General features: G+C 46.1%; 106 protein-coding genes (1 of these 106 only partly in view). 43 read left to right on the forward strand and 63 right to left on the reverse strand.

Going from position 1 to position 115,343, the window contains the following annotated elements; all coding sequences use genetic code 11:
* The first annotated feature begins 134 nt into the window (after nt 1-134).
* From ACTHQF_RS13155 to ACTHQF_RS13200, 10 genes are all read left to right on the forward strand, one after another.
* Nucleotides 135-695 carry a thioredoxin family protein gene (locus tag ACTHQF_RS13155; protein ID WP_440430707.1) on the forward strand — a complete coding sequence of 187 codons (561 nt, stop codon included), beginning with the start codon at nt 135-137 and terminating at the stop codon, nt 693-695.
* A gap of 73 nt (nt 696-768) precedes the next feature.
* Nucleotides 769-1,137, forward strand: coding sequence for a response regulator (locus ACTHQF_RS13160; protein WP_440430709.1), 369 nt, complete (start codon nt 769-771; stop codon nt 1,135-1,137).
* Nucleotides 1,138-1,180: 43 nt separating this feature from the next.
* Complete coding sequence (locus tag ACTHQF_RS13165) at nt 1,181-1,558, forward strand: hypothetical protein (protein WP_440430711.1); 378 nt, start codon at nt 1,181-1,183, stop codon at nt 1,556-1,558.
* A gap of 93 nt (nt 1,559-1,651) precedes the next feature.
* The gene (locus ACTHQF_RS13170; RefSeq protein ID WP_440430713.1) at nt 1,652-3,826 is read left to right on the forward strand and encodes a TonB-dependent siderophore receptor; all 2,175 of its coding nucleotides are present in this window, start codon (nt 1,652-1,654) and stop codon (nt 3,824-3,826) included.
* A 4-nt stretch (nt 3,827-3,830) separates the two neighbouring features.
* A complete protein-coding gene (locus ACTHQF_RS13175) occupies nt 3,831-4,940 on the forward strand; it encodes a PepSY-associated TM helix domain-containing protein (RefSeq protein ID WP_440430715.1) in 1,110 nt (369 codons plus the stop codon).
* A 97-nt stretch (nt 4,941-5,037) separates the two neighbouring features.
* Nucleotides 5,038-5,400 (forward strand): hypothetical protein, encoded by a 363-nt coding sequence (locus tag ACTHQF_RS13180; RefSeq protein ID WP_440430717.1) that lies wholly within the window; start codon nt 5,038-5,040, stop codon nt 5,398-5,400.
* Between the two features lie 91 nt (nt 5,401-5,491).
* On the forward strand, nt 5,492-7,906 hold the full coding sequence (locus ACTHQF_RS13185; protein ID WP_440430719.1) for a TonB-dependent receptor: 2,415 nt from the start codon (nt 5,492-5,494) through the stop codon (nt 7,904-7,906).
* 94 nt (nt 7,907-8,000) lie between these two features.
* Complete coding sequence (locus tag ACTHQF_RS13190) at nt 8,001-8,717, forward strand: DUF4625 domain-containing protein (protein WP_440430721.1); 717 nt, start codon at nt 8,001-8,003, stop codon at nt 8,715-8,717.
* Nucleotides 8,718-8,743: 26 nt separating this feature from the next.
* Nucleotides 8,744-9,637, forward strand: coding sequence for a DUF4625 domain-containing protein (locus ACTHQF_RS13195; RefSeq protein ID WP_440430723.1), 894 nt, complete (start codon nt 8,744-8,746; stop codon nt 9,635-9,637).
* Nucleotides 9,638-9,699: 62 nt separating this feature from the next.
* A complete protein-coding gene (locus tag ACTHQF_RS13200) occupies nt 9,700-10,182 on the forward strand; it encodes a DUF4625 domain-containing protein (protein WP_440430725.1) in 483 nt (160 codons plus the stop codon).
* A gap of 206 nt (nt 10,183-10,388) precedes the next feature.
* On the opposite strand, the gene ACTHQF_RS13205 is transcribed toward ACTHQF_RS13200, so the two are convergent.
* The 6 genes from ACTHQF_RS13205 to ACTHQF_RS13230 all read right to left on the reverse strand — a co-directional run bounded on the left by ACTHQF_RS13205 (nt 10,389) and on the right by ACTHQF_RS13230 (nt 17,964).
* Nucleotides 10,389-10,787: a helix-turn-helix domain-containing protein gene (locus tag ACTHQF_RS13205; protein ID WP_440430727.1), complete on the reverse strand. Its 399-nt coding sequence runs from the start codon at nt 10,785-10,787 to the stop codon at nt 10,389-10,391.
* A gap of 187 nt (nt 10,788-10,974) precedes the next feature.
* The gene (locus ACTHQF_RS13210; protein ID WP_440430729.1) at nt 10,975-13,527 is read right to left on the reverse strand and encodes an ATP-binding protein; all 2,553 of its coding nucleotides are present in this window, start codon (nt 13,525-13,527) and stop codon (nt 10,975-10,977) included.
* A 115-nt stretch (nt 13,528-13,642) separates the two neighbouring features.
* Nucleotides 13,643-14,689 (reverse strand): YsnF/AvaK domain-containing protein, encoded by a 1,047-nt coding sequence (locus tag ACTHQF_RS13215; RefSeq protein ID WP_440430731.1) that lies wholly within the window; start codon nt 14,687-14,689, stop codon nt 13,643-13,645.
* A 70-nt stretch (nt 14,690-14,759) separates the two neighbouring features.
* Nucleotides 14,760-15,152, reverse strand: coding sequence for a YsnF/AvaK domain-containing protein (locus ACTHQF_RS13220; protein ID WP_440430733.1), 393 nt, complete (start codon nt 15,150-15,152; stop codon nt 14,760-14,762).
* A 234-nt stretch (nt 15,153-15,386) separates the two neighbouring features.
* Nucleotides 15,387-15,920, reverse strand: a complete 534-nt coding sequence (locus ACTHQF_RS13225; protein WP_440430735.1) for a YfiT family bacillithiol transferase — start codon at nt 15,918-15,920, stop codon at nt 15,387-15,389.
* Nucleotides 15,921-15,999: 79 nt separating this feature from the next.
* Entirely contained in the window at nt 16,000-17,964 is a 1,965-nt protein-coding gene (locus ACTHQF_RS13230; protein WP_440430737.1) for a glycoside hydrolase family 172 protein, read from the reverse strand.
* Nucleotides 17,965-18,241: 277 nt separating this feature from the next.
* Between ACTHQF_RS13230 and ACTHQF_RS13235 the strand changes: the two genes are divergently transcribed.
* From ACTHQF_RS13235 to ACTHQF_RS13255, 5 genes are all read left to right on the forward strand, one after another.
* Nucleotides 18,242-19,483, forward strand: a complete 1,242-nt coding sequence (locus ACTHQF_RS13235) for a hypothetical protein (protein WP_440430739.1) — start codon at nt 18,242-18,244, stop codon at nt 19,481-19,483.
* Between the two features lie 197 nt (nt 19,484-19,680).
* On the forward strand, nt 19,681-20,313 hold the full coding sequence (locus ACTHQF_RS13240; protein ID WP_440430741.1) for a DUF6266 family protein: 633 nt from the start codon (nt 19,681-19,683) through the stop codon (nt 20,311-20,313).
* Between the two features lie 86 nt (nt 20,314-20,399).
* Nucleotides 20,400-20,795, forward strand: a complete 396-nt coding sequence (locus ACTHQF_RS13245; protein ID WP_440430743.1) for a hypothetical protein — start codon at nt 20,400-20,402, stop codon at nt 20,793-20,795.
* A gap of 38 nt (nt 20,796-20,833) precedes the next feature.
* The gene (locus ACTHQF_RS13250; protein WP_440430744.1) at nt 20,834-21,292 is read left to right on the forward strand and encodes a peptidoglycan-binding protein; all 459 of its coding nucleotides are present in this window, start codon (nt 20,834-20,836) and stop codon (nt 21,290-21,292) included.
* A gap of 32 nt (nt 21,293-21,324) precedes the next feature.
* Nucleotides 21,325-22,008 (forward strand): hypothetical protein, encoded by a 684-nt coding sequence (locus ACTHQF_RS13255; RefSeq protein ID WP_440430746.1) that lies wholly within the window; start codon nt 21,325-21,327, stop codon nt 22,006-22,008.
* On the opposite strand, the gene ACTHQF_RS13260 is transcribed toward ACTHQF_RS13255, so the two are convergent.
* The 14 genes from ACTHQF_RS13260 to ACTHQF_RS13325 all read right to left on the reverse strand — a co-directional run bounded on the left by ACTHQF_RS13260 (nt 21,970) and on the right by ACTHQF_RS13325 (nt 38,021).
* Complete coding sequence (locus tag ACTHQF_RS13260) at nt 21,970-23,022, reverse strand: acyltransferase family protein (protein ID WP_440430748.1); 1,053 nt, start codon at nt 23,020-23,022, stop codon at nt 21,970-21,972. The genes ACTHQF_RS13255 and ACTHQF_RS13260 overlap by 39 nt on opposite strands.
* Nucleotides 23,023-23,113: 91 nt before the next feature.
* Nucleotides 23,114-24,205 (reverse strand): endo-1,4-beta-xylanase, encoded by a 1,092-nt coding sequence (locus ACTHQF_RS13265; protein ID WP_440430750.1) that lies wholly within the window; start codon nt 24,203-24,205, stop codon nt 23,114-23,116.
* An 83-nt stretch (nt 24,206-24,288) separates the two neighbouring features.
* Nucleotides 24,289-25,473, reverse strand: coding sequence for an endo-1,4-beta-xylanase (locus ACTHQF_RS13270; RefSeq protein WP_440430752.1), 1,185 nt, complete (start codon nt 25,471-25,473; stop codon nt 24,289-24,291).
* A gap of 396 nt (nt 25,474-25,869) precedes the next feature.
* Nucleotides 25,870-27,084: a CDP-glycerol glycerophosphotransferase family protein gene (locus ACTHQF_RS13275; protein WP_440430755.1), complete on the reverse strand. Its 1,215-nt coding sequence runs from the start codon at nt 27,082-27,084 to the stop codon at nt 25,870-25,872.
* 57 nt (nt 27,085-27,141) lie between these two features.
* The gene (locus tag ACTHQF_RS13280; RefSeq protein WP_440430757.1) at nt 27,142-27,564 is read right to left on the reverse strand and encodes an adenylyltransferase/cytidyltransferase family protein; all 423 of its coding nucleotides are present in this window, start codon (nt 27,562-27,564) and stop codon (nt 27,142-27,144) included.
* 50 nt (nt 27,565-27,614) lie between these two features.
* A complete protein-coding gene (locus ACTHQF_RS13285) occupies nt 27,615-28,721 on the reverse strand; it encodes a glycosyltransferase (RefSeq protein WP_440430759.1) in 1,107 nt (368 codons plus the stop codon).
* Nucleotides 28,718-29,878: a glycosyltransferase gene (locus ACTHQF_RS13290; RefSeq protein ID WP_440430761.1), complete on the reverse strand. Its 1,161-nt coding sequence runs from the start codon at nt 29,876-29,878 to the stop codon at nt 28,718-28,720. Before ACTHQF_RS13290 ends, ACTHQF_RS13285 begins: the two co-directional genes overlap by 4 nt.
* Before the next feature lie 23 nt (nt 29,879-29,901).
* Nucleotides 29,902-31,704 (reverse strand): ABC transporter ATP-binding protein, encoded by a 1,803-nt coding sequence (locus ACTHQF_RS13295; protein WP_440430763.1) that lies wholly within the window; start codon nt 31,702-31,704, stop codon nt 29,902-29,904.
* A gap of 6 nt (nt 31,705-31,710) precedes the next feature.
* Nucleotides 31,711-32,898, reverse strand: coding sequence for a hypothetical protein (locus ACTHQF_RS13300; RefSeq protein ID WP_440430765.1), 1,188 nt, complete (start codon nt 32,896-32,898; stop codon nt 31,711-31,713).
* 9 nt (nt 32,899-32,907) lie between these two features.
* Nucleotides 32,908-33,342 carry a glycosyltransferase gene (locus ACTHQF_RS13305; RefSeq protein WP_440430767.1) on the reverse strand — a complete coding sequence of 145 codons (435 nt, stop codon included), beginning with the start codon at nt 33,340-33,342 and terminating at the stop codon, nt 32,908-32,910.
* A 50-nt stretch (nt 33,343-33,392) separates the two neighbouring features.
* Nucleotides 33,393-33,836, reverse strand: a complete 444-nt coding sequence (locus ACTHQF_RS13310) for an oligosaccharide biosynthesis protein Alg14 (RefSeq protein WP_440430769.1) — start codon at nt 33,834-33,836, stop codon at nt 33,393-33,395.
* Nucleotides 33,833-34,720, reverse strand: a complete 888-nt coding sequence (locus tag ACTHQF_RS13315) for a glycosyltransferase family 2 protein (RefSeq protein WP_440430771.1) — start codon at nt 34,718-34,720, stop codon at nt 33,833-33,835. Before ACTHQF_RS13315 ends, ACTHQF_RS13310 begins: the two co-directional genes overlap by 4 nt.
* Nucleotides 34,721-34,726: 6 nt before the next feature.
* On the reverse strand, nt 34,727-37,081 hold the full coding sequence (locus tag ACTHQF_RS13320) for a GumC family protein (RefSeq protein WP_440430773.1): 2,355 nt from the start codon (nt 37,079-37,081) through the stop codon (nt 34,727-34,729).
* Nucleotides 37,082-37,214: 133 nt separating this feature from the next.
* Complete coding sequence (locus ACTHQF_RS13325) at nt 37,215-38,021, reverse strand: polysaccharide biosynthesis/export family protein (RefSeq protein WP_440430775.1); 807 nt, start codon at nt 38,019-38,021, stop codon at nt 37,215-37,217.
* A 347-nt stretch (nt 38,022-38,368) separates the two neighbouring features.
* Here ACTHQF_RS13325 and ACTHQF_RS13330 point away from each other — a divergent pair, with 347 nt between their 5' ends.
* A complete protein-coding gene (locus ACTHQF_RS13330; protein ID WP_440430777.1) occupies nt 38,369-39,292 on the forward strand; it encodes a glycosyltransferase family 2 protein in 924 nt (307 codons plus the stop codon).
* A 22-nt stretch (nt 39,293-39,314) separates the two neighbouring features.
* On the opposite strand, the gene ACTHQF_RS13335 is transcribed toward ACTHQF_RS13330, so the two are convergent.
* The 4 genes from ACTHQF_RS13335 to gmd all read right to left on the reverse strand — a co-directional run bounded on the left by ACTHQF_RS13335 (nt 39,315) and on the right by gmd (nt 43,707).
* Entirely contained in the window at nt 39,315-40,043 is a 729-nt protein-coding gene (locus tag ACTHQF_RS13335) for a tyrosine-protein phosphatase (protein ID WP_440430779.1), read from the reverse strand.
* Between the two features lie 75 nt (nt 40,044-40,118).
* A complete protein-coding gene (locus ACTHQF_RS13340; protein WP_440430781.1) occupies nt 40,119-41,270 on the reverse strand; it encodes an MraY family glycosyltransferase in 1,152 nt (383 codons plus the stop codon).
* Nucleotides 41,271-41,392: 122 nt separating this feature from the next.
* Nucleotides 41,393-42,517 (reverse strand): UDP-galactopyranose mutase, encoded by a 1,125-nt coding sequence (glf, locus tag ACTHQF_RS13345; RefSeq protein ID WP_440430783.1) that lies wholly within the window; start codon nt 42,515-42,517, stop codon nt 41,393-41,395.
* Nucleotides 42,518-42,570: 53 nt separating this feature from the next.
* Nucleotides 42,571-43,707 (reverse strand): GDP-mannose 4,6-dehydratase, encoded by a 1,137-nt coding sequence (gene gmd, locus ACTHQF_RS13350; RefSeq protein ID WP_440430785.1) that lies wholly within the window; start codon nt 43,705-43,707, stop codon nt 42,571-42,573.
* 71 nt (nt 43,708-43,778) lie between these two features.
* Between gmd and ACTHQF_RS13355 the strand changes: the two genes are divergently transcribed.
* From ACTHQF_RS13355 to ACTHQF_RS13365, 3 genes are all read left to right on the forward strand, one after another.
* Nucleotides 43,779-45,164 (forward strand): PAS domain S-box protein, encoded by a 1,386-nt coding sequence (locus tag ACTHQF_RS13355; protein WP_440430787.1) that lies wholly within the window; start codon nt 43,779-43,781, stop codon nt 45,162-45,164.
* A 146-nt stretch (nt 45,165-45,310) separates the two neighbouring features.
* The gene (locus ACTHQF_RS13360; RefSeq protein ID WP_440430789.1) at nt 45,311-46,465 is read left to right on the forward strand and encodes a zinc-dependent alcohol dehydrogenase; all 1,155 of its coding nucleotides are present in this window, start codon (nt 45,311-45,313) and stop codon (nt 46,463-46,465) included.
* Between the two features lie 11 nt (nt 46,466-46,476).
* Nucleotides 46,477-46,968: a hypothetical protein gene (locus tag ACTHQF_RS13365; RefSeq protein ID WP_440430791.1), complete on the forward strand. Its 492-nt coding sequence runs from the start codon at nt 46,477-46,479 to the stop codon at nt 46,966-46,968.
* Nucleotides 46,969-47,107: 139 nt separating this feature from the next.
* Here the strand turns inward: ACTHQF_RS13365 and glgX are convergent, their stop codons facing one another.
* Nucleotides 47,108-49,237 (reverse strand): glycogen debranching protein GlgX, encoded by a 2,130-nt coding sequence (gene glgX / locus ACTHQF_RS13370; RefSeq protein WP_440430793.1) that lies wholly within the window; start codon nt 49,235-49,237, stop codon nt 47,108-47,110.
* Nucleotides 49,237-50,130 (reverse strand): SDR family oxidoreductase, encoded by an 894-nt coding sequence (locus ACTHQF_RS13375; RefSeq protein WP_440430795.1) that lies wholly within the window; start codon nt 50,128-50,130, stop codon nt 49,237-49,239. Before ACTHQF_RS13375 ends, glgX begins: the two co-directional genes overlap by 1 nt.
* A 116-nt stretch (nt 50,131-50,246) precedes the next feature.
* Here ACTHQF_RS13375 and ACTHQF_RS13380 point away from each other — a divergent pair, with 116 nt between their 5' ends.
* Nucleotides 50,247-51,035, forward strand: coding sequence for an SDR family NAD(P)-dependent oxidoreductase (locus tag ACTHQF_RS13380; protein WP_440430797.1), 789 nt, complete (start codon nt 50,247-50,249; stop codon nt 51,033-51,035).
* A 104-nt stretch (nt 51,036-51,139) separates the two neighbouring features.
* On the opposite strand, the gene ACTHQF_RS13385 is transcribed toward ACTHQF_RS13380, so the two are convergent.
* Nucleotides 51,140-52,297, reverse strand: a complete 1,158-nt coding sequence (locus tag ACTHQF_RS13385) for a zinc-dependent alcohol dehydrogenase (RefSeq protein WP_440430799.1) — start codon at nt 52,295-52,297, stop codon at nt 51,140-51,142.
* A 26-nt stretch (nt 52,298-52,323) separates the two neighbouring features.
* Complete coding sequence (locus tag ACTHQF_RS13390; RefSeq protein WP_440430801.1) at nt 52,324-53,865, reverse strand: FAD-dependent oxidoreductase; 1,542 nt, start codon at nt 53,863-53,865, stop codon at nt 52,324-52,326.
* 61 nt (nt 53,866-53,926) lie between these two features.
* On the opposite strand from ACTHQF_RS13390, the gene ACTHQF_RS13395 reads away from it, so the two are divergent.
* On the forward strand, nt 53,927-55,396 hold the full coding sequence (locus tag ACTHQF_RS13395) for a DNA/RNA non-specific endonuclease (protein ID WP_440430803.1): 1,470 nt from the start codon (nt 53,927-53,929) through the stop codon (nt 55,394-55,396).
* An 85-nt stretch (nt 55,397-55,481) separates the two neighbouring features.
* Nucleotides 55,482-57,257, forward strand: a complete 1,776-nt coding sequence (locus ACTHQF_RS13400; protein WP_440430805.1) for an aminopeptidase P family protein — start codon at nt 55,482-55,484, stop codon at nt 57,255-57,257.
* Here the strand turns inward: ACTHQF_RS13400 and ACTHQF_RS13405 are convergent.
* Both ACTHQF_RS13405 and ACTHQF_RS13410 read right to left on the reverse strand, forming a co-directional pair.
* A complete protein-coding gene (locus ACTHQF_RS13405) occupies nt 57,254-58,495 on the reverse strand; it encodes an anhydro-N-acetylmuramic acid kinase (protein WP_440430807.1) in 1,242 nt (413 codons plus the stop codon). The two genes, ACTHQF_RS13400 and ACTHQF_RS13405, sit on opposite strands and share 4 nt — an antisense overlap.
* Nucleotides 58,496-58,572: 77 nt before the next feature.
* Nucleotides 58,573-59,043: a DUF6702 family protein gene (locus tag ACTHQF_RS13410; protein WP_440430809.1), complete on the reverse strand. Its 471-nt coding sequence runs from the start codon at nt 59,041-59,043 to the stop codon at nt 58,573-58,575.
* A gap of 119 nt (nt 59,044-59,162) precedes the next feature.
* On the opposite strand from ACTHQF_RS13410, the gene ACTHQF_RS13415 reads away from it, so the two are divergent.
* Nucleotides 59,163-61,526 (forward strand): M1 family metallopeptidase, encoded by a 2,364-nt coding sequence (locus ACTHQF_RS13415; RefSeq protein ID WP_440430811.1) that lies wholly within the window; start codon nt 59,163-59,165, stop codon nt 61,524-61,526.
* Between the two features lie 71 nt (nt 61,527-61,597).
* Here ACTHQF_RS13415 and ACTHQF_RS13420 read toward each other — a convergent pair whose 3' ends face one another.
* The 14 genes from ACTHQF_RS13420 to uvrB form a co-directional block, all read right to left on the reverse strand.
* Nucleotides 61,598-62,176: a DUF3109 family protein gene (locus tag ACTHQF_RS13420; protein ID WP_440430813.1), complete on the reverse strand. Its 579-nt coding sequence runs from the start codon at nt 62,174-62,176 to the stop codon at nt 61,598-61,600.
* A gap of 1 nt (nt 62,177) precedes the next feature.
* Nucleotides 62,178-62,954, reverse strand: coding sequence for a DUF3108 domain-containing protein (locus ACTHQF_RS13425; protein WP_440430815.1), 777 nt, complete (start codon nt 62,952-62,954; stop codon nt 62,178-62,180).
* Nucleotides 62,955-62,981: 27 nt separating this feature from the next.
* Nucleotides 62,982-63,497 (reverse strand): DUF2480 family protein, encoded by a 516-nt coding sequence (locus ACTHQF_RS13430; protein WP_440430816.1) that lies wholly within the window; start codon nt 63,495-63,497, stop codon nt 62,982-62,984.
* Between the two features lie 63 nt (nt 63,498-63,560).
* Nucleotides 63,561-65,648 carry a SurA N-terminal domain-containing protein gene (locus tag ACTHQF_RS13435; RefSeq protein WP_440430818.1) on the reverse strand — a complete coding sequence of 696 codons (2,088 nt, stop codon included), beginning with the start codon at nt 65,646-65,648 and terminating at the stop codon, nt 63,561-63,563.
* 134 nt (nt 65,649-65,782) lie between these two features.
* Nucleotides 65,783-66,352 (reverse strand): LPS export ABC transporter periplasmic protein LptC, encoded by a 570-nt coding sequence (lptC, locus tag ACTHQF_RS13440; RefSeq protein ID WP_440430820.1) that lies wholly within the window; start codon nt 66,350-66,352, stop codon nt 65,783-65,785.
* Nucleotides 66,352-67,686, reverse strand: coding sequence for a hypothetical protein (locus ACTHQF_RS13445; protein WP_440430822.1), 1,335 nt, complete (start codon nt 67,684-67,686; stop codon nt 66,352-66,354). Before ACTHQF_RS13445 ends, lptC begins: the two co-directional genes overlap by 1 nt.
* On the reverse strand, nt 67,679-68,422 hold the full coding sequence (locus ACTHQF_RS13450) for a type III pantothenate kinase (RefSeq protein ID WP_440430824.1): 744 nt from the start codon (nt 68,420-68,422) through the stop codon (nt 67,679-67,681). The genes ACTHQF_RS13445 and ACTHQF_RS13450 overlap by 8 nt, the downstream gene beginning before the upstream one ends.
* Nucleotides 68,415-69,107: a phosphoribosylformylglycinamidine synthase subunit PurQ gene (purQ, locus tag ACTHQF_RS13455; RefSeq protein ID WP_440430826.1), complete on the reverse strand. Its 693-nt coding sequence runs from the start codon at nt 69,105-69,107 to the stop codon at nt 68,415-68,417. The genes ACTHQF_RS13450 and purQ overlap by 8 nt, the downstream gene beginning before the upstream one ends.
* A gap of 55 nt (nt 69,108-69,162) precedes the next feature.
* The gene (locus tag ACTHQF_RS13460) at nt 69,163-70,143 is read right to left on the reverse strand and encodes a DUF6427 family protein (RefSeq protein WP_440430828.1); all 981 of its coding nucleotides are present in this window, start codon (nt 70,141-70,143) and stop codon (nt 69,163-69,165) included.
* A gap of 20 nt (nt 70,144-70,163) precedes the next feature.
* Entirely contained in the window at nt 70,164-71,150 is a 987-nt protein-coding gene (locus tag ACTHQF_RS13465) for a glycosyltransferase family protein (RefSeq protein ID WP_440430830.1), read from the reverse strand.
* 22 nt (nt 71,151-71,172) lie between these two features.
* Nucleotides 71,173-73,662 carry a hypothetical protein gene (locus ACTHQF_RS13470; protein WP_440430832.1) on the reverse strand — a complete coding sequence of 830 codons (2,490 nt, stop codon included), beginning with the start codon at nt 73,660-73,662 and terminating at the stop codon, nt 71,173-71,175.
* A gap of 81 nt (nt 73,663-73,743) precedes the next feature.
* Entirely contained in the window at nt 73,744-74,010 is a 267-nt protein-coding gene (locus ACTHQF_RS13475; protein ID WP_440430834.1) for a DUF4834 family protein, read from the reverse strand.
* A gap of 103 nt (nt 74,011-74,113) precedes the next feature.
* Nucleotides 74,114-74,314, reverse strand: a complete 201-nt coding sequence (locus ACTHQF_RS13480) for a YwbE family protein (protein ID WP_440430836.1) — start codon at nt 74,312-74,314, stop codon at nt 74,114-74,116.
* A gap of 1 nt (nt 74,315) precedes the next feature.
* Nucleotides 74,316-76,352, reverse strand: a complete 2,037-nt coding sequence (uvrB, locus tag ACTHQF_RS13485) for an excinuclease ABC subunit UvrB (RefSeq protein ID WP_440430838.1) — start codon at nt 76,350-76,352, stop codon at nt 74,316-74,318.
* A gap of 78 nt (nt 76,353-76,430) precedes the next feature.
* Here uvrB and upp point away from each other — a divergent pair, with 78 nt between their 5' ends.
* From upp to ACTHQF_RS13525, 8 genes are all read left to right on the forward strand, one after another.
* Nucleotides 76,431-77,075, forward strand: a complete 645-nt coding sequence (gene upp / locus ACTHQF_RS13490) for a uracil phosphoribosyltransferase (protein WP_440430840.1) — start codon at nt 76,431-76,433, stop codon at nt 77,073-77,075.
* The gene (locus ACTHQF_RS13495; RefSeq protein ID WP_440430841.1) at nt 77,075-77,764 is read left to right on the forward strand and encodes a YjjG family noncanonical pyrimidine nucleotidase; all 690 of its coding nucleotides are present in this window, start codon (nt 77,075-77,077) and stop codon (nt 77,762-77,764) included. The genes upp and ACTHQF_RS13495 overlap by 1 nt, the downstream gene beginning before the upstream one ends.
* A 16-nt stretch (nt 77,765-77,780) precedes the next feature.
* On the forward strand, nt 77,781-78,314 hold the full coding sequence (locus ACTHQF_RS13500) for a DinB family protein (RefSeq protein WP_440430844.1): 534 nt from the start codon (nt 77,781-77,783) through the stop codon (nt 78,312-78,314).
* A complete protein-coding gene (locus ACTHQF_RS13505; protein WP_440430846.1) occupies nt 78,311-79,633 on the forward strand; it encodes a flippase in 1,323 nt (440 codons plus the stop codon). Before ACTHQF_RS13500 ends, ACTHQF_RS13505 begins: the two co-directional genes overlap by 4 nt.
* Nucleotides 79,630-80,277, forward strand: coding sequence for an FkbM family methyltransferase (locus tag ACTHQF_RS13510; RefSeq protein ID WP_440430848.1), 648 nt, complete (start codon nt 79,630-79,632; stop codon nt 80,275-80,277). Before ACTHQF_RS13505 ends, ACTHQF_RS13510 begins: the two co-directional genes overlap by 4 nt.
* 8 nt (nt 80,278-80,285) lie before the next feature.
* On the forward strand, nt 80,286-81,047 hold the full coding sequence (locus ACTHQF_RS13515) for a class I SAM-dependent methyltransferase (RefSeq protein ID WP_440430849.1): 762 nt from the start codon (nt 80,286-80,288) through the stop codon (nt 81,045-81,047).
* Between the two features lies 1 nt (nt 81,048).
* Nucleotides 81,049-81,951 carry a glycosyltransferase gene (locus ACTHQF_RS13520; RefSeq protein WP_440430851.1) on the forward strand — a complete coding sequence of 301 codons (903 nt, stop codon included), beginning with the start codon at nt 81,049-81,051 and terminating at the stop codon, nt 81,949-81,951.
* Between the two features lie 122 nt (nt 81,952-82,073).
* Nucleotides 82,074-83,816 carry an ATP-binding protein gene (locus tag ACTHQF_RS13525; protein ID WP_440430853.1) on the forward strand — a complete coding sequence of 581 codons (1,743 nt, stop codon included), beginning with the start codon at nt 82,074-82,076 and terminating at the stop codon, nt 83,814-83,816.
* Between the two features lie 7 nt (nt 83,817-83,823).
* Here the strand turns inward: ACTHQF_RS13525 and ACTHQF_RS13530 are convergent, their stop codons facing one another.
* On the reverse strand, nt 83,824-84,579 hold the full coding sequence (locus tag ACTHQF_RS13530) for a class I SAM-dependent methyltransferase (protein WP_440430855.1): 756 nt from the start codon (nt 84,577-84,579) through the stop codon (nt 83,824-83,826).
* Between the two features lie 102 nt (nt 84,580-84,681).
* Here ACTHQF_RS13530 and ACTHQF_RS13535 point away from each other — a divergent pair, with 102 nt between their 5' ends.
* Together ACTHQF_RS13535 and ACTHQF_RS13540 are read left to right on the forward strand one after the other, a co-directional pair.
* Nucleotides 84,682-85,953, forward strand: a complete 1,272-nt coding sequence (locus ACTHQF_RS13535; RefSeq protein WP_440430857.1) for a glycosyltransferase family 4 protein — start codon at nt 84,682-84,684, stop codon at nt 85,951-85,953.
* A gap of 6 nt (nt 85,954-85,959) precedes the next feature.
* A complete protein-coding gene (locus tag ACTHQF_RS13540) occupies nt 85,960-86,712 on the forward strand; it encodes a glycosyltransferase family 2 protein (RefSeq protein WP_440430859.1) in 753 nt (250 codons plus the stop codon).
* Here the strand turns inward: ACTHQF_RS13540 and ACTHQF_RS13545 are convergent, their stop codons facing one another.
* Nucleotides 86,713-89,433, reverse strand: a complete 2,721-nt coding sequence (locus tag ACTHQF_RS13545) for a glycoside hydrolase family 2 TIM barrel-domain containing protein (RefSeq protein ID WP_440430861.1) — start codon at nt 89,431-89,433, stop codon at nt 86,713-86,715.
* A gap of 366 nt (nt 89,434-89,799) precedes the next feature.
* Here ACTHQF_RS13545 and ACTHQF_RS13550 point away from each other — a divergent pair, with 366 nt between their 5' ends.
* On the forward strand, nt 89,800-90,363 hold the full coding sequence (locus ACTHQF_RS13550; protein WP_440430863.1) for a type 1 glutamine amidotransferase domain-containing protein: 564 nt from the start codon (nt 89,800-89,802) through the stop codon (nt 90,361-90,363).
* Nucleotides 90,364-91,382: 1,019 nt separating this feature from the next.
* Here ACTHQF_RS13550 and ACTHQF_RS13555 read toward each other — a convergent pair.
* The 3 genes from ACTHQF_RS13555 to ACTHQF_RS13565 all read right to left on the reverse strand — a co-directional run bounded on the left by ACTHQF_RS13555 (nt 91,383) and on the right by ACTHQF_RS13565 (nt 94,935).
* Nucleotides 91,383-92,099 (reverse strand): 3-ketoacyl-ACP reductase, encoded by a 717-nt coding sequence (locus tag ACTHQF_RS13555; RefSeq protein ID WP_440430865.1) that lies wholly within the window; start codon nt 92,097-92,099, stop codon nt 91,383-91,385.
* A gap of 141 nt (nt 92,100-92,240) precedes the next feature.
* Nucleotides 92,241-94,046, reverse strand: a complete 1,806-nt coding sequence (gene typA / locus ACTHQF_RS13560) for a translational GTPase TypA (RefSeq protein ID WP_440430867.1) — start codon at nt 94,044-94,046, stop codon at nt 92,241-92,243.
* Between the two features lie 79 nt (nt 94,047-94,125).
* Complete coding sequence (locus ACTHQF_RS13565) at nt 94,126-94,935, reverse strand: alpha/beta hydrolase (protein ID WP_440430868.1); 810 nt, start codon at nt 94,933-94,935, stop codon at nt 94,126-94,128.
* Nucleotides 94,936-95,109: 174 nt separating this feature from the next.
* Here ACTHQF_RS13565 and ACTHQF_RS13570 point away from each other — a divergent pair, with 174 nt between their 5' ends.
* The 8 genes from ACTHQF_RS13570 (at nt 95,110) to ACTHQF_RS13605 (ending at nt 101,685) form a co-directional block, all read left to right on the forward strand.
* A complete protein-coding gene (locus ACTHQF_RS13570) occupies nt 95,110-95,814 on the forward strand; it encodes an esterase family protein (protein ID WP_440430870.1) in 705 nt (234 codons plus the stop codon).
* A gap of 21 nt (nt 95,815-95,835) precedes the next feature.
* Nucleotides 95,836-97,098 (forward strand): ATP-grasp domain-containing protein, encoded by a 1,263-nt coding sequence (locus ACTHQF_RS13575; RefSeq protein ID WP_440430871.1) that lies wholly within the window; start codon nt 95,836-95,838, stop codon nt 97,096-97,098.
* A 21-nt stretch (nt 97,099-97,119) separates the two neighbouring features.
* Nucleotides 97,120-98,226, forward strand: a complete 1,107-nt coding sequence (locus ACTHQF_RS13580; protein WP_440430873.1) for a carboxylate-amine ligase — start codon at nt 97,120-97,122, stop codon at nt 98,224-98,226.
* Nucleotides 98,227-98,229: 3 nt separating this feature from the next.
* Entirely contained in the window at nt 98,230-99,063 is an 834-nt protein-coding gene (locus ACTHQF_RS13585; protein ID WP_440430875.1) for a type 1 glutamine amidotransferase, read from the forward strand.
* A gap of 2 nt (nt 99,064-99,065) precedes the next feature.
* Nucleotides 99,066-100,253, forward strand: coding sequence for a hypothetical protein (locus ACTHQF_RS13590; protein WP_440430876.1), 1,188 nt, complete (start codon nt 99,066-99,068; stop codon nt 100,251-100,253).
* Between the two features lie 49 nt (nt 100,254-100,302).
* Entirely contained in the window at nt 100,303-100,467 is a 165-nt protein-coding gene (locus tag ACTHQF_RS13595) for a FeoB-associated Cys-rich membrane protein (RefSeq protein ID WP_440430878.1), read from the forward strand.
* A gap of 11 nt (nt 100,468-100,478) precedes the next feature.
* On the forward strand, nt 100,479-101,069 hold the full coding sequence (locus ACTHQF_RS13600) for a Crp/Fnr family transcriptional regulator (RefSeq protein ID WP_440430880.1): 591 nt from the start codon (nt 100,479-100,481) through the stop codon (nt 101,067-101,069).
* A gap of 82 nt (nt 101,070-101,151) precedes the next feature.
* Nucleotides 101,152-101,685, forward strand: a complete 534-nt coding sequence (locus tag ACTHQF_RS13605; RefSeq protein ID WP_440430882.1) for a YceI family protein — start codon at nt 101,152-101,154, stop codon at nt 101,683-101,685.
* 84 nt (nt 101,686-101,769) lie between these two features.
* Here the strand turns inward: ACTHQF_RS13605 and ACTHQF_RS13610 are convergent, their stop codons facing one another.
* From ACTHQF_RS13610 to porV, 3 genes are all read right to left on the reverse strand, one after another.
* A complete protein-coding gene (locus ACTHQF_RS13610) occupies nt 101,770-102,081 on the reverse strand; it encodes a hypothetical protein (RefSeq protein WP_440430883.1) in 312 nt (103 codons plus the stop codon).
* A gap of 161 nt (nt 102,082-102,242) precedes the next feature.
* Nucleotides 102,243-102,725 (reverse strand): 2-C-methyl-D-erythritol 2,4-cyclodiphosphate synthase, encoded by a 483-nt coding sequence (gene ispF, locus ACTHQF_RS13615; RefSeq protein WP_440430884.1) that lies wholly within the window; start codon nt 102,723-102,725, stop codon nt 102,243-102,245.
* A 14-nt stretch (nt 102,726-102,739) separates the two neighbouring features.
* Nucleotides 102,740-103,912: a type IX secretion system outer membrane channel protein PorV gene (gene porV, locus ACTHQF_RS13620; RefSeq protein ID WP_440430886.1), complete on the reverse strand. Its 1,173-nt coding sequence runs from the start codon at nt 103,910-103,912 to the stop codon at nt 102,740-102,742.
* A gap of 162 nt (nt 103,913-104,074) precedes the next feature.
* Between porV and ACTHQF_RS13625 the strand changes: the two genes are divergently transcribed.
* Nucleotides 104,075-105,694: an SUMF1/EgtB/PvdO family nonheme iron enzyme gene (locus ACTHQF_RS13625; protein WP_440430888.1), complete on the forward strand. Its 1,620-nt coding sequence runs from the start codon at nt 104,075-104,077 to the stop codon at nt 105,692-105,694.
* A 79-nt stretch (nt 105,695-105,773) separates the two neighbouring features.
* Here the strand turns inward: ACTHQF_RS13625 and ACTHQF_RS13630 are convergent, their stop codons facing one another.
* The 11 genes from ACTHQF_RS13630 to ACTHQF_RS13680 form a co-directional block, all read right to left on the reverse strand.
* A complete protein-coding gene (locus ACTHQF_RS13630) occupies nt 105,774-106,277 on the reverse strand; it encodes an acetyl-CoA carboxylase biotin carboxyl carrier protein subunit (protein WP_440430889.1) in 504 nt (167 codons plus the stop codon).
* A gap of 11 nt (nt 106,278-106,288) precedes the next feature.
* A complete protein-coding gene (locus ACTHQF_RS13635; protein ID WP_440430891.1) occupies nt 106,289-106,996 on the reverse strand; it encodes a 16S rRNA (uracil(1498)-N(3))-methyltransferase in 708 nt (235 codons plus the stop codon).
* 9 nt (nt 106,997-107,005) lie between these two features.
* A complete protein-coding gene (locus tag ACTHQF_RS13640) occupies nt 107,006-108,331 on the reverse strand; it encodes a hemolysin family protein (RefSeq protein WP_440430893.1) in 1,326 nt (441 codons plus the stop codon).
* Complete coding sequence (locus ACTHQF_RS13645) at nt 108,332-108,883, reverse strand: inorganic diphosphatase (protein WP_440430895.1); 552 nt, start codon at nt 108,881-108,883, stop codon at nt 108,332-108,334.
* A gap of 20 nt (nt 108,884-108,903) precedes the next feature.
* Nucleotides 108,904-109,545 (reverse strand): DedA family protein, encoded by a 642-nt coding sequence (locus tag ACTHQF_RS13650; RefSeq protein ID WP_440430897.1) that lies wholly within the window; start codon nt 109,543-109,545, stop codon nt 108,904-108,906.
* A 45-nt stretch (nt 109,546-109,590) separates the two neighbouring features.
* Nucleotides 109,591-110,964: an NADH-quinone oxidoreductase subunit N gene (locus tag ACTHQF_RS13655; protein WP_440430899.1), complete on the reverse strand. Its 1,374-nt coding sequence runs from the start codon at nt 110,962-110,964 to the stop codon at nt 109,591-109,593.
* Between the two features lie 3 nt (nt 110,965-110,967).
* Nucleotides 110,968-112,434: a complex I subunit 4 family protein gene (locus tag ACTHQF_RS13660; RefSeq protein ID WP_440430901.1), complete on the reverse strand. Its 1,467-nt coding sequence runs from the start codon at nt 112,432-112,434 to the stop codon at nt 110,968-110,970.
* Nucleotides 112,435-112,454: 20 nt separating this feature from the next.
* Entirely contained in the window at nt 112,455-114,350 is a 1,896-nt protein-coding gene (nuoL, locus tag ACTHQF_RS13665) for an NADH-quinone oxidoreductase subunit L (protein WP_440431004.1), read from the reverse strand.
* Nucleotides 114,351-114,370: 20 nt separating this feature from the next.
* Complete coding sequence (gene nuoK, locus ACTHQF_RS13670) at nt 114,371-114,700, reverse strand: NADH-quinone oxidoreductase subunit NuoK (protein ID WP_440430903.1); 330 nt, start codon at nt 114,698-114,700, stop codon at nt 114,371-114,373.
* On the reverse strand, nt 114,700-115,197 hold the full coding sequence (locus ACTHQF_RS13675) for an NADH-quinone oxidoreductase subunit J family protein (RefSeq protein WP_440430905.1): 498 nt from the start codon (nt 115,195-115,197) through the stop codon (nt 114,700-114,702). The genes nuoK and ACTHQF_RS13675 overlap by 1 nt, the downstream gene beginning before the upstream one ends.
* 66 nt (nt 115,198-115,263) lie before the next feature.
* Nucleotides 115,264-115,343, reverse strand: partial view of a NuoI/complex I 23 kDa subunit family protein gene (locus ACTHQF_RS13680; protein ID WP_440430906.1) — the final stretch only. It continues 421 nt past the right edge of the window; only the last 80 of its 501 coding nucleotides appear in the window; its start codon lies off the right edge, out of view — the gene reads right to left on this strand; its stop codon occupies nt 115,264-115,266.

Below are 115,343 nucleotides of genomic sequence, written 5' to 3' on the forward strand. Positions count from 1 at the left end.
CTGAAAAGGATGTTCACTAAGTGCTTCAGGACTTACGACTTGCGTATTGTAGCACGAGAAGATTATACCTGTGCAATAATTTCACAACTTTCTCGCAATATGCTTATATTGCGGCTTGTTCATAACGATCTCATATGGATTTCCCAACCTATAAAGTCTTTTTTAAGGCAGTACTGGATAGTGCAAAAAGCCTTCCACCCTACAACAATCCCGACTATCACAACTATACCAAGCTGAACTGGTCCAGGCAACGCCGTTGGCTCAGCGTTGGCGAGCTGGATGACACCCTGGTGCAACACCTGAAGCAGCTTGATAAGCCCCAGCAATGGATCGTGATCACCGAACCCTGGTGTGGCGATGCGGCACATATCCTGCCTTTTTTGTACATGCTTAGTGAGCAAAATCCATTGATCAAACTCGATATACAGCTCCGTGATTCGGAGCCCTTTCTGATCGAACAATACCTGACCCGCAATGCGAAGTCCATCCCCAAGTTTGTGATCCGTGATGGCAGCAATAAAGATCTGCTGGTTTGGGGGCCAAGGCCGGAGCAATGCCAGGTGCTTTATGACCGGCTAAAGGCTGAACATGCCAGCGATGAGGAAATCAAACTTCAGTTACAATGGTGGTATAATGAAGATAAAGGCCAGAGCCTGCAAAAGGAATTATTCCAGGCCATGAACGGGAAGTTCTAGCCCCTTGCATATTTTTGTTGTTTTTATTTAAACTTAGTGCAGGAATTCCCGTTAATACATTACAAAAGAAAACATGGAAAGGGTTATACAGATTGTTGAAGATGATGCAGACATCAGGTTTATTGTAGAATATGTACTCGAAGATGCTAGCTATACCGTGGAAACCTTTGAAAATGCGAAAGCCTTTTTAAACCGGAGCAACAAAGAAAACGTTCATCTGGTGATCATGGATGTGATGTTGCCTGATGGCAGTGGCATCGACCTTAGTAAATCCCTTAAACAAGCTTCTGATACCAGCACCATTCCGGTTATTATCATGTCTGCGCATGCGCCTTCAGATATCGCGCTCTCGGAAGGTGCCGCCGACGGATTTATACAGAAACCTTTCGACATTGATCACTTTGTAAATCAGGTTAACGCCTTTATCAAGGCTAAAGGATAAATACCTGCTGCCGCATACAGATATTTAATATCTTTGCCGGCAAATGATCCGCCGCATTATTGCTTTTACGTTACTGCTTGCACTGTTAAGTTCCATCTTATCCAAGCTCTTTGTTTACGCGGAATTCAAATCCAATCAGGCTTATATCGCTGCTACCCTTTGTGAAAACCGGGATCGCCCGGAACTGAACTGCGAGGGAAAGTGTTATCTGATGAAGAAACTGAAGGATGCGGAAGACAAAGAAAAGAAGCAGGAAAACCAGACACAGAAAAAAGCATCCGTAGACCTGTTCTTCCTGAACGAAACGGCTGCCCCTGCCCTGGTCATCACCGTTCCGGCGAAAAAGAAACCTTCCATCCAGAAGTTTGAACTGCCGGAATTCAACCGCGAAATCGCCCACCCACCCAGTCTATCCTGTTAAAATTTTCTGCGCCAGCGACCGGCTTTGTTTTTCAAAGCCCCGGTTCCGCCTGCGCGCTACTTTTCTGAATTTTTAACATCCTTTTCGCGTAAAATGAAAATACCATTTTTCAGCATGTTGATGCTGTTGCTGCTTGGCGGCGTAAAAATCTATGCACAATCCGATAAAAACAACCCTGCAGAAAACAGAGAGCGTCTTAAGGACACACTCGCGGGCGAGAAACTGAAGGAAGTGGAAGTAAAACTCCATAAACCCCGCTATCAGGTTTCTAAAACCAGCGCTGCCACCCGTAGCGAAGTTCCGTTGTTGCTAAGTCCGCAATCGGTGCAGGTGATGAACACAGCAACCATGGCCGACCGGCAGGCGATCACCCTGAATGAAATTGCCGGCAGCTTCACCGGCATGAAAGCCAACAATGGCAATGGCTCTTTTAACATGCGTGGCTTCACTGCCTACTCCCCGAATGATGCAAGCTTCCTGTTGTACAACGGCATCCGGGGGAACCTGTTCCTCTGGAGCCAGCAACCGCTGCTTTATAATGTTGAAGCGGTGGAGCTGCTGCGTGGCCCTTCCGGCGCACTGTTCAGTGAAGGTGCACCAGGTGGCGTCATCAACTTCATCACCAAAAAACCCCAGGAAGAACGTCTGGCACGAATAGACCTGAGCCTCGGCAGCTGGAAATTCCGCCGGGCAGCGCTCGACCTGGCTGGCCCCCTGAGCAGAAATAAAAAGCTGCTATACCGTGCAAATATCGGTTATGACCGCTCGGAAAGTTTCCGCAATGATCAGGATAAGGAGAACATTTTTCTCGCACCCTCCATCAGCTACCGCTTCAATGTAAATACAGACCTTAATCTGGAAATCAACTACGCCAGGCAAAAGGCCGTGCAGCAATACGACAATGGCAGCTTCATCCGCCGTAATCCGGATGGCAGCTTTGATTTCGACTACTACCCTGCAGCATTGACTGTGCAGAGCCCAAGTGATTACGGACGGACAAACAATAGTTCTGCAACACTGACCTTCAACCACCGCTTCAACGAAAAGCTGAAGCTCACCGTGGTGCAGCGCGCGGTAAGAAATGTGCTCGACTATACCGATCATATTCCACAGGGCCAGATCAGGAATGACACGATTAGTCGCGCCTACCAGGACTGGGAAACGGACCGGTTCTCCCTGCAGACGACCGCATTCGTCAATTACCGTCTGAAAACAGGGGTATTGCAGCATGAATTTATTGTCGGTGCGGACTATAACCGCTACGGCTGGACCAAGAACGATTATGTCTATAAAGCCTCTACCCGTATTTCGATCTTCCATCCAGATTACAGCAATGATCCACCTGCCGCAGATGCACCGGTGCTGGAGTCGGACGACAATAAACGGATAACCAATCTTGGCGGCGCATACCTGCAGGATCAGATCAGCTTCGGTAAAAGTCTGCGGGCACTGCTGTCCTTAAGGTACGACAACTACGACGCTAAGGAAACACCACTTTCTGCCCGCGATAGTAAACAAGGTGATGCGTTGCAGGCTTCGGGATGGATACCGCGTGTAGGCTTAGTCTATCTGCCGGGGGAAAACATTTCCATTTACGGTACTTATCTACGATCCTTCAATCCACAGACCTCCAATAATGTGCTTTCCGGCGGACCCTTCCCTACCCGGACGGCAACGCAATATGAACTGGGCTCCAAAGCAGAACTGCTGCAAGGCCAGCTGTCAGCCGTATTTTCTGCCTACCAGATCAACTATGCGAACATCCTGACGGCGGCGCCAACACCAGAAAACTCGCACCGCCAGGCTGCTATTGATGGTACCCGCAGCAGGGGCCTTGAATTTTCGTTAATGGGCAGCATCCGGCAGTTTAACGTCATTGCAGGTTATGCCTACAATGAACATGTGGTACGAAGCACGACGGCCTTTGGCAAAAAAGGCGACCGCTTTGCCAATGCACCTAAACACATGGCCAACCTCTGGCTGAAATATCAGGTTGGGGGTACTGCTTTGAAAGGTTTGGGTATTGCTGCCGGGATGCGGTATGTAGGTGACCAGGTCGGGCTGATCAGCAATCAAAACTTCATCTTCCCGGAATATACCGTCTTTGATGCGGCCCTGAATTATCAACGTGGTCGTTACAACATCCAGCTGAATACTTACAACCTGGCTGACAAACATTATTTCACAGGCAGCAGGTCGGGCGTAACAAATGCCGGCTTAGGTGATCCTTTCAACTTTAGGCTGGGCATGACTTACCAGATCCTTTAGTCCTATGAAAAAGACCACAAAAATAGCCTTTGCACTACATAGCTGGCTTGGACTGATCAGCGGCATCTTCCTGCTGCTGCTCGGTTTGAGTGGTTCCGCACTGGTGTTCATGAAGGAAATCGATCAGCAGCTCAATGCCGACCTGTTGAGGGTTCATCCGCCAGCCCCGCATGCTGCACCAATACCGCTGGACCGGGTTTACCGGCAAATCACTGCGCACCATCCGAATCTCGCAGGTATCGCCTGGCTGAACCCGAATGCCGCAGCTGACCAGGCTTGGGCTTTCCGCTTGTACCAGAACGATGGCCGGATCAGCACTTACGATCTGGGGCTGATGAACATTGATCCCTACACCGGCAAGGTGCTGCGGGAGGGCAAACTCCGGGAGTTCAATCCCGGTTTGATGCACTGGATCCTGCAGTTCCACTGGAGCTTCCAGCTTGGGCTCCCCGGTTTATTGCTGGCCACCATCTTTGGCATCACCATGCTGCTATCCATGCTGACCGGACTGATCATCTACCGGAAGTTCTTCTGGCGGGTACTGCTGTTCAGGGTGCCTTTTAAATGGGACAACTGGCGCAGGGCCTCCTCCAGTCTGCACCGCATGATCGGTGTCTGGACACTGTTGTTTAACCTTATTATCTTCTTCACCGGCTTTTGGATGAACATGTTCTCGATGGATCCGGCTTATTGGAAAAAGCAAATGCGGCCAGCGCCGGAAAACACCCTGGCGGAAGTATCCATGGATAGCATGCTACGCAGGGCCAAAGCAAGCATGCCGGATCTGATGATCAAAAACATCTATCTGCCTACGCAGCCAGGGAAGGATTTCCGCATCAGCGGCTTGCGGAAAGGACAGCTACCCTTGTTCTATAACCCGAATTCAGTGTCCATAGATCCGAAAAATGGCCGGATTGTTCATGTGCATCGTTTTGAAGACATGGGAATCTGGGAAAAGATCGAGAGTAGTTTTATGCCCCTACATACCGGAAGTTTCGGTACCACACCAGTGAAGGTAGGCTATGTGCTCCTGGGTTTAACACCTGGGTTACTGTCCATTACCGGCGCCTTGTTGTTCTGGAGAAGGCGCAGTAAAACGAAGGGCAGCGTTTAAAAATAAAATGTAATTTATACCAACCTAACAGCTTCGTTACTTAAACTTAACACGAGTGGTAGCGAGGCTTTCCAAATTTATCAGACATTTGCGGTTGATGCGAAGAGAACGTAAACAGATTTTGAGAAGATGCTACCAGGCCGGCGCCATGCTGCTGGTGATGCTGTTTCTTTCCATTTCTGTCGCACAGATCTTCCACAGTCACCCGAAAGTTGCCGCACTGGAGCACACGCACCAGCATGAAGGCAATGATCAGGATCAGGTTGCTGCAGCCGACAAATGTCTGATATGTGATTACCTAGCACATCAGCAATCCAAAGAATTCTACATCAGTCATCCATTGGTGCTCAGCGTACCCCTTCCGGATGCAATTACCTTAAATACCAATGTCTTTGTTGGAAACTACAAGTTTAGCTTACAAGGCTTCACCAACAAAGGTCCTCCTGCTTTTTCCTGCTAGTCAGCCATCTTTCTAGATACTGACGCCGATGCTGCCAGCATGCTGGCCTGCAATCCCCTTTGCTATATTTTTTAATTCTTAATGCTATAAAATGACTGCTTCTGTATGGAAGGGCGTTTTCACCGTAGCGTTTTGCATGTTTTCCTTTTTGCTTCATGGACAGACCATACGTTTGTCGGGCATAGTTGTGAACGCCGCAGAACAGCCGCTGGAAAATGTCCTGCTTAGCCTCCAGCCTGTAAACCGCAATGCACACAGCGATGCTTCGGGCAATTTCCAATTTTCAAACCTGCAACCTGGCAAATACAGGCTTAGTGCTTCAGTAGAGGGCTATTTGCTGTTGAACCAGGATGTGGAGCTTTCCGCCGACCGGCAGCTGCGACTTATGCTGCATGAGCGGCAGCACCAGCTGAAAGAAGTGGAGGTACGGGACAACCTGATCCAGCAACGCAAACAGGAAGAATCGCTGAATGTGGAAGTGATCCGGCCGGATTTCATACAAAGGAATCTCGGGGGCAGTCTGATGAAAACGCTGGAGCGGCTGCCAGGTATTAAGACCATTGGCATTGGTTCGGGGCAGTCGAAACCCCTGATCCGCGGCCTGGGCTTCAACCGTGTGGTGGTGGTAGACAAAGGCGTAAAACATGAAGGGCAGCAATGGGGTGCCGACCATGGGCTGGAGCTGGACCAGTTTGCTGCCGGGTCGGTGGAGCTGATCAAAGGTGCAGCGGCGTTTGTATATGGCTCGGATGCCATTGCCGGAGCCATTGACGTGAAGCCGCCAGCTGTACCTGCAGCCCAGACCCTCGGCGGCTCGGTGGAGCTGATTGGGAAAAGCAACAATGATCAGTATGGCACTTCCATCAATTTGTATGGGCGCAAACAGCAGCTCTTCTTTGATGCGCGGATCACGGAGCAGCGTTATGGCGATTACCGCGTTCCCGCAGATACGGTATTCGTTTATGATTATGCGGTGCCCTTGCACAACAGGCAACTCCGGAACACGGCAGGCCGGGAAAGTGGATTGCATTTCAGTACCGGATACCTGAGCGATCATTTCCGGTCGATCTTCTACCTGAGCAATAGTTATAGCAAAAGCGGCTTCTTTGCGAATGCCCATGGGCTGGAGCCGCGCCGTGTGGATGAAGTCATGCACGATGCCAGCAGCAGGGACATTCAGCTGCCAAGCCAGAAAGTGAACCATTTCAAGATCATCAACCGCAGCAGCTACCAGCTTGCGGCGCATAACCTGGAGCTCGAACTCGGCTACCAACGGAACTTCCGCGAAGAGTTCAGCATGTACGTTAACCATGGCTTTATGCCTTCGCAATACCCGGATTCCATGCGTATCCCCGCTGAACTGGAGCGTGGCTTCGACAAGCGGGTTTATACTGCGAATCTGCGGGACAACATCAGCCTGGGAAAACACCGCCTGACTATGGGGTTCAATCTGGAACAGCAGCATAATAGCATTGACGGCTGGGGCTTCCTGGTGCCTTCCTTTGATCAAAGTACAGCAGGTGCATTCGTGTACGATAAGCTAAAAGTTAATGAGGAACTGCTGTTACATGGGGCCCTGCGCTTTGATTATGGAAGGATCAGGATGTTTGAATACCGGGACTGGTTTCCATCTAACATCAATGCCGGCGATGGAGAAAATGCCGAGTATGTACTGCGTGCCGCAAACCTGAACCGGAACTTCAAGAGCCTGGTCTGGTCACTGGGCATGAACTACAATCTTGAGCGACTGGCACTAAAGGCTAATGTGGGGAAAAGCTTCCGGATGCCAATCGCCAAGGAACTCGGCGCTAATGGGGTGAACTATCATTATTTCAGTTATGAACGCGGAAACGCAGATTTGTCGCCGGAGCAAAGCTACCAGCTCGACTTCAGTGCCGCCTGGGCAGCAGAACGCTGGTCCCTGCAGTTCAGCCCTTTCTACAACTATTTCCCCAACTACATTTACCTGAACCCTACATCCGCGCACGACCGCAACTATGGCGCAGGGAACCAGATCTTCGAATATGCGCAAAGTCGTGTGTTACGCTATGGTGCGGAACTACAGCTGAAGTACAATTTTTGGAAAAGCCTGAGTACAGAAGTGCTTGCCGAGTACCTGTACAGCAGGCAGCTTTCGGGTGCCAAGAAAGGTTATACGCTCCCCTTCTCCCCGCCGGCTTCCTTGCTGCTGAACCTAAGCTGGACCCCAGAACTCCGGGGACTCGAAGGCAGCTATCTCTCCCTGGACTACCGGATGACAGCCGCGCAGAACAAGATCGTTCCACCGGAAAAGAAGAGCCCGGGTTATCAGACGCTGAATGTTCAGGCGGGCACAAAACTGCGCCTTTACGGGCAGGAAGTGCAGCTGAGCCTGCAGGCGCAGAACCTGCTGAATGCACGTTACCTGAACCATACCAGCTTTTACCGGCTGATCGAACTGCCGGAAGCCGGAAGGAACCTGGTGCTTTCGCTGAAGCTGCCCTTCAAGATCAAACCGCAGCATTAAATGGATCAACTAAAGCCATGCCCAGCAAGAATCGAGTTCTTTAAACAGTATACAACCAACAAAATCAAAAATGAAAACAACAAAAACAAGTAACATGAAACACAACAAACTAATTGCAGGATTCCTGCTGATTGCGGCAACTTTTGGCGCCTGTAAAAAAGATGATGATGTCGCGGAGCTTTCTGCACCGGTGATCAGCGCCCTGGAGATTGGGCCAGACAACAACAAGACCGCACATCCGGGTGGCGATGTGCATGTGGAAGCGGAAATCACCGCGACCGCAAACATCGAAAGTGTAACCCTGGAGATCAACCCTAAAAGTGGCACAGGTTGGAAACTGAACACTGTTTATACGGAGGGCTTTGCAGGATTGAAAAATGCTGAATTTCACAAACATATCGACGTACCTGCGGATGCGGCTTTAGGCAGCTATGATGTTGTGTTAAAGGTAAGGGACAGCAATGGACAGGAAACCAAGGTTGAATCGACTTTAGCGCTGCAAAATGACCCAAGCCTTCCGTCCTTGGCTGGTTTTGAAGTTGGCCTGAACGCCGCCGGAAATGACCTGCATGCCGAAGCAAGGGTTACCTCACCGAATAAGATTGCCCAGATCATCGTAGAAATTCATGGTAAGGACTGGGAAAAAGAATTCAGCTATGCTGATGCGAACATGGTAGGACAGACAAGTTACAATTTCCACAAACACATGGATGTAACCGCCGCGCCTAAAGGACACTACCATGTGCACTTGAAAGTGGTAGATCAGGCTGGTAAAGCAGCGGAATTTGAGGAGCATTTTGATAAACCTTAACACTAAGCAACGTAAAACTTATGAAGATGAACCAGATAAAACAGCGGGCAATCCTAATCCTGCTTTGTACCGGCATATTCAGCGCCTGTAAGAAAGACGAACCGGTTACAGCACCCGAGGCAAAGCAGCCCATCATAGAAAATATGGAGATTGGATTGAACAACAGCGGGATCGGTGTAATTGAACGCGATTTTCACTTTGAGGCCGATGTGGTTGCAGGCGACAAGATCGATATTGTAGAGCTGAAAATCCTGCAAAAGGCGGGCGAAAGCTATAGCAAAGGCTGGAAACATGAAATCGTGTGGACGCAGTATCAAGGCACAAAAAACACGAATATTCACAAACACTTTACGATCCCCGCTGAAGCAGCGGAAGGTAAATACGATTTCCTGATCATTGTTCATGATGAAAACGGCTCGAAGCTTGAAATCAAAAAGGAAATCCAGCTCTATACCGTTGCCAACATGCCTGCTGATCCACAGCTTAGCATTTTCAGCATCTTCAAAAATGGAGATTTCGCTCACCGCTATAAACCGGGTACTGCTGCTGCGGATTTAAGCTTTAAGCATGGCGACACGATCCATTCACAGGTTGCGATTTCCAATGTTAAGGGAGACGGACAGATGTATCTGCTGATGGTCAACAAGAAACACCATCATCACCCGGAAACCATCAAGGACATTGATCTGAGTAAGGTTGTCGTGTACGACAAGCTGGAACATAAGCAGGTTGCGAATGCATTTGACTTCAGCAATGTGATCTTTGATGAGCAAACTTTCAGCTTTAAGCGTGATATGCCTACACTTGTGATTGGTGATAACACCACCTGGGAAGCTGGCGATTACGAGTTTGTCATCCTATATGAAAGCAGTACACACCAGCTGAACTTTTTTCATAAGCAGGACTTTAAGATCCAATAAACAACACCATTACAAACCTAACCGGAAGGCCAGTGGCCTTCCGGTTTTTATACGTTAAGACCATGAATATTTTTAAAGGAGGCATCCTGATGCTATTAAGCTGTGCAGCGATTCTAAGTGGCTGCAGCAAAGACGAGGACAAAAGCCCGATTGACGAAACCTATCCGGTGATCGATATCACTGCGGCAAATGCATTTCCAAAGCAATGCAGTGAAATTGAACGAGGCAGCAAATTCACGTTACGTGCAACTTTCAGTGATAATGTTGAACTGGGTTCCGTGAGTGTGGATGTACACCATAATTTCGACCAGCACAGTCACAGCACAGAAGTAAACAGCTGCGCCATGGAAGCCAAGAAAACGGCCGTTAAGCCATTTCTCCTGATCCAGGATTTTCCGTTAGCTCCGGGATTGAAACAGCATGTACTGGAGCAGGAAGTTGAGGTACCGGCTGATGTTGATCCGGGCGACTACCACTTTTTGATCCGGGTAACGGATAAAGCGGGCTGGCAGACCATTAAGGGGATCAGCATTAAATTGAAGTAACAGTTAGTAGATGTATCGTGCAAATTTCCTTTTGAAGATCTGCGATACACCCAAACTCAGCATGAACAAATGTAAAACTTCGTTAAGTTTTGTGCAATTTTTATACGAAGTAGAAATATTTTCCGGAACTGTTGTATCTATTTCTATATTTGTCCTGAGAGCGTTAATGCAGGGGGGTAGCTGAAAGGTTACTCTCTTGCATACCTTTAAATCAAAATGCCCTGGCGGTTTACCATTCTGGCCTTGGTCTGCCCTTCCATATTTGGAATCTGCACTTCACCATTCGAAATCCGCAATAACAAATTATAGCGCTCCAGCAGATCGATATATTTTTCTTTCCAAACATCTACTTGTTGATCCTCAATGCTTGCACTGTGTTCTAGGGCGATAAAGTCTGCAGAAACAAACTGGTCCGGGAACTGTTCGGAGAAATCATGACCGATGGCTTGTCCCAACTTGACGATGTTTTCCGGCTTTAGTCTGGGCTGTAAAAACCAGTTGTAGATTGAGCGTCGGTTAACGCCGGTAAGTTTCGCTAGATCAGAGATCGAATGACCTTGTCTTCTGATAATTCTTTCAATGATGTCACCCTGATGTGCTGCCATTTTTTTTTTGTGTTTGATGGTTCCAAAAATTGATTGCCTTGTCAAAGTAGTGTAAACATTACCCACATTGTGGTCATCTGTACTCATTTTTTCCCTAAAGATCAGGGATTTATACGAGAAAAAACGTCCAATGAGTTGGGAGCGCATTACAACTTCTTTTTCACTGGAAATGTTGCAAACAACAGGCCTAAACATTTTTATCCGCCAGCCATGCCTGTCCGGCAACACGCTCGCTGAAGAAGGCCATTTCTATCCCCACCTCCGCCATATCTGCGGTTTTTTGTGCGGATAAGCGACTGAAGGCACCGCGGGATTGAATCCAGGCGATGTACTTCAAACCTGCAGCCTCCATACTAACCAACAGATCTTTGGCTACCCATTCTGCTGCTTCTGACCAATTGCCAAGCACATCAGTATTGTCATTGAGCAGCTTGCTCGCACGGTTGTACCGCAGCAGCTCCAGGATCTTCAGTCCACCGCGTTGTACGGACTCAAAGTCCTGATAACCTTTCCATGTAGATTCGACCTGGTGTAAAGCTGAATTGTAATGAATGCTGACATATTCATCCTGGTAGGTTTTATGTTCATCAATAAATGGTTTTGCGGGGACCTCCGGTTCCAGGGGCAAGCGGAAATAGAAGCTCGATCCCTTTCCAGGTTCGCTTTCCAACCAATAGGTACCGTAATGGCGCTTGATCACCTCTGCGGAAATGAACAAGCCCAGGCCCAGCCCTTCAAAACGCATGGCCGTATTATCGCTGCGGAAATAACGGTCAAAGAGCTTGTTCACATTACTTTTATCTATACCAACGCCATAATCCTGCACGCAAACGATCACATGCCTTTCTTCCAGGCTCACGCGTACCAGCACCTCCTCACCACCTGGTGAGTACTTGATTGCATTATCAAGCAGGTTGATCAGCACCTGCTCCAACCGCAGCCGGTCGCCCTCCAGTTCAAAAGGCTCACAGCTATTTAGAATGATCTCATGTGTGCTTACAGTCAGCTGTACATTCTCGATGGTTTCCCGTACCATTTGCAGGAAGTCGAATGGCTGTATATCATAGGTCATTTTACCGGCATTGATCTTGGTTACATCCAGCAGGTCGTTGATAAGCTTCTCCAACCTGAGGATGTTATTATAAGATTTTTGAATATAGATACCCAGTTGCTGTCCATCGCGCACCCGGTTCATGAGCTGGTTGAAGGATTTAATGCTGGTTAAGGGTGTTTTCAGTTCATGGCTGGCGATGGAGAGAAATTCATCTTTACGTTGTTCATTTTCTTTCTGCGCATCAATATCCGTGTTGGTGCCCAGCCAAAAGGTTACCACGCCATTTTCAATCATCGGCACCGCACGACCAAGGTGCCAGCGGTAACTGCCATCGGCAAATCGAAGACGATATTCGGCATGGTAGGGCGCTCCGGAGCGCAATGCTTCGGTCCACTGCCGGAAGATGACCGGCAAGTCGTCCGGATGCGCAAAATGTGGCAAGCCGATCTCCAGGATTTCCTCAGTCGTATGCCCCAAGGCGGTACAAAGCACATTGTTCACCGCGAGCAGTTGCCCACCAGGATCTGTTGTCCACACCTGTTGTGGAATAGCATTGAGCAGGAAGCGCAATCGTTCACTTTCATTTTCTGCCTGCTGCCGCATGCGTTCAATTTCTGCGGTACGCAGTTGCACCCGTTCCTCCAGTTCTGCGTTGAGCTGACCTAAAGCTTCATGCGCCTGCTGCAACTGCTCATTTGTTGCTTCGAGCTCTTCATTACTCGCATTCATCTCTTCACTAGCGGCGAGTACTTCCTCATAGGCCTGACTCAGTTTTTCATTCAGGGCTAGCAGCTCTTTTTCCCGAAGTTCCAGCAGCTTCCGCGCTGCGACATGTTCGGTAATTTCGTATTTAAAACTTAGCACACCAGTGATCTCCCCCGCCTCGTTCCGCAGTGGCTGGTAGACCAGATTGAAATAGCGGCTGACCATCGCCTGGCCATGCTGTGCGGGCAGGGGGATCTCGATCTCCGTTTCGATGAAGGATTTGCCCTGTTGATAGCTTTCCTGCAGGATCTTCCAGATCGGCATGTTAAATACTTCAGGCATCACCTCAAGCACCTTACGGCCTTGCAGGCCGCTGCCCTGCCCCATTTCCCGTTCATAAGCCGGGTTCACATATTCGTAACGCATTTCCGGGCCAATGGCAATGGCGACCTGTGCGGGGATCTGATCGAAGAGCTGCCGCATTTGTGTGCTGAGCAGCATTGCCTTTGCTGCGGCTTGCTTTTCTAATTCCAGACTTTCCTGAAGGCGCTGTTCGTAAACCACCTGCGCAGTGACGTTATTGATGTCGTGAATGAGGTAAAGCACTTCCCCAGAAGCATTTTGAACTGGTGTATGGCTAATCTTCCAATACGATTCGATGGCTTTAGCCTCGGGTGCTTCCCAGTCAGGGATGTGAAATTGTACAAGGGACATCTCGTGCCGTTGTCTGGTTTCAATAGCCGTTTCGAAAGAATGCCGCAAACCTGCATCCAGCGCCCGCTGCCAGTTCGCATTCCCCTGAAAGACCTCATGGACGTTTCTGCCCAGGAGCAGCTCCCGCGTTCTGCCCACCAGCTTCAGATAGGCATTACTGGCGGTTAGTATACGGTAATCCGGACTAAGTATTAAACAGTGGTAAGGTAAAGTATCGAAGACTTTAAGGCTTTCCGGACTAAGAGGCGCCTTGGCATTCATTTTCATACAGATTATATCAGGTTATTAAAAATACACAAATTTGCTTCGGTGCAAATACCTTTTTGCAGGACAAAAAAACCCGGTCACTTGTGGCAACCGGGTTTTCAGGTATGTTAACGAATTACAGGATGTTCCTGTCACGTTTATCCGGATCAATGTTTTCGGTATCTACCTCCGTATGACGTACGGTATCTACGATCGTCTGATCGCTTTCGGTAACCTCCTTATTCAGGCTAACTTCTTCCACCACGCGGGCATCTTTACTAATCACCGGCACCTCTGCACTTTCGGTCATTTCTACGGTACCCTGTTGAAAGGTATTAAAATCTGCTTCAGTTGCCGGACGGTCTACAGGGGTACGTGTAACAGTAACACGTTCCTGGCGTAAACGGATGTTCTCCTCTACGGGGCGTTCCACAATGCGGCTGCGTAGACGTACACCCCCGGTGTGCACTTCCTGCTTACCTACATTCAGATTTTCTTCCACAACTTTAATGGAGTCTGGATTGGAAAGGTTGGAGTCGATGTCTCCGGTAAGGCTTCGGCCGAGGTTCGCATCGGTATTTTCGGTGTAAGCAGCAGAGGTGGTTTCATCGATATCTGCAAGCGAGGCTTCGTCAAAGTCGCTGCCGCCAGTTCCCGCGAATCCGCCTATGGGTGTGGCATTTCCTTCCGGCATATCCGAATAATTCGAAGTGGTTGCCGTATCGAAGTCGCCGCTCAGGTTTGCCGCACCCGGGATGTTACCCGACGTAGTGTCCCAGTCGTCGCTGTCGTTCACGTTTACCGCGCCATATTCATCCAGGATATCTGCTGCGCGTTCCGCTTCATCATAGGAATTTGCATGTACGGTAACGACGGTTCCTCTTTTTCCAGCTTCAATATGGCGGTTTATCAGATGCTCATCGTCGTCATCATTTCCACCGAACAGGTTCCGGAAGAAGCCGCCAATAGAGTCATTGTCTTTATGATCGTGCTCATGCAATCTGGACTCCGTAGTAACATCGGTGACGCCACCGGTAATGTCATTACCTGAATAGTCTGGTGCAGTATAGTTTGAATCCGCAACGTCGACATTTCCAGGATGGAAACCGTTGTTTTCCAGGTGCTGACGGGCTACAGAAGCCTCTGTAAAGGTTTTAAAAATTCCAATTACTGTGTGTGACATAATTTTACGTTTTAGGGGTTGTTTTTGTTTAGGTTGTTTTTCGTAGGTAATTCGATTGCGCTAATTTTATTCAGGTAGATGTAGGGTTGCGTTTGATTTCCACCGACTCTTTGCGGAGCACTTCCGTACCGCTGAGGGTTTGTTCGGTATTGCGTTTACGGATGTGCAGCTCTTCCACCAGCAGGAGTTTCTTTTCTACGACCAGTACTTCCTTAAGCACGGGAATGATCAGGGTATCACCTTCGTACCGGCTTGCCGCCGGAGCAGTATCAACATACTGGTTTATGGCTTTTCTTTCCATGATCACCTCTTCCTGGTTCAGCGGCACACTGTAGTCCACCGCTTCCTCAGTAACGGTTTTGGAGACCTGCACGCGGCCGGTTTCCTGCCAGACCTTATGAATGTGCAGCTGCTCTTCGATGACTGGTATTACCGTGTTCGGTTCATGTGGTTTCTGTTCCATAGCTCGGTTTTGATATACTAGTCAACCACTTAGGCTAAGGAATGTTTAATTTTCTTATAAAAAAATTATTGTATTAACAACGTAACCATTGTGTTACAATTTGATAGCGCTGTGTTGTTCCCGACGAGATTCGAACACTTATCTGTTTAATGGAATCAGAAATCTGATTTCTACAGGAAATGCAATTGGTGGTGTTATCAACGCATTTGGAAGATTGTGATTTGCTTTGACAGGTTAAATCCAGCCTTTTACTTTCTTTAGCATGAGGATGTGCGCCAGGTGATGTTTAGAATGCCAGGCATACATGCCGGTAGCCTCCTTTATGCTGATTTCCCTTCCATGGTCCGGGTGTATGAAAACCATGGCAAGTTGTTCTTCGCGCAGACTGCTTAAGCATCTTGTCCAGCGCTGGTGCAGCCCGTCGAGAATTGCTAAGGAAGGATCTACAGGTAGGGCGGCGTCAGGAAGTTCCGCCCAACGATCTTCGAAATACGGTTTAATAAGAGGTTTATCTTCCGTCAATGCCAATTTGAACCTGCAGTAAGCATTCATGTGGCTATCGGCCAGATGATGAACAAGCTGGCGTACCGTCCAGCCCCCCGCACGATAAGGCGTGTCAAGTTGCTGTTCGGAAAAGCCTTTTATCGTATGGCCAAGATCTTCTGGTAAGGCCGAGACTGTTGCGATCCAGTCATGTAATATCGCAGGGCTGATTTCAGCTGGTTTAATAAACGTGCCGATAGGGTATTGCTGGTTTGGTGTACTCATCGCTATTGCGCTTTTGCTTTTTTGTTCCTTGACGCATTATTGCGGTCATACTTTTCTTGTTTAAATTGAGGCTTTAAGCCTATTGTTCCCGGATGAACGTCAGGCGGTTGATCCAGATCTTCTTACCCTCCTGACCGGGTTTAAACTGGAAGGTAATACTGCTTTTGAAGGCATCCAGCGTGATGGGCACAAGGAAGCTGCGATCCCGGATCTGCTTGTCTGGCGAATAAAAGGAGATACTATCGCGCAACAAACTTTGGCGCTGCCAAAGGCTCACCAGGGCACCCTGTTGATTACTTTCCAGATCAGCATACAGCTTGTACCGGCCGGCCGGAATTTCGGAAAGGTTGATGCGGATATTGCCGCTGTTGTTTGCCGTATAAGTATTGCCGTCGATGCTGAAGTTGCCCATCACACTATAGTTCATGAGCTGCGGATAAAGCATCAGCGTGTCTGGCATATAGACCTTTGTGAGCGGATTGGATGGTTGTTGCTGATTGCTGTGAATGGCCTTATCAGCATAATAAAGGGCAATGGACGTATAATCCACCCGTTTGTTGTTGTGCTCGGGCCCATGTTCGATGAAGTGTCGCAGCTGCTTTTCAAAGGGCATTTTATCGGATAGGAAAAGCCGGTATCCGCCGGTGCGGCTGAAAGGCAGGGAATAATCCAGCGCGCCATGCAGCGGTAGGCTCATTTTGGTGTCCCAGCGGTCGAGCATGGCATACCAGCCGCCATTAAAGTAATCTTCCGATCCGGTACCGTGGGCAGTCATTTCACCATCTACATAGGTTTCATCATCCCCTTCAAAGAAAAGTGTCATACCTGGTTCCAATCCCTGGGCCTGTAATATGGTGCCTACATAATGTCCTTTACCGGCCCCTTCGAGAAAAAGGTGTGGTTTGCCCAGTATTGCATTCAGGTCCTTATTCCAGAAGGCATAGAATTTTCCTTCCTTGCTGATGTTCCGCTTTTGATCGTTGTACTGCAATTCAACATGGACCTTCTTCGTTTGTGCTGCAGTGGCAGCCAGATTTGATGCTGCCGGCTTTGGTGGACGGTATAGCAGTTCAATCTTGGCTTTACGGTCGTAGGGCATCGGGAAGTTCAGGTAGAGCGTATCGCCCTGGGTACCCGTCAGCAGGCTTTGCATGGAAGGGCTGCCGAAAGCATAACCGAAGAAATCGGCCACAGGCGCATACACCGCTGCTATATTTTCATCATCCCAGGTGATGCGCAGGTCAATCTGCTTGTCAAGTCCGCTAAATGCCGAGGCCGGACTCAGGGCCAGCCTGGTTATGCGGCCCGGGGTGTTGAGCTCGGCGACAACCTGGCTTGCCTCCGGCTGCAGTTCCAGATCTTTGACCAGGCTTTTGGTACCTGCGCCGCTTGTTCCATGCGCCTGAACAGCTTTCCAGGAACTTTCGAGCGACTTGACCGCTTGGGTTTCCGCGGCATTCAGCTGCAGGCTAAAGTTCTGTATTCTGGTGTTCTTCGGGTAAGCACGGTATTGGATCTGGTAGAACTCCATCTTCTTTCCCCGGGAAACCACCTTGCAACCATTCTTAAACGGAATGGGCAGGTAACTGTAATAGCCACCCAGTTGATTGCCACAAAGCGGAAGTACAAAGGGAAACACTTTGTTACTGAACAGATCGGAGAACCGAATGCTGAAGCTGGGTTTGCTGGCGCCGCCGAAGTAAAAATCTAGGATGTCGTTATTTGGTGTAGGTGTCCAGATGCGGTTGATCACGCCATTCCCCTTGGCTTCGAAGATCACCAGGCTACTGTCTGCATTACGCCGTACGAAAGAGTATTTGCCGCTGAAGCCATCATCATTGTTGCCGGTGGTATCATAGGAAGAGGTTTGCCGAACCAGCAGGTTCGTTTCGTAGGCGGGAAGTGTGGAGAGGTCCTGCATCTTCCCGAGTTCCGTTAATAATGAAACCCGGCCTTGTTGTGCAGCAGCGGGAGTGCTAATCACCAGGATCAGGAGCAGCAGACACTTCAGCGTCTTAACATGGCGATCTTTAAATAGGTTCATAGGGGTATTTGGTTAGGTATGCTCTAAATTAAACAAGATTAGCCAAGTTCTTCACAAATTATGAATGATCTCTTAGAGGTTCAAACAGCAGGTTTAACGATTTAGCTGATGCTTGCGCTTCGTGTGGGGCCGGCAGTGCTTCTCCCGGTATCGATTTGATCCAGGATTATTGTTGAAAAGTCTGTGGACAAGTTTATCGCCTGTGCAATAATGTGCACTTGTGTAATGTATAGCATCTACTTACCTTGAGTATATGAATTTTAATTAATTCCTCCTTATGTATTTAATAAATCGAAAGCGATTTTCTTTAGACAACATTGCAGCGCTTCTGAAATCGGATCTCCAGCCCGCCAACATTGAGGCCAGTATTCACAAACAATCTTTAGCAGTCCTGCAGCAGTTGATCGCCAGCAGCGGACTTGAAGCGGTTGAAGGTTTGAAAGCTTTCCGCTACAACATTCCGTCAAAGGATTTCGAACAGCTTTGCCAGCAGAACTATTCGGACCTGTTCCGGCTTAGAGACGATTTTCAATTGCTGCAGCAAACCGACCTGGTTGAGGGCTTGAATTCGGATGCTAAGGCGCTTTATACCGCGTTGTGGGCGATGCTTGACGTGCTGGCCAGCTACCTGGAAAGCACAGGTATTTCTGGTATGGCCCCGCATGAAATGTTGCCGAAGTATTACCTGGAAGGCAGATTAGGCATATTACGGAAGGAAATGTTATTGCTCCAATCCAAATTTCAGGCCTGCAATGCGGATGAGCAACTAACCACTGTTATTCTGGATCATTTCAGGCAGTTTTCCATCTGCCAGGAATGCAGTCAGCAGCAATTACAGTACATGGAGCAGCTGATGGCTGCCCTGCTGGATATGCCAAAAGCGTGCGGTAAGGAAAACCAGGATTTAAACCTGATGCATAAAGTTATCCAGCTGAACTTTAATGCCCCGGGCGCCTATCAGTATTGCCGCGATAAGATTCTGGAGTTACTGGAGGATACCCAAGGCAGTACCAGACGCATGCTGCTGCTAACCTGGCAGCTCAAAACGCTTAAACAATTGTTGCCGGTTCCCGGCCTGGCCTTAAACCTGCAGTATCCGGAGCTGAAGGTCCTGCTGATTGACTTTGTCCAGGCAGAGATCAGTTATCAGGAAGTTGCTGCATCAGAAAGCCTGCAAAAGCATTTACAGCCAACCAAAACCCAGAAAGCGCCGGGCCAGGCCGGCAGGTTTGGCAAATTCAGGCTGCAGCTCAGTCAAAGGGCATTGGCCATCGTTTCGCAGACACTGATGAGCATGGACATCATCCCTTTAGGTGTAAAAGAGCAGCGACGCTTTACGGAGTTTCTGGCTGATCATTTTACGACCGCAGGGCTGGAAGAGATCAATCCCGACAACTTTCGCCGCCGCTACAAAGAAAAACACGGCTCGACCAGTGAAAGCGTTGTAGAGCTGCTGGAGCGGATGATCCTTTTTATCAAACAGGAATATATGGGACTCGCTAGTCCGCTTAAAAATTAACTCATTTTTTTTCAGCCAAAATTCGGCCTTCTGATGCCTTTAAATGCTGGAGGCAAAAAGGTGGCTGCCACCCTGCCACCATAAGCCCCGGGCTAATGAAGTTCATTTGTATCGTAATGTTTGCACAGCGTCTGACCAGCGGCGCAGTGGGACTTACGAAATAAACAAATTTTATAAACCCCTTAAAACAAAAGAAAATGGGAATTTACAATGAAGGCATCCTCGGCTTTTTCAGAGGAAAAGTAGGACGTGTAGTAGGCAGTGTGGTACGTGGTGTACATTACATGAAAGGACTTGGTGATGTGCGGGCAGACAATCCGACCCAGGCACAATTGGATCAGCGATTGAAGTTCGCTTTGATGACGAGCTTCTTACGACCGCTGCACGGTTTGGTAAAAACAGGCTTTCCAGCCGGAAAAACAGGGCTGACCTCGCTGAACAAAGCGATGGCTGCTAACCTGAACGAGGCCATCACGGGTAGCTCACCAAATTTCAGCATTGACTACTCCAAATTCACTTACAGCAAGGGCAACCTGCAAAAGCCAATGGGTGTATCGATCGACGGTGCAGAGAACAGCAGGCTGGTGTACAACTGGGAGAATGCGGGCGCAAGTGCCGGCACAGATCAGCTGACCTTGCTGGTGTACAACAAAACCAAGGATCTGTATGTGCTGCTGCCAAATGCGGCACCACGATCGGCAACGACTTATACGCTACAGTTGCCGCTGGATTTCTCGGATGACCTGGTGCATTTATGGTTGAGTTTTGTAGCTGCTGATGGCAAGGATGTGAGTGACAGCTTCTACATGGGTTCATTGAACGTGATGTAAGCGGTTGTTCTGCAGGAAGCGCGGCCCGCTGGCGGCCGCGCTTTTATTATAGCCAGCATTATCCCCTAAAAACATAAAATTTTCTGATGAAAACATTAGGTATCAAAATAATAAGTTATATCAACCGCATTCCCCGGCCCGGACTGCGGCTGCTTCCGATGGAACTGCTGTTGTTATCCGGCCTGCTGCTCTCCCTCTGGGTGATGGGCAACCGCTGGATGCAAAACAATATGCCGCTCTCGGGCAGCATCGATCCCAACATCTGGCTGCTGATCCTGCTGTCGCTGATCTGCTTTGTGACGCTTGCCGGCTTCTGCGGGCTGCTCCTACAGCGGCTGTGGCAGAGCCTGACCTTGCCCCCATTATCGACATTGGTTTCACAATTTAACACCTTAGCACCATGGCAACAGCTCGGATTCTATTACTTCTCCTTTGCACTGCTCCTGCTTTCGGCTATTGGCTGCCTCAACGCCATCTGCTAAGCCGAAATTTGCCACTTCAGGCAAATCGCAGGCTATATATGCAGGATGCAGCTCCTGCAAAGCTTGCTGCCGCCTTGCGCATGATCGCCCTTGCGGAAGCCGCACTGCTGGTCCGGGAGTCCCGGGGTAGAAATGATGGTCCGCAGGTGGAAATTTACCTGCACTATGTGGGTCTGAAGAAAGGACATGCCTGGTGTGCCGCTTTTGTAAGCTGGCTGCACGGACAGGCTGGTTTTGCACAGCCGCGTTCGGGCTGGTCGCCCGCGCTTTTCCCGGCAGCGAAACAAATCCAGCTGGCACGGCCCGCAGCGGTACTTGGCATTTACATACCGGCATTAAAGCGCATTGCGCATGTAGGTCTGGTCACGGGGACCAGAGCGGATTGGGTACAATCCGTGGAGGGCAATACCAACCCTGCGGGTTCGCGCGAAGGTGATGGCGTGTACCGCAGGTTACGCCACCGGCGGTCGATAAACCGCTATGCCTATTTTTTATAACCCTTTTACTCAAAACATTTTAAGATCCTCCTATGAGCTTTTATATCCTTTTAAATGGCTCCGCTTTTCAGCCGGGCCTGATCCGCCGCAGGAAGTATGATGCGCCAGCCTGCTTCGAAGTGCGGATCGCCGCGCGGGAGTGCGCGATGTTCTTTGAAAAGCTAAAAAATAGATTGCCTGCTAGCGGCCCAGGCAAACTGTCTTTTGCTGCGGTGAGCCTGGTATTACTGCTGCATAATGCCGGATGCGGAATGCGTAAAGTGGAACGGCAACGACAGGTACAGGAGTTAAACGAAAGCAGCGCGCATCATGCTGACAGTTTAAAACTGGAGAAAACAGCATCGTACAGAACTTACCAGCGGCGAGGGACGGATTCCATAAGCAGCGCCTTTGCCCTGGAAATCTGGCCAAGCGGTCCATTCCGCATCAATGCTGAAAAGGGCTTTGAAGGTACAGCGGAGCGGGTGCTGGTTCATGGGCATCGCCTGGCATTGTTGCGCAGCACCGAGCAATCGGAACTGCAGGATAGCAAGAGCAGTCTTGCGAGCAGCCGCAAGCAGGATAAGCAGCAGCGCAGTTTGAGCCAGAAACAGGAAGTATTGAAAAAGAACCCCGCATGGAAATGGGCCTTGATCATGCTGGCCTTAGCTATTGGCTGTTATATGGCTGTTGATCTGTTAAGACGCCACACTTTCTCCGGGAAGCACCTGCTTTGATTTGGCCGGGCCGATCTTGTCACCAAAAAACATCAAGGCCAGTAGGGATCTTTTAGGTACGATCAGCTGTAGGATGATGGGTGCTCCAAGTCCGATCAACAGGCCGGCAAGTACATGTACCAGGTTGTTGGTCACATGCAGCTTCAAAAGGAAGATCCTGGCGGCAGCCGTGCCGAATACATGGAAAAGGTAGATGCCATAGGAGAAGTTCCCCAGCCAGATGAGCCGTTGGTTCTGCAGGCCAAGGTTGATCAGCAGCATACAGGCGGAGCTACCGACCAGTAAGGTGAGGCCATGATCCAGGAACATCGGCATTTTCGGGCCATCATATACATATAGCTGGTAAGACATCGACACCAGGAACACCAAGCCAACCACGAGCATATTCGTTCTGGTAAAGATGAGGTCGAAAAACCGCTTCAGGATCAGCCCCAGCAGGAAAAACGTGAGCAGGAAAGGTACATGCTGGAAGCTGAAGAAGCGGAGGTCTACCAAGCCGCTGAAGAATACCATGGCGGCAATAAACAGGCAGAGCAATGCGGTTTTCAGGTTGTCCAGGAGTTTCAGCTTTTCCAATGCCGTAACCACAAGGAAAGTGATGATCATGCCCTGCAAAAACCAGAAATGTGCAAATGGAAACAGGTAGATCGTCCAGATCTCGCCAAGTTTGGTCTTGCCATTGGTGCCTGGGGTAAAATATTGCAACAGGAAAAATAACGTCGATACCACAATCAGCGGCACGAGCAGGCGGTTCACTTTACGTTCCAGGAACTTAGGCACGGAACTAAACCGGGAAAGCGGCTTATAGGCATACACGAAACCCGAGATGACGGTGAACAGGGGCATCCGGATATACTGCAGGATATAATAAGCATAACGCCAGCCGGAATCGTCAGGCACCTTCAAGCCATCCTGGGCGGTGTACCCGATGATGTGGCCGAAAACCATAAAGAATATGGCCAGGCCGCGCAGGGTTTCAATATTTAGATCTTTATTACTACGGATCGTCTCCATTCGAATTATTTTGTTGCTAACCGGCGATTAAAGTAGTGCTAATCGCAGGAAAGTTCAAGCCTGCAGGACGAATGGGGAGCAAAATGTGTAGTTAGCGGCCTGCCGCTTCCAGCAAGGCCCGATAGGCAGCTTTGGGTTTATACTCCACATCGAACAACATCGGATGGTCCCGGTTCTTGATCTTATTGTTCCGGAAGGCATCGGCATCGCCCACATTCCAGGTGGTGATACCAAACTGCTGCTGCTTAGGGATATTCCGGTAGGCCAGGAATACGGCTTTATATTTTTGGGCCTGCTGACTGGCGAGCAGATCGTCCATCAGGAAAGTTTTCGGTTTATTGTACTTTACGGAGATCTCCAGCTCGGAGATGTGTACCAGCAATCCCGTACGTGCAGCACTGTTGATGGCGTTTTTGATCTTTTGATCAGAGATCCGGACCACCAGGTGCATCTGCATTCCCAGGCCGTGGATCGGCACGCCCCGGCGTTTAAAGTCCTGCACCATAGCGAGGATCTTCTGTAATTTCTTGCCACCAAATTCATGCCCGTAGTCGTTGTAGAACAGCAGTGCATCTGGATCTGCCTCATGGGCAAAACGGAAAGCCATGGCGATATAGTCCGGCCCCAGCTTGTCGAGCCAGATGGACTTCTTCAGTGCGCCACTCTCCGCCACAGCCTCATTCACGACATCCCATGACAGCACCTTGCCTTTGAAATGTTTTACTACGGTATGAATGTGCGTTCGCAGCAAGTTCTCCCAGGCTTTCCGGTCACCTTTGTAGTTTTTGATCCAGTCTGGAACTTTCTGCGGCCACAGCAGGGTATGTCCGTGCACACGCATGTTGTGCTGTTGTGCAAAGGCGACAATTTCATCTGCTGCTTGAAACCGAAATTCGGTTTCGGAGGGGTGTAATGCTCCGAACTTCATTGCGTTTTCTGCAGTGATGCTATTGAACTCCCGGGCCACAGTTTCGCGGTAAATGGCACGTTTACGAAGGAGATTGGCATTGAGGGCGGCCCCCACAGGAAAGTCGAAAACGGACTTCAGGCTTGATGAGCCCTGATTGGGCAGCAAAGTACGGGTATTTGCGGTGCCTTTAATGTTTTTAGGCTCCTGTGCCCATGTGATGGTCTGAAATGTTGTACTGATAAAGAGGATAATCAAAAACAGGCTGAAATTCATATGTTCAGATCTAGCAAAAGCCATGCACGAAAAAAGAGTGACCCGGAAGGATCACCCTTTGCAATGAAAATGCGATTTTGAAATTAGCGTCCCAAACCGGCTTCAATGAAACCTCTGTAGGCACGTTTTGCTTTATATTTTTTATCGAACAATAATGGGTAATCGTGGTCACGATTTGGATAAGCCTTATTGAAATAAGAGTCATTATCGCTTACCCCCCATGTGGTGATACCGAACTGTTGTTTTTTAGGAACTGTTTGTAAGTAGCCTTTTACAATTGCCTTAATTTTTTCTCCTTGCTCTCTGGCTAGCAGGTCATCCAGGATAAAGGTTTTCGGCTTGTTCTTTTTCACCGATACGTCGAACTCGGAGATGTGAATTAAGAGACCTTTGCTTGCTGCCAATGCTAAGTTAGTAGTGATTTTGGATACGGTGATACGTAATACTGTGTGTAACTGGAAGCCCATACCGTGGACTGGAATACCTCTTTGCTTAGCCTCTTCGATCAAAGCCATGATGGTACGCATTTTTTTACCGCCAAACTCCTGGCCATAATCGTTATAGAATAATTTGATGTTCGGATCAGCCTCATGTGCGTATTTGAATGCCTTGAAGAAGTACTCTCTTCCCAGTTTTCTGTACCAGATGCTGTTTTTAAATTCACCGTTATCAGCAATGGCTTCGTTTACCACATCCCATGAGCTTACTTTACCTTTGAAGTGCTTAAGAACAGTCTGGATGTGTGATTTTAAAAGTCTATCGAACTCGGCTGCGCCACCTTTGTGGTTAAGCAACCATTTTGGTTGTGTGCCATCGTGTGACCAGACCAGTGTATGGCCGTGAACAACCATGTTATTTCGTTTAGCATACTCCACAATGGCATCTGCTTTTTCGAAGGTGTATTTATCTTCCTCAGGGTGAAGGGATTTAAATTTGAAGTTACTTTCGGAACTTAACCTTGAAAAATCTTTACGGAGGGTTTTATCGTAGAGGGGCTCCTCCAGTCTCTCCTTTACCACGGCTGCACCGATTGGAAAATCAAAAACCGTTTTAAAAGTATAATCTTTCAGGTGGAAACTTCCGGCAAGTGCCTGTTCATCTCCCAGTTCATTTGCACTTACAACCGCTTCGCTAGAAACATCATCTGCGGGGGCAAGATCTTCTTCCATGGAAGACTTGCATGCCATAAGGTTGGACGTGAAAAGTAAGAAAGTGAGGGCGGCTAATTTGATGTTTGTTTTTCTGAGCTTTGAGTTGGTGGACCTCATTTGTAGATTTTTGTTTAGATCAGTGATATGATTAATTACTGGTCTATAATGGAAAAATATGCCATTGGCACGAACAAGCGCTACAAACTGATCTTATTTTAGGACAAAAAACAAAAATGGCAGGGTAATTGCGTTTCAGGCCGGTTTTGAAGTCATCAAAAAAAAATATTTTTTTTTATAAATTTTTATTGGCCCTACGACACTTGTAGAGCTTCTCTACACATTGCGGAAAAATAATTCATTTATGGAACAGAAAATGCTGATAAGGACCATTTTACAACCTTAATGTAAATTTTCTGTTGCATTTATAACTAAAAGTTAAAAAGAGCGCTATACAGCAAATGCCCCGCTACATCGGGGCATTTGCCGGATTTTAAGGATCATCAAGTCAATTCCTTAGGTAGCCAACACTTCTTTGGCAATCCTTTTACAGGAATCACCGTCTAAAAAAGTATATATCAGGGCACTCAGGCGTTCGCGATGTCCTGAATACTGATCATCTCCATTTAGCAGGTTTGAAAAGTGCTGAAGTAATTCTTGTTGTGTAGAGATCTTCGGTCCAGGCAGCATATCCAGGTATGGATATTTGAATCCATTTTCTTTTTCAAAACGTTCCAGATCATAGGGAATAAAATAGATCGGCCGGTTCAATAACAGAAAATCGTGGTAAATGGAAGAATAATCGCTGATCAGTGCATCTACATAAGGCAGCAGGAAATTGGTTTCCACGAATTCGTTGATCGTGGCCAGCCTGATGTTCGGGGTTTGCTGTACCAGCTGTTCTACCACGTCGATGCATGGCTTGTTGTCACGGAGATCCTGCACATGTAACCGTAAAAGCAGCAGGATGTTGTATTGCTCCAGGTAAGCTGCCAGCGCTGCCGGTTCGAAGTCGGCAAAGGGGAACATCATGGTCTTGGGGGTTTTACGGCGCCAGGTTGGTGCATACAGGATCACTTTCGAATACTGCTTACCCCCGGTAAAGCGCTGCCATTCTTCGAGTGCCGATGCAGGCGGACGGAACATCCAGTCGTTGCGGGGAAATCCGGTAAGTTTATACATTTCCGGTTTGATGCCGTTGCTGGCTGCCTGCACCTTTGCCATAAACGGCGAAGTGCTCACGGCGAAGGCCATCTGCCTGGAGGCAACCAAGGTATCATTGCGGTAACCAGCATCAACACCGGCATTGACTGCAAGTCTGGTGTTTTTGATGGACTGACCGTGGCTCAGGAAGATCATCTTTAATCCGGAAGGAACGGCGCGGTAATCAATGGCGATATCGCGGAGGCGGTTGGTGTAAAAGGCATATTTTGCTTTGTTGAGCAGCCATACGCCTTTGAGGCTGTCGATACGTGCAACGGGTAATCCCTGCGCTTTCAGTGATGCCTCCAGTGCCGGGTTGAGCGTAAGCCAATAATAGTTTTCGGAAGTATGGTGTTTGTTGAACCATTCGTACAGTGCCCGGCTGTTGTCCATGAAGTAAGCACCGTCCCTCGCACCAAATAGAATAAGATTAGAATTTCTATTATTTATCAGTAAGCCTACGGCCTTCGACAAACAGATATACCACGACTTTAGCAGTCTTGAAGGCATGATACCCTTATTGCGCATGTAATTTGTATAAGTTGAGATCGATATTAATGATTTTGTGGTTCTAAGATAAGATTTTTAACAAGCTTTTTGCTCCAGGGCATTCCTGACCATTGTACTGGAGGTTGAGGTGGTATAATCGAAATAGATGACGGATACGCCTTTTTCGGCGAAGTCACGCTCCAATGCGGTCCATTTAGGACTACCGGCCCAGTCACTGCCTTTGAAGATCTTATGGAAGCCGTAACGTTCTAAATCGCCAAGCTCATCGATACGCTCCTGTGCCACCACACGGTCTACCACACGGATGGCTTCCACGATGCTGCAACGTTCCTCAAAAGGGATCACCGGAATTTTGTTCTTCAGTTTCAGACAGAGTTCATCTGTGGTAATGCCGACGATCAACTCGTCGCATTCCATTTTCGCCCGCTTCAAAATATTCAGGTGTCCGATGTGGAACAAATCAAACACGCCTGTGGTGTAACCAATAATCCTTTTCATACCTTAAATTTAATGATATCTATACCCGATATCATGTTACAAAGTTAAATTTAATTAAACAATACCGCCGCGTATGCAGCTGCGATCCGTGCTGCCGAGAAATGCAGTGCCCTATCGATCAGTGCTGCAGGCTCTTGTGTTTCCGCCAGCGCTGTCGACATAGCGGCGGCCAGCGCTTCGTGGTCCCCTACGGGAAAGAGCCTGCCATATTCCCCATGGTTCAGAATATAGGCGGGACCACCGGTGCAAGCTGTTGAAATGACCTTTTTCCCCAGTGACAGCGCCTCGACCAGGACATTGCCAAAGCCTTCATAACGGGAGCTCAGCACAAAGAGCTCCGCCTGCTTGAGGATCGGATAGGGATTGTCCATCGCCCCGGGCAGCTTTACGTCGGCCTCCAGATTTAGGTCATTTATCAGCTGCTGCAGGTTTGCCGCCTCCGGCCCATCACCGATCAGCATCAGTCTGGCTGGGCACTGCCTGCGCAAGATGGCGAATGCACGAATAAGCGTTGCCTGATCTTTCATCTTGTCCAGGCGGCCGATGGTAACGATCAGTGGACTGCTGGCGCTTGCCAGCCAGGGATCATCCAGCTTTGCGGCTGCCTTCTGGTAGAAGCTTTTGGTCAGCACCGGATTATCAATGGTGTGGACCTGCGCCGGAGCGAGCCATTTCTTGGCTTTCAGCGCTTCAGCAACATCAGTAGAATTAGCAATAACGGCAGATGCGCCACGGTATGCCCAACGGATCAGGGCAATCATGACCGCATTGCGGTTTAATGTTTTGGTGATCGGGTTGATCTCGCGGATTACAAAACGGCCTTTACGGCCATAAAGCCACCAAGCTAGCGCGCTGACCACGGTAGCATCGTGGCGCACCGCGAGTATAGCATCTGGCTGCAGCTTGCGGAAATATTTCAGCAGTGTATAGGCATTGATGAATGGCCGGATAAAATGATGGATCCTGCGCTGCGGCAGTTTGTGGAGCTGCAATCCCGCCGGCAGACTGCTGAAATCCGGATCCTTGCTGTTCCCGTCGGTCAGGATAATGTGTACATCCATCCCTTCCTCCAGGTATTGCTCTGATAAGTTAAGTGCGATTTTTGCCGCACCACCCACTCTTAACGAAGGAATACAGATGACCAACTTTTTCTTCATTTCAGCAGGCTTTGCATGAGACGACCGAGCTTATAAGTTTCTTTTTTCAGGTTGAATTCGGATTCGATAAGTTGCCTCCCCTGCTGTCTCATCTGCTCGAGGGCTTCGCCAGGCATGTTGATCAGCAGCGCGATCTTATCTGCGATATCTGCCGGATCACCTTCCCTGGCCAGCAGGTTTTGAGCCGCCGTAGGGATTACTTCGGGAATACCGGAGTGCAGTGTTGATATACATGGGAGTCCCATGGCCTGCGCTTCCATTAAGACGGTCGGAATACCCTCTTTATCTCCGGTGGCACCAGTTTTACTGCATAGGATAAATGCATCGGCCTGGTTAAGTGCTTCTTTCACTTTAGCATGTGGCAGGGATCCCAGCAGTTTAATGTTATTTTTTAAGGCCTCGTCTTTTAGACGCTCCTGTAACTCGGCTTCCATTTCACCGGTACCAATGATCTTGAGGCTCAGGTCGGGATATTGCTTCAGCAGTAACTTGAAAGCCGCAATACAATCCAGGAAGCCCTTCTTTTCGCTGAGCCGGCCAATGGAGATGAAGTTTCGAAGGGGCCGTTGGATGGCTGTGCGGTAGTGATATTTGGAAATAGATTTTCCCACATGGATCAACTGCAGCTTAGCCTCGGGGCAGCCCAGGGCTTGCAGATGTGCCTTCATGTATTTGGACACCACCGTAATGGCTGCCGCGGCGTCGAACAATTCACGGAAGCGGCTGCGCCATACCGGGCTTTCCGGCAAGCGGAAAGCATCATAGCCGTGAAAAGAAACGATAAAAGGGATGTTTAGTGCTATAGCGACCGGCCTCAAGGTCCAGCCTTGAAGGCCAAAGTGGGCATGCACCAGGTCGGGGCGGTGGCTCTTGAGAAAGCGATGCAGCAGGCGTTGCCTTTGGCTTTCCAGCTCAGCAGCAGGGTCGAAACTACCGAGCCCTATGATGCTCAGCGCTTTCTTCAGGGCACTTGCTGCGCGCATCCAGGGACTGGGTACCAGGAGATGTACTTTTGAAAATGGGCGGTCTGTAGCATGGATGCGCTTAAAGGTGACCACCTCATTTTCAATTTCTGTTGCGTCCAGTTCCGTAATGGCATCATAGATGAACGTTTCGGAAAGCTTGGAGAATGTACGACACAAGTGTATAACTTTCATTAGAGCGAGTTGAGCGGTTAATTTTAGATCTGCTGCAGTGACACCATTCTTTTGAATTTAGGAGACAATTCCGTGAGTTCTTCGAAAGTACCGTGGCTGCTAACTTTCCCATTTTCGAGCATATAAATCTGATCGGCCTTTTTAATTGTCGACAGGCGGTGCGCGATGATGATTAAAGTATAATTGCCTTGCAGTTTTTCAATGTTGCGCTGAATGAAGAGCTCGGTTTCAGAGTCGAGCGCCGAGGTCGCTTCATCCAGGATCAGGATCTCCGCCTTTTTATAAAGCTCCCTGGCAATGGAGATCCGCTGTTTTTGTCCACCAGAGATCAGCATACCTTTGTCGCCAAGGCTGGTAGATTCCTTCTCCGGCATGTTCTGGATGAAGTCTGTCAGGGAAGCAAGTTCGATGACATCCCAGAAGCGTTTGACGTTTTCCGGGCTTCTTTCCGACCAGAAAGTAACGTTGTTGAACACATCATCTTTGAAGATCACCGGTTCCTGGGAGATGTAGCCGATGGTACTCCGGAAGCTGTCCATATTGTATTCTGTAACCTGGACCCCGTCAAGGGCAATATAGCCTTGTTCTGGTGGCAGGATGCCCGTGATGATGTTTGCAAGGGTGGTCTTCCCCGATCCGCTTTCGCCAACGAAGGCTACAGTATGGTTTTTCGGGATCAGCATGCTTACATCGTTGATCACGGTTTGATTGCCATATTTAAATACGAGATTTTTGAGTTCCAGTTTGTTCTGCAATCCGCCAAAGAGACGATCCTTCTGGATCTCACGGTTTGCTTTCATGTCGTCCTTCAGTTTAGACACCGACTCTATGGCACCTACGTTCTGCACGAAATTCTGCCAGGCATTCTGGAAGCTCATCAGGAAGGACAAGGCGCGGTAAAATAGTAGTAAACTCAAAAGAATGGAGCTGAGGTTGCCCCCCATCCAGCGGATCTGGATGATGATCACCAACACGACAATGATCATTACGATAGGCTCTCGGATACTGGCCGTGATGGCCTGGTAGTAACCGACCTTACGGTTCAGGGTTTCGGTTTCGTCGATCACTTTTTTGATCTTACGGGTAAATCCCAGGAACTGGTTGGTGGCTTTGAGGTATTTGAAATAGTGTACAGCCTCGATCAGGTAGGCTGTAAAGATATCGCCTTTGGAAGAGATCTTAAAAGAAGCTGTTTTTACGCTGCGTACCATTTTGCTGAATAAAAGGTTCATCACCATCGATCCTACAGCCACCAGGATGGCGAACTGCCAGTTGGCGAGGAAGGCCATTGCTACATAGGTGAGCAACATCCCCACAGCACTTGTGGAGTTCAGGTAATGTGTTAGGGAAACCTGTAATTTCTGTACTTCGGATGTTACGACGTTCTGGATCTTACCGGCATTCTGGCTCAGAAAGCCTTTGTAGGAGAGATTTTGAAGATCATCTGTAAGCCCGTAACGGATGGTACGGATGAAGGTCTGTTTTAAACCCACCTGGCAGTATAGCTCCACGAATTTCAGGGTGCCCTTGGCCAGGAACAGGAATACCAGCATGGCCAGCACACTATAAATGTTAAGTGGCAGGTGGAAGTATTCGAACATTTCTGTCAGGAAGTTCAGCTTGCCCATGGATTGGGACTGGTCTGCACTAGGCTGCCCGCTTTCACTCATCGACTGCAGCAATGGAATAAACATGGCGAGCCCGACCCCATCTAAGAAACTGACGCCAATACTCAGCATCAAGGTGATCACGAACTTGATACCAAGAACCTTATAAAAGAAATTAAAATACCCTAAAAAATTGTGTTTGATACTGGTCGACTTCATCTATTCCTATCCTGTTATATTAATCCTATTTGTTTCATCATCCTCCTGTTCGGGGAATCTGACGTTCGTTGTCATTAGAAATACCATACTTACTGCGAAAAATAAATTGTTGAAGGATGATACGGAGAGGCCGTTAATTAGTACGATGGCGATGAACACCCAGGAAACATCTTTCCTGACGCCACTTCTAACAAGCAGCTGGTAGCAGGCATAAATGATGAATACCAATCCCAAGATACCGTGATCATAGATCACGCGGAGCAGGAACGAGTGCAACACCACGGAGTAGCAGGTGCCATCGCCGGACCTACTGAACATCATCTTGAAGTAGTTCATATAGCTACAGGCGCCACTGCTGAGCCTGCTGATGCGTGGTGCACCAAAGAGCCATTCAAAGAGGTTCCAGTCCTTTACCTGACTCCACCATACGAGCATAAAGCGGTAACGATCCACGTCTTCCAGGCTGTCGGAGCGTTGGGAGAAAACCATGTAAGCGACAACACCCAGCACGAGAATAGCACCTGGCACGATAAATACCCTTGTTTTTTTGAAGGTATCGTAAAACACGAACAGCACCAATACGCTGTACATCAGCAAGGATGAGCGGGAAAGGGAAAGAATGGTAATGACCCCGGCGAATGCAAGCAGCATTAGTGATTTCTCCTTAGTAACGGTATATCGTACCAGGAACAAGGCATAGATGAACATCAGCTCGAAGTTATTCTCCATGAATAAAATCGGGCGGTTTTCACCTTTGATGACGATGGCCGCCAGATACTTGGTGGAGAACAGTGCCAGCGCAATCATAAACACGCGGTTGGTACCCTTGTAGGTCATCAGTTCTTTTCGGGTGAGAAAGGTGAGGAAGAAGAAGTAGATGACAAACTTATAGATGAGCAGGAAATCCTGGATGTTGGCCCCTTTATACATGACCGCCCAGAAATACGATAAGACGAGGTAGAGGATACTAAACCATCTTATGAATATGATGCTGGGGATGATCTTCTGCTTTTTGGTCCACCAGAAACCCAGGAAAGCATAAATCAGAAATAACGCTTCCAGGGTATATTCTGTGAATTCTGCCTGTCTCTTGGTGAGTAGCAAAGCAAGCGAAACCAACCCTAAAGAAGTGATGGTAATGACAAATATGTTTTGAAAGAAGAAAGATTTTAAGCTTTTTGCCTGTTTGTACACCACTTATTTTTAACTACTTAACATAAAACCACGGATAGAATTCACCAGTGTGCTGGATGCGTATTCGCCAATGACGGCTTCTTCCGTTTGTGCATCCTGCATTAACATTTTAACAATCTTTATTTTCAACTGCTCCTCGTCATAGGCGACCGGCACGTAACCCAGCTCTTCCATTTTACGGGCGCTGTCGATCTGGTGGTTATCGCGGTGTTCGCCAAGTTCGGCTTTGCGCGGAATAACGATGATTGGTTTACCTTTAGTAAGTGCCGACACTATTGAACCCATGCCGGCGTGGCTGATGATCAGTCGTGCTTCATTGATGATCCGGCTGTATTCTACCGGGTGCAGGAAACCGACAAGTTTGATGTTTTTAGTTTCAAAGTTTACACCAGATGCCTGCACTATCACTTCTTCCCCATCCAATTCAGCCGCCAATGCGTCCATGACTTTTACAAGTCTGTTAAAAGGAGCCTGTGTACCTGTTGTTACAAAAATCATAATAATATATTACCAGCGTAAATAACTTTGGGGCCAGATAGATCCGGCCACTGTGTATATAAACGATCGACAAATTTCAGCGCGATCCTTCCACTTAGGGAAAGCTTTTCGGCGCTGGCGATGGAGTCGATCCATATTGTCTTCATGCCTAATAATTTTGCAGCAAAAAGGCCCATTAAGCCTGGTGCCGCTCCTGTAGAAATCACAAATTTCGGGTTTTCCCGTCGTACAATACTGAACAGCAAATAGAAGATCCGGATCAGCTTGTACTTGTTCCAACGGTTTGCATCCGGAACACAGTAAAACTTTGATCCCTTTACGGTCGCGGCTAAATTTGGGTCTGTTGACACATATACCACTTCCATGCCAGAAAAGGCGGGTAGCAGCCGTAGCAGCTCTACCCAGTGACCACCTTTAGACGCTATTGCAAGCACTTTCATTTTGAATCTCCTGTATATACGAAATTATTTTTCCATCGTTGAGAGATAAAAGCCTTGATTACTGCTTGTTCCTGGCTATTTACCAGGGGCTTTGTCGTTAATGTTGCTTTGAGACCGTAATAGAAGTACAAAATACCCGGATAGATGCCTCTTTCTTTGATGAGCTTCAAAGTTTTGAAGAAGTACATATAGAAAGGATACCCCATATTGCGGTATTCTGTTGCTTCGCGTTTAAGTCCTTTTTTAAAACCACCTTCGGCCATTCTTGTTTGCGTAGGATACAAATGAAGAATCTCCTGTTCGAAGAATTTCTCTGTAATGTATCCATTGCCACGTGCCAGGATATTATCGATGCCGTCCCAACCTTTGAAAGGTTTCAGTCCGCCCATCGCTTCCAGCGTATTGCGTCGGTAGAATTTTGTTTGTCCTTGCGTATGCCATCTGTATGGCGACTCATAGATTTTTTTACCGGTATTGGACAAGGTGTAAATCACGCCACTTGCAATGCCCAGCTTAGGGTATTCATCGAATTTACGTACAATGAACTCCAGGTAGTCATCCCGGTCGATCACCAGATCAGCGTCCATCTTGCCAACCAAGTCCCATTGCAGGCCCAGTTCATCTGCAACCTTCAGGCCAGCATTAAATACGTCAACAACGTTGTTCCCGGTTGCACGCTGTGCAGATGCCCCCTGGCGGCGGTGGTAATGAATGAACGGGTATTTCGCCTGATATTCCTGCACCATCCTGGGCGATTCGTCGTCCGAACCATCATCAATAAGAAGCCATTTTACGGGATGCATTGTTTGTCTGACAATGGAATCCATCGTTTTTAAAATTGAATTTGCTTCATTTTTAAAAGGCGTAATAATTAAAAGCTGCATATTGAATTAAGATTTTTTGAACCAAGATTTAAATTTCCTTCCTACACCAGGTACATCATGGCCGTAACTGCCGTAGTTGTATCCGTAGCCATAGCCATAACCGTTTCCGTTACCAATTTTAATATCGTTGACCATGATGCCCAATTGCTTCATCCGGTTGTTAGCATTAAGATCTTCAACAATTTCCAGCTGTGACTTTTCTGTATAAGCATGTCTTACTACGTACAGACAGAAGTCGGCATAGTCGCCCAATAGCTGCGCATCAGTTACCACCCCAACTGGAGGTGCATCCACGATGATGTAATCAAACATTGTCCGCAGCTGTTCAATAAGTTCACCCGCTCTGTTGCTAAGCAGCATCTCTGCCGGGTTGGTTGGAATATCTCCCGAGCTGATGAGGAACATATTTTCATGTACGGCTAATGGTCTGATGATCTCTTTAATGCCGATCTTTGCATCGTTCACATAGTTTGTAAAGCCAAATAGGTTATCGATCCCGAATTTGGAAGACAAGGTCGGTTTGCGAAGGTCAAGCTCCATCAGCAGGACCTTTTTACCGGATAGTGCAAGCACGTTTCCAAGGTTGATGGAGGCGAAGGATTTACCCTCACCGGAGGTGCCTGAAGTAACCAAAATCAAGTTACCTGAGGGCTTGCTGAGGTAAAAGCTAAGATTGGTTCGCAGGGCACGGAACTGCTCAGCAATAGCGGAGCGGGTCATGTTGCCGATGATGAGGTTCTTCACATCCGAGCTGTGGCCAATTTCTGCAATCACCGGCACTGAAGTACGTTTATTGATGTCGGCCTTGGTATCGATTTTAGAATTCAGCAGGTATTGACCATAAATTGATCCGGCTGGAATGATGAGCCCCAATAAGATACCTGCCGCATAATACAGCATTTTGTTCGGGCTGATTGGTGAGGTACCCGACTTTGGTGGATCAATATTGGTTGAGTTGGGTGTGTTATAAGTCTTCGAGATTGCAGTTTCTTCGCCCTTTTGCATCAGGAAGATGAAAAGCTCTTCTTTGATCTTTTGTTGTCTGGCAAGGTCAAGGTAGTTACGCTCATTTCTTGGAACATCCTGCACCTGTCCTTCAACATTGCGGAGTTGGGCCATTAAACGGTTCCGGGTAATGTTCAGCGTATTTTTGCTGCTGTTCAAACTCGCAAGCATGTCGCTGTTTGTGCTGGCGATCTGCTGGTTCAGGTTTACAATGATCGGGTTGGTTTCAGTTACGCTCATTAAACGTCTGTCGCGTTCCAGGATTAATGCATTGTGTTTTTCAACCAGGTTCTGAAATAGCGGATCAGACACCACCAATGAACTTGGGACGATACTCGAGCCTTTTGCATTTTTACGCATGTAATCTTCCAGACTCGCCAGAACACTTAACTGCGTTTCAACCCTTGCCAGTTCGTTCACATATTGAGAACTGTTGCTGATCAATTCGCTCGACTGTTTAGACATCTCGGTAATCTTGTTCTTCTGTCTGAAGCCCTGAATGTTTGATTCCAGACTACCCAACTCTCCACCAAGATAACGTAAACGTGCCTGGATGAAGGCATATGCGCTATCGGCAAGGCGGTTACGGTCGTTGACATTTGTTTCAACGTAGTTTTTCAGGAGGCGGTTCATGATGTCCTCTCCACGTTTAGGCACGGGATGGTTCATGGTCATGTTGATGACCGATGCCGTTGTACCTGGAAGTACGATCAACCCTGCACGTAATGACTCCGTAATTTTATCAATGGAAGTTATGCCAACCAGGTATTTCGTCTGGGTTGATGGCCTGGATTCAGCCTTAAGGAACTGTACTGTTCCGACACCATTTAGCTTAAACGGCTTATTGTAGTTCACCGTAGTATCCAGCACATCAGATTTGATATTGATCTTATCAGCACCAGTAAATTGCACTTCAAGAGATCTGCTGCGGATGGTATCTATTGGCTCAACAATATCCAGCACAAACGGCGCGGTATAAAGCTCGCGGTCACGAAGTTTGCCTTTTTCGAAGTAAGTCACATTTAACTTCAGGTCTCTTGCAACAGTTTCCATCAGGTAGCGTGTTTGTAGGATCTCTGATTCATTGGCAACAGTTGCACTTGCCATAGATCCGAGTTCACCCAGCAGCTGCGTTTCTGCAGTTGTACCTCCCCTTTGGGGGTCGTTGATCTGTACTTTCGCAGTGATTAAATACATCGGTGTTTGTGTTTGTGCGATGTAATAGGCAATTCCAAAACATACCAGGATGGAGATCAGAAACCAGTACCACTTGGACCAAAACTTACGTAAAAGATTTTCCAACCTAAAGTCATCCTCGAACTCTGTCATGACCTGGGTATTTTTTTTTGAACTCATATTAAAGTTAAGTGTATTTATTTATTTTAATAACCCTTATAAAGAAGGGGGTGCAATGATAATAGAATGTTAATCTAGTTTTGTCAAGAGCTTAACCTGTGCTGTGAAAAGCGCTAACTTACTAGATCGACAATTAATCCAGCCTGGTATAAATTAGTATAATCGTAGACAAAGCGCTGATAACTAAAGCTGCGGTTGTTCTTGTCGAGTTGTTCAACTGCAATACTTTAGCCTTGTTGGGCTCTACATAAACCACGTCATTCTGTTTAAGGAAATAATATGGGCTTTTAAAGATGTCGGTAGAGTTCAGGTTTAGTCTTGCAAATTCCTTTTTGCCATTCACATCGCGGATCACCATGATGTTATCTCTTCTACCAAAAATGGTTAGATCGCCTGCTAAACTTAGCACATCCAGAATCGACACTTTTTCATTTGGCACACTGTAAACCGTGGGGCGGTTAACTTCGCCCAGCACAGACACCTTAAAGTTTGCAAAGCGTACCGTAACATTCGGGTTTTTCAGATCGCGGCTGGCTTTATCACGGATCAGTTCTTTAGCCTGAAAAGTTGTTAGACCTGCAACCTTTACTTTACCGATCAGGGAAAGTTCGATCTCCCCGTTTTTATCCACGAGATATCCGCTAACCTGTTCTCTTCCGTTGTTTGAACCCGAAGATGAAGCTACAGAAATGGTGGTTCCTGCCTGATTAACAACCGCCGCACTGCCCGGATCGATCGTATTAATACTTACTGCAAGAATATCATCCGCTTGAATAACAGGTTCAGTGAAAGTTGCTACCTGCTCCAACACCGAACGGTTAGCACCGGAAACATTTTCAAGATAGGTAACGTTTTTCCGGCTGATACAGGAAGAGATAAAAAACAATGTACTGATACATAATGTTTTTACAATTAATTTGCGCTTTAAATGAAATGCCATATTTAATGTGTTTTTTAAGAATATTCTAAAAACGTAGACTTATAGTTAATAATGTAAGCAGCCTTGGCTGGACATGCGCCTTATATCAAGAATTAATCCAAAGATAATCCATAAAACCCTGTTTTTACTGCCAAACAGGGCGAAGGATACCTTATGGGAAATGGAACGTGAATTTTATGAGAAATAGTGTATAAAGTAAACTGTCCTAATTAATCTATTTTTGCTGAGCACCTGAATAAAAGGCCTCAGCGTACTGGAAAGGGCCTGATTTTAGTGGTAAATACCTCCAAACGGGCGTATTTACGACCATTTTGGGCGATTTTTTTAAACAATTTATAAGAACACACATGATTTCAATCATTATACCTTGTTACAATAGTGAAACTTTCGTTGGGCGGGCACTCGATAGTGTGTTAAAACAGACCTATAAAGATTGGGAGATCATCCTGGTGAACAATAATTCTACGGACGGTACCCAGGCCGTGCTGGACGCTTTTCAAGCGAAATATCCAGAGAAGGTTCGTGTATTTAATGAAACAAAAAAGGGTGCCCCAGCTGCCCGGAATAAGGGACTGCAGGAAGCAAAGGGCGAATGGGTGCAGTTTTTGGATGCTGATGATGAAATTTTGCCGGAGAAACTTGCCGGACAGATTGCCCTGGCAGAAAAGGAAGGCGCAAGCATCGTTACGAGTCCTTATACGCGTATCGGTACGCGCGACAGGAAACACTTTGTGGTACCGCGGGGCTTGTATTTGGATGATGTATGGTCTGCGCTTATTCTCTCTAATATGGGGATCACCAGTTCCAACCTCTTCAAAAGAGCACTGCTATTACAAGTAGAAGGTTGGGATGAGAAACTGGTTGCTTCTCAGGAATACGACATGATGTTCAGGATGTTGCAGTTAAATCCGAAGGTAGCATTTGACAACCGCGACCTGACCATCATACATTTCGGTTCTGTGGAATCCGTATCACGCACCGAAGACCGTGTTAAGGGCAGAAAGATCCTGGATTCCAGAATTGACCTTCGCTTCCGCATTAAGAAGTATCTGGCTGAAAACAACCTTTTAACGGAGGAGCGTTCGGCACATGTCAGCAAGTTCATCTTTGAAACCCTGATGCTTAACTATCGTACAACACCGGAGGACGTTACGGAAATCCTTGGCAAGTTAAAACTTGATATTTCTATCTGGAAAAGATTACATGGCTGGTATTTCATGCGTAAAATGGATCTGAAAAAGCTCTTGATCAAGTATAAACTGATGCGCTAAACATCCGGGAAGCACAAGGCCTTTAGCCAAACAGCTGTTTATTCTTAAAGTCATAATTGCCCACAAGCTGGTACAACTTGCCGCTTTTCACCATCTGATCGAGCACCTTCAGGTGTCGTTCGTGATGAAGATCGGTCGCGGTAACATCATATATCCGGTTAGATAACAGGTATTCTGCGGCCTGCTTTACACCCTTTCCATAGTAGCCTGATAAGGAGAGCAGGTTAAGCTGGAACAACACGCCCATATCTTTCAGACGGTTAAAGCGGGGATAGTTGTTGTGGTAAAAAGTATAACGCTCTGGATGTGCAAGAATCACGTAATAACCCTGTAACTGGAGGTCGAAGATCACCTGTTCAATGTTTGGGTTTTCAGAAAGGTATGACATCTCGATCAGGATATACTTTCCTGGAAAAGCCATCAGATCAGGCCCCACAACAAAGGTCTCATCAACCATATGCTCAGCCGCAGCAGAGATGTCAACGGTTAAGCCATCCACAGCAAGACCTGCTTTCAGGTTATCTAAGGCGCCGGTAATTGTGGCTCGGGTATTTGGATATAGTTCGGTAAAGATATGAGGTGTACAGATAAACTTGTAAAAACCCAGTTCCTGAAGTCCTTTGATCAGTTTTATCGAAGTGGCCACATCTGGGGATCCATCGTCTATACCAGGCAGCAGGTGAGCGTGAATGTCTACGCCAAGCCATTCAATATGATCTACAACCGGTTTTCTTTTAAAAAAGGAGAACATCTATGTCATTTAAGCTTTATGCACTGCAAATCTAATACATTTGAGCGTATACCTGCAATGGCTGCTGCTAATGGACTAGATTTCAGAGATTTTCTGAAGGAGTTCTTGCCCGTTGTGACTGCCGGGCTCTTGATACACGCCGAACACCGGATCTTTGGCTTGCATATTTCTTGCAAGTATTTTCCGGTAGCGTCCGCTCAGAAAGGAAAGCACTTCATTACCAATCAAAGTAATAATAATCAGGATGGTGAGTATCAGGTTATCTCCCAGTTGCTGAAAACTGCAAGCCATGATGATCAGCAGCAAATTGAATCCGGAAAGAATAGCAGTAGCCTGGATATGATTCAAACGCAGTGATAGTAATCTATGGTGCAGATGATTGTTATCTGCACTGAAAGGTGAAGTGCCTTTCATGATCCGCAGTGTAAATACACGAAGCGTATCGAATACAGGGACAACCAGGATGGCAGCAAGCAGTGAAACCTTGGCGGTGATTGCAAAACCAGCCTGACCGGCATGAAGCACCTGTGTGCTGTTCATGAACTTGATGCTGAACACTGCCGCAAGCAGGCCGATAAACAGCGATCCCGAATCACCCATAAAGATTTTTGCCGGCGTAAAATTATAATAGAGGAAGCCCAGCAATGCCCCGGCTACCGACAGGGCCAGCCAGCTCCAGCCCGGTTCCGCAGTTTCATAAAACAGAAAAGCGAACATAAACATGGCGATGCTGGCCAGTGTTCCGGCCAGACCATCAATGCCATCAATTAAATTAAATGCATTTACGACGCCAACAATGAACAATAGACTTAATACCAGACTCACCGCCTGTGGGATTTCGTAAATACCGAGGATACCCTGCAGGTTATCGATCCGGAAGCCACCGGCAACGATGAGCACCAGCGCACTTAACAGCTGAGCCATAAACTTGACCAATGGCCCAAGCACCAGAATGTCATCCTTCAGCCCAGTCAGGAACAGGATTAAACCCGCAGCGATAATGGTGTTAGCCTCCGGGACCATAGCCGGAGGAATAAATAAAGTACAGGTGAAAAGCACGGCGAAAAAGAGTGCTATGCCTCCGAAATTTGGTATCACGTTCTTGTGAACTTTCCGGCTTTCTACAGGATCATCAAACAAGTGCTTTTTGAAAGCGATGTCAATGATCTGTGGTACTGCAAATACCACAAAAAACAAGCTTGTGAAGAATACCAGAATAGACTGCATCTTATTTATGTTTTCGAACCTGTAAAAACGCAACAATTAAGCCAATTGGCAAGTAATCCAATGAACTTAGATTGTCGTTATCTTAATTTTATGCCTTGTCTATAGAATTGAAGCACAACTTATTACATAATAAGCTCCTCCTCTTTAAACACCTCGGCCACCTTTTTCAGTGCAATGCCCACAACGTGGTGCATATCGTAGTATTTATAATCTGCCAAACGTCCACCGAAGATCACATTTGTTTCCGATCGCGATAGTTCTTTGTACTTTTTAAACATCTCTTCGTTGCGTGCATCATTTACGGGATAGTAGGGCTCATCACCTTTCTTCCACTCGGAGGGATATTCGCGTGTAATCACTGTTTTTTCCTGAGTACCGAACTCAAAGTGCTTGTGTTCAATAATCCTGGTAAAAGGTGTTTCGGCATCCGTATAGTTCACCACAGCATTTCCCTGGTAGTTGTCGGTATCCAGTGTTTCATGTTCGAAACGCAGGCTCCGGTATTCCAATGTACCAAACCGGTAATCGTAAAATTCGTCGATCATACCGGTGTAAACGACAGTCTCCGCGATATCATTCAGGGCTTCACGGTCTTTGAAGTAATCCACTCCTGTCCGTACTTCAATGCCCTCCAGCATTTTCTCGATGATACTTGTATAACCACCATTTGGAATGCCCTGGTAAGTATCATTGAAGTAGTTGTTATCGAAAGTAAAGCGAACGGGTAACCTCTTGATGATGAATGCAGGCAATTCCGTTGCCTTTCTGCCCCATTGTTTTTCAGTGTAGGATTTAATGAGCTTAAAGTAGATGTCCTTCCCAACCAGCGACATGGCCTGTTCTTCCAGATTCTGCGGGTTTTCAACGTAGGCATCGCCGATCTGTTCCTCGAGTTTGGCTTTCGCTTCCTGAGGGGTTTTCACTTTCCAGAGTTGATAGAAAGTATTCATATTGAATGGCAGGCTGAAGAGCTCACCATTGTAGTTTGCCACGGGCGAGTTGGTGTACCGGTTAAATTCAACGAAGGAATTTACATAATCCCATATTCTTTTGTTGCTGGTATGGAAGATATGAGCGCCATAGGTGTGTACATTGATGCCTTCCACCGGTTTGGTATATATATTTCCACCGATATGCTCCCGCTTATCAATTACAAGGCATTTTTTACCACGTTTTGTTGCTTCATGTGCGAATATGGCTCCATAAAGGCCGGAACCAACAATTAAATAGTCGTATTCTTTTTCCATATTTTACTTTTCTAGAAAAAAGAGCTAAATCGACCAAAATGTTTTATTAAAGGCTATTCAAAGTAATTTAGCGTATTAAACCCGCCACTTTTCAGGTGTTCATCCTTCTTCATAAGGGTAAGGTCCGCAAGAATCATCTCTCTGACGAGCGCAGGCAAATCGTATTTTGGCCTCCAGCCAAGTTGGGTTTTCGACTTTGTCGGGTCGCCTAACAGCAGATCAACCTCCGTGGGTCTGAAGTATTTAGGATCTACACGTACAACTTCCTGACCCGGATGCAGATTCACCGGATTAAGTCCAAGCTGCACCACCATATTCTGGTCCACATCAATGATTACACCGCGTTCATATTGATCCTTGCCACTGAACTCGATTTCAATTCCAAGTTCCGCGAAAGACATTCGTACGAAATCCCGAACGGTGGTCGTAATACCGGTGGCGATCACAAAATCTTCGGGTTGCTCCTGCTGCAGGATGAGCCACATGGCTTCAATGTAATCCTTTGCATGGCCCCAGTCGCGCTGTGCAGAAAGGTTCCCAAGATATAAGCAACGTTGCAGGCCAAGCGCGATTTTCGCTGTTGCACGCGTGATCTTGCGGGTCACGAAGGTCTCCCCGCGCAGCGGACTTTCATGATTAAACAAGATGCCATTACAGGCGAACATGCCATAAGCCTCCCGGTAATTCACGGTGATCCAGTACGCGTACATCTTCGCTACCGCGTAGGGAGAGCGTGGGTAAAATGGGGTATTTTCACTTTGCGGCACCGCCTGCACCAGTCCATAAAGCTCCGAAGTCGAAGCCTGGTAGATCCGTGTCTTGTGCTCCATACCCAAAATTCGGATGGCTTCCAGCAAACGCAGGGTACCAATACCATCAGCATTGGCCGTATATTCCGGCATTTCAAAACTCACCTGCACATGGCTCATGGCGGCAAGATTGTAAATCTCGTCGGGTTGGGTCTCCTGAATGATCCGGATGAGGTTCGTAGAATCTGTCAGATCACCGAAATGCAGCTTCAGGTTTACATGCTGTTCGTGTTGATCCTGATACAAGTGGTCAATACGATCGGTGTTAAACAAAGAGGACCTTCTTTTAAGGCCATGAACGAAATATCCTTTGTTGAGCAAAAATTCTGCTAGGTATGCGCCATCCTGCCCGGTAATGCCTGTAATTAGTGCCGTTTTCATGTTCATCAGGGTTAACAGGCACAAATAAACCCAAAAATTGTTACTTTGCCTTAATATACATCAAGCAATATATGATCCCGGGAAATCCTGACGAACAGCAATCCAGCCATCATTACCATGATCTTTTCGAGGTCAGCCCACAGCCGAGCTGGGTCTATGATGTTGCGACCCTCAGGTTTCTTGATGTAAATGAAGCCGCTATAGCACATTACGGCTATTGCAGAGCGGAATTTTTAACGATGACGTTGCGGGATGTTCGACCGCCCGAGGATATCGCTGTATTGGATGACGCTATTTCGTTGGTGCGAAGTCATGTTCCGAGAGCTCCTAGAAAAATCTACCGTCATCGTAAGAAGAACGGCGACATCATCGATGTTCAGATTCAAAGTAACGCATATACTTTTAACGGCAGGGAGGCGCGACTTGTGCTGGTGAATGATATTACAGCCATCATCCAATCCAAGCGTGAGATGGAGCGGTCCAAACTGGAGCTACTAAAAAGCGAAGCGCGATGGAAAGCGCTGGTACAGGATGGTTCGGACATGATAGCCGTGGTAGATGATTCGCTGAACTACACTTTTGCAAGTGAAAGCTGCACCTCTATTCTGCATATTGCTACGGAAACCTTCCTGACCAGCAATGCATACGATTTCGTTCATCCGGAGGATAGGCGAAAAGTTCGGGAAAGTACGGTAATGCTGCCACAACTTAAGCGTGTCTCGCTAGACCCCTTCCGCTTCCGTGACGGACATGGCAACTGGCGCTGGATAAAGACTACACTGACTGATCTGAGAGATGATCCCGCAGTTCAGGGCATTGTTGCCAACTCCATGGATGTTACCGCATCCATACGGACAAATGAAGAGCTCAGGCTCAGTAACGAACGTTATAAACTGGTACTTAAAGCTGCCGATGAGGCTATTTGTGACTGGGATATCGTGAATGATGCGGTTGTTTGGGGCAGTGGTTTCTCCGAAATATTTGGTTATGATTTAACAGAATATAATAATAACCTATGGTCAGACAATATCCATCCCGACGACCGTGATCGCGTGCTTCTGGAGGTAAAAGACATGATTAATGACCCTACACGTGATATTTATTATAGCGAGTACCGTTTCTTAAATGCCCGACGGGAAGCCATTCTGGTACAGCATCGTGGTATATTTCTTAGAGATGAGCAGGGCCGTGCCATCCGGTCTGTGGATACCCTGCGTGACATCACTGCCGAGCGGGAACGCTTACACCGCATTGAACAACAAAACAAACAACTCAAGGAAATTGCCTGGGCACAGTCTCATCATGTACGTGCTCCGCTGGCGCGTATCATGGCACTTTCCGAATTACTGAAAGGAGAAGTTTTTAGTCCGAAGCAACAAGAGGTGATCAACTATCTCTCCGCATCGGCATCAGAATTGGACGAGGCCATCAAAGCCATCATCAAAAAAACGGAATAACCTTAACGCCGGCAACCCGCAGCCATACCAGCTAATTATCAGGTATTTACCATTGCGCCCATAAAGATTATTCGCAATAATCTGAACAACTGCACTTGTTTAAATGTTCCATTGTAACATTTACCTAAAAAACAAGGAGGAACTTTATGTTAGCAATGAATTACCGCGGTCCGCGCCGCGTTCGTGCAGACCAAAAACCAATGCCGGAAATCCTTCATCCAAATGATGCCATTGTGCGGGTAACCCGTTCATGTATCTGTGGTTCGGATCTACACCTTTATCATGGACTTGTGCCGGATACCCGAGTGGGAATGACCTTCGGGCATGAATTTATTGGTGTTGTGGAGGAAATTGGGCCATCGGTGCAAAAACTGAAAGTGGGCGATAGTGTGATCGTGCCATTTAACATAGCCTGCGGAACCTGTGCATTTTGTAAACAGGAACTTTACGGCAACTGCCATGAGTCCAATCCACAGGCGACAGCTGTAGGGGGCATTTTCGGCTATTCACATACTGCCGGCGGTTACGACGGTGGACAAGCAGAGTTTGTACGTGTACCATACGCAGATGTTGGTCCAACGGTAATCCCTCCAGGCATGGATCATGATGATGCAGTATTGCTAACAGACGTGGTACCTACCGGCTATCAGGCTGCCGAGATGGGCGGCATTAAAGCCGGCGATACGGTTGTTGTATTTGGTGCAGGTCCCGTAGGTATCATGGCTGCGAAATGTGCCTGGCTGTTCGGTGCAGCACGTGTCATTGTCTTTGACCATGTTGAATATCGTTTGGAGTTTGTAAAGGAATACGCCAACTGCGAAGCCTATAACTTCCGTTCCATTGAAGACCCCGTACTATTCGTTAAGAAAACTACAGACTGGCTTGGCGCAGATGTCTGCATTGATGCGGTAGGTGCTGATGCATCTGGGAATGCGCTGCAAACCATTACCGGAAAAAAATTACTGCTGCAGGCGGGTTCTGCCACAGCACTGCACTGGGCCATCAATGCTGTTAAAAAAGGTGGTATTGTATCTATTGTTGGGGTTTACGGTCCTACAGACAACCTGGTGCCGATCGGCAACGTGGTGAACAAAGGTATCACCATCCGCGCAAACCAGGCATCCGTTAAAAGATTATTGCCGAGACTTATCGACCACGTTCAGGCTGGACGCCTTGATCCTAAAGCAATGATCACACACCGGGTGCCGCTTGAAGAGGTTGCGGACGCTTATCACATCTTTTCTTCAAAACTGGATAATTGTATTAAAACAGTTCTTATTCCACCATCTGCAAGGAGATAAACATAACGATTATGGAAAATTTAAGTAATGATTATACACACATCAAAGGTTGGGGCATAGATGCGGATCCTGAAAATGAACCCACCTATCCGATGAAAAAATATACGGGCGACGATCACAAACGCATCAATTGGGAGCGCCCGCCATTGCAGCCCGTGAATATTGAGGTCCTGCACTCCAACGAACGGCCAAATATCACAGCTGTTTTCGGTACTTCCACACCACCCTCAGGTTTGAGTGGCGCCATTCGCCGGTATGCTTTTCAATTCAGTGAAAATGAGTACATGCATTGGCTGCCATTACTACTAGCCGACCGCGTCAATGTGGTTGAAGGAATTGTGGATGACCTTAAACGCGGTCATATCCCAAATATCTTTGCCGAAAAAGGCATGAAAGCGGAACTGAAGCACAATCCGAAAGGTTTGGCGAAGAAAGTACTGGTAACGCTGGCGGTAACTTCGATCGCCTATGCGCTATTGAAAGGCAAGAGCAAAAAACACTAGAAAACTGTGCTCCAATCAAATACAGCTTTCTTGTGTGCTTCATGGAGTTTAGGAGCATTTTGCAAAAAATATGATCCTATAAAAAACGCCGTTGTGTAAACACAGCGGCGTTTTTTATAGGATCATCGGCTTAGACTGCCTACTTATCTTTTGTTCGCAGCAGAATGATCGATCGGCCGCCAACAGTAATCACCGATGAAGCACCGTAGACTTCTTCTGACTCTTTCCAGCCGGCAGCAGTGTTCAGGACTTGGATCCATTGATCTGCGTACTCGGGTCCTGGAAGATGGAAGTCCAGATTATCGTGATAAGCATTGAAAATCACGTAAAAACTATAGTCAATCACTTTTTCGCCCTTGAGACCTACACTGTGCAGGCCCATACCATTCAGGAATACGCCTAAGGATTTCGCAAAATCCTCATTCCAATTATGTTCTTCCATCAGGCCACCTTCTGGAAGAAACCAGGCGATGTCACTAACGCCTGAACCTTTAATGGGCTGTCCTTGAAACCACCTGCGCCTACGGAAAGATGGATGGCTCTTGGTTATATCTATCAGCTTTCTGGTATAGTTCAATAGTTCCGCATCAGCATTCTCCCAGTCGATCCAAGAAATTTCATTATCCTGGCAATAGGCGTTGTTATTCCCATGTTGGGTCTTGCCGAGCTCATCTCCAGCAACCAGCATCGGTACGCCCTGTGACAGAAACAAGGTGGCAAGGAAGTTTCTTTTCTGCTTATTCCGCAGCTCTATAACCTCTTGGTCATCTGTTGGCCCTTCAACACCACAGTTCCAGGAACGGTTATGGTCTTCTCCATCCTGGTTGTTCTCACCATTTGCCTCATTATGTTTTTCATTGTAGGAGACCAGGTCATGCAGCGTAAAACCGTCGTGGGCGGTAAGAAAGTTGATGCTGGCTGTGGGGCGCCGGTTATCATCCTGGTAAAGATCCGGGCTACCGGTAAAACGTTGCGCAAATTCTCCCAGCATGCTGTCCGCTCCGCGCCAGTAATCCCTGATACAGTCGCGGTACTTACCGTTCCATTCTGCCCATCCCGGAGGAAAGTTACCAACCTGATAGCCCCCTTCGCCGATATCCCAAGGCTCTGCAATGAGTTTCACCTGTGAGATCACCGGATCCTGATGGATAATATCAAAAAATGCACTTAGACGGTCTACTTCATGCAACTCTCGCGCAAGGGTAGGTGCCAGGTCAAAACGGAAGCCATCCACATGCATATCGAGCACCCAGTAGCGTAAGCTATCCATCATCAGCTTCAACACCGCAGGCAAGTTCGCGTTCAAGGTATTGCCGGTGCCGGTATAATCCATGTAATAGCGTTTATTATCTTCAACCAGGCGGTAATAGGTTGCATTATCAATGCCCTTGAAGGATAGGGTCGGCCCCAACTCATTTCCTTCTGCCGTATGGTTATACACCACGTCAAGGATGACCTCAATACCAGCCTTATGCAGCGCTTTCACCATATCTTTGAACTCCTGCACATGAGCGCCACGGTATGGATTGGATCCATAACGCACGTCGGGTGCAAAAAAGCCAATGGTGTTATAGCCCCAGAAATTACTTAGGCCTTTTTCCTGTAGGTGATGATCGTTTACAAACTGGTGTACAGGCATCAGTTCCACCGCCGTAATCCCTAGATCTTTCAGGTACTTAATCGTAACCGGGTGCCCCAGTGCCGCATAAGTTCCACGAATTTCTTCCGGGATGTCCGGATGCCGCATCGTAAAGCCTTTCACATGCAGTTCATAAATGATCGAATTGTGGTAACTCGTTCTCGGTAGCTTATCGCCTTCCCAATCATAGGTCGGATCAATCACAACAGCCTTTGGAATATACGCAGCACCATTCTCCTCACTAAAACTAAGATCCGCATGTTCGGCGTTGAAGTCGTAACCAAAAAGTGAATGGTGCCAGTTGATGACGCCAGAGATGGCCTTGGCATAAGGATCTATAAGCAGTTTGTTCGGGTTAAAACGGTGGCCATTCTCCGGTTCATAAGGCCCATGTACACGGAAGCCATAAAGCTGCCCAGGTTTGATATCCGGCACGTAACCGTGCCAAACCTGGTGGGAATGTTCCGGCAGAAACATCCGGTATGATTCCTCAGCATCGTCCTCATGATCAAACAAACATATTTCAACCGCTCTGGCATTTTCGGAAAACAGCGCAAAATTTACCCCCTCTCCGTCCCAGGTGGCGCCTAATGGATACGGCTGACCTGGATATATGATTCCTTTTCCCATTATATTGATATTCTACCTCCTGTTACTGGAATTGTTGCACCCGAAATATAACTTGCCTCATCTGCAGCAAGGAAAACATAGGCATAAGCCACTTCTACCGGCTGCCCGGGTCTTCCCATCGGCGTGTTCTCTCCAAATTTTTCCGGTTCTGGCATGGTCGAAGGAATAAGTGGCGTCCATATGGGTCCTGGTGCCACAGCATTTACACGGATGCCTTTACCAGCTTCCAGTAGCATTTGACTCAGGTTAGCGGTAAAGTTCTGGATAGCCCCTTTTGTCGCCGCATAGTCCAGCAATGAGGCATTTGGATTGTAGGCATTGATTGACGTTGTATTGATGATGTTGCTGCCCGGCTTCATGTATGGTTCGGCCGCTTTGCACAGGTAAAACATCGCCGTAATATTGGTATCAAAGGTCCGGCGCCATTGTTCTGAAGGAATGTTCTGCAATGATTGCTGTGCCATCTGGTAGGCGGCATTGTTAACCAGAATATCAATTTTTCCAAATTCCTGTATCGCATGCTTCACAATACTCATGCAGTGTGCCTCCTCGCGGATGTCGCCTCTTACCAGAACAGCCTTCTGTCCTGCCGCACGCACCAGTTCAGCAGTATGCTCTGCATCCTCATCTTCAGATTCATCGAGATAGCTGATCAGTACATCTGCACCTTCACGTGCAAAGGCGATGGCTACGGCCTTACCGATACCGGAGTCACCTCCAGTGATTATGGCCTTTTTGCCCTTTAGCCGGCCGCTCCCTTTGTAGGATTCCTCGCCGTGGTCCGCCAGGGGCTGCATCAGCTTTTCCTGTCCGGGTACAGATTGCTCCTGTTTGGGGAAGGGTGGTTTCGGGTATTTGTCGCTTGGATTTACGTTTATGTTGTAGTTTTCCATGGGTATGATTTAGGTTGATACTTAGGTCCATTTTTAACAAAGCAGCATTTGCAATGTTTGAAAGATTATTTAAAACTTACTGATTTCTCTCCTGTTAATCTGCTAAACCTTGAACTATGGAAAACAGTAATAAAACCGCACTGATCACAGGTGCTACAAAAGGTATTGGCTATGAACTGGCCAAACTTTTCGCGAAAGACAACTACAACATCATCATGGTGGCACGTACACCAGAGCGCCATGGCAGCATTGAAGAAGAATTTGCCATGCTATATCCACAAGGGACCTTTCACTATTTAGAAAAAGACCTTAGCCGCGACGGCGCAGCAGATGAGCTTTACCAGGAAGTAAAGGCATTGGGGCTACAGATCGACGTCCTGGTGAATAATGCGGGTATTGGTGAAGCAGGTCCTTTCATTGAAACAGATCTGAAAAAGAACCTGGAAGTGGTCCATACCAATGTCGTGAGTCTGGTTAGTCTTACACATTATTACCTTAAAGAGATGGTGGCTCGCAATGAAGGAAGGATTCTGCAGCTGGGTTCTGTGGCAAGTTTTAGTCCTAACCCTTTGATGTCGGTTTACGCAGCTTCGAAGGCATTTGTTCGCTCCTTTACCGAAGCACTCATCAATGAAATAAAAGATACAAATGTAACCATGACCCTGCTCGCACCGGATGCGACGGATACCGGGTTCTTTATCAACGCCAACGCAGAAGATACGGTAGCCAACCAAGGTAAAAAGGACAGCCCTGCTGATGTGGCAAAGGCGGGGTACGAAGCGCTAATGAAGGGTGAGCATCGATTGATCTATGGCCTGTCTGCAAAAGCAATGGTGACCATGGGTAATGTAATGACCGACGAGGCGCAAGCTGCGATGGCCAGAAAGCAGTTTGAAGAAAAATAGTTTAACAACAACACAGCTAAGACCGGAACCACTAGTTCAAAGCCGCTTAACACATCTGTCAAGCGGCTTTTTAGTTGAATAATGAAAGTAACTAGTGTTTTTGTTTAAGGCTTTAAAATCACCTTTATACAGTCGTCCTCTTTTTCATCGAATATCTTATACGCATGTGCGACCTCACTCAAAGGCAGGTTATGACTGATGATGTCATCAAGCACTACCTTCTCCTCTTTCACCAGCTCGATCAGGTGATCAATGTAGTTCAGCACAGGTGCCTGTCCCTGCTTGATGGTGATGCCTTTATCAAACATCCGGTGAACCGGGAAAGCATCGTAAGGGCTTCCATACACACCCACAATGGAGACTGTTCCACTTCTGCGAACAGCTTTAAAGCATGCTTCCATTACTTTAATACTGCCTTTCTGGAAGTTTATGGTCGATTTTAGTTTATCCAGTACATTACGTTCCGGCTCAAAGCCTACTGCGTCGACACAAACATCCGCACCGCGGCCACCAGTCATTTCGCGAATAGCCTCTATAACATCTACTTTGTGCGGGTTTAGCGTGTCAACCTTGTTCACAGCTTTGGCACGTTCCAGGCGATAGTCCAGCGGATCTATTGCAATTACACGGCTTGCCCCATTGATCCAGGCGGCCTTCTGCGCCATCAGTCCAACAGGTCCTGAACCGAAGATGGCCACCACTTCACCGCCTTTAAGCTGTGCCCAGTCAATCGCAGACCAGCCGGTCGGGAAGATATCCGTCAGGAACAAAGCCTGTTCATCCGTGAGGTTATCAGGGATCTTGCGTGGGCTGATATCTGCGTAAGGCACACGAACATATTCAGCCTGTCCGCCGGAGTAACCCCCATAGAGGTCCGTGTAGCCGAACAAGGCAGCACCTTTCTGGTCTGCCATATCGCCATTTGGTCCATAATGTTTGTAGTTGGAGTTTTCGCAATGCGGAGATGCGCCATGACTACAGAAAAAACAGGATCCGCAGGCGATCGGAAAGGGAACGATCACCCGGTCGCCTTTCTTTAAGTTTTTAACTGCGGGCCCCACTTCTTCCACCACGCCCATGAATTCATGACCCATGATCATGTCGGTAGGTTGTGGCACGGCGCCGCTGAGGATATGCAGATCTGAGCCACAGATTGCGGTTGACGTAACCCGGAGGATGACATCGCCACCTTCTTCTATACGGGGATCGAGAACGGTATCATAACTGATATCGCCAGGTTTGTGAAATACTGCTGCTTTCATAGTGTAGGTATATGGTAGGTTGCTGGCTATTCGCCAGGATTGTTGATTTGTTTCAGATTCAATACTGGCGGTCCGGTGATCACCTGCCCTTTCAGATCATAGCGGCCTCCATGACACGGACAATCCCAGCTTTTTTCCACAGGATTAAACTTTACGATACAGCCCGCGTGGGTACACGTTGGACTTAAAGCTGTGATCTGCCCCTGAGGATCTTTATACACCGCAATCTTCTGACCTTTATATTCGACCACTTCACCGCTGTCTGGTGCCAGCTCAGCAAAGCTTTCCATGTCCTCAGTGCCCAGCCGGTCGGCAACAAAGTGATAGGCCACGTCAGCATTTTCTGCAACGAAGTCCTTGAAGCCGGCAACGGGTTTTATCCTGGATGGACTGAACAGCTTCTGATATTCGTCTTCTTTTCCAAGAATAGCATCACGAAGTACCTTGCCGGTGATGGTACCCAGGATCATACCATTGCCGCTAAAACCGGTAGCCACGAAGGTATGATCATCAAAACCAGGCATTTTACCAATGAAAGGCAGTCCGTCAGCAGGAACGTAATACTGTGCCGACCAGCGATAATCGATGCTGTCGACATACCAGTATTTCCTGGCATATTCCTCTAGGGCCTGAAAAGCAGCCTCAGGATCATCATGACCGGTTTTGTGGTCTTCACCACCTAAAATTAAATAGGGTTGCCCATCAATCGTGTGGGTACGGATGTAATGGTATGGATCCTTCATGTCATAGGCCATGTTCTTCGGATAATCGCCATTTGTAAGTTTAATACCCAGCACATAACTGCGGTATGGGAAGCACTCCACATCAAACACCGTTAATCCTGGCGGCATATGAGTAGTGTATACCAAATTGTGTCCTTTGATTTCAAAACGGTCGGTATGAGCGACCTGAAGGGCATCCGAGGTTGTTGTTTTACGAACAAAGGCATTTTCCACGATGGTGCCACCGAGTTTTTGAAAGGCTGCCGCCAATCCCATGCAGTACTTCATCGGGTGAAATTCAGCCTGATCGTTGAACACCACAGCAAATTCAAATGGTACCGGAATACCATTGTCGCGGATTTCAACGGCCTCAACCCCTGCTTTCCGCGATGCTTCAAGCAAGCTGAGCAGGGACTTTGTCTCCGCTTCGGTTTCTGAATAGATGATGCCGTCTTTAAACGTAAAATCACAATCGATCTGGTACCTTTCGACAAGCTCCTGAATAAGGGAAATCGATTCCTTGGTTGCATTTGCCAGGGTTCTGGCACCATCTTCACCAAAATCCTGAGCCACCTGATCGTAGGAGGTATCCAGAAAGGTATTCAAGTGCGCAGTTGTTGCACCCGTGGTACCAAAACCTATATTATGGCCTTCCAGGATAATGCAGTTTTTACCCTGCTCCTGCAGCAGCAATGCCGTAGTAAGCCCGGCAATGCCGGCACCAACAATCACGACATCATATATCGTTCCTGAATAGACAACATCTTGCTGCTGGTCCAGACCTGGCTGCTGTTGCCATAGACTTACTGTTTTACTATCCCTTGGATGGAGGTTCGAGTTATTCATAAGTATAATTGGAGGTTTAAAAGGAAACGCCCTGGCCTCGGGAATTGTTTACTTTTGCAAGGTGTTTATCAGAAACTTATTCTTTTATAGCGGAATTGCGCTTGCAATTACCACCGGATTTCAAGCTACAAACAATACGCCTGTCAGCAAGACGGAAGTCTTAAAGCCTGCAGCATCGAACAAAATGGCTGATCTTATCGGTGAAGATTTTGAATCGGGAATAAAATGCAGCTATAGTAATGCAGATCTGGATTTAAATACTGGCAGCTGGAATCTGAATAATGCCTTGATTGGAAGTTCTGCTGCAGACCTGAAGAACGGTCTGCGCAGCATTCGCATGAAAACAGGTAGCATCGGCATGAACTTCGACCTGGAAAACATCCATCAGATCTACATATCCCATGGCCTTTATGGCCAGGATCCCACATCAACATGGAAGCTAATGGTATCGCTCGATGGCGGTAAACACTACAGTCAGGTCGGAAATTCCATCCAGGAGAAAAACCGGGCACTGGTGACGGACACCTTCAGCTTAAAACCGTTTTATAAAATGCGGATTCGGATTGAAAATACTGGGTCCAATGCCGCTGCGCGGATCAACATCGATGACATCATCTTCGTCAAAATAGCCCAAGCCAGCAGGCAAATTACTGTAACCAGCGATTCACTTATCCCATCAGGTGCCGGTCAGCAGCAAGGCCTTGGCTTCCAAACAAACACAAGCAGCTTTTCAGGCAAGGCCAGGGGACTAATTTACGATGATGATATACAGCCGGAGAAGGGTGATGACAGCAATATGCTGTTCGGGAATCCATCGAAAGCCTCCTCCACCACACCAGAAAACTATTTCCTCGATCTTAAATATTACACGCAATCGTACAGCCGAAGTAGGGCCATCCCCAATTGGGTGAGCTGGCACCTGGACGCAAGCAGCACGACGAAGGTTGCTGAACGCATGGACAACTTTGCAGGCTTCAGCGATCTTCCCCCGGACTTCTACATGGCCACCAGCAGCAGTTATACCGGTTCGGGTTTCGACAGAGGGCATAATTGTCCTTCTGCAGACCGGAGCAGCTCCCCTGCCGCAAACAGCGCGACCTTCCTGATGACGAATATGGTACCACAGGCGCCAAAGAACAACCAGCGCACCTGGGCGAATTTTGAGGCTTACCTGCGAAGCCTGGTCGATCTTGGCAACGAAATCTACATCATCATGGGTAACTACGGTACTGGTGGTATTGGCAGCAAAGGGCCGGCAAAGACAATCGCCAATGGTAACATCGCCGTGCCAGCCAATTTGTGGAAGGTCGCCGTGGTATTATCTAAGGGCAACCGGGACCTTTCCCGTGTAAACGCCAGCACCAGGGTGATCGCCATCAGTACCGCCAACGTGAACGCTGTAGATGCCGACTGGCGCAAGTACCTGGTAACCGTGAATGACATAGAAGCAGCCACCGGGTACGACCTGCTTTCTGCACTGCCCGAGCGCCTGCAGACCATTCTGGAACAGCGGAAAGATAGCGGTTACTGAAGGTATCGTCGCTTGGGCATCAAATTATGATTAGAGCCCATTTTTATTAAATTTGCTTCATTCAAAAATATTAAGATCGATTAATATGACATATCAAGAAAAACTAAGCGAGATCCGCAATCAAATGAAAGCAGATCAGGTCGAAGCTTATATCATTCCTTCCGCAGATCCTCATATCTCAGAATACCTACCTAAATATTACAAGTGTATTCCTTTTGTCTCCGGCTTCAGAGGCTCGGCGGGCACATTGGTGATTACACATGACTTTGCCGGACTTTGGACCGACTTCCGATACTTTGAACAGGCAACAGAACAACTTGCAGGGAGCGGATTTGAGCTGGTGAAACAAAAAGTACAGCATGCCCCCGAATATATACAGTGGCTTGCAGATAAACTAGCTAAGGGTGCTAAGGTTGCTGCTGATGAGAAACTGGTATCAGTAGGATTGGGTGAACTGATCAGTGATAAACTTGGGTTAAAAGGTATTACTTTAGTTGACCGTGACTACCTGAGCCCGATCTGGAACGATCGTCCCGCACTTCCTTCAGAAGCCGCATTCCTGATTGATGAGCAGCATATCGGACAATCTGTAGGCTCAAAAATTACTGCGGTTCGGGCGGTGCTTGCTGCAAGTGATGCAGACTATCATCTGATCTCCTCACTGGATGATCTAGCCTGGCTGTTTAACATCCGCGGTAAGGATGTCAGCTATAATCCGGTGGTCCTGAGTTTCGCATTGATCAGTCAGGATCATGCCAAGTTATACATGGATGAGCATAAACTTACCGAAGAAGAAAAGCTCGCCTTGCTAAAAAATGGTGTGGAAGTTTGCCCTTACGCAGAAATCGAATCTGCACTGGCTAAACTACCTGAAAACAGCTCCATTCTTATCGACCCAAAAAGAAACTGCTATGCATACCTGAAGTTGATCCCTAAATCGGTCAGGATCATAAAGGACACCAACCCCTCCACAAATCTGAAAGCGGTTAAGAACGATACAGAACTGGAGAACACACGCATTGCGATGACCAAGGACGGTGTTGCAATTACCCGTTTCCTGAAGTGGTTAGCTGAGCAGATCGGTAAGACCACCATCACGGAGCTTTCTGCTGCCGCCCAATTGAGAAAATACCGCGCAGAACAAGATGGTTTTGTCGGCGACAGCTTTAACACCATCAGTGCTTATGCTGCGCACGGTGCCCTGCCACACTACTCCGCATCTGCGGAAAGCGATGTAGAGGTTAAAGCTCAGGGCTTGTTCCTCGTTGACTCAGGCGGCCAGTATTTCTATGGCACCACAGACATTACCCGGACCATTCCAATGGGCCCCACAACTGACGAGGAAAAACGCGACTATACACTGGTTTTAAAAGGCATGATTGATGGTTGTAAGGTACGCTTTCCGCAAGGCACCTGTGGCTATCAGATCGACGCAATTACCCGCAGGCCGCTTTGGGACCATGCGATCAACTACGGGCATGGAACTGGCCATGGCGTAGGTTATTTCCTGAACGTACATGAAGGTCCGCAGGTGTTTAACCCAACACCTACCCCGGTAGCTTTAGAGCCTGGCATGATCACTTCCGTAGAGCCTGGCGTTTATCGCCCTGGAAAACATGGTATCCGCATTGAAAATCTGGTAAATACAGTTGTAGCAGATCAGAATGAATTCAATGTGTGGTATGCTTTCGAATGCCTCACCATCGCTCCGATCAATACATCGATCGTACAGAGAGAACTGATGGAACAGCATCAGCTCGACTGGTTAAATGCTTACAATGCGCTTGTTTTCGATAGACTCAGTCCACACCTAACTGCTGAAGAAGCTGAATGGCTAAAAGCAGAAACACAGGCCATTTAACCTGGTAGACTGATTTTACCCATTGCAACGGCGGGCTGGCCTTCAATATTGATCTCCGGCCCGCTGATGCATTCGTTTGCAAGCAGTGCAAACAACACAGCTTCCTTCGCATCCGGATTCAAATCCAGTAATGCCGTACTTTCCAGCTTTTTCCCGAGTTGTGCTTCCAGATGCTGAATCAGCAAAGGATTGTGCATGCCACCGCCACTTACATAAACCTTATAGGCTATTCCGGCAGGAATCGTTGCCTTAAGCGCACGGACAATCCCGATTGCACTAAATTGGGCTAAGGTTGCTAGTACATCTGCCGCGGAGATCGGGGCCTGAGCGCCTTCAGCCGCAACTACACGCTGCTCCTGGCTTTCAACTTCATCAATGACTTGCTCCAGATGACTTAAGCTGAATACTTCGGGGCCGGTAGTTTTAGGAAATTCGAGTTTGAAGAATGGCAGCTCCAAAAGACGTGTCAGAAGATCTACATGTACTTGCCCGCTTAACGCGATCTTAGCATCCTCATCATACTGCTTTCCAGGGAAGTGCTTTTGAACATATTGATCCATCAGCGTATTTCCGGAACCGGTGTCGGTGGAAAAAACCTTCGGTAACAGACCTTCATTTTGCTTTTGCTGCAATGCAGGTAGCCAGGTGAAATTCGCAATGCCGCCGATGTTCAGCAACACCCGGTGTTCTTCAGCATCTGAAAATAGCAGATAGTCTCCATACAGCGCTAGTGGCGCTCCCGCTCCCCCTGCAGCAATGTGCTTCTGGCGGAAGTCACTCAGGGTGATGATACCTGTTTTCACCGCAATATGGTCGCCATCACCAATCTGCAGCGTTGCATCGCCATAAGGCGTCAACTGATGTTGAAAAAACGGGGCATGGAAAATGGTTTGTCCATGGCTCGCAATCAAATCCACTTGCCTCGGACTGATGTTCCATTCTGCTAATGCCGCATTGATGAGATCTGCAAAATAACAGCCCAGCCAGTCGTTTAACAGTGTTACAGCTTGAAGCTCCACCACCGGCTTAGAACTGATTGGCTTTAGCCTTGATTTAACCTCCTCCGGGTAGCTAACCGTTTTGAATTGCAGCAGTTCCACCTTTGTGCCGGGGCCACTGCCATGAAATTTACACAAGGCGATATCCAGCCCATCTAAAGAGGTACCCGACATCAGTCCGATAATCAGCCTTGATGGCGCGCTAGCAATTTTAAGAAGTCTGGAAAGATCTTTATGCATTTTCTGTTTAATTCCAACCGAGTATGGCTCCGTTTTATGTTGTGCTTGATTGCGTTCCTCGATTGCAGTTCGCCCGATTAAAGCTCAACTACAATTTTCCGGTCGGGATAGTCAAGTTTACTGCTCTTGCGTTTCCCATAACCGCTGAAATGCATGATGTTTGATTGATCATCAAACTGGTCGTACAGCACACTATTGGTTGTTTCAATTTTTTTCAAGCCTTGCACCGGCTCAGATTCCAGGTAAACGATCGTTGCCTCGTTATCCTTTTCAAAGCCGAGATAAGTCAAATCCAGGGTTTTCGCGGGCGTCCTAAAGCCGATATTGGAAAGTACATATTTTTTCACCAGCACATCCATCGCTTTATGGCGGGCATCGGATGACAGGTCGGTCTTCGTATGGTATGCCTTAGCCAGCGCAAGCTCAAAGTCGTCGGTAAAGATCCTGCAGCTAACTTCAAGTGTATTCGTTTTAGGATTATAGTTGATATCTGTAGAACTTACATGAAAAGGGTGGAAACTTTCAGCACTAAGGTTTACCGGTACCAAGAACCCCAGGATTAGGTAACAAATTAATAGCAGTCGGGGCATTCTCTTTTGCATAATTGGAATCTTTTTTCGGTTTACAAAAAAACACTTTAAATTTAAACATTCCATAAAAAACAATAATGAAGAAACTCTACATCTCTTTGCTTATTGCCGGTGCCGCCTTTCAGGGCTTACGCGCACAGAACATCCAGAACAATCCTGGAAGTAACCATGGCAATAAGTTCGAACAATTGGGAACCATCCTGACTACACCGAATGAGCAGCGTACTGCGAGCGGTGCACCAGGCGTGAAGTACTGGCAACAACAGGCCGATTATGACATCAAGTGTACGCTTGACGAGAAAAATCTGATTCTTAAAGGTACAGGAACCGTAACCTACACCAACAACTCCCCCGATGTGCTGACTTACATCTGGTTACAACTGGACGAAAACGAACATAGCACAACCAAAAACGCCGGTTATCAGTCCAGCAGCAAAATGCCTTCCATGTCTACCATCCAAATGGTAGATCGTGCAGCAGCAGAAGCTAAAGAAAACGGTTACGGCGTAAACGTCACCAACCTTACTGATGCTTCAGGCAAAAAATTAATCTACACGGTGAACAAGACCATGATGCGTGTTGAATTGCCAACACCACTTAAATCTGGTCAAAAATTCGTGTTCAACGTTGGCTGGGACTATAAAATTACCGACAGGATGGTTTTTGGCGGACGTGGTGGATATGAATTCTTCCCGGAAGATGGCAACTACCTGTTTACCATGGCACAATGGTATCCAAGATTATGCGTATACAGCGATTTCCAGGGCTGGCAAAACCACCAGTTCACTGGCCGTGGTGAATTTGCCCTTACTTTTGGTGATTTCAAGGTGCAGATCACTGTACCTGCGGATCACGTCGTTGGCGGAACCGGAGAGGTGATTAACTACAATGCCGTGTTAACCCCTGCACAGCTGAGCAGATACAAAAAAGCAACTACCGCAACAGAACCGGTTGAAATTGTAACACTTGCCGAAGCAAAAGCCGCTGAAGCTAAAAAAAGCACACAGACAAAAACCTGGGTTTTCCAGGCGCAGAATGTACGTGACTTCGCATGGACCTCATCCAGAAAATTCGTTTGGGATGCAATGGCACAACCTATCGAAGGTAAATCTGTGATGTGTATGAGTTTTTATGGTAAAGAAGCTTATGGCCTTTACCGTAAGTTCTCAACCAAAGCTGTTGCACATACCGTTAAAACGTATTCACATTTTACCTTCCCTTACCCATACCCTACTGCCCAAAGTGTTGAGGCTGCAAATGGTATGGAGTACCCAATGATCTGTTTCAACTACGGCCGCACCGAAAAAGATGGTACCTACAGCGAGACTTCCAAAAATGGCATGCTGGGAGTAATCATCCACGAAGTGGGCCATAACTTCTTCCCGATGATCGTGAACAGCGATGAGCGCCAGTGGACCTGGATGGATGAAGGTTTGAACTCTTTTCTGGAGTACTTAACAGAAGAACTTTGGGATAACAAATTCCCAAGCAAAAAAGGTCCTGCCTATACGATTGTAGACTACATGAAACTGCCGAAAGATCAGCTGGAGCCGGTAATGACCAACTCTGAAAACATTGTACGTTTTGGACCTAATGCTTACTCTAAACCGGCAACGGCCTTAAACATCCTTCGTGAGACCATTATGGGTCGCGAGTTGTTCGACTATGCTTTCAAAGAATATGCTAGAAGATGGGCTTTCAAACACCCTACACCAGCGGATCTATTCAGAACCATGGAAGATGCCAGCGGTGAAGACCTGGATTGGTTCTGGAGAGGCTGGTTCTACAGCACGGATGCCGTTGACATTGCGCTAGATTCTGTTAAAGTTGCGCGCCCGGACTTCAATGGTAAGATCCCTGCACCGAGAACCATTACGGCTAGAGTCGATAAGCCTGCAGTTAATGCCTTTGAAGACATCTCCAAGATTAGAAATCGCGAGGATAAAAGAATCGTATTCTACACCGACCAGGATAAAAATGCAAGAGACTTCTACTGGAGATATGCCCGCGGCATGGAAAAAGTAGATACCACTGCACAAAAGATGGAGTTTGCCAGACAGATCGAACAGCTGTCCTCTGCTGAACAGGCTAAGTATGCTGGTAAATACTTTTATGAAGTAAACTTCAGCAACAAAGGCGGATTGATCATGCCGGTTATTCTGGAATTTACTTACAAAGACGGTACTAAAAAGATCGACCGCATTCCTGCGCAGATCTGGCGCCACAACGAAAAAAATGGCTCTAAGTTCTATGTTGAAGACAAGGAAGTAGCTTCGATTAAACTAGACCCAATGCGCGAAACCGCTGATATCGACGAGTCGAACAACATCTGGGGTGGTGAAGCTAAACCTTCGAAATTCCAGTTGTTTAAACAAAGCGGTGCAACCGCTGCAAGAGGCCAGTCTATCGGCACAAATCCAATGCAAAAAGCAATTAAATAGCTATTTGATCATAAACAAAAAGAGGGTGTCCAAGTCATTTGGACACCCTCTTTTTGTTTATAGACCGTTTGTTATAGCGCGCTTGGCTCCTGGTTCGCAACAGATTGCTCCAGCTGCGTATACCATTCTAAACCATATTTACGGATCAGTGGTCCTTTAAGAAACTGGTATACCGGAACCTTCAACTCCCTGCCGAAAGTACAGGCATCGCTGCATATGCTCCACCGGTCGTAGTTCAACACCTCGAACTCCGGATATTGCGTAATACGGATTGGATATAGGTGGCAGGAGATAGGCTTTGGCCAATCCACCAAACCTTGTTCATAAGCCTTCTCGATGGCGCACTTTGTGATGCCGTTTTCAAAGGTCACATAAGCGCATTCTTTGTTCCCATCCACACATGGTGTGGTCAGGTCCCCGTCCATATCCAGAACCGACGTTCCATACTCCTCTATGGCTGCAATACCCCGTGGTGCAAGCAGATGTTTGATTTTAGGATAAATATCCTCCAGAATTGCCTTCTCTGCATGCTCCAGTGGTGCCCCGGCATCTCCTTCTACACAGCATATTCCCTTGCATTTATTCAAATTACACACGAAGCTTTCAGAGATCACATCTTCATGTACAAGGGTATTTTGTACTTCTATCATATTAATTGGTTTTGGCAAGCGGATATTTCAAACCCTCTGCCGATGAAATTTCCATGGTAACAGCGCCAACCAGAATCTCTACCTGCGCTTTTACAGGCACCCTGTTGCCATCATCTGTTATCCATAGGTATAGTTTACTATCTTTCCTGAAAATACGTCCTGGCTGAATAGAAGGACTGAATTTAAGGCATCTTATTTTTCCCAGATTGGTCTTGATCACTTCACGCCCTACAAACGCGATTTCCAGCTGACTGATCTCATCACCGAGAAAGTAGTTGAGCTTGAACTTGTCACCCACCTTCATCTTAGATACATCCAGACTTCTGGAGAAGTAGTAGGCAGACACAAGATCAAAGGTCTGATTGGTCGGCCCCGTAAAGGTTCCCCTATTGGAAACCACCTTTCGAGTCTTCTGGTTGAATCTCGCTTTATCCGTTCTCCGATACCCGCCCTCCCGGATGTTTTCCTGGTAGAAGTAAGGTGTCAGCGTCTCACGGTCAATGTACGAATCATAATGATCTCTGATTTTGTAGAACACATCAAAAGTTCCGGAAGTACGTCCATCAACAGAAAGCCTGTAAGTGGGCTTGTCTTCAAACTTCAGATCTGTGTTTAGCACCTTTAAGGTACCTTCAGCGGCGGTAATAAAACCATATTTAAGTTTGTACTTCAAAACCTCCCCCGGTTGGAATACGGGTTCCGGTTTCACCGGCAACTCCTGTGCAAAAACATGGAGGCTAAACAAGCTTAGGGAAAGCAACAGAAGGAAATATCTCATCCGGGCGTTAAACAAAAAGCTTTCCAATTAATCCTTTCGCTTATAGATCGGCACCGTAGAGCATGGTTCCCCATACATGATGCTTTTGGCCACTTTACTCAACTGTCTGGTAATTTCTACATAAGCAAATACTGGAATATCAATGTCTGCACAGCCTTTTACCACAACACGTTCATTCGCAAAGGTGTTGAAATCAATCTTAGCAAGTGCTTTACTCAAAAGAATAGCCTCGAGCGTTTCCAGACTTCCGAAAACAAGCTCATTTACATACGGACTAAGTCGGTTAGACAGTAACATGTAAGCCCATGTTGGCACAATTGCATCGGCACTGCAGGTGATTGCAACGTTCTTCCCCGTGTATTGTGACCAGTCGTGGGTTTTAATAAACTCCCGGAAATCCTTTTCCCTTAAGATAAGTCCATGAAAAAGATTGTCCTTGATATCATAGACCACGCGCTCGGCCTGATCATAGTAAGCTTCCAGGTCTAAAGTGATTAAACCGCTGGATGCTACTTTGTTGACTATATTTTCCTGAATTTCCATTTTTTACGACATAAAAAAACCGGAAGAGAGATTCTTCCGGTTACAAAATTACGTAAAATAAGATTAATAGAATTTCACCCTATTGTCTTTTATCTTGATTTTGTCCTGAAGTGCCTGGAAGGCAGCGCCTAATGAGCGTTGCGCAACACCAAGGGACATGGTTTCTTTTTGTTTGTAAGTATTGGCTAACGGTGCCGGTTTACTGAAGCTCGTTGCTGCATAAACATACACACCACGTTCGCCATCAATCGGCCCGCCAACTTTGTTCACTGGCGTTCCAAAAACGGCACCAATAAGTTTATTTTCCTGCGCTGCACCTGGTAAGATCGGGTTTGCAAAAACCACATTCTGAACCGGTGTCACCGGCTTACCCAATTTCTGAGCAACCTGGTTGATGCTTGAAGCACCCTTTACCGCCGCATTCATCTTCTCTGTCAGCATTTTAGCTTTAACAGCAGTAATGACCGCTGGAGTAATGTCCTTTTTCACCGCTTCAAGTGGTAACAAGCCTTTCGGACGAATATCGGTAAGCTGTGCTACAACATAGGAGTCTTCCATCTGGAACACCTGATCAAGCACATCACCTTTAGAAGCATCGAATGCAGCCTTAATAATCGGACGTGGTGTATCAAGGCCTGGCGCATAACCCTGGCTTGCTGTAATTTTATCTGCTACAGCTACGGTATAACCGTTTTTCTTTGCTTCCGCGGTAAAGTTCTTTTCATTCACGCCAGCAAGGAAGTTCGTTGCCTTCTTGTAGGCCGCCTCTTTAGTTTTGCTGCTAGGTGCAAGGTTCTTCTCGATATAAGCAAGCTTCACCACTTTAGATGAACCGACTTGTTTTTCAATTTTGATCAGGTGTACGCCAAATTGAGACTGTACAACTTTCAAATCTCCTGCTTGTCCATCGAATGCAGCATTCTCAAATTCCGGAACCATTTGGCCACGGCTGAAAGTACCAAGGTCTCCCCCTTTATCTTTAGAGCCATCAACGCTGTATTGCGAAGCAAGCTGTGCAAAGTTTCCACCTTTCTGAACCAGGGTTTTTAGCGAGTCAGCAAGTTTCGTCGCAACGTCAACTCCACCCAAGGTTGCCGGGTTTAACAGAATGTGACTTGCTTTTACCGAATCCGGTGATAAACGGGCATTAACAACCTTAGCCAGTTTGTAAGAACCGTTCGTCAACACTGGACCGTAAATGCCACCTGCAGGCAATGCAAATACTGCGGAATCTACTGCCGGATCAAGTCTGCCTTTGGTCAAATAGGTAAATGGAACTTTAACATCTGAATTCACAGCAGCAAACAAGGAATCGTTTTGGCTGGTCCTTAGATCCTGTGCCAGTTTCTCTACCTGCTTAGCAATGGCTAATGAATCCGCTTTTGTCGGACTAACATTAAAAGAAACGTAGTTGAAGCTGCGGGTTTCAGCCGGGTTATCAAATAGTTTCTTGTTTTTAGCGTAATAATCATTAAAATCAGCATCTGTTGGTTTCACAGAAGCATCAGCGATACTAGCATAATCTAAGGATACGTAGCTGAAGTTTGCCAGTTTGTTCCTGTTGATATACTCTTCGTTTGCCTCAAGCGAGGTTACGTATACAGAGTTTTTAACCAGGTTAGCATATTTTTGCTGTAGGGCCTGTTTCTCCACCTCTGCTTCAAGCATATCCCACTGGGCTTTAAGCTCCGCATTTTTCTGCGCCTGCTTCAAAGAACCAATTACAGCAGCACGGTCTACCTGACCAGTTTGTGGATTGCCAAAATATTGTACAATTAATGGGCTTGGTTTGCTGCCTTGATATAGATCAAACAACTCGTCGCCAGAAATTGAAAGTCCTAAACGGTTATATTCTTTGGATAAAACAATATTTGCAACTTCAGCATTCCAAACATTCTCCACTGCCATCGCTTGCATCTGCGGATTCGCAGCACCACCGTATTGTTGTCTGAACTGTGCTTCAGTTTGCTCTACTTTCCTTCCGAAATCGTCAATGCTGATATCTTCCCCATCTACGGTTCCAACGACTCTCTGAGATTCCGCCCAGAATGGCTTCCCTGCACTAAGCGCGTCACCTAATAAAAATGCAACAATTGCGAAACCGATGGCGCCAATCAAAATGTAGCCTGCACGATTACGCAAAAATGTCATTAAACCCATAATAATCTTTATTTACTTTTTTTAAGAGGGCGCAAGATACAACTTTTGCGAAAAAAAGAAAATATATAATCGTATTTGAATAAGTAATTAAAAATTAGCCTTATATCACCCTAAAAAGGCGAATTTTATTGGGTCAGATCGCCTTTGATATAGGTCTCCCCGTAAGCGTTCTCAAACGCTACAGTACTGAAATCTTCGGGTGCCTGAAAGTTGATTGCGTTGATTACCGTACCGTCTGGTTTAGTAATGATTCCCTTGGGTGAGGTGAATTGCTTATTGTTTTGATTCCATACCAACTCTTCGGTATTAAAAGTGAGATTGGCATTGATCACAACCACATTCTTCCGGAAGATCGTGATCTGCTCGGTCTCCTTCATGATCGCATACTCCGAGGTGATGGTACCCTTGGATGCCTGAAGTTCATCGAAAAACTCGATTTTTACGCCTTTCGGCATCTCTTGGTAGTTACCGCCCGAATTTGGCGTCACCTTATCCAGAATGGGCGCAAAGCCCTTCGCTTTAACCTTTGCAGAATCGCTGTAAATCACCTCGGCACCAAAGGTGCGATTTGCATTAAATGCCTCTTTTTGCAGCTTAACCGTCTCCACCTTTTTCAAATCATCATCATTACATGCATGAAGCGACATCACGCTTATGCATGCAACCACAACAAGATGCAAACGACTGCTTTTCATTAGTCAAACTTGAAACGTTGGAACCAACGGTCATTCAGCGTAAATCCTAAATGGAAGTTTACAAAGTTCTCCTGAATCAATCCATTCGTCAAAGCTCCGCGTTTACCGATCTCCGTGGTAAAGTTGATCTTATAAAAAGACCTTCTTGATGGTGACGGGGCTAAAGGAAAACCAAAACCTAAGCTTATTGCAGACTGCTTAATATCCTGGTTGTTCAGCTGTACGTAAGTCTTGTCATAACTGAACCCCAGGCGGTAATCTACCCTGTTCCAGTAACTGCCGATCGAGGTAATGTCCGGGGTGATCTGTCCACCAACGGAAAACCCGTAAGTGTCCTGCAACTGCTGATTGACGTCCCCTATGGAGAAGTCAGACCATTTACCCCGTCGGTAATCTGCACCGATTACCCAAACATTATACTTCTGCAGTGAAATACCGAAGTTGTGCATCATCGGCAACTTCATCTTCGCATTAGGGCGCTGCATGTTCGATAAAGTATCCAAAGCTGTGTTCTCATCACCCGTAGTCGGATTTTTCAAATATTGAGTCGCTACGATAGAGCGCTTAGAATTGATATTCGAACCGGCAGATCCGGAATAACCAAGTGTAAAAGAGGTTTTGGTGTTAAATGGAATATTATACTGTGCTCCGTAGCTAAAGGACATTCCACCTATGCTGTTCTTTGATTGTACCCTGGCATTAATCACGTTGGAATTTCCATTTCCATCCGTTTGGTTCACCAATTCAGAGGATCCCGTCTGCATCAGATTACCAAAGATATATTCTGCGTTGGCACCCAGGCGGAAGTGTTCCCCGATTTGAAAACCGTAACCAAGATAAGCTTTGTTCAAGCCGCCTTCTCCAGAATAAAGATAGTCGATCTGCTCAGAGGTTGTCCCACCTGCTGAGGTCAGGGTGGCACGGTTAGAAAACTCGTACCCAAGTTCCGTATATGGTAATACACCGACACTCAATGCCGATCCACGACTTACCGGGAAAGCCAGGGTAACGTGATTTAATGAACCATTGAAGCTCCGCTCACTCGCATCACCTTTTTTAAGGTTCATGATGGTACCACTGGCACCGATATCAGCCGTTGTCAGCGAAATACCCGCGTAGGAAGCCGGATTTTGCATGTTGATATTGCTGTAGCCTGTAGGGCTGAATATCGCTGTAGAAATACCGCCCATTGCCCGGTATTGCGGCAGCACCAAGGGTTTTATATTCCCGAGTCCATACCTCGAATAAGGAGACTGTGTAGTAACCTGGGCTTTTGCCGCGGTGCCGAAAAGCAGTGCCAATACAGCTGCGGTATAATTTATCTTTTTAAACATATTCAAATGCAATGACTTCATTTAATCCTTTAAGTACCAAGTAGGGATCATGAATGATCTGCGCCGCAAAGATGCTGTTTTTAAACTGCCCCAGCAAGAACCTCGCATCACCACCCGTTACCATGATTTTTAACGTATTGTTGTCTTTATATCTTTGATTTATAAATCCTTCCAGTTCACTCTTCAGCCCCTGCAATACACCTGAGATGATCGCAGTTTGGGTGTCCGTTCCGGAAGGGATGACCTCGCCCCGGTCCCATTGTATCAGCGGCAGCTTTCCGGTATAATGCGCCAGCGCATTGAACCGCATCTGAATGCCTAAGCTGATGCTTCCGCCATCATAGCTTCCCGCAGCAGACAAGTAATCGTAAGTGATACAAGTACCCATGTCTATGATCAGGCATGCTTGCGCCGCATATAGCTGATGTACAGCGAGCAATTTTGCCCACCTGTCTAATCCAAGAGTAGCCGGCGATTTATAGTTATTTTGAATTCCGGTATTCTTTTCAACAGAAAACGGAATATATCGGGTATTCGCTTGCAAAAAGGACACCAGGGCATCCTGCGAATGGTTTACATTAGAAAGAATAGTATTTTCAATCTGGTAATCTGAAATCAGCTGACGCAGTCGTGCTTCATCAATGCGCGGTACAGCCTCATGAAAAACAATTGCCCCACTGTCAAATACAGCAACCTTACTGTTTGTATTACCGATATCTATTGCAAGATTACGCATTCACCATTCCAAGAATGGATTCAAATATAATTAAGCCATCCTGATTGTCTAATATAGGGTCCGCAGCGCGCTCCGGATGTGGCATCAAGCCAAAAACATTACGACCTGCATTACAAACCCCGGCAATATTACCGATAGAACCATTTAAGTTAGATTCGGTGCTCATATCGCCATTAGCATCACAGTATCTAAACAAAACGCTATCGGTGTCATTCAGCATTTTTATGGTGTCCTCGTGTGCAAAATATTGCCCCTCACCATGTGCAACAGGAATCTTCAACAACTTATCCGGATTTGCCAGTCGGGTCAGCATGCTATTTGTCGTCGCAACTTTCAGGTAACTGTTTCTGCAGATAAATTTCCTGTTCTCGTTGTGCAATAAAGCACCTGGAACAAGATTGGCCTCTGCAAGAATTTGGAACCCATTGCAGATCCCCATAAGGTAACCACCATTATTTGCAAAGCGTACCACCTCCTGCATAATCGGAGAAAAGCGGGCAATCGCACCCGACCTCAGGTAGTCACCGAAAGAAAATCCACCTGGCAAAATGATAAAATCCGCACCTTGCAGATCATGATCTTTATGCCATAAACGAACAACTTCCTGACCAAGAATATGCTCTAAAACATATATTACGTCCTGATCACAATTGGAACCGGGGAAAACTACTACGCCAAATTTCATGATACAAAGCTATCAATCTTTAGCAAGTTTCAAGGGGTCAAATTGTTAAAAAAAGTTAAACGAACAAAAAGTACTGAATGGCAAAAACGAGGATCAGGAACAAACTTTCATAGAACCAGCGGTTGCTGGCATTTGCAAAATAGTAGGCCAGCAGTACTGCACCCGGCGGCACACAGAGCAGGAAATGGTACAGCCTGAAGTTCGGTTTGGTATAGAAACTCACAATGGCACAGATGAACATAAAAAAAAGCATCTGAAATCCTTTTCTCGTACTGATGAAGCTGCGGAAAAAACTTTCACGCAATTGGATCATGGCCAATACCATCATGACACTTACCGGAACAAGCACCAGGTAATCGTTATAATTGATCTTGAATGTTGCCGGAAACTTATTGGCTAAGGGCAACCAGATTTTATAGAACATCCCCAGGTTATCGTTCAGATAGTAGAATACGCCCAGAAAAAAGAATATGGTAATGAATCCGACCAGGCCCGAAACCCACTCCCGCCAGCTGAAGGACCTGTACAAAAGCAGTGACAGCCATAACATCAACAACATCACGATGAAAGGAAAATAAACAAGCGTTCCCACCGCAATGATCATCCCGATATCGAACATGATCATGATCACGTTTTGCGCCTTGCCTAACTTGAGCAACTTATCCATCATCCAGATCAGAAGAAAATTGCAGATCAAAGTCGGGCTCAAAACCAAAAAGGGCATGAACAAACTCGCCCCTGTGATGTACAAGAGCGCAGGCAGATAACTGGGCTTTGGAAGAAGTCCGTGATTGTTGATGATCACATTAAAGATGATCGCCTGGATAAATATAATCAGTCCTGCAGTAATAACATTGGTTGTTGGGCTGAAAGTACTCTGTAAGGGAATCTGGAGAAAGAACTTCGCATAAGGTTCCAGGAACTCAAAGCTTAATTGCTCCGGCATATCCAGCAAGATCACGATCCGCATAAAGAAAGTATATGCAAAAAGCAACAGTAAGTTTATCGGATTTGATGTTCTGAACTGATTAATCATGGACTGGAAAATTAAGCATATTATCTTGCAAACTGTTTTACCAACCTGTCAATCACCATTGCGGTTTCATCCGGGTAGTCCACTTGTACAGCATGCCCCGATTGCACCCATTCTTTCAGCACCGGCAGCCAGTTCTTATTACTGCCCCAGATCACCGGAATACCGAATTGCTTTAAAGCAAAGGCATTACATTGCTGCTCATACTGAAACTTCATTGGTACAACAAGCAGCTTTTTACCCAGGAATAAGGCCTCTGCAGGACCTTCAAAGCCTCCGCCGGTAAGCAAGCCGCTGCAGGATGCAAGACTTGCATTATACTTCTCGTTATCGATCAGATGAACCTCGACATTTCTGCTCGTATAATCAAAGGTCGCATGTTTAGAAAACACCTGCCATTTCACCTCAGGCAGTTGATGAAGCATGGGAATGAGGAACTTATCATCGATCGCCGGCAGGTACACCGTATAATGGCCATCGTCCGAAACCCTAAGGTTCCGGATCTGGGAACGGATAACCGGTGTGTTGATGAAGTGATCATATTTCTCAAAATGAAAACCAACATACTGCGTTGCCGGGGCATAGTACTTCAATACCAGTTGGGCCCAGTCAATACTCTTCGGTTTTGGTACATTCCTCGATTGAAAGGAAGCCTGATGACTTAAGCCAACACTCTCAAGCCCCTTTCTCTTGCAGGCCCAGGCCGTTACCGGCTCGAAGTCATTAATGATTAGGTTGTAATCTTCCAGCGGCAGCTTGTTCATATCACGGATAAACCGTGGCAGGTTCATGCTGCGCCAGGTTTCATAGTGATTAACGCCACCTTTCTTTCCAAAGATGAAGCTAAAGCCATGAAGCTCATATTTAACATTTTCGATCAGGCTTACATCTGCCTGCGTTCCGCTGATCAGCAGATCAAGCTCACCATACTGATGCAGCAAGGGTACGATCTCTTTCGCACGGCTGATATGGCCATTGCCTGTCCCTTGAATTGCATATAGTATCCTCATTAAATGTTAGAATTCCTTCAGCTTATGCCGCAGAAACCTTGCCTTTACGTTTTTCGGTATAAACTGCGAAACCAAGAAATGCAATTAACAATAGGCTACCTGCTGCAGAAACCTTTTCACCCATGTAGTAAGAGGTTGGCTCAAACTTAAACTCGACAGTATGGTTTCCGGCTTCAAGCTGTGCTGCACGCAAGACATAGTCTGCCCTGAAATAAGGCTTCTTAACCTTGTCTACATACATATTCCAGCCTTTATCATAGTAGATCTCCGAGAATACAGCAATGACATCATTCGGTGAACTGTAAGAATACACCAGATGGTCCGGATGATAGCTATCCAGTTTGATCATGGCAGTTGGTCCGCCAGCGCCAACCCTTTTCAGATCGATCATACCTTTGTATTGCTGATCAACAATAGCCTCACGTTTTGGATCAAAGCTGTTGATGGCCTTCATTTCTTCATCCGCATCTTTTGCAAATTCAACTTTTTGTACAAACCACGCATTTCCAGCGGCGGTATTGTTGCGGGACATCTTGTAAGAACCGGTCTGACGATCCTGGGTGATGATATATTTGGTGTTCAACATGTCCAGCACATCCTGGTTCACGCTTTTCGAGAACTGTTTATCTATAAGCTCCTGATACCGTTTTAGCTTTGCGGCATGATACCCTCCAACAGTCTTATGGAACTGTGAGGCACTTGCGTCCGAGAAAGTAGAGATCGTCAGGTCCATGACCCTGAAATTCGGGTCCTTATCTGCTAAAATGAACGTATCCACATCACGCGGCTGGAAATGATTCTGAAGGTCTATCTTGCTTGCGAAATTGTCTTTATTCAAATATCTTCTATCCACCTGCCACATATCAATCAGCACCAGAATTCCGAGCACTACATATACAAACTGCATATTCATCTTTTTGGTGAAAAGTGCCCATAGCAATCCGTAAGCTAATGCAATAAACAACACGCTTCTTAAAGCATCTGCTCTAGCGATATCTACGCGATCAGACACCAGTGCATTTGCGATGTTCTGTGCCATACCCCGGTTGTTCTGCATAATTTGCGTCAGGGCATCCAGAATTTGCGGATGAGTGGCACTGGTAAAGCTAAATAGTGCCGTCGGCATTATCGCTACCAATAGTGCGAATCCGCCTGTAATTGCCGCAGCAATGCTCAGCTTTTTAACCAGCACCTTTTGTTCCCATTTACCTTCCTGCGTATCACGCAAGGCCAGGAAAGCCAATATAGGTACCATTAAACCTACGATGGCAAGGATCGACTCTACAGCCCTGAACTTGTTATACAACGGGAAGTAGTCGAAGAAAATATCTGACACCAATGGAAAGTTTCTACCAAAGGACAGCAACATGAACAAAATGGTTGTTCCAAGAATCCACCATTTAATACGACTTTTTACAACCAACAAGCCAAATACAAACAAGAAACATATGATCGCACCAAAGTAGTAAGGGCCAGAGGTACCAGGTTTTTCACCCCAGTACTGCTGCATGCCCAGTTGGCCGGCAAGTTGCTGGATTGCTGGTGTCGGATCACCGCCGGTGACTTCAGCCAGCGCTTTATAAAGATGGCTTTCCGGTTTTACAAGTTCATCTATACTCGTTGCACCGCCATATAAGTTCGGAATCAGGAAAGTGAAACTCTCCCCTACACCCTGGCTCCAACCATAGGCATATTCCTTTGACAATCCGTTTTTCTCTTCTGCCCGGTCGGTAGTCAGGTTTGACTTACCACGGTTAGATTCTGCACCATACTCATAGGTCGTCCAAAGTGTTCCCGCGTTTACCATTAAGGCGACCACAGCACCTGCCGCTAAGTAACCAAGGCCTTTTCCGATCACAGCGATACGCTTTTCTTTTATTGCATGGTAAAGTTCTATGCCAACAAAAATCAGTAAGGCAATCGCGAGATAATAGGTCATTTGGATGTGGTTGGCACGGATCTCCAGTGCCATGAACAAGGCGAACAAGCTACCACCAAGCCAGTACCGGCCCCGTATGCTCAAGATCACGCTAGCCAGAATTGGTGCGCAAAAGGCTATTGCCAGGGCTTTATTGCTATGCCCTGCTGCGATGATGATAAAGTTGTAAGAGGTAAAAGCAAAAGCGATTGCACCTGCTGCAGCCAGGAAAGGATTAACCTTTAGGGTGCAAAACAACAAATATGCACCTAACAGATAAAGCAATACTACGTCTACGGGGTCAGGAAGTACGGTTTTGATGAAATTGATGCCATGAGAGGCGATGTTCATCGGGTACTGCACCCAGATCTGATACGCCGGCATACCGCCGAACATCTGGTTGGTCCAAAGGGGGCCTTTGCCATCCTTTTCCTTGTAATCCATAATTTCCTTCTGCATGGCCTTAGCCTGTAAGACATCGCTTTGAGCTGGGCCTTTACCTGACAAAACAGGACTGAAGTACGCAAAACAGATGATTATGAAAAATGCAACGATGGCCAGATGTGTGCCATTCCTTTTAAACCATGTATTCATTAAAGGTTAGTTTAATTTAAATCTAACCCCAAAAATATAAAAAGGAAGGAAATAAGCGCCTAAATGAAGAATTATAAAATATTATTTCACTTCCTCATACTCCACGAAATCACCAAGTTTATCGGCATTTCCCTTCTTAGGCTGTGGTGGTACATAGTCAATATTGATCGAACCTTCAGGGGTCCTTCTTCTTTGCTGCTGCTGCTGCTGTTGCTGCCTTGGGTCGGCGGCAGTCTGCTGCATCTTGCTAAACATACTTTTTAGCACCAATGGAAAGATCAGCCTGATAAGTAATCTGATCAACCAAAGCACCATTATGGTGATAAATATAAATTTTATTAAACCCATGTTTTACAACTGATATTTACAAATATGACGGATTTGCCCTTTCATTATTACAGCAAGCTGAAATTTATTGCACAAGAATTACATACACAATAAGCACACCACTTTAATCTTCGTCCAATATTTCCGCTACCCGGCCAACCTGTCCATCTTCCAGTCTAACCTTTATTCCGCGGGAATGATAAGGTGCTGAGGTTAAAATATTTGCAACAATGCCTTCGGTCAGATTACCGGTACGCTGATCCTTTTTCAATATGATATTTACCGCCAAGCCTGGGTAAATGTCCTTTCTGTTTCTTCCGTCCATATTATTTTGAAAACCGCTCCTTAAATATTTTTTCCATAGCAAACATCTCATCACGAAGCCTTGCTGCTAACAGGAAGTCCATATCCTTGGCGGCTTTTGCCATGTCTTTTTTAGTCTTGTCAATTGCCTTTTGCATTTCCGGTTTACTCATATACTGCACCACCGGATCTGCTGCCAGGCTTACCTCATCAAATTCCACGTATGCTTTAGCGCTTTCATTCTTATCAGCAAAGTTCAACATGGAGGTTTGTTCCATGATCGCTTCTCTCGATTTTCCTACCGTCTTTGGCGTAATGCCATGTTCCAGGTTATAAGTAATTTGTCGTTCCCGGCGTCTTCGGGTCTCATCAATGGTTTTTTCCATAGAATCCGTAATGCTATCCGCATACATGATCACCCGGCCGCGATCATTCCTCGCCGCACGTCCGATTGTCTGAATGAGCGAGCGCTCCGAGCGAAGGAAACCTTCCTTATCTGCATCAAGAATGGCCACCAGCGATACTTCTGGCAAATCAAGTCCCTCTCTTAACAAGTTAATTCCGATCAGCACATCAAATTCGCCCAAACGCAAGCCACGCAGGATCTCTACGCGTTCAAGGGTCTTCACTTCAGAGTGAATATAGCGGACTTTGATGTTCAAACGATCCATATACTTGGTCAGCTCCTCAGCCATACGTTTGGTTAAGGTGGTTACCAGCACGCGGTCCCCCATCTTAATCGTTTTATCCACTTCATCCAGCAGGTCATCCACTTGGTTGATGGCCGGGCGAACCTCAATCTCCGGATCAAGCAAACCTGTAGGTCTGATCACCTGTTCGATCACCACACCTTCAGATTTCTGCAGCTCATAATCCGCTGGGGTCGCACTTACGTAAATCGTCTGTGGAGCAAGCCTTTCAAACTCATCAAAATTTAAAGGCCTGTTGTCCAATGCAGAGGGCAAACGGAAACCATATTCCACCAGCGACATCTTTCGGGAGCGGTCACCACCATACATCGCACGGATCTGCGGAACCGTAACGTGGCTCTCATCGATGACCATCAGGTAATCATCCGGAAAATAATCCAGCAGGCAGAATGGCCGCATCCCCGGCGAACGGCCATCGAAGAACCTGGAATAGTTCTCAATACCAGAGCAATACCCAAGCTCCTTCATCATTTCGATATCGAAATTTACCCGCTCTTCAAGTCGCTTTGCTTCCAACAGTTGCCGGTCACCAATAAGCTGATTCTTACGGATCTCCAGCTCTTCCTGTATACCCCAAATGGAGGAGTTGAAGCGGTCTTTAGGCGTAACAAACAAATTGGCCGGGTATATCGCCATATCTTCCAGCTTTTCAATCGTCTTCCCCGACACCGGATCAATCACGGAGAGTTCTTCAATGTCATCACCAAAGAATGATATCCGGTAAGCGTTATCCAGGTACGCCGGATATACATCCACCGTATCCCCCTTTACGCGGAATGTACCACGTTTAAAATCATTGATGGTCCTGGCATACAGGATCTCCACCAGGCTATGCAGAAACGAGTTCCTGGAAATTCTCGTACCGACAGCAAAGCGAAACACCGATCTTGAAAAATCCTCTGGATTACCCATACCGTAGATACAGGAAATTGAGGAAACAACGATCACATCGCGGCGTCCCGACATCAGCGCAGAGGTGGTACGAAGCCTCAACTTCTCGATCTCCTCGTTAATGCTTAGATCTTTTTCAATATAGGTGTTGCTGCTGGGCATGTAGGCTTCAGGCTGATAGTAATCGTAGTAGGAAACGAAATAGTTTACGGCATTATCCGGAAAAAACTGCTTAAACTCCCCATACAACTGTGCAGCAAGGGTCTTGTTGTGACTTAATATTAAGGTTGGCTTTTGTGTCTGTTCAATAACATTCGCAATGGTAAAAGTTTTACCCGAACCCGTCACCCCCAGCAGGGTTTGATAGTGTTCATTATTATTAACGCCCTCCACCAGTTGGGCTATTGCATTTGGCTGATCACCGGTGGGTTTATAATTGGATGCTATTTTAAATTTCATAGGTATTCAAAGATAAGCATTATTGCCATATTGGAATATCGTCTTAATATCCTAATTTTAGGTACCTTTACTGCGCCTATGATGTTCGAATTAAACAAAGTCAACTCCATTGCAAACACCTTCATCGCTGAATTAAGGGACATTAATATACAACGTGACCCCGCGCGTTTCAGAAGAAACCTTGAACGCCTGGGTGAATTCTTTGCCTTTGAAATCAGTAAAACTTTGAAGTACAGTGATGCGGAAACGCAGACGCCGCTTGGCATTGCTCAGACAAAAACGCTGACCAGCCCACCGGTGTTAGGTACCATCCTTAGAGCAGGACTCCCATTACATGCCGGAATGTTAAACATCTTCGATCTTTCCGATTCGGTGTTTGTTTCTGCATACCGCAAGATGCATAGCAGCGGCGCTTTCACCATACAGATCGAGAACATTTCCACCCCCGACCTGAATGACAGAATCCTGATCATGTCTGACCCGATGCTGGCCACAGGCTTAAGCATGGTCATGTGTTGCAAAGAGCTGCTCGCCAGGTTTAAAGTCAAGGAACTGCATATCGTCGGGCTTATCGCCAGTGCAGAAGGCATCCGTCATATACAGGCAAACCTTCCAAATGCAAGACTCTGGGTCGGTGCAATTGATGAAGAGATGACAAGCAAGTCGTACATTGTGCCTGGACTGGGTGACGCCGGTGATCTGGCCTTTGGAAAGAAATTATAATGAAAAAACACATCTTTTTTGACCTCGATCATACGATCTGGGACTTTGACAGAAATGCTGAAGAAACCCTTATGGAGTTATATCAGCATTATAAATTAGATGAATTTGGGCTGAGCTCTGCAGAGGAATTTATCCTGAACTATACGCTTAACAATCACGCACTCTGGGCCGACTACCATTTAGGAAAAATATCCAAAGAACTCTTGCGCGCCGAACGCTTCAAAAGGACGTTTGTTCAGATGGGCATCCTTCCTGAACTTGTACCCCTGCAGTTTGAGGAAGATTACGTACGACTTAGTCCAACCAAGACCAACCTTTTTGAAGGTTCACTGAAGGTCCTGGAATACCTGAAACAGCGGTACCAGCTGCACATCATTACCAATGGTTTCAAAGAAACGACCATTACCAAGATGAACCTTTCCGGGTTAAACCCCTATTTTCAGCATGTCATCATCTCCGAGGATGTTGGCTTCAATAAACCGCATCCTAATGTCTTTCAATATGCGATTGATAAGGCAAGTGCCAGCCTGGAAGAAAGTGTGATGATTGGCGACAGCCTGGAGGCAGACATTTACGGTGCACAGCAATTCGGTATGGAAGCGATTTTCTTCAATCCATTACGGAAAAAGAAACCAGCGGACGTGACACGTGAGATCTACCACCTGGAAGAATTGCTTCTACATTTCTAAGCTTAAATTTACCCTTATGGATACAGCAGGCGTTTTTAATTCCATCCAGATCACAACAGACGCTTACCGGAAGCGCCTTGGAGCGGTGACTCCAGCAAAGTTCCACCTTAACCCTGCTGATGGCGGCTGGTCCTACGCCGAGGTTTACGCACATATCTTCGACCTGAGCATCTTGTCGCTGGAAGCCATTGAACGCTGCCTTACAGGGGAGGCAAAACAACGGAAAACACCATTTATTACACGTGCCATACTCTACTTCGGCGCATTTCCTCCAGCGATGAAATTCAAAGTCCCCAAACAGTTCGAGTCGCGGGTACGCAAGATCAGCAGCGCTGAAGCCGCAGCCTTAATCGCTGAATTTGAGCATAAGCTTCAACCCTATGCGGAAAAGCTTAAAACCGCAGCACCGGAGCGCAAAATTGCACACCCGAGACTTGGCTACTTGAACGCGCTGCAATGGTTGAGATTTATAGAGATTCACTTGAAACATCACCTGAAACAACTGAATCGAATCGACAAGCAAGATAATTTTACATCTTTGCGCCCATGAACATTCCGGGGATCAAGGGCTTTGACCAAGATGCTTTCCAAAAATATTTAAAGAATACCGGATGGCTGATGTTCGGGAAAATCCTAAGCATGGTCATCAACCTGCTTACGGCAAACTATTTAGGTGCTATATCCTTTGGAGATCTCAGCTTTGCAGATGCGCTCACAGCCATTGTAGCTGCCGTGGGTACTTTGGGGCTAGACAGTTTCATCATCCGTGAGATCATACAAAACCCCGACAAAAAAGACGAGATCCTTGGTACTTCACTGTACATGCGAATTGCAGTCAATTTACTATTGATTCCCATCTCGGTACTGATCTATGTCGTTTTTCATCATTTCTCCGGACGCAGTGATCACTCCTTGACATGGATCGTATTCTTTCTGGCATTTGCCTCATTTTTTAAATCCTTCAATGTGATTGACTCCTATTTCCAGTCGCAAGTTGCATCAAAATATGTGGTGCAGGTTCAGAATGTCTGCGTCATCATATCTGCGGCCGTGAAAGTTTTGCTGGTTGTTCTAGGATTACCCGTGATCTACTTTGCCGTCGCCCTTTGTTTTGATGGTTTTATCCTCGCCGCTGGATTGGTCTGGATGTACCATCGCCGCGGACAGCAGATGCGCAAGTGGTACTTCAATATGAACCGGGCAAGATCACTGCTGAAGCAATCCTTCCCGCTGATCCTTTCCGCAGTAATGGTATCCATTTACATGAAAATCGACCAGGTGATGCTAAAGACGGTTGGCAGTGCGGAAGTGGGCATTTATGCTGCAGCGGCAAAACTAAGTGAAGCCTGGTACTTTATCCCTGTGGCAATCGTGACATCCGTCTTCCCCGCAATCATACATGCACGAAAGACGGACCTGGAGCGATACCATAAAAGGATGGGTAATCTCTACGATCTGTTGATCTTTATCAGTCTGCCTGTGGCCTTATTCATCAGTTTCTTCGGTTCAGACATCATCAATCTGCTATACAGAAATAACCAATTTGAGGGTGCCGGACCAATGCTCGCCATCCACATCTGGTCGGGTGTATTCGTTTTTCTTGGCAGTGCAAGTACCCAATACCTGCTTGCAGAAGGCTATACATTAGTTTCTTTTCAGCGCACGGCGCTTGGTGCGGTGCTAAATGTGGTCCTAAACTTGTGGTTAATTCCACTTTATGGCGGCATGGGGGCATCAATCGCAACGTTGATCGCCTGTATATTTTCGACCTTTTATCTTTTATTTTTACCTCATACCCGGCAGCAAGGCATCATGATGTTAAAATCCTTATTTTTGATTTCCGCGGCACAAAAAATATTTAAATTTTGAGTACACTTAAAGCATTAACGACGCTGCTGGCTAAACCACGCCGGTTGAAAGCGCTCCTATCCTACGGGCACAAAGGTTATCTGAACAGCATCGGCTGGTTTCGTGCATTCGATGAACAGCAGGCCATCGATGAAAATGGCGATCCCATTCCTTGGGTAACCTACGCCTTCATAGATTTTATCCGTGGCAGGTTGAACAAGAACCAGGTTGTATTCGAATACGGGTCCGGTAGTTCCACCCTGTTCTATGCTGCTCGTGTTGGCCGGGTCGTTTCCGTGGAACACGATGAATCCTGGTACAAGAAAATTGTAGGCAGCAAACCCGCAAATGCCGAGATGATCTATACGCAGCTGAGCACCGATGGTGAATATGCCCGCAAAGCCGGCATGCTCAGCGAGAAGTTCGACATCATCATCGTTGATGGCCGCGACCGTGTGAATTGCTGTAAATATGGCCTCGCAGCACTTAGTGACAAAGGCGTAATTGTCCTTGATGATTCTGAACGCCAAGCCTATAACGACGCCAGGATCTTGCTGAAACAAGCAGGCTTCAAAGAACTTTCCTTTAGCGGCATTTCGCCTGGACTGTTTTACCTGAAAGCAACTTCCGTCTTTTACCGACCTGATAACTGCCTCTCGATCTAAGAATTTCTATGTTAAGTGAAGACGTAAAAAGCGCTTATAATGACTTCTACAAATCCAGTGATGAGGCCTGGCGTATGCTTGGTGCCAAAGCCAAGGCACGGAACATCATGGAGGTCTGCAGAAGTATAAATCCGGAAAAGATCCTTGAGGTTGGTGCCGGCGACGGCAGCATCCTTCATTTTCTGGATGCCGCGAATTTTGGGAAAGAGATCTACGCCCTTGAAATTGCAGATACTGGCGTGGAAAGGATCAAACTCCGTAAGCTAAAGAACCTGCGTGCGGTACAATCCTTTGACGGCTACAAGATCCCTTATCCAAACCAGCATTTTGACCTTGTCATCCTCGCCCATGTGCTTGAACATGTAGAGCATGAGCGTATGCTGTTGCGTGAATTAAACCGGGTAGCGAGGTATGTGGTTATTGAAGTGCCGTTGGATTACCGTTTCGGGGTGGACAGGCGGATGAAACACTTCCTGAACTATGGGCACATCAACATGTACACTCCCACGTTGCTCCGCTTTTTACTTCAAACTGAAGGGCTGGAGATCATTGCCGACCAAACCTCCCTTACCCCTCCAGAGACCATTAAGTTTAATGAGTTCGAGAATAAAAAAAACAAAAAGACCTTAATCAGGGTACTTAAAATAGAACTGGAATACAGCCTGAAAAAGCTGTTCGGATCCATTCTTGGAAAGAAAAAACAAGAGCAATTTGGAAACGCCTATACGGTGCTCACCAAAAACTCCAGTCAAAACCTGCAAATATTTTAGAATGCAAAATTTCGCTCCAATAGCATTATTTGTCTATAACCGGCCTCAACATACAGAAAGGACGATCAAATTTCTTCAACAGAATGAGTTTGCGCCAGAAAGCCGGTTATTCATATTTTCTGATGGCCCGAAAAGTCCTGCGGATGAAGACAAGGTGCAGGAAGTACGTGACTTCCTCAAAACCATTGAAGGCTTTAAGTCCGTAGAGATCATCCAGCGCAAGGAAAATGCAGGGCTGGCAAATTCCGTGATTGCTGGTGTGACACAACTTATCAACGACTACAAACAGGTGATTGTATTGGAAGATGATCTGGTTACTTCACCGCATACGCTTACCTATTTCAATGAAGCGCTTAACCGCTATCGCTACGAACACAAAGTGATGCACATCGGTGCTTACATGTACCCCCTTTCAACCCCTAACCTTCCGGAGAGCTTTTTTTACCGCGCTGCAACCAGCTGGGGCTGGGCAACCTGGGAACGGGCCTGGAAACAGTTCGAGCCAGACATTGATGTACTGATCCCACAATTTGATGCCAAGATGATTCATGACTTCTCTATTGATAAGACCATGAATTTCTGGAAACAGATGCAGGACTTCAAAAAGGGTAAGAACAACTCCTGGGCAATCCGTTGGTATGCGTCGATTTTCCTTAAAGGAGGTCTAACACTTAACCCTTCACACTCCCTGGTGAATAACATTGGTCATGATGGCACGGGTGTACATTCTGGTGTAAACGACATTTACAATGTAATTATTAATCCCAGGCCAATTCGCCAATTTCCAGCAACGATCAAGGAGCACCCAGCGGCCTATCAGGCCATCAAAAAGTTCCTGGCAAACCGCAAGGGATCATATTGGACCAGGCTTGTACGGTTCGTTAAAGGGAAGTTCTCGTCTTAAAAGCGCTTAAATCTAAGTAGAAGCCTAATCATAACCACTGATATTAAGGTTTTGATTGTCAATGCAATTACTTATTTTTGCGCGCTGTCTTCAGTTATTGCAGATAGACTTTAAGTTAATAGATGAACCTCAAAGTACATCCTTTGCTACGATTCAAATCAACGCATTCTCATTTTACCAGTATCAGAAAAGCGCAACAGCAGCTATTCTACTTAATGCTCGGGGGCAACGTGCTCAAGGGCTTTATCAAGCTCGTAATTGCGATCAGCGGAAAGCACCCGGCCGATATTCCTCCGGCTTTATTTATGATATTCTCCTCGGTATTGTTGATTTATTTGATCAGGAAACACCAAAAATACGTCAAGATAGCCATTCACATGGCGCTGCTGGCTACCATATTCCATATTTACCACAGGGTGTTTAGTCCTTCAGTCGGCGCTGACATTCTTGCACTCCAGTATGTGTTTATGACCATCATCTGCAGCTTCTTTGGCCTGAATAAAAAGTGGGGCACGATCTACACCCTCAGCGCTTCTGCGGCATTAATCCTGCCCAATTACCTCAATGTTGTCTGGACACCAGCACTGAAACCTTATCCCCAGCCATATAATGACCTTTACATATTCATCAATGTGGTCGTAATTCTGGTATCCTATATCTATTTTCATGGTGCACTGTATGGTAATCTCAATAACAAAAAGCTGCTCAACAAGAGGTTAACAGAAGTTGCAAAGATCAAAACAAACTTTCTGGCAACGATGTCCCACGAGTTAAGAACACCTTTGAACTCAGTTATCGGCATTGCAAGCCTACTTATTCAGGACAATAAAGACAACAAGCAGAATGAACAGCTTGATGCGCTGAAGTTTTCAGCAGAAAGCTTACTTGCATTGATCAACAACATACTCGATATCAATAAATTGGAGTCTGGGAAATTTGACCTGGAATCTATTCCCTTTAGCCTTCCAACCCTATTAACGAGTATTGGCAAAGGTGCTTCGATCAAGGCGGAAGAGCATAAGATCAACTTTTCCCTGAATGTAGATCAGGAATTGAGCAGCATTCAGATCATTGGAGATCCCACCCGCCTGAGCCAGATTTTGTATAACCTGGTTGGCAACGCGATGAAGTTTACCGAAAAAGGAGCGGTCACAGTAACCATAGAAATTGTTGAAAAAGTTGGCAATCGTTATACGTTGAGATTTAATGTTTCGGATACCGGAATCGGGATCAGCAAGGCTCAGCAGGCCCTCATTTTCGAACCCTATGCACAAGCTTCCGCAGATACTACACGGAAATTCGGCGGCACAGGATTGGGGCTATCTATTGTAAAACACCTGGTAGAAATGCAGGGTGGCCGGATCCAGGTGGAAAGCACTCCTGGAAAAGGCACCTCCTTTTTCTTCGACCTTGCCTTTGACACGGTTACTCAGGCACCTGCGCGGATCCCGAAGAATAACGAGGCAATCGACCCCGAGATCAGTAACCTGCGGGTGCTGCTCGCTGAAGACAATATCATGAATATCTATTTTATGAAACAGCTGTTCAAGCGATGGAACATCACGGCAGACATTGCTGAAAATGGTGAAAAGGTGCTGGAGTATTTAAGCAACAAGGACTATGATGTCATCCTGATGGATATGCATATGCCTGTGATGGACGGTGCAGAAGCTACGCGTCAAATCAGACAATTACCTAATCGGGAAAAGGCAGCAACCTATATCATTGCACTAACGGCTTCCGTTTCCGAGAGTGTTCAGGATAAAGTTAGAGAATGTGGAATGGATAATTACTTACACAAGCCATTCCAGTTAAATGAGCTGAAGGAAAAGTTACAGGATAGGATACATTCGACAATTGCTTAGGCAGCAACTAAAAAGCCGGCTTCCTGGCCTCCAGGATAATATAGGGTGACAGCTGCCTGGAGTTAAAAGGTATAACTTTGGTAAACACCTTTCCTGCGGTCCACACCATCTTTTTAAACAAGCGCACCAACCTGGGTTTATGCTGCTCATCTTCAAGCCAGATGCTGAAGTTTCCATAATAGCCTGCTTTGATGACTTCCAAACCCTGCGCCCTGCATATTCCGGCAAGCAATTCAGGGTCCATGCAGTTGATGTTGTGTATCTTATAATTCTCAGGGTCAAACTGCTTCTGAAACCAGCCATTTACCGCTTTGAAATTGGGTAAGGTGATGAACAGCGTTCCACCAGGTTTTAGAAAGCCAATGTGGCGCTTGATGATATCGGCAGTGTCGACAAAATGTTCAATCAATCCGCAAGAAAGCACCAGATCGTAGCGTTGTTCCGGCTCGTATTTAAATAGATCAGTCTCAATCACCTTAATTTCGTTTACTTGAAGCGAATTAGCCTCCAAAAGCGAATTGGTAATGGGCTGGTGAATAAAGTAATCCAGCAGAGTGACATCTAATCTGAAATACTTTTTCAGAAATACGGCATAGTAGCCAGGGAATCCACCCAATTCAATGGCCGTTTTAACCTGTTGTTCTTTAATGATCGTGCCCAGTTCTTTATGGAATAAATAATTGGCGGGAACATTTATGGATAAGCCCCTTTTACGTTCCCAATAATTCACCCAAAATGCTCTGTCTGTTAAAAGATTGTCCATAAAAGTTGTAAGCAAGTTAACCCAGCTGATCAGCAAGGTTCTTGCCTTTCAAAAATACAAGATTATAGCAATCGCTAATCAATAATCTGTATTTTTGAGAAATTGAAAATTGTACACTTAAATACATACGAAGGAAATGGCGGCGCCGGAAGAGCCTGCCTTCGCTTAAATCATGCCTTGAATGCAGGCGGAGCTGCTTCCAGGGTGATGGTATTCTTCCAATTCAACGACAGCACCAAGACTGGAACGTTCAGTAAAAATGTCTTTCAAAAAGCTAAGGCTATATTCAATATTCTGGCAGAACGCTACCTCGTTAAACTCTTTGCTAAAAACAGCAAAACCCCTTTTTCTCTAAGTTGGTTTGGGCGTAATGTTGCCAAAAACCAGGAGCTGAAAGATGCAGACATCATTCACATTCACTGGATTAACCATGGTTTCCTGCGCCCGAAAGATCTGGCGAAACTGGATGAACTCGACAAACCTATAGTTTGGACCTTTCACGACAGCAATGCCTTCACCGGGGGATGCCATGTCCGGTATACCTGTGAGAACTACCATAAGTCCTGTGGTTTTTGTCCATTGCTGAAAAACAGCAGCGAAAAAGATATTTCCCATAAAACCTGGATGCGGAAAAGTAAAGCCTATGCTGCACTCAACTGCCACATTGTGGCGCCGAGCCATTGGATGGCAAATTCCGTAAAGATGAGCAGTCTCATGGGCTTTCGTCCGGTAACGGTCATTCCCAACACCATTGAAACCAATGTATTCAAGCCCTATGTGAAATCTGAGGCCAAAAGGATGCTCCAAATTCCGGCAGACAAGTTCGTGCTGATGTCCGGCTTTATGCCCTCCAAAAATGATAAGCATAAGGGTACCTCCTACCTCATTGAAGCACTGAATGATCTGGCAAGCCGCCCTGGTATTAATAAAGAGAAGATTGAGCTTGTCATCTTTGGAAACAAGGAAAACGCCGACATGCCGGATTTCCCTTTTAAAACCACCTTCCTGGGTGCGATAGCAAATGACACCCACCTGGCGAAGTGTTACTCCGCAGCAGATGTATTCGTGGCGCCATCGCTGGAAGATAACTTGCCGAACACGGTAATGGAAAGCCTGTCCTGCGCAACACCTGTAGTGGCTTTTAAAACCGGGGGTATCCCGGATATGGTTAAACACCTCGAAAATGGATACCTCGCAAACTATAGATCCGCTGAGGACCTTGCCACGGGTATTGAATGGTTGTACCACGATGAACATGCCCCGGAGATTCAAAAAGAAGCCCGACGCTCCATTCTAATGCATTTCTCCGAAGCGGTTGTTGCTGAAAAACATCTTAATCTGTACCAGTCGCTGTTAGATCTACAACCCAAATAATATACAATGTCAAAACCAGTTTTAAGTGTCATCACCATTGTCTATAATAATGTGCGGGACATTGAACGTACCATGCACTCCGTGCTGGAACAGCGGTATCCACATATTGAATACCTGGTGATTGATGGTGCATCTACAGATGGCACAAGACAGGTTATTGAACGTTATCAGGACAGACTCGCATGTTACCGGTCCGAGGTAGACAAAGGCATCTATGATGCGATGAATAAAGGCCTTGCATTGGCTACAGGTGATTATGTGCTGTTTATGAACTCTGGTGACGAGATCTATGACAGCGAAACGGTAGCTGCGGTATTTGCTTCAGGAGATGATGCGGACATCTATTATGGTGAAACAGAGATGTTCAATGACAACTGGGAGAGCCTTGGCCAACGGCGCCATAAGGCCCCTGAACACTTCTCCTGGAGAAGCTTTAAGTATGGCATGAACATCAGTCATCAGGCCATTTATATCAAACGTGAGATTACAGAACCTTACGACCTCAACTTTCGGTATAGCGCCGACATCGACTGGATCATTAAAGCCGCTAAAAAGGCTAAAAAAATCGTGAACACCAGGCGATATGTTGCCAAATACCTGGTGGGCGGCGTATCCAAGCAAAAACATTTGGACAGCCTGAAAGAACGCTTTCACATTTTCAGCAAGTATTACGGCCTGTTACCGAACCTGCTTAATCATGTCGTTATTGCTTTCAGGCTGACTTATTACTACTTAAAAAACCGCCGGACCAACGACTGATTACTCTAGGCGGGTGACTTCCAGCGCATTCAGTACCGGACGTCCTGCAATCGCTTCAAACTCCAGTCGGATACCCCGGTCATTCCGCACAATCGCTACTGTCTTTTTAGAAACTGCCCTGGCAGCTCCAAATCGCTTTGGTAAGTCTAATTCCGTTTCGATCCTGACCTTATCCAGGTAGATATTGAAAATCCTGTTCTCTGCTGCGGGTTTCTTGTAACGTGCCAATAGGTTGTAAGGCAGCATGGTCGTCATTTCCGAGCCAACCAGTTCTGCGAAATGCATCGTGATTTCATATTTTCCATCCGGAACATCCAGACGGTATGCTTTGAGTCCAATGCGCTGCGTTTGATAAATCGGATTGGATAAAGTGTTCAGGATAGTTTTGTCCGTTCCGAAAGGCTGGCGCAGGTGATCTTCCATCTGATACATCTCTCCTCCGATAAAACCCCAGGATCCCTTCCGATAAGGCTGATCCGGTAACCAGATCTTGCCTTTGATGTCGTCAATATAGTACCTTGGATCTCCAACAGAAATCGCGATATCCTTGAACGACATCGCCTTACTTTTTAAATTTTCAGGAATGATCTTGAAATGAACCTCCGCCTGATCTTCTATGCCAGGTCTGTCTACGGATACCACTTTGATGCTGTTCTGTCCATTATTAAATGGTACTTCCCAGCCCGCAGTCCGGTCTTTAAGTGTTTTCATACCGATGGATCTGCCGTTTACAAACAGCTCTGCTTTTTTCACATTTCCAAACACATCGACATGCTGTTTCGCTAGTTTCCCATCTATTGCACCCTTCCCACTCCGGGTTTCACCATTACCGGCGCCAATCTTCAGGTAAGCCTTGGGCGACAAATAGGCACTATAAAGAAAATAGGTGTTCTTGGGTCTTCTATCGTGGGTCATCAGGCCTTTGTTATTGATGTGGGACATCGTTTCCTCTCGATCTTCCGAACTGAAATCTGCAAAGTTCCAAGCCTGTGCACCAGCTACAAACGGCCGGTCCAGGATGGCATTTAAGTAGATCTGATGGTATTTAACTGCATATTCTACGCTTTTATCGAACCTTTCCGGTTGATCAGCATGGATTCTTGGATCAGCATCCGCACCATATTCAGTGACCATGAATGGCTTGTTCGGCATTTCCTTATGAAGCTTATCCAATATGGGCCCGATGTCGGTTACCTTGCCACCATACCATCCCGGATATAAATTCCAACCCAGAACCATTGGAATGCTGGTCAGACCAGCTTTTTTATACTGACTGATGCTGTTGTGGTTAGACATCATCGTGTACCGGTATGGATCCACACGGCGCGTAACTTTGTCAAGTGCCAGCGCGAGTCTTCTAACATTTTCCAGATACACCTCTCGCCGTTTCTCGTCATCCTTGAACTTTGTTTTCAGTAGGATTTCATTCATATAAGCCCATATTACGATGCTGGGGTGATTGTAGTTCTGAAAGATCATCTCCAACTGCATACGGATCGCATTGTTGGTAAAGGCTGCGCTTTCTGTAATTTCACTTACCACCGGAATTTCCACCGAGGCCAGGATACCCAGCGCATCACATGCATCAAGTACCGCCTGATCTTGTGGATAATGCGCTACCCGAAGAAAGTTGGCACCCGTTGCTTTCAACAATTTCACGTCTTTCACCTGTAATTCTGGTGGAACAGCATTGCCCATGCCTTTAAAGTCCTGATGCCTGCTTGCCCCCATCAGCTTATAAGGCCTGCCATTGAGGAAGAACCCCTGGTTAGCATCAAACTTAAACCAGCGAAAGCCGGTTCTCTGTTGAACTTCATCTAAGATTGCACCAGTTTTAGCATCGACAATATTGCTGATTATGGTGTATAATGCTGGACTTTCGGGCGACCAAAGTACAGGCTTTGTTACTTCAGGTAGATTGTGACTAAAGGAAATTCGTTTTCCATTTACAGCATTACCCAAGGGAAAGGTGTTCACGGAAACCACTTTTCCTTGTGGATTTCTTATGAAATTACGCAAGGCCAGCATGCGGCTGCGGCCGGAATTATTGATGAACTGGCCGGTCACTTTGATGCTGGCCTTCGCTGCAGACACCGCGGGCGTGGCAACGTAAAGCCCCCCTGCCCCATAGTTATCATCATTAAAGTGCACCGGATTTAACACCAATAGCGACACATTCCGGTATATACCTCCGAAGAAAGTAAAGTCGGCCGACAGTGGTGCGATGTTTTCATTGTACCTATTATTCACCTTCACCGCGATCAGGTTCTCGGCAGCGCCTTTAAAGTTTAGCATACCGGTAAGCGGAATTAAAAAGCGGGTATAGCCGCCTGCATGTTCCCCAACCTTTTTGCCATTTAAAAACACTTCAGTTTCCTGGTTAGCACCGTCAAAACATAAATACACCTGCTTGCCTTTCCAGCTCGCCGATGCTTTGAGCAGCTTCTTATACCAACCTGCCCCCCGATAATAGCCTGGGATATGATCTTCTACATCCTTGTCATTCCAGGTATGGGGTAAGTTGACCGCCTGCCAGGCTAAGTTTGATTTTGGAAGAACAGATTGATTTGCGGGGTCCTTGATAAACTTCCATTCCCGGGAAAGCGGAACGATATTGCGGATGGATTTAGGGCTTGCAGCTTGCGTGGCCACAGATTGATGCGCGTACGAAATAGCACACATGCAGGTCAGGAACGCTGCAAGCAGTTTAAGATTTTTCATGAGAGCGAAAGGATGTTTTTTTATTAAGCGCCAAATCTATGATAAAGATCAGCATCGTTCACTACACATTTTCAAAGCAAATTTCACATAATGTAATGCCCTAAACCTGAGCATCGGTGCTAAAGCAGATGGTATCTGAAAACAGGTCTGTAAGCCTTTCTGCAGGGGTCGAGCCGGCACGACCCCCTATTGAGGCCGTCTCAAGGGCGGGTCAACTTCAAAGCTGATACCGTTCTGCCAGCCGCGATGGCCGCGGCAGGTCATGCGCATGTCTGAATGATCATGGATAGCAAAGCCACAAAAACAATCTTTTCGCTGACTTGTAGTTTATAACAGAAGAACATCAATAACCTAAATGAAATAACTATGGGACAATTAAATAACAAGAACATTGCAGTACTTGCAGCAAGCGGATTTGAAGAATCGGAATTAACCAGCCCGGTTCAGCGCTTAAAGGAAGAAGGTGCTAACGTACACATCATTTCGGTGGAGCCCGGAAAAATTCAGGCCATGAAAGGCGATAAAGACTGGACAATTGAACTTGACGTAGATAAAGTATTGTCTGAGGTTAAAGCTGAAGATTATCATGGATTACTGCTTCCTGGCGGCGTATTGAACCCAGATGCCCTAAGGCGCAGTGATGAAGCGATCAGCTTCGTAAAATCATTTTTTGAGGCTGGAAAACCTGTTGCCGCCATCTGCCATGCACCGCAGGTATTGATTTCCGCTGAAGTGGTAAAAGGAAGAAAACTTACCTCCTTTCAGACCGTGAAAGTTGATCTGGTAAATGCGGGTGCAGACTGGGTGGATGAGGAAGTTGTGGTTGATCAGGGCTTGGTGACCAGCAGAAGTCCGAAAGATCTGCCTGCCTTCAATGATAAAATCGTAGAGGAATTTGCCGAGGGTGTGCACGACGGTCAGCACGCTTAATCTCGACAGAAGAATAAAAGGAGCCTGTATCATAAATTATGATCAGGCTTTTTTAGTATAATTTGGATTTCACCTGGTCGTTTCAAGACCTAAAAGGCACTTTTCGAAGGTTTGTTTTCATTATTTCTTAGGCGTAAAAGCATGGCAGATGTGGCTTAAACTAAGTCCTTTAATGCTTTCAAAGGTGCTGGTTTAGGAGTTTGTGGCTAACAGTTTTTCAAGCGGCGCGCTTGCGCTGAAACTAAACTAAAAGCTGTAATTTACGCAAATGAATGAGCCACTAACTGAGCAAGACCTATATAACATGGGAATAGCTTTCGATGAGAGATTAGGAATGTATAAACTATCTGGGGTTTTATGTTATGACCTTACAACCCACATACTTTATTGCTATGACAGCAAAGGCAATACAATGATTCCGATCAGTCGGGAAATTAAAACCCGACAAGATATCTCCGATTTGTATTCATTGCTTTTCGATGCATAAATCATATCAAGCAAGAAAAGCAAGCTTCGGCTGCGTTCAAATAAATTACGTTGAAAGTTGAATTAACTTGTTGTTTAGACTTATCACCCTACTCAGATGACTAAAATGCAATGCAGAAAATGCAATTCGGACAGGCTGGTGGTCTACAGCCGCAAAATGAAATTTACGTATGGTGTCGGACTTTCAATGCTTAGTTTACTCCTAATTTCTGCCGGTGTGATGTTCTATATCTATATCTGCTTAGTTTTTGGGCTAGTGAGCGCCATGATTGGTCTGGCCTACTTAGGAATGGCTGCAGCTCACACGCGCACGAAGATTAGATGTAAGTTTTGTGGAACTGAGTGGAAGTTGCGTTAATAAAGAAATTTGAAGCGTTTAACGCCGGAAAACACTACTTTAATCCCATTTTAATGTCGCCTTATTACCTTGCCGAAGATTTATGACTCAAGCGTTGAGTACTGGCGTTACAGTAGCGGGTGCCTGGATAGGCCACCCGCTACTTTTTCCCTAAAAGACAAAGCTGTTTTTGCTTTTAAGGATTTGTAGACCATAACCCCGCTTCCTTCACAAAGACACGGCGGTTCAGCTTCAACTGAGACACCATAAATTCTGCGAAATCTTCAGGCTGCATAACCCGCTCCGGATTACCGTCGGTGAGCTTAAGATCCTTCGCCATATCTGTAGCGATGGTGCTTGGCAGCAGGGTGCTTACACGGATATTGTGTTTACGAACTTCCTGCATTAAGGACTCGGACATACCTATGAGGCCAAATTTCGATGCGCTGTAAGCGCTAGTCACTGCGGCGCCATTCTTCCCTGCTGTGGAGGAGATGTTCAGGATATCTCCTGTTTTACGTTCCATCATTTCCGGCAGTACTGCACGTGTCATGTAGTACGGGCCGAAAAGGTTCACTTTCACGATTTCCTCCCACCTTGCCGGCTCAAGTTCCATAAAAGGACCAAAGGAAGAGATCCCCGCATTGTTGATCAGGATATCTATCGGGCCAAGTTCAGCTTTCACTTTAGCCACCGCTGCATTTACTTCTTCAATATCGGCAACGTTAACCGTTGCGATAGCCGTTTTAACACCATACGATGCCAGCTCCGCAGCTACAGCATCCAGATCTGCAGCAGTCCTTGCCATCAAGCCAATGTTGACACCTTCTTTAGCAAGTTCAATGGCCACTGCACGTCCGATACCTTTACCTGCACCGGTTATGATTGCATTTTTTCCACTTAATGATTCCATGTTATTGAGATTTGTGACAAATGTAGAAAAAAGCATAGTTCAAAAAACAACAGCAGTGTAAACAAAAAAGTGCCGGCAGAATGAACTGCCGGCACTTTATATGTATTGCCTATATCTATCCTAAAAAGATATAGCTATTTGCTATTGATAGTTTTTAGCGTTGATTTTACGTGCATTCTCTGTTAAGTGAATTTTACGTAAACGCATACTGATCGGCGTTACTTCAATGTACTCATCCGCCTGGATGTATTCCATCGCTTCTTCCAGTGAGAACTTAATTGCTGGTGCGATACGAGTGTTATCATCTGTACCCGAAGCACGCATATTGGTTAGGGCTTTACCTTTAACAATATTTACAACTAAGTCGTTATCACGGATATGCTCTCCAACAATCTGACCTTCGTAGATATCAACACCTGGATCAACGAAGAAACGGCCTCTATCCTGAAGTTTGTCAATAGAATAAGCAGTAGTAGTACCTTTATCCATAGAGATCATTACACCACTCAGACGACCAGGGATTGTTCCTTTCCAAGGCTCGTAAGCTTTGAACCGGTGTGCGATGATCGCTTCCCCTGCGGTTGCTGTAAGTACGTTATTTCTCAAACCGATGATTCCACGTGCAGGAATATCAAATTCCAAATGCTGAAGATCACCTTTTGGTTCCATGATCAACAATTCACCTTTACGTTGTGTAACCAACTCAATTACTTTACCAGCAACTTCACCCGGTACGTCAACGATCAAAGTCTCGATTGGCTCACATTTTTTACCATCGATTTCTTTGATGATAACCTGTGGCTGACCAACCTGAAGTTCGTATCCTTCACGGCGCATGGTTTCAATGAGTACTGATAAATGCAGAATACCCCTTCCGTATACCAGGTAAGCATCAGGAGATTCGGTTTCAACAACTTTCAAGGCAAGGTTTTTCTCCATCTCTTTGTACAAACGCTCTTTCATACGCTGAGAAGTAACGAATTTACCTTCTTTACCGAAGAAAGGAGAGTTATTGATGGTGAACAACATGTTCATGGTCGGCTCATCAATACTGATTACCGGTAATTGTTCCGGAGCATCGAAATCTGCAATGGTATCACCAATTTCGAAACCTTCAATACCAACTACGGCACAGATATCACCAGAAGCTACTTCAGTAGCTCTGATTTTACCCAGACCTTCAAAGGTATATAGTTCTTTTACTCTTGACTTCACCATTTTACCATCACGTTTGATCAGGGTAATAGGCTGATTTTCCTTGATGGTACCACGGTGTACACGACCGATTGCGATACGACCTACGAAAGAAGAATAATCAAGAGAAGTAATTTGCATTTGTAATGTTCCTTCATTGGTTGGTGCTGCAGGGATTGAAGCAACAACGGCATCCAATAGCGGGAACAAATCAGTTGTAGGCTGTTTGTAATCTGTACTCATCCATCCTTGTTTAGATGAACCATAGATTACAGGGAAGTCCAACTGATCTTCTGTAGCCTCAAGGTTGAAGAACAATTCAAAGATTTGCTCATATACCTCTTCCGGGCGACAGTTTTCTTTATCTACTTTATTTACGACAACAATAGGTTTTAAACCTAATGCCAAAGCTTTTTGAGTTACGAAACGAGTTTGTGGCATTGCACCTTCGAAAGCGTCACAAAGCAACAATACACCGTCAGCCATCTTTAATACCCTTTCAACCTCACCACCAAAATCGGCGTGACCAGGGGTATCGATAATGTTGATTTTATAATCTTTGTACCTTACTGAAACGTTTTTAGAAACGATGGTAATCCCTCGTTCACGCTCCAGATCATTGTTATCCAGAATTAAATCACCTGTTTGCTCGTTGTCACGAAAAATGGAACAAGTGTGTAAAATTTTATCAACCAAGGTGGTTTTCCCGTGATCGACGTGTGCTATAATAGCTATGTTTCTAATTTTTTGCATAAAATGCGCCTGTATTTTGGCGCAAAGATAAGGTTTTTAATCGTAAAAACCGTCTATGAAACAGGCTAATATCTTGATACTAAAAGACTGCCGTTCTGGGGAAGGCCCAACAAAGGAAGGCAGGCAGTGCCTTTGCCCAGCATGGCACTTCATGGCGGCCACCAACCATCTCATAATAGAATACCTCATCCGGACGACTATATCCTTTATCCATCAGTTCTTTGATGATGTCGATCGTGTCGTCAATGGAGTCTATGATAAAGTTTTGGTTACGGTCTTCCGTTTCATCTTCCGTACCGGTCATCAGCCAAACTTTGAGCTCCGGCTTATGCCCTGTTTCCCTGATCACCTGGTGCATGATCCTGTCCTCGGGAACATAGCCATCGCTCAGGTCCCTGGTCCGCCACCAGAAAGAGGCTGAAAAAGCACCAACGACGTCGAAGATCTGACTGTGGTGCCAGGCAATATCGAATGCACTGAGCCCACCCAGGGAAAATCCGGCAAAGCCAACTTTAGCTTTGTTCTTCAGGTTCAACTTCTTTTCCAATTGCGGAAGCAGCTCGGTAATGATGAAACGGCTGTAAAGATCGGCCTTCGAACCTCGGTTCTGGAAGTCCGGGCGCCCGGCTACGCCGTATTCATTCATCCGGTCGTCGGAACACTTGATCGCGACCAGCACCAGGGGATCGATCCGCTGGGTCGCATATAGATCTTCCAGCGTCTCCTTGAGCTGAAGTCCTTCGGCATCCTGGCCATCATTTAGCAGCAGCAGGTTCATTGGGATATTTCCGGAAATACCCGCAGGCATATAAACAACATACTCCACCGGCCGTTTCAGCGGTGTAGATTTAAGTGTATGCGTACTGATTTTCAATCCCCGGATCATCATAATTAACCTATTTACAACCCGCTTAAGCAAAATGTTTTCCACAATCTGGAATTAACAAATAAAAACAAGCCGCTATGTATAATAAATTTTGCAATACGACCGCTTTTCCGCAACAAAAGAATCGTATTCTTGTTAAAGAGAAGTTCTTCGTATCTTATTATCTAAATTACCTCTATGCAGGAAGAATACATCAAATGGTACAGTCCAAACCTGAGTATGGACATCGACATGCTAACCTTCGGGCATGGCGGTTTTCCGGTCCTTTTATTTCCAACCAGCCAAGGCCGTTATTACGAGAACAAAGACTTTAGACTTATTGATTCCATTCAGCATTTCATCAACGCAGGTAAAGTGAAGGTCTACTGTCCGGACGGGATAGACAGCTTAAGTTTTTATAACAAAGGTGTACACCCATCGGAAAGGATCCGCAACCACATCTGGTACGACAAGATGTTGCTGGAGGAGGTGGTTTCGCGGGCGCAAAATGATACCGGGCATCACAAGGTAATCACTGCAGGTTGCAGCTTCGGCGGTTACCATGCCGCAAATTTTGCTTTCCGTTACCCATGGTTGGTTTCGCATATGTTTAGCATGAGCGGCGCCTTTGACATTCGCGGGCAGTTTGATGGGTTTTACAATGAGGATGTTTACTTCCACAATCCGGTGGATTACCTGCCGGCAGCGAACAACCCCGAGCTTTGGAACATGAGGATCGTGCTTGGCACATCAGACCGCGACATCTGCAGGTCCTATAATGAACAATTATCAGAAATCTTAAATAAGAAGGGGATCTCCCACTGGCTGGATATCCGGCCCAACGCCGACCATGACTGGCCGATATGGCGGGAGATGTTTCCTGATTACCTATCTAAACTATAAAAAAACTAAAAAGCATCAACGATGAAAAAAATTGGAATTTTATTCGGACAAGAAAGATCTTTCCCTGAAGCCTTTGTAAATCGTGTAAACGAGTTGGCAGCGGGAGAATTTGTTGCGGAATATGTAAACATTGACAAAATTTTCCAGGCTGAACCACTGGATTACGCTGTTATACTGGACCGTATTTCTCAGGGCGTACCTTTTTACCGCGCTGCGATGAAGAATGCGGCCAGCACGGGTACTGCAGTGATCAACAACCCGTTTTGGTGGAGCGCAGACGAGAAGTTCTTTAACAACGCTTTAGCCGTGAAGCTCGGTATTCCGGTACCGAAGACAGCACTGATTCCTTCACGTGAATTGCCCGCAGACACCACAGACGAATCTTTCAGTAACCTGGCCTACCCACTGGATTGGGATGCCATATTTGAGTATACCGGATTCCCGGCATACATGAAGCCTTTTGACGGCGGCGGCTGGAAGGACGTTTACAAGATCAACGACAAAGAAGATTTCTTCGAAAAGCATAAAGAAACCAAACAGCTGGTGATGATGCTTCAGGAAGAAATCAAATTTGAAGAGTATTATCGCTGCTATTGCATTGGGGGCAAGTATGTGCGCATTATGCAATATGAGCCGAATAATCCTTTCCACCTGCGTTATGCTGTTGACAAGGCACCGTCCAGCGAAGAACTGCTGCAAACGATGCACGATTACGTGATTAAGCTGAACCAGCACCTGGGTTACGATTTCAATACCGTAGAGTTTGCCGTTCGTGATGGCATTCCATACGCGATAGACTTCTGTAATCCGGCACCAGATGCGGAAATTACCAGCGTTGGTGAGGAGAACTTCAATTGGGTGATTGAGCATGCAGCATTATATGCGATTGAACGCGCCCGCGCGCACAAGCCAAACCAGGATAATCTGACCTGGGGAGAATATGTTAAAGGGTCGGTGAAAGCTGGATCAAAGATCAAACTTGAGGCAGCAGAAGATATTCCGGTTACCGAAGAACTTGCAGCACCGGTAGAACTGGAGCCACAAAAGAAAACGACAAAAGCAAAGAGCACGACCGCTAAAAGTTCCAAGGCCAAGCCTGCGGCGAAAGCTGACGATGCCAGTCAGGCGGCCCCTGCAGCGGAAAAGAAATCTACTCCATCGAAGGCTGCGGCAAAACCTGCTGCAGCAGAAAAGCCTAAAGCTGAAAAAGCAGCCAAACCTGCAAAGACGGCAGCTAAAGCAGCAGCACCAAAAGCCAAGAAGGAAAGCAGTACAAAGAAATAGTATCCACTTAAGCGGATTGTCATGAAAAACGAGTTTACACTTGGCATTGAAGAAGAGTACATGGTTGTTGATCCGGTGACCCGGGAACTCACTTCGCATGACCAGAAGATTGTTGATGCGGCACAAAAGATCCACAAGGACCAGGTGAAAGCAGAGATGCACCAGGCCGTTGTGGAAGTTGGAACGGGCATATGCACGGATACTACCCAGGCCAGAAAAGAAATCTCCCAGCTGCGATACACGGTATCGCAGCTGGCTGGAGAACAAGGCCTGCGGATCGGTGCTTCCGGCACCCACCCTTTTTCGCATTGGGAAAAACAATTGATTACCGAACATCCGCGGTATAGTGAGATCGTAAATGAACTTCAGGAAGCGGCAAGATCCAACCTGATCTTTGGATTGCATGTACACGTTGGCTTCCAATCCAGGGAGCTGGCGGTACACATCGCCAACCAGGTGCGTTACTTCCTGCCGCATGTATTTGCACTATCCACCAACTCACCATTTTGGGAATCCAGGAACACGGGGTACAAATCTTTCCGTACCAAGATCTTCGATAAATTTCCCAGGACCGGCATTCCTGACATCTTTAACAGCATCGAAGATTATGATAATTATGTCAAATTGCTGATCAAAACCAACTGCATTGATAATGCAAAAAAGATCTGGTGGGACATCCGTGTGCATCCATTCTTCCAAACCATCGAATTCAGGATCTGTGATTGCCCGATGTTAATTGACGAGACAATGGCGCTTACAGCCCTTTTTCAGTCCCTTTGTGCTAAGCTGTACCAACTTCGGTTAAGAAATATGTCGTTCATCAATTATTCTCGTGCACTGATCAATGAGAATAAGTGGCGTGCGGCACGTTACGGGATTGACGGAAATCTGATTGATTTTGGCAAGGAAATGGAGGTGAACTGCCGAAACCTGATTTTAGAGCTACTTGATTTTGTGGATGATGTCGTTGATGACCTGGGTTGCCGGGAAGATATCAACTATGTTCACAAAATGCTGGTAAACGGAACAGGCGCAGACCGGCAGTTGGCCGTTTATGAACAAACGGGCAAATTGGAGTCGGTTGTAGATTTTATAACCAACCAAACGCTAATAGGAGCGCGACAGTAAAAAATGGATAGTATTAAGAAGATAAAGGTTGCTGTGATTGACATGAATAATGGCGCAGCGAACCAGGGTATGCGGGGGATTATAGAAATTTTAGGTAAGTACGAACAGGATCATGATGTTGCGTTTTCACTTGAAATTTTTGACTTGAGACAGAAAGGTGAACTACCAGGCCTGGATCACCATCTTTATATCTCTACCGGCGGGCCGGGCAGCCCTTATGATGGCGAAGGTGAAGATTGGGAGAACCGGTTTTTTGAGCTGCTCGAGAAGATCCATGAACATAATTTAGGTGGCGAACAGGAGAAGAAATACGTATTTCTGATCTGCCATTCCTTCCAGCTGGCATGCAGAAAATTCGGGCTGGGTAATGTGACCGAACGTAAGTCCAACGCCTTTGGGATATTCCCAATAAACTTAACGGAAGAAGGTGAACAGGAACCCTTCTTTAAGGGCCTCAGCAATCCTTTCTATTCTGTAGACAGCAGAGACTGGCAGGTTATAGAACCTGACGAAGCTGCATTTGCCGCATTTGGCGCCAAGATCCTGGCCCTGGAAAAAGAAAGACCTAATGTAGATCTGGAACGTTGCATTATGGCCATCCGTTTTTCGGATGAGATCATAGGTACGCAGTTCCATCCGGAAGCAGATCCGACAGGGATGCGTATGCACCTGCTTCGTGAGGATAAAAAGAAGTCCATTATAGAAAATCACAGCGAAGAGAAATACTATGACATGCTTGACAGTCTTGAACATCCGGAAAGGATCTCTCTTACACAAAGCGTGATTTTGCCGAACTTCATTACCAAAGCAATTTCGAACACCTTACAAGAAGTTTAATTATGATCAGGTCATACCGGGAAAGTTTCAATGCAAACTTTACAGCAGCGAAATATGAGGCATTTCTGAACAAAGCAGATGAGGGCTTCCCGCCCATTGAATTCAGACTTGCCGAGACGCCCGTATTTATTCCCGATGACCTTAAATCAGAACTGATCAAAGCCGGAGAAGAGATCGTCAACTTCATCAAACTTCCGGGATTTAAAGCTTTGACGAAGAAGGCTATTCCATTTGAATGGGAGGTACCTTTTGAAAATAGTCACCCGCATTTCCTCACGCTTGATTTCGGCATTGTTAAAGATGCAGAAGGTAAGTTAGTGCCGAAGTTGATCGAGCTGCAAGGCTTTCCATCGTTGTATGGCTTCCAGATGCATCTTGCAGATTTGTATAAGACGGTCTTTGACCTAGACCCTAGCCTTACGCCGTACTTCAATGGCCTTAACCAGGAAAGCTATATTGAGCTGCTTAGAAGGGTGATTGTTGGTAACCATCCACCACATCAGGTTGTACTCATGGACCTTGATGTAAATAAGCAGAAGACTGCAATAGATTTTTACATTACCGCAAAACACCTGGGCATCAAGATCATTGGACTGGAAGACATCTTTAAAGAAGACGATCACATTTGCTACCGCGAAAACGGCGTAAACGTGCGGATCAAACGGATTTATAACCGCCTGATCTTCGACGAGATTAAAGACGATTTCAGCTTATTTAAGGAATGCTTTGACCCGCGGGAGATCATTGATGTCGAGTGGATGACACATCCAAACTGGTTTTACCGGATCAGTAAGTACACGATGCCATTTTTGGAAAGCAAGTATGTACCGGAGAGTTTCTTCCTGCATGAAGTGAAAACATTGCCGCCGGATTTGGAGAACTACGTTTTAAAACCCTTGTTTTCGTTCGCCGGGATGGGGGTGATTATCGATGTGAATAAAGAAGATATCTTGAAGATCGAAGATCCGGAAAACTGGATCCTACAGGAGAAAGTACAGTATGAACCTGCACTACAAGCTCCTGATGGTGGTGTTAAGGCAGAACTGCGCTTGATGTACATCTGGCCGGATGGCGAAGAGCCAATATTGGCCATTAATCTGGCACGATTAAGTCGGGGTAAAATGATTGGGGTACGTTATAATAAAAATTTTGATTGGGTAGGCGGTACTGTAGGGTTGATGCGCCCATAATTTGACATTCGATCGACCAGCAAAATCACTGATAAGGTTAAATTTGAATATGGATTTACAAGCTGTATTAGTAGCCATTTTGTTTGCGGCGGCCCTGTTCTACATCGGCCGGATCATTTACCGCTCCATTAAACCATCAAAAGATGGTGGTTGTGCTACCGGTTGCAACAAATGCAATGTAGATTTCAGCAATATCGATCCTAAAACGAAATAGATTTAAACTATATGCTTGAAAAGTTTAAATCCTACCTCCAACAACGGATCGCACTAACGGATGCGCAATTCGATGTCATTGCAAAAGACCTTAAAATAAAGACCTTCCTGAAGAACGAACTGATCTTGTCTCAGGGTGAAACCAGCACCAGAACGTATTTTGTACTCGAAGGTTTGTTACGTAGTTATTCTATTGACAGTAAGGGGAAGGCACACATCATTCAGTTCGCGCCGGAATCCTGGTGGATATCCGATCGCAATGGCCTGCTTAACAACGAGGCTTCTGATTTCAATATGGATGCCATAGAGCCTACCACGGCATTGATCATTCCAAAAGATTTTTTTTGTACCGCCGCGGTAAATGCACCCGAGTTTACCTTGTTAAATTCAACAATGCTGAATAATGCTATTCGTTTTATGCAGCGACGCATAAACCTGCTGCTGGCGGCAACTGCGGAAGAACGTTACCTGGACTTCATCAAGTTGTATCCCAACCTAACGCTGCGGGTGCCACAATGGATGATCGCTTCATATCTGGGCATTACGCCAGAATCACTGAGTCGGGTGCGTAAAGATCTTGCGCACAAGCCTTTAAAATTCTGATTTCTTAACATACATCAACGGTCACAAACACAGTTCTGCTTAACTTTGTTGTATCAAAATAACAAATCTAAATCAGACTATCATGGCAACAACTAAATGGATATTAGATCCAACACATAGTGAATTACAGTTTAAGGTTAAACACCTAATGATCACCACGGTGACCGGCAGCTTCAGGAATTTCACTGCTGAACTGGAAAGCGAAGCAGATGATCATTTTGAAAATGCTAAGGCGAGGTTTAGTGCTGAAGTAAGTTCGGTGGATACGGGTAATGCAGACCGTGACAACCACCTGGTGACAGGCGATTTCTTTGAAGTTGAAACTCACCCTACCATGAGCTTTGAATCTACATCCATCACCCGCGATGGCGATGACTATAAAGTATCTGGCGATATTACCATTAAAGGGGTAACCAAACCGATCGTTCTTGATGTGGAGTTTGGCGGTATCGCTGTTGACCCTTGGGGAAATACTAAAGCAGGCTTTACTTTAAGCGGTAAATTGAAAAGAGGCGACTTTGGCCTTACCTATAATGCTACCCTTGAAACTGGCGGTGTAATGCTGGGTGAAGAGGTAAAGATCTTAGGTGAGCTACAATTTGTGAAACAAGCATAAGAAAATATATCAGCCATTCTGTGGCGATTACGAACCTAAGTTCGTGAGGCATGCTAAAAAGCCGGGTAAATCCCGGCTTTTGCTTTATTTGTTCTTGATACCTTCCTGGTTACTTTGTTTTACGCCATCGGCACCGCCATTTGCCGAACGGTTCTTACTTACGCTATCCCGTAACGTGGTATTGATGTTGCTTTGGCTTAGGCCTGTGGTGTCTGCAGCACCTGAATCAGAACCAGAAGAAGTCTGCCCGCTGGCGGAATTCATTGCTGGAACTTGTGTGGTATCCAGTCTTACCGAGTCTGCAACAGATTCATCGCCTTTATCTCCGAAAGAACAAGCACTCATGGACAGCACTAAAAAGGAAAACGCTAAAACCGGTTTGAATAAACTTTTCATAATTAGGATTTTCTTTTATTAACCTGCAGCTTCCCGGAATTGTTTTCTGAATTTACCCCGACGTTTTTCGAGTTTCGAGAAATACCAGCCGACTTCTTTGGATGCAAAGATGGCGGCGGCAGGGCAATTAGCTTTCGGTTTGACTAATGCTTTTCATCCGTTTAACTATGCTTTTCAATCAAACAAACCGCATAGGCGACAACACCTTCTTCCCTGCCGATGAAGCCCATGGTTTCGTTTGTAGTGGCTTTAATGGAGACATCATCGATAGAAATACCGATTGCTGTTGCGATATTCTGCTGCATTTGTGGGATGTGAGGATTGATCTTTGGTGCTTCCAGGCATAACATCGCATCAATGTTGCCAACGTCAAAACCTTTTTCCTTAATCAGCTTGACGGTTTCCTGAAGCAGGATCATGCTGCTGATACCTTTCCATCTCGGATCAGTATTCTTGAAGTGAAAGCCGATATCGCGCAGGTTTGCCGCCCCAAGCAGGGCATCGCAGATCGCGTGCAGCAACACATCCGCATCTGAGTGCCCGAATGCGCCTTTATGGTGCTGAAGATCTACGCCGCCGACGATAAATGGGTGATTGTCCTTTAACTGGTGGACATCAAAACCGAAACCTACCTTGATTTTCATGATTATATATTTTGCTATGGCCCGATCAGCCCTTCACGATAATGTTCTATTTGGCCGAAATTAAACATTAAGCCAATCTTTAGCGTATTTGCCATCGGACTTTTTTCCATGTTGACCGGCAGATAGGCAACATCAAAGTTTATCTTCTGGTATTTAACTCCTGCCCCGAGACTCAGGAAACTGCGATTTCCTTTGGCCGGATGTCCATATACATAGCCGGCACGAATTGAGAAAGCTTGTTTGAAAGTGAATTCGACACCGAAGGAACAGCTAATTTCAGCGATTTCTTCCTTAATGGAGCCGTCGCTGAAGGATCTCCAGATGCTGGATGGAAAGCCAGTGACCTTTTCTTTATTGCCCGATGTATTTACCCTAACCGGGACCAGCAACTTGTTGAAGTCTGCAGCGAGGGTTAAACGGCTTAGATCATCAATGGCGAGCGCCGCGGAGCTGCCGAGCTTGAGGTTGGCAGGCAGGTAATGATATGGGCCGGCAGGATTGTCACGGCTACCCGGGCCAATGTTAGAAAGATTTGCGCCACCGGCGAATGTTGCATTATAACCAAAGAGCCTGCCTGGCCTGACCAGGTATGCAGATACATCAACGGCTAGTGCAGCACCTGCAGAACGAAGCGCAGTGCCCTGCTCGTTTAAGGCGAGCCGTGATTGGGCATACCGGGTTGTTATGGCCAGCGAAAAGTCTGGGCCGAGCTTTCGTGCATAACTGATGTCAAAGGCATATTCCACTGGATGGACAATACCGAGCAACAGCGCATTTTCGTCCCGGAAGGTGCTTTCACCAAGGGCGAAATAGCGCATTGATATTCCAATCGCCTGCTGACCGGAGTTCAGATAAGCGCTGAAATAACTTAGACTCATGTCTTTGACGACGCCCTGCAGCCATGGATTGTAAGAAAGGCCTAAGCCGGCTTTAGAAGGTAAAAAGACGATTGCTGATGGATTGATACTCAAATTATTTACATCTGGATCACGGGCTACACCTGCTTCGCCCATCGCCGCTGCGCGGGCATCCGGTGTGATGCTCAGAAAGGGGTAGCTTGTAGATATGGCAGTATAATTGCTATGGGATTGACTGTCAGAATTTAGATTTTGCGCGGCAACCATTGAAAATCCGGCAAAAACAAGGCCTATCGCGAGCAGAAATTTTGTTGAAGCGCTCCAATTCATATGTAAAATGTAATTATTAATCCACTTTTACAATTTACAAGAGATCCGTTTACATCAAAAGCAAGTTTCGATATTATTAATTAAATTTTGAACATTTATATATTTTGGTGCGTAACTTAATTTTTTAGTAATTTTAACACTCAAGTTTATCGCTTTGCGTCTATGAAAAAAACATACCTATATTCATTATTTGCATTACTAATTATTGGATTATATTCCTGTAAATCCAAGACCGTCAGCAAGTCGGACAAAACAGGATGGAATTATAATGAAAAAGAATTCGGAGGCTTTCAGGTTCCCGCTAACTATGACCGGGGAGCACCAGGACCCGGACTTGTAGCAATTGAAGGTGGTGTTTTTGTAATGGGTGGAAGTGCACAGGACGTTCCTGGTCAGGAACTTGGCAATTATAACCACAAGCGGGAGATTACAGTATCTTCTTTTTACATGGATGAAACGGAAGTTTCAAACACCAACTGGCTGGAGTACCTGGACTGGATCAGACAGTCTTATCCTGATGATTACGAATATTATTACAATGAACTTCCAGATACCTTGGTGTGGCGCAGACCGTTATCTTACAACGAGCCATACGTAGACAATTACCTGAGACACCCTGCTTACGGAGACTATCCGGTAGTTGGCGTGACCTGGGAGCAGGCACAACGTTACTGTACCTGGAGAACATCAAGGGTTAACGAATTGCTTTTACGTTCTCAGGGTTACATGACCTCTTTCGAAGATTTATATGGCACCGGCAAGGGCCGCAAGAAGGATCAGGTTCAGGCGGCACCAAGACCGGAGGGTCCTTTCAATACAGATGTATACTTGAATGGACAATACGATGATCGTGGTAAAAACGCGATGAAAGATCTTGGGACTGCAGCGACGAACCCAACGGGTAAAAAAGGCGATGCGCCGACCAGAAACGTAAGATTGGAAGATGGTATTCTGAAGCAGCCTTACCGCTTGCCTACAGAGGCAGAGTGGGAATATGCTGCATTGGGCCTTATTGGAAATACACAGTATGAAAACATTGCATCCAACAAGATTTATCCATGGGATGGCTTAGGCTTGAGCTCTGCTAAAAAGAGCACCCGGGGTATGATCCTTGCCAACTTTAAACGTTCTAAAGGCGACTACATGGGTGTTGGCGGTTCATTGAACGATAAAGGAAGTTTAACCGTAGCGGTAAGATCTTATCTGCCGAATGATTTCGGTTTGTATAACATGGCTGGTAACGTGAACGAATGGGTTGCCGATGTATTCCGTCCGACTACATTTGAAGCTGCTGAGGCTTTTAACCCATATAGGGGTAATTACTTCCAGGATAAAAAACTTCTAGAACCAGGATCGGCTAAGATCGCTGTAGATAAATACAACAATCCTATTCTGGTTCCGGCAACCAGTGGTAAAAAACAAACCTGGGCAGAAAAGCAAGCAGCATTGGCTGCAACTACAGCAACAGATTCTCTGGGCAATACGACCGTGGCGAGCAGTTATGTTGCCGATCAAAGAGGTCACCGGGACAGACAAAATGAGCTTTACGGCGAAATTACGCTGGTAAATGATAAATCAAGGGTTTATAAGGGAGGATCATGGGATGATCAGGCATTATGGTTAAACCCTGCTACAAGGCGTTTCCTTCAACAGGATGAGGCTACAGCAGATATCGGTTTCCGTTGTGCAATGACGATGTTAGGTGCTTCGGAAATTAGTCCAAGAAGCAGTAATAGCTTCAAAACTAAAGCGCCAAGAAAATTCAATCCTAAAAAGATTTAGCACTTGTCATGAGCATAAACAAGAAAAGGAGCCATTTGGCTCCTTTTCTTGTTTATGCTCATGAAGGATTTCGTGGCCCTTATTGGAACTGTAGCAATACTGTATTCTTTTCGATCTTGTCGCCTTGTGCAACATGTATTTTCTTTACCACGCCATCGGTTGTAGACTTTAGAATATTCTCCATTTTCATGGCTTCAAGAACAAGCAGGTTATCTCCTTTCTTCACTTCGGTACCTTCCACTACCATGATCTTTAACACAAGCCCAGGCATCGGCGCCTTTATTTCCCGGATCTTGGTCCCTGCCGCAGCATCCATACCCAGCTGCTTCAGCAGTAGATCAAACTGATCTTCTACCTGTACAGTATACAAAGTGCCGTTAACTTTGATTATTGAGGTCTTTTCCAGGTTATTGAGCTCGACTACTTCAACGTTGTAAGATTTGTTCTGGTAGATCACACTGGAGGTGTTTGGATGGGTGAGTGCTTGCACATCCAGATTTACTGGAGAGCCGTCGACCTTGAAGTGTGTATCTGTTTTATCGACCTCAAAAAGCAGCTGATCATTTACTTTAACTTTATACATATGGATGCAGGTTAACGATTAATATAGTTTAGCTCGAAGCAAGCGGCCAGCGCGGCTGTTTCCGTGCGCAGGCGAGTAGTTCCAAGTGTCACTGGCATAAAGCCCTGCCCTAGCGCAGAACTGATCTCCTGTGGGCTGAAATCACCTTCAGGTCCAATCAGCATCAGGTAATTGCCATGTGGTTGAACAAGATCTTTGATAAAGCTTCTTTCGGCATCATCGATACAGTGGGCTATTAACTTTGAAGCGGTCGTTTGTTGTTGCAGAAGCTGCGCAAAAGTTATCGCCGGATGGAGTACCGGATGATAGGCCTGTAAGGATTGTTTTACCGCGGAGGTAATTACCTTTTGCAGACGATCCTCCTTCACGACCTTACGTTCAGAACGCTCGCAGATGACCGGTGTGATCTCATCAATGCCGATCTCGGTTGCTTTTTCTAAGAACCATTCCACCCTGTCGATGTTTTTGGTCGGTGCAATTGCGATATGTAAATGATGGTTCCGTTTCTGGTATGCCTTTGTGGTTTTAGTGATCAGCAGTTCGACATGTTTCTTGGACGCTGAGTCAATCTGGGCTTCATAGAGCCCCCCTCTACCATCAACAAGATACACCTTATCCCCCGCAGCAAGGCGCAGCACCCTACTGCAGTGTTTACTTTCTTCTTCGTTTAAGGTGTAATGATCCTGATCCTGAAGATCCGGTGTATAGAAAACATGCATAGCCTGGCTTTAGTGCAAATCTACAGCGTCTTCCTTGTTGATGACCAGCTCAAGCTTAATGGTTTCTACATTCTGTTCCGTTTTTTTCAGGATCGTGAACAAGTAACCATAACACTCTTCGCTTTCACCTACTTCCGGGAAACGGCCGAAAGTATGGGAGATCAAGCCACCAATGGTGTCATAATCTTCATCCTCTGGCAGGTCATGTGGAAGATATTCGTTTACATCGTAAACGGTAGCATATGCGTTTATGATAAATTCAGTGTCTGAGATTTTCTCAACTGTAGGTTTTTCTTCATCGTACTCATCCTGGATCTCCCCAACAATTTCCTCTACGATGTCTTCCAGGGTAACCATACCTGCGGTACCACCAAACTCATCGATCACAATAGCGATCTGAATACGCTTCTGCTGAAGCTCGCTTAATAGATCATTGATCTTTTTGGTTTCAGGTACAAAATAAGGCTTTCTGATGATGTCACTAAGCTTCCACTCCTTATGAGAGGCAAGTAGTGGCAATACATCTTTAGCGTGGATAATACCGACGATCTTGTCGATGATGTCATCGTATACCGGGAAACGGGAGTAGCCCTCAGAAATGATCATATTGATCACTTCCTCTTTCGTCGTGTTTAATTCAATGCCAGAGATTTTGGTTCTGGGTACCATGATGTTCTTAACAACACGCTCGTTAAAATCGAACACGTTTTTAATCAGCTCATGCTCATTGGTATCCAAAGCGCCGCTTTCGCGACCCTGATCAAGCAGGTAATATAGTTCTTCCGTACTGTGAATGGTTTCGTGGGTACCAACGTTATTGATCCCGAAAACTTTAAGGATGATGTTTGCAAATCCGTTCAGAAGCCAGATAAAAGGCCTGAACACGACATAAAAAACCTGTAACGGAAAGGCAATAAACAAGGTGGTTTGTACCGGGCGCTGAATGGCCAGGGACTTAGGTGCAAGTTCACCGAAAACGATGTGCATTACTGTGATTACGGAAAATGCGATGATTGGTGATGCAGTTTTAGAGAATGAATCTACGAATTCCGGCGCAGCGCCGAATGATGCAAGCAGGTTGTGTAGAATATGCTCCATAACGGATTCCCCGACCCAACCCAAGCCTAGGGAAGCTAAAGTAATACCTAGCTGGGTTGCAGCTAGGTATCCGTCTAAATGTAAGGTAATGTGTTTAGCGATGTTCGCTACCCGACTACCCGATTTAGCTTGTATTTCTATTTGCGACGCTCTGACTTTAACGATTGCAAACTCTGCTGCAACGAAAAAGCCGTTAAGGACGACCAAGAAAAACGTTAAAAATATCTGAAATCCCATTTAAGAATTATTTCTATAGGTTGTATTGTACAGTTCCAGACTTTCTTTGATAACTTTAAATGCGTACTCTCTGCCAAGCAATTGCTCGATGGCAACATCTTTTCCTTCCAGTGCTTTATAATCCTGGAAAAATCTTACAATTTCCTTCATGGTATGTGGTGGCAACTCATCGATGTCGTTGATGTAGTTTACTGACATGTCATTCTTTGCCACGGCTATAATCTTGTCGTCCTGCTCACCATTATCAACCATGTGCATTACACCGATTACTTTAGCTTCAACAATAGACAAAGGGTAAACATCCACAGAACATAAAACAAGGATGTCAAGAGGGTCATTATCATCACAGAAGGTCTGTGGAATAAACCCGTAGTTTGCAGGATACATTACCGAGGAAAATAATACCCGGTCAAGCTTAATCAGATTAGAATCTTTATCGATTTCGTATTTCGCTTTTGATCCTTTTGGAATTTCAATAATTGCGTTAACACATTCAGGCAGCTTCTCGCCTGGTGATACCTGATGCCACGGATGGTGATCGTCTTTATTCATTTTTTAATTTAGAAAGTTTTTTAATCTTCATTGTTTGACACAGACCTTTTCCTCAAAAACGCGATGATAACAGGTAATGTGGTAATAACGATGAAGCCTAAGATAATATATAGTAAGTATTGATTTATTTCCTTCTCAAATTTCTTGCCTAAAAAATAGCCGAGCAAAGTTAAGGAAGCAATCCAAAATACCGCACCTACTACGTTATACAACGCAAATTTACGGAAATCTAATTTTACTACACCTGCAATAATGGGTGCAAAAGTCCTTACAATAGGGACAAACCTACCCATTATGAGTGCAAAAGCCCCTTGTTTGTTATAGTAGGCTTCTGCAGCTTTAAGGAATCTTTTCTTGAAGAAGAAGGAGTCTTTGCGCTGGTAGAGCACTGGTCCAGTCTTACGTCCAAACCAATAACCCGTAAAATTACCTGATATGGCAGCTGCCATAAGGCCGGCAATAAGTACATAGATGTTGACGTCGAGTTTACCGGTTGCTACAAACATACCAGCGAGGAATAATAGATAATCCCCTGGAAGGAAGAACCCAAAGAAGAGTCCGGTCTCTGCGAAGATCACGAACACTACTACATAAAAACCACCTTCTCTAAGTAATTTTTCAGGGTCGATGAGGTGCTGTAGATAGTTCCAAAAATCTTGCATAGTTCTATTCTTCGTAAAACTACAAATAATAATCTGTAGAACTGTTTAGATCAGGTTTAAAATTAAAGAAGGGTAAACCCCCAGAAAAACCGTGATCAAGAGTGAAAACACCAATACAACCTTGTACTGTAGCGGAATGCTTAACTGCAGTTCAGCACCTTCCTTGAAGTACATGGCTGCAATTACACGGAAGTAATAGTAAAAGCCTACCAAGGCATTCAGGATAGCAAAAGCAACCAAATATATCTGGTAACGGTCCATCACATTCAGGAACATGACGTATTTGCCGATAAATCCGGCGGTAAGCGGGATACCCGCAAGGGACAACATCGCTACGGTGACGGTCAATGCCAGAAATGGGTTCTTTCTGCCAAGCCCATTGAAGCTCTCGAAGGTATCTGCACCGGTCTTCTGTTTGACCAGGATCATCGCAGAAAAGGCAATTATATTCGCAAAAGTATAAGCTGCAGCATAGAATAAGACATCATTGGCACTTCTGGAGCTTAACGTAACCAGGGAAAACAATAGGTACCCTGCATGGGATATACTGGAGTAGGCCAGCATGCGTTTGAAGCTTTTCTGGAAAAGCGCCGTCACATTTCCCACGAACAAAGTCAGGCAAACAATGGCCATCAATGGTGGCAACCAGAAATCGTGCAGGGGAGCAAATGTTCCGGAGAAAATTCTTAAAAATGCCGCGAAGCCAGCGGTTTTAACCACGGTAGACATAAATGCCATGATTAGTGTTGGTGAGCCCTCATAAACATCGGGAACCCAGAAGTGAAAAGGCACAGCTCCAACCTTGAAGCTCAGCCCGATGAGCATTAGTATCAACCCGGGGTAGAACAAAGGCGAGACCGTCTTATAGTTGCTGATGAGGTACTCATTGATTACATCCAAATCAAAAGAACCGGTAGCGCCATAGATCAGGGCAATACCGAACAGCAGGAAACCTGTAGAAAAGGCCCCCATTAGAAAATACTTCAGGGATGCTTCATTAGAGGCGAAGTTCGTTTTCCGGATCCCTGCAAGGATGTAAAGGGCAACAGACATGATTTCGATGCCAATGAACAACATGGACATGTTTTTATAGGAGACCATGATGATCATGCCCGCAAGCGAGAACAGCATCAACGTGAAATATTCAGCGATATTCTCGCTGTGCTCGGCAAAATAGTTCTGCGTAAGGAGAAATACCAATATTGACCCGGAGATACACAAGCCGGAAAATGCCAGACCGAAATTGTCCATTTGCATCATGTTATAGTACACGTGATTACTATCCCATGAAGCAACTACAAAACCCAGGGCGGTAAACAGACCAAGTAAGGTTAGGGGTAATAAGGCCTTCTTAGCCTTGAATAACCCGGCATAAAGTACGACTAACGCTGTTACTGTAATTGTTATAATGATATTCATGCTCTATTTTACCGAAATTAATTTTTGATTCACCTGCTCCAATAACTGCTGTACCGCTGCTTCTGATAAATGAAGGATGGGCTTTGGATATACCCCAATGATTATAACTAATGCACATATGATATAAAGCACAACCTGCTCTGAACCTTGTATGTCACGGAATGTAAGGGTGAGGTCGTTCGTTTTGCCCAACATAATGCCCTGATAGGTTCTGAACATATATACCGCACCGAATATGATGGTCAGTCCTGCAAAAACGGCCGCCCAGATACTCACCTGGTACACGCCCATCAATAGTAGAAATTCACCGATAAACCCGTTTGTACCAGGCAGGGCCACTGTACCTAGCACGATGATCAGGAACACGATTGCAAGTTTTGGTGCTACCTTAGCGATTCCGCCCAGGTCAGCAATTGTATTGGTCTTCATACGGCTGGCGATGATATCCATAATGAAGAACAACCCCACGACGTTGATACCATGGCTTAGCATCTGAATCATGGCGCCTTGTAATCCTTGCGCATTAAGAGCAAAAATGCCCGCCGAGATCAGGCCCACGTGGGCGATTGAGGAGTAGGCAATTAGTCGCTTCGCATTCTGCTGTTTGAAAGCGATGATGGAAGCATAAACGATTCCGATGATTGATAAGATGAAGGCTGTCATCCCCCATTCTGTTAATCCGGCTGGCACTACCGGAAGAATCCATCTGATTACACCATAGATACCCATTTTAAGCATGATGCCTGATAGCAACATGGTACCCGCGGCTGGTGCTTCGGTATAGGTGTCTGGCTGCCAGGTGTGAAAGGGAAATACAGGCATCTTGATGGCGAAAGCCAGAAAGAAGGCCCAAAATATCCAGCTTTGCTGTGCTGCATCAAGATCCAGATTGTAGAACGCCTGAATGTCGAAGTTCTGTGCCGGGTTCTGCAGGTATAAATAAATGATGCCTAAAAGCATGAAAAGAGATCCGCCTACAGTATAAACAAAGAACTTCATGTTTACACGAATGCGATCTTTTCCACCCCAGATTGCGCAAATGAAATAGATCGGAATCAACGCAGCCTCCCAGCCAATATAAAACAGAAAGGCATCCATGGCCGTAAACACGAGCAACAGCCCTGATTGCATGAAAAGCATTAGTGCAACAAAAGCAGATTCATTTTTATGGTCTGTTTTAAAGGTCGTCAAAATGATGATCGGCATCAGTATGTTCGTCAACAATACCGGGATAATACTCAGACCATCTACACCCGCTTTAAAGCTTATCCCAAGCGATTGTATCCAGGGATAATTCACCCCGAATTGCATACTGGAATCTGGTACGAAGTTCATGACCAGCACTATCGCGATGCCCAGTGAAACCAGCGAAGAAATAAAAGCGACCGTCTTGGCAGCTCTGCCTGCACACGCGGCGACCATTGCACTAACCAGCGGGAAGAAAAGAAGTAATAGTAAAAGTTGTCCCATTATGTTTTCTGAACGATCTTTTAGATGGATAAATAAGTATACAATAACATAGAGATGATGCCGACAACCATCATAAAAATATAGAAACCGACATTTCCGGTCTGTATCAGTCGTAAACCCTTACTGGCTTCATTGGTACCCCAACCCAGGCCATTGACGATACCATCAATAACTTTCGTATCCATGATCTTGTAAAAGAAGCCCGACAATGCGTCAAGTGGCTTCCTGATTACCGCATCATAAAGCTCGTCAATGTAGAACTTGTTGTAAGAGAGTCCGGCAATACCAGTACGCGCATGCTCATCAGCTACAGGCACATGATTTTTGCCTACATATCTGCTGTAAGCAATACCAATGGAGACAATTACACCTACGATCGTGATGCCCATCAGCATATATTCTGTGGCGTGATCCGGAGCAGCAGCATGGTGTGTAATAACCGGAGAAAGCCATTGTGACAACCAGTGGTTTCCACCAAGGCTGTGTGGTATACCAATGATTCCTCCAACCGCAGATAATACCGCAAGCACAATCAGGGGAATGGTCATCGATTTTGGAGACTCATGGATGTGGTCTTCCGCGTGATGTGATGCCCCCCTATATACTCCGAAGAAAGTTAAAAATAGCATGCGAAACATGTAGAATGCGGTTAGGAATGCCGTAAACACACCAATCGCCCACATGACTTTGTCCTGTTCGTAAACATGTGCAAGAATTTCATCTTTCGAGAAGAATCCAGAAAACGGTGGAAGTCCTGCAATGGCGATGGTACCAATAAGCATGGTGATGAACGTAACCGGTAACTTCTTGCGCAAGCCGCCCATGACACGCATATCCTGAGCGTGGTGCATGGCATGGATCACCGATCCTGCACCTAAAAACAATAGTGCTTTAAAGAAAGCATGTGTAATAACATGAAAAAATGCACCATCATAGGCACCGACACCTAAACCCAGGAACATATAACCAAGCTGGGAAACGGTTGAATAAGCCAGTACCTTTTTGATATCGGTTTGGGTTAAGGCAATCAGTGCACCAAGAAGTGCAGTTGCCAATCCCACGATCGCAATCAGATGTTGTATCACCGGAGCAAGTTCAAACAACACATTCGAACGTGCGATCATATATACGCCAGCGGTTACCATCGTAGCCGCGTGAATCAATGCGGATACGGGTGTAGGTCCAGCCATTGCATCTGGCAGCCAGGTAAACAAGGGCAGCTGCGCGGATTTACCGCAAGCACCAATGAACAAACAAAGCGTGATCAAGATGATGGTGCTTTCGCCAGCGGCCAGCCCTGCGGCTTTTGGAAAAACTTCTTTAAACTCCAGGCTTCCGAAGGTATTAAAGATGAGAAAAACAGCAATCAGAAAGCCAAGGTCACCAATACGGTTCATGACAAAAGCCTTCTTCGCGGCCGATGCGTAACTGCTGTTAGTGTACCAGAAGCCGATCAACAGGTAGGAACAGAGTCCAACACCCTCCCAGCCAATAAACATCACAATGTAGTTTGAGCCAAGGACCAATAGCAACATGAAGAAGATAAACAGGTTCAGGTAGCTGAAAAACTTACCGTAGCCTTCATCATCATGCATATATCCCGCAGAATAAACATGGATCAGGAAACCCACTCCGGTAATAATAAGGAGCATGATGCTGCTTAATGGATCAACAAGGAAGGATAAGGGAATATTTAGCTGACCAGCACTAATCCAATCAAAGAGGAATACTTCATGTGATTTCTGTCCATCGGCACCTAAGGCCATGAATATGGCTACACTGAGTACGAATGATGCAAAAACTGCAGTACTGCCTAGGAAAGCAATAACGCTTTTCGGAAGTACATTTCTGCCTAAGCCATTAATGATGAAACCAAGAAAAGGAATCAGTGGAACCAGCCAAACTAAATTTATGATCATCTTTATTCTATTCTATATTACCACTTAAGGCGATTCAGGACATTAATATCGGTTGAAGAAGTATTTCTGTAGACCATGACAATGATACTCAAGCCAATGGCCACTTCTGCTGCTGCCAGTGCCATAATGAAAAACACGAAAACCTGTCCCGAAGCATCATTATTATGCACAGAGAAAGCAGTTAGCAACAGGTTCACTGCGTTTAGCATTAACTCCACAGACATGAAGATCACAATGGCATTTCTGCGGGTTAATACGCCTAAAACACCAATGGAAAAAATAATTGCACTTAGCCAGATGTAATGATTGAGGGGAACGCCCTGTAAGGTTTGAGTAATATCTCCCACTATACTTTTTCTTTTTTAGTTAACAATACAGCACCAACCATTGCCGTTAGCAACAGAATAGATGATAGTTCAAAAGGCAACATGAAAGGCCCGAAAAGCTCACGGCCAAGATTTTGAATTAAGCCTAACCCTGAATTCTTAAGTAAAAGCGGGTTTGAAACCGCAGTTGCCTTAAGTGAACCTACCAGTGTAACCACCAGGCAGCAACCCGCAATGATGCCTACGACTTTCACCAGCGGGGATTTTAATGGCTCATTATCCTTGTTCAGGTTGAGTAACATCAGTACAAAAAGGAAAAGCACCATAATTGCACCCATATAAACAATGAAGTTCACCACGGCCAGAAACTGTGCATTCAGCAGAATGTAGTGCACGGTAAAGGTGAAGAATGTTACGATCAGATAAAGTACGCTATGCACCGGATTCTTTGAAAAGATCACCATCAGAGAAAAGAAAATGCTTAGTGCTGCTACGATATAGAACACGGATGTACCCATTAATATTAGTGTTTTGGTGCCAAGCTGGCTATTTATTTATATTTTCTATTGAGCCTTAGCTCATAACTATTTAACTGTTAAAGGTGCCTCTACAAGTTTATCTTTTCCGTAAATGAAATCCTTCCGGAGATAGTCGGAAGGTACGA

Origin of the sequence: Pedobacter sp. SAFR-022 (genome assembly GCF_051965375.1) — a bacterium.
GTDB lineage: Bacteria > Bacteroidota > Bacteroidia > Sphingobacteriales > Sphingobacteriaceae > Pedobacter.

Coding starts and splice junctions, on each gene's coding strand:
- ACTHQF_RS13180 (WP_440430717.1), top strand. CDS start 5,038: ATGCGAAGAGAACGTAAACAGATTTTGAGAAGATGCTACCAGGCCGGC.
- ACTHQF_RS13250 (WP_440430744.1), top strand. CDS start 20,834: ATGCAGGATGCAGCTCCTGCAAAGCTTGCTGCCGCCTTGCGCATGATC.
- ACTHQF_RS13625 (WP_440430888.1), top strand. CDS start 104,075: ATGAAAAAAACATACCTATATTCATTATTTGCATTACTAATTATTGGA.
- ACTHQF_RS13270 (WP_440430752.1), bottom strand. CDS start 25,473: ATGAGGTCCACCAACTCAAAGCTCAGAAAAACAAACATCAAATTAGCC.
- ACTHQF_RS13595 (WP_440430878.1), top strand. CDS start 100,303: ATGGATTTACAAGCTGTATTAGTAGCCATTTTGTTTGCGGCGGCCCTG.
- ACTHQF_RS13335 (WP_440430779.1), bottom strand. CDS start 40,043: ATGTTCTCCTTTTTTAAAAGAAAACCGGTTGTAGATCATATTGAATGG.
- ACTHQF_RS13295 (WP_440430763.1), bottom strand. CDS start 31,704: ATGAAGTCGACCAGTATCAAACACAATTTTTTAGGGTATTTTAATTTC.
- ACTHQF_RS13400 (WP_440430805.1), top strand. CDS start 55,482: ATGACATATCAAGAAAAACTAAGCGAGATCCGCAATCAAATGAAAGCA.
- ACTHQF_RS13505 (WP_440430846.1), top strand. CDS start 78,311: ATGAACATTCCGGGGATCAAGGGCTTTGACCAAGATGCTTTCCAAAAA.
- ACTHQF_RS13475 (WP_440430834.1), bottom strand. CDS start 74,010: ATGGGTTTAATAAAATTTATATTTATCACCATAATGGTGCTTTGGTTG.
- ACTHQF_RS13435 (WP_440430818.1), bottom strand. CDS start 65,648: ATGACATTTTTGCGTAATCGTGCAGGCTACATTTTGATTGGCGCCATC.
- ACTHQF_RS13375 (WP_440430795.1), bottom strand. CDS start 50,130: ATGGAAAACTACAACATAAACGTAAATCCAAGCGACAAATACCCGAAA.
- ACTHQF_RS13200 (WP_440430725.1), top strand. CDS start 9,700: ATGAATATTTTTAAAGGAGGCATCCTGATGCTATTAAGCTGTGCAGCG.
- ACTHQF_RS13360 (WP_440430789.1), top strand. CDS start 45,311: ATGTTAGCAATGAATTACCGCGGTCCGCGCCGCGTTCGTGCAGACCAA.
- ACTHQF_RS13605 (WP_440430882.1), top strand. CDS start 101,152: ATGGCAACAACTAAATGGATATTAGATCCAACACATAGTGAATTACAG.
- ACTHQF_RS13255 (WP_440430746.1), top strand. CDS start 21,325: ATGAGCTTTTATATCCTTTTAAATGGCTCCGCTTTTCAGCCGGGCCTG.
- purQ (WP_440430826.1), bottom strand. CDS start 69,107: ATGAAATTTGGCGTAGTAGTTTTCCCCGGTTCCAATTGTGATCAGGAC.
- ACTHQF_RS13225 (WP_440430735.1), bottom strand. CDS start 15,920: ATGAGTACACCAAACCAGCAATACCCTATCGGCACGTTTATTAAACCA.
- ACTHQF_RS13575 (WP_440430871.1), top strand. CDS start 95,836: ATGAAAAAAATTGGAATTTTATTCGGACAAGAAAGATCTTTCCCTGAA.
- ACTHQF_RS13585 (WP_440430875.1), top strand. CDS start 98,230: ATGGATAGTATTAAGAAGATAAAGGTTGCTGTGATTGACATGAATAAT.
- ACTHQF_RS13675 (WP_440430905.1), bottom strand. CDS start 115,197: ATGGGTACATCCGTGTTCTATATCGTAGCAGCACTAAGCATTTTCTTT.
- ACTHQF_RS13290 (WP_440430761.1), bottom strand. CDS start 29,878: ATGAAAGTTATACACTTGTGTCGTACATTCTCCAAGCTTTCCGAAACG.
- ACTHQF_RS13520 (WP_440430851.1), top strand. CDS start 81,049: ATGCAAAATTTCGCTCCAATAGCATTATTTGTCTATAACCGGCCTCAA.
- ACTHQF_RS13385 (WP_440430799.1), bottom strand. CDS start 52,297: ATGAAAGCAGCAGTATTTCACAAACCTGGCGATATCAGTTATGATACC.
- ACTHQF_RS13220 (WP_440430733.1), bottom strand. CDS start 15,152: ATGGAACAGAAACCACATGAACCGAACACGGTAATACCAGTCATCGAA.
- ACTHQF_RS13265 (WP_440430750.1), bottom strand. CDS start 24,205: ATGAATTTCAGCCTGTTTTTGATTATCCTCTTTATCAGTACAACATTT.
- upp (WP_440430840.1), top strand. CDS start 76,431: ATGATGTTCGAATTAAACAAAGTCAACTCCATTGCAAACACCTTCATC.
- ACTHQF_RS13355 (WP_440430787.1), top strand. CDS start 43,779: ATGATCCCGGGAAATCCTGACGAACAGCAATCCAGCCATCATTACCAT.
- typA (WP_440430867.1), bottom strand. CDS start 94,046: ATGCAAAAAATTAGAAACATAGCTATTATAGCACACGTCGATCACGGG.
- ACTHQF_RS13195 (WP_440430723.1), top strand. CDS start 8,744: ATGAACCAGATAAAACAGCGGGCAATCCTAATCCTGCTTTGTACCGGC.
- ACTHQF_RS13320 (WP_440430773.1), bottom strand. CDS start 37,081: ATGAGTTCAAAAAAAAATACCCAGGTCATGACAGAGTTCGAGGATGAC.
- ACTHQF_RS13170 (WP_440430713.1), top strand. CDS start 1,652: ATGAAAATACCATTTTTCAGCATGTTGATGCTGTTGCTGCTTGGCGGC.
- ACTHQF_RS13340 (WP_440430781.1), bottom strand. CDS start 41,270: ATGCAGTCTATTCTGGTATTCTTCACAAGCTTGTTTTTTGTGGTATTT.
- ACTHQF_RS13330 (WP_440430777.1), top strand. CDS start 38,369: ATGATTTCAATCATTATACCTTGTTACAATAGTGAAACTTTCGTTGGG.
- ACTHQF_RS13470 (WP_440430832.1), bottom strand. CDS start 73,662: ATGAATACATGGTTTAAAAGGAATGGCACACATCTGGCCATCGTTGCA.
- ACTHQF_RS13185 (WP_440430719.1), top strand. CDS start 5,492: ATGACTGCTTCTGTATGGAAGGGCGTTTTCACCGTAGCGTTTTGCATG.
- ACTHQF_RS13550 (WP_440430863.1), top strand. CDS start 89,800: ATGGGACAATTAAATAACAAGAACATTGCAGTACTTGCAGCAAGCGGA.
- ACTHQF_RS13175 (WP_440430715.1), top strand. CDS start 3,831: ATGAAAAAGACCACAAAAATAGCCTTTGCACTACATAGCTGGCTTGGA.
- ACTHQF_RS13495 (WP_440430841.1), top strand. CDS start 77,075: ATGAAAAAACACATCTTTTTTGACCTCGATCATACGATCTGGGACTTT.
- ACTHQF_RS13450 (WP_440430824.1), bottom strand. CDS start 68,422: ATGCGTAATCTTGCAATAGATATCGGTAATACAAACAGTAAGGTTGCT.
- ACTHQF_RS13235 (WP_440430739.1), top strand. CDS start 18,242: ATGTATTTAATAAATCGAAAGCGATTTTCTTTAGACAACATTGCAGCG.
- ACTHQF_RS13275 (WP_440430755.1), bottom strand. CDS start 27,084: ATGCGCAATAAGGGTATCATGCCTTCAAGACTGCTAAAGTCGTGGTAT.
- ACTHQF_RS13530 (WP_440430855.1), bottom strand. CDS start 84,579: ATGGACAATCTTTTAACAGACAGAGCATTTTGGGTGAATTATTGGGAA.
- ACTHQF_RS13245 (WP_440430743.1), top strand. CDS start 20,400: ATGAAAACATTAGGTATCAAAATAATAAGTTATATCAACCGCATTCCC.
- glf (WP_440430783.1), bottom strand. CDS start 42,517: ATGGAAAAAGAATACGACTATTTAATTGTTGGTTCCGGCCTTTATGGA.
- ACTHQF_RS13280 (WP_440430757.1), bottom strand. CDS start 27,564: ATGAAAAGGATTATTGGTTACACCACAGGCGTGTTTGATTTGTTCCAC.
- ACTHQF_RS13155 (WP_440430707.1), top strand. CDS start 135: ATGGATTTCCCAACCTATAAAGTCTTTTTTAAGGCAGTACTGGATAGT.
- ACTHQF_RS13645 (WP_440430895.1), bottom strand. CDS start 108,883: ATGAATAAAGACGATCACCATCCGTGGCATCAGGTATCACCAGGCGAG.
- ACTHQF_RS13160 (WP_440430709.1), top strand. CDS start 769: ATGGAAAGGGTTATACAGATTGTTGAAGATGATGCAGACATCAGGTTT.
- ACTHQF_RS13205 (WP_440430727.1), bottom strand. CDS start 10,787: ATGGCAGCACATCAGGGTGACATCATTGAAAGAATTATCAGAAGACAA.
- ACTHQF_RS13285 (WP_440430759.1), bottom strand. CDS start 28,721: ATGAAGAAAAAGTTGGTCATCTGTATTCCTTCGTTAAGAGTGGGTGGT.
- ACTHQF_RS13240 (WP_440430741.1), top strand. CDS start 19,681: ATGGGAATTTACAATGAAGGCATCCTCGGCTTTTTCAGAGGAAAAGTA.
- ACTHQF_RS13545 (WP_440430861.1), bottom strand. CDS start 89,433: ATGAAAAATCTTAAACTGCTTGCAGCGTTCCTGACCTGCATGTGTGCT.
- ACTHQF_RS13555 (WP_440430865.1), bottom strand. CDS start 92,099: ATGGAATCATTAAGTGGAAAAAATGCAATCATAACCGGTGCAGGTAAA.
- ACTHQF_RS13305 (WP_440430767.1), bottom strand. CDS start 33,342: ATGGACGCATTGGCGGCTGAATTGGATGGGGAAGAAGTGATAGTGCAG.
- ACTHQF_RS13590 (WP_440430876.1), top strand. CDS start 99,066: ATGATCAGGTCATACCGGGAAAGTTTCAATGCAAACTTTACAGCAGCG.
- ACTHQF_RS13425 (WP_440430815.1), bottom strand. CDS start 62,954: ATGAGATATTTCCTTCTGTTGCTTTCCCTAAGCTTGTTTAGCCTCCAT.
- uvrB (WP_440430838.1), bottom strand. CDS start 76,352: ATGAAATTTAAAATAGCATCCAATTATAAACCCACCGGTGATCAGCCA.
- ACTHQF_RS13390 (WP_440430801.1), bottom strand. CDS start 53,865: ATGAATAACTCGAACCTCCATCCAAGGGATAGTAAAACAGTAAGTCTA.
- ACTHQF_RS13260 (WP_440430748.1), bottom strand. CDS start 23,022: ATGGAGACGATCCGTAGTAATAAAGATCTAAATATTGAAACCCTGCGC.
- ACTHQF_RS13635 (WP_440430891.1), bottom strand. CDS start 106,996: ATGCATGTTTTCTATACACCGGATCTTCAGGATCAGGATCATTACACC.
- lptC (WP_440430820.1), bottom strand. CDS start 66,352: ATGAAAAGCAGTCGTTTGCATCTTGTTGTGGTTGCATGCATAAGCGTG.
- glgX (WP_440430793.1), bottom strand. CDS start 49,237: ATGGGAAAAGGAATCATATATCCAGGTCAGCCGTATCCATTAGGCGCC.
- ACTHQF_RS13570 (WP_440430870.1), top strand. CDS start 95,110: ATGCAGGAAGAATACATCAAATGGTACAGTCCAAACCTGAGTATGGAC.
- ACTHQF_RS13540 (WP_440430859.1), top strand. CDS start 85,960: ATGTCAAAACCAGTTTTAAGTGTCATCACCATTGTCTATAATAATGTG.
- ACTHQF_RS13365 (WP_440430791.1), top strand. CDS start 46,477: ATGGAAAATTTAAGTAATGATTATACACACATCAAAGGTTGGGGCATA.
- ACTHQF_RS13500 (WP_440430844.1), top strand. CDS start 77,781: ATGGATACAGCAGGCGTTTTTAATTCCATCCAGATCACAACAGACGCT.
- ACTHQF_RS13515 (WP_440430849.1), top strand. CDS start 80,286: ATGTTAAGTGAAGACGTAAAAAGCGCTTATAATGACTTCTACAAATCC.
- porV (WP_440430886.1), bottom strand. CDS start 103,912: ATGAATTGGAGCGCTTCAACAAAATTTCTGCTCGCGATAGGCCTTGTT.
- ACTHQF_RS13640 (WP_440430893.1), bottom strand. CDS start 108,331: ATGGGATTTCAGATATTTTTAACGTTTTTCTTGGTCGTCCTTAACGGC.
- ACTHQF_RS13580 (WP_440430873.1), top strand. CDS start 97,120: ATGAAAAACGAGTTTACACTTGGCATTGAAGAAGAGTACATGGTTGTT.
- ACTHQF_RS13445 (WP_440430822.1), bottom strand. CDS start 67,686: ATGTTTAAAAAGATAAATTATACCGCAGCTGTATTGGCACTGCTTTTC.
- gmd (WP_440430785.1), bottom strand. CDS start 43,707: ATGAAAACGGCACTAATTACAGGCATTACCGGGCAGGATGGCGCATAC.
- ACTHQF_RS13210 (WP_440430729.1), bottom strand. CDS start 13,527: ATGAAAATGAATGCCAAGGCGCCTCTTAGTCCGGAAAGCCTTAAAGTC.
- ACTHQF_RS13655 (WP_440430899.1), bottom strand. CDS start 110,964: ATGAATATCATTATAACAATTACAGTAACAGCGTTAGTCGTACTTTAT.
- ACTHQF_RS13380 (WP_440430797.1), top strand. CDS start 50,247: ATGGAAAACAGTAATAAAACCGCACTGATCACAGGTGCTACAAAAGGT.
- ACTHQF_RS13430 (WP_440430816.1), bottom strand. CDS start 63,497: ATGGAAATTCAGGAAAATATAGTCAACAAAGTAGCATCCAGCGGTTTA.
- ACTHQF_RS13610 (WP_440430883.1), bottom strand. CDS start 102,081: ATGAAAAGTTTATTCAAACCGGTTTTAGCGTTTTCCTTTTTAGTGCTG.
- ACTHQF_RS13325 (WP_440430775.1), bottom strand. CDS start 38,021: ATGGCATTTCATTTAAAGCGCAAATTAATTGTAAAAACATTATGTATC.
- ACTHQF_RS13630 (WP_440430889.1), bottom strand. CDS start 106,277: ATGTATAAAGTTAAAGTAAATGATCAGCTGCTTTTTGAGGTCGATAAA.
- ACTHQF_RS13600 (WP_440430880.1), top strand. CDS start 100,479: ATGCTTGAAAAGTTTAAATCCTACCTCCAACAACGGATCGCACTAACG.
- ACTHQF_RS13525 (WP_440430853.1), top strand. CDS start 82,074: ATGAACCTCAAAGTACATCCTTTGCTACGATTCAAATCAACGCATTCT.
- ACTHQF_RS13405 (WP_440430807.1), bottom strand. CDS start 58,495: ATGCATAAAGATCTTTCCAGACTTCTTAAAATTGCTAGCGCGCCATCA.
- ACTHQF_RS13415 (WP_440430811.1), top strand. CDS start 59,163: ATGAAGAAACTCTACATCTCTTTGCTTATTGCCGGTGCCGCCTTTCAG.
- ACTHQF_RS13480 (WP_440430836.1), bottom strand. CDS start 74,314: ATGGACGGAAGAAACAGAAAGGACATTTACCCAGGCTTGGCGGTAAAT.
- ACTHQF_RS13215 (WP_440430731.1), bottom strand. CDS start 14,689: ATGTCACACACAGTAATTGGAATTTTTAAAACCTTTACAGAGGCTTCT.
- ACTHQF_RS13420 (WP_440430813.1), bottom strand. CDS start 62,176: ATGATAGAAGTACAAAATACCCTTGTACATGAAGATGTGATCTCTGAA.
- ACTHQF_RS13460 (WP_440430828.1), bottom strand. CDS start 70,143: ATGATTAATCAGTTCAGAACATCAAATCCGATAAACTTACTGTTGCTT.
- ACTHQF_RS13650 (WP_440430897.1), bottom strand. CDS start 109,545: ATGCAAGATTTTTGGAACTATCTACAGCACCTCATCGACCCTGAAAAA.
- ACTHQF_RS13660 (WP_440430901.1), bottom strand. CDS start 112,434: ATGGGACAACTTTTACTATTACTTCTTTTCTTCCCGCTGGTTAGTGCA.
- ACTHQF_RS13190 (WP_440430721.1), top strand. CDS start 8,001: ATGAAACACAACAAACTAATTGCAGGATTCCTGCTGATTGCGGCAACT.
- ispF (WP_440430884.1), bottom strand. CDS start 102,725: ATGAAAATCAAGGTAGGTTTCGGTTTTGATGTCCACCAGTTAAAGGAC.
- ACTHQF_RS13165 (WP_440430711.1), top strand. CDS start 1,181: ATGATCCGCCGCATTATTGCTTTTACGTTACTGCTTGCACTGTTAAGT.
- ACTHQF_RS13465 (WP_440430830.1), bottom strand. CDS start 71,150: ATGAGGATACTATATGCAATTCAAGGGACAGGCAATGGCCATATCAGC.
- ACTHQF_RS13230 (WP_440430737.1), bottom strand. CDS start 17,964: ATGAACCTATTTAAAGATCGCCATGTTAAGACGCTGAAGTGTCTGCTG.
- ACTHQF_RS13315 (WP_440430771.1), bottom strand. CDS start 34,720: ATGCAGCTTTTAATTATTACGCCTTTTAAAAATGAAGCAAATTCAATT.
- ACTHQF_RS13310 (WP_440430769.1), bottom strand. CDS start 33,836: ATGAAAGTGCTTGCAATAGCGTCTAAAGGTGGTCACTGGGTAGAGCTG.
- ACTHQF_RS13565 (WP_440430868.1), bottom strand. CDS start 94,935: ATGATGATCCGGGGATTGAAAATCAGTACGCATACACTTAAATCTACA.